Raw genomic sequence first — 112,630 nt, 5'->3', positions numbered from 1 at the left:
CTACTTCAACGCCTTCTACAAGCCCAAGCCCGAGGGCGGGGAGTCCGGCCAGGAGGGGTGAGGCCGGCCTTGCCGCAATCGCTGCGGGCCCGCTGGATCGACTTGGGCGACGTGGCGCCGCGGGCGTTGCATGCCGCCTACATGGGACTGGCGGCCAGCCAGGCGGTTGATGCGCCGCCGCTGCTGCTGTGGGGGCGCAGTGGGCCGCATCTCAGTCTGGGCGCCTCCCAGGAGGCCGCGCTGGAGCTGGATCCGGCGGCCTGCCGCACGCAAGACATCCCATGGATCAGGCGTCCCCTGGGTGGCGGCACGGTGCTGGTGGACGGTCGCCAGTACAGCTTCTTTTTCGTGCTGCCCCGCGCCTTCGATGCCCGCCGTCCTCCGCTTCAGCCGCAGGCGCTCTTCGATTTCCTGGCACCGGCCATCGTCGGGACGTACCAAGCCCTGGGCCTGCCGGCGGCGGCGCAGGGCAGACATGATTTCTGGGTGAATGGCCGCAAGATCGCCGGCACCGGTTCGGGCCTGCTGGGGCCGTGCCAGGTTTTTGCCAGCAGCTTCATGCTGGACTTCGACGCGGCTTTGTTCGCCCGCCTGGTGGCGGCGCCGTCCGCCGGGTTCCGGGCCTGGTTGGCGGAAGCGCTGGCCGAGTCGATGACTTCCTGGCGCGCCGAGGGAAGCGTGCCGGCGCCGACGGCGCTGGCGGCGGCCCTGCGTGCGCAGGTGGAGCGGCATCTGGGCTGGCGCCTGGAGGAAAGCGCGCCGACGCCCTCCGAGGCGGCCGCCATGGCCGCGGCCCTGGACGAGGTGGAGGCGGACGAATGGGAGGCGGAAAGCAGTTCGTCCAAGCGGCGCGTGCCATACGGCATCAAGGTGAAGGCGGACACCTATCTGACGGAGCGCCACTGGGATGGGGAGTGGGTGCGCATTCTCACCCGTGCCGGCCGGATCGCGCGCGTGGCCGGGGCCGGCCCGCTGATGCAGGCGGCGATCACCGAGGCGGTGCTGGGTTGCCGGCCAACCGCGCCCGAGCTGGAACCGCGCCTGCGGTGTCTCGGGCCGGCGGCGGCACGGCACTGGGCCGAGCGCATACGGCAGACGGCCCATGTGGAAGAGAATGGCTAGAGAGAACGAAGCATGAGCGACAAGACACCGACCATTCAGCGGCGCTTGCAGCGGGCCTACATCGTGATGTCTTCGGACCCGGAGATCATCGCGGCGTTGCGGGCGGCCACGCCGGCCGGATGGGAGATGAAGGCCGTGACGGATCTGGAAGAAGTGGGCGAGTGGCAGGAAATCCTGCTGCATCGCTTCATCCTGGTGGATCTCGACGAGGTGGACGTCTTCGATCCGTTGGCGCCCATCCGGGAAGTGCGCACCGAATACATGCTGCAGACGCCGATTTTCTGCTTTGGCGGGGATGAGGTGGTGCGGGATCAGGCGCGGTTGGCCCGGGCGGACCGGTTCTTCGGGCGCGAGGAAATCGTGCGGCGCTTGCCGGAATTTCTGGAACAGTTCGGCTGGGGTGGGTAAGGGGCGCCGCGACCGCGGTACCCCTTGCCGACAGTCGGTTCAGCCGACCCAGACGTGCGCTTCGACATCCAGGCGCAGATCGACGGTCTCGCTGCGGCCGCCGGCATTGACCGTGATGTTGGCGATGCGCACGCCCGGGGTGTTGAAGCTGACTTCGCAGCTGAAGGTGCCGGGGAGGGCAACGGTCTTGCTGCACAGCACCTTGCCTTCCGCCTCCAGCTCCACGTTGGCCTGACCGCTGCCGTCCAGCATGAGCTGCACGCGGAAAGGATGGCCCGCCACCCGGCGGTAGACTTGCGGGTCACGGTTGGCGTTGTACTGCAGGTTGTTCAGCTTGACCATTTTGATCAGTTTCTGGCTCATGTGCCCTCCTTTATGAGCGAATAAGAAAAATTTGTAGATCTATCGGACGTTTGAAGGATACGTGGGGGCCTATGCTAAACGAAATTTTTACTGGACGATAGAGTGGCGGACGCCATATCGGGAGCGGGGTCGATGGAAAGCAAAAATGACTTGCCAGCAAAGCTGGATGCGGTAAACACCGCGCTGTTCGGATTGGAGCGGCGCCTGTCCCAGGGAGAAAAGCTGCCCCTGTCGGAGACGGTCGATCAAGCGATTGCCTTGGTCGAGGACATCCTGCGCGCCTTCGCCGATGCCGAGGGGAAGCCCTACGCCGAGTCCGACCGCATCCTCGAGTTGTGGAAAAAACTGGTGAAAGGCGAGCCTACCTTGAATACAATCCGCGACAACTGTCGGGAACTGGTGTACTACCGCAACTGCATCGACATGCAGCGCGAGGACGCCCTGCCGCCGCATCCGGAACGGATGGCCGTGCGGACCGCCCGCCACATCTACTTGTACATGCGCAGCCGCGCCGAGCAGCGCGGCATGCTGCAGGAAGACTGACGCCATACCAGCTTTAGCCAGCGGGAGAGTGAATGGAAACCATGCGCACAGCCGCCGACCAGGCCCCTTTTTATCAGCCGGTCGGCAACGAGGTGGAGATTTTCGAGGCGGCCTACCGCAAGCGGCTGCCGGTGATGCTGAAGGGGCCGACGGGCTGCGGCAAGACCCGCTTCGTGGAATACATGGCCCATCGTCTGCGCCGGCCGCTGATCACGGTGGCGTGTCACGAGGATCTCACCAGCTCGGATCTGGTCGGTCGCTTCCTGCTGGAAGGAGCGGAAACGGTCTGGCAGGATGGCCCGCTGACCCAGGCGGTCAAGACCGGAGCCTTCTGCTATCTTGATGAGATCGTCGAGGCGCGCACGGACACCACCGTGGTGATCCACCCCCTGACCGATCATCGCCGCCACCTGCCCCTGGAAAAGCGCGGGCAGGAGATCCAGGCCCACGACGACTTCATGCTGGTGATCTCGTACAATCCCGGCTACCAGACCGTGCTCAAGGATTTGAAGCCCTCCACCAAGCAGCGCTTCGTGGCCTTGACCTTCGACTACCCGCCCGAGGAGATCGAGGCGCGGATCGTGGCCCACGAAGCGGGCGTGGACGCGGCCCTGGCGGGCAAGCTGGTCGCCGCGGCGCGCAAGGCCCGCAACCTGAAGGACCATGGCCTGCAGGAGGTGACTTCCACGCGGGCGCTGGTCTACGCGGGCAGCCTGATGGCCAGCGGCGTGGCACCCCTGGAGGCCTGCCAGGTGGCTATCGTCAATCCGCAGACGGATGATGCCGAGCTGGCGGAGGCGTTGATGGAGATTTTTCGGGCGTATTTTGGATAAGTGGAGCGGGTTGGACTGGGCTGAAATTGGTTCAGTCCAATGGGGTTGAGGGTTGGAGCGGGCTTCCGCCCGCGGGTGCTTGGGTGTCGGGGGTTGCCCGACAGCCTGCGACCTTTGCCATTCGCTGCGCTCACGCTCGCCTGCGGCTCGCGAAAACGGGCAGCGCCCGTTGCCTGAGGCGCCGACGGCGCCGGCTCGGACAGGCACTCGCTCGTTGCTGCCGCCCCTGGCGGTAGGAGCGAGCTTGCTCGCGAGCCACTGTGCCGATGGGGAGGCAATCGCGAGCGAGCTCGCTCCTACGAGCCAGGATGCCGGCCCGCCAGGATTTGGCACGGCACCGCAGCCGCCCGGAATACCCGTTTCCGCGGAAAGCCGGCAGGTGAGAGGGACAATGCGGCTAGGGCGGGTTCGCTGCAAGATTGGATGCCCACGGAGCGACTTGGGACTGGAGCGCAAGGTCAGGCATTCCACTCGCATTTCACGACTCACGTTTCACCTACCGGACGCACATGAACACTGCTGCTGAAGAAGTTCTCGAACACCTGGCCGCCATCAGCTTCGTCGCGGGGCGGGATGCGCGGGCGGCGTTGCCGGCGGTGGAGCCGCTGGGCGATGCCGCGGTGCTGCGCTATCTGGAAGCCGGGCGCGACTTGTTTTTTTACGATCGCGAGGCGGGCAAGGCGCTTTTCCAGCATACGGCGGCGCTGGTGCCCGCCTTCGGCGGCGTGGAGCCCTGGATCACGCAGGCGGACAGCTTTCGCAAGTTCCGCGGCAGTTGGAAGGCCCTGAGCGCCTTCCTCGAACAGGCCGGCGAGGTGCGCAGCCGCTACGGCGCGGAGGTGGAAACCCGCTGGTACGAGCTGGGCTACGCCTTCCTGGCCAGCCACGTGGACAGCGGCACCGCCTTTTTCCGGGCACCCTTCGCCGAGCTGGCGGGGACGGCGGGCAGCGTGGCGCGGATGGAAGCCCTGCTCGCACCGGCCAGGGAGCTCCTGAATCAGCGGCTGGGACTCGGCACTTACCTGCAGGGGGCGCTGCGCGTGCGCCAGATGACCGACGACGCCGGTCTGCTGGACTGGGCGCGGCGCGGCGCCGACGTGCTGCAAAGCGGCCGTCTGCGCGGGGAGGCTTATTTCCGGTTGGAAAGCGAAGAGAGTCTGGGTTTCCTGCTGGAGGTGCTGCCCGGCTATCGCACCCGCTCTCAGCAGCGTCTGCTGGCCCTGCTGGTGCAGGCCTGGTTCGGCCTGCCCATGCCGCTGGAGGACAGCAACTGGGCGCCGGACAAGGGGCGCGCCTTCGTGGAAACGGACGGGCGCCGCCTGTTCGTGCCGGCCATCATGGCCGACCGCGAGGAAGCCGTGCTGGCCCTGCTGCATACGGCGGGACACATCCGCGCCGGCAGCTACGACCGCGCGGCCATCGAGGCGCTTTTTGCCGTGATCGGCGTCGAGCATCCGCCCCTCGATGACCAGGAGCGCATCACCTGGCGCCCGCTCTTTGCCCAGTTCGGGCAGGACATGATCCGCTTCCAGCTGATCTTCGACCTATGCGAGGACCTGCGCGTGGACAACCGGGTCCGGCAGGAGGTGCCCCACTACCTGGAACGCATAGTGCAATTGGCCGAGCGTCGCCCGCGCCCCGCAGGGCCGGCCGGCGCCTATTTCACGGCGGCGCTGGAGCAGGCCAGGGCCCTGCTGGGCCAGGGCAGATTGCCCGAGCGGCTGCAGCCGCTGCTCGAACCCGGCGCCACCATCGTCGACAGCTTCCGCATCGCGCTGGCGTGGTACGCCGAGGACAGCTTCCCGTCCATTGCCCTGAGTCAGCGCGGCGAGGCTTACCTGCCCGGCCGCTCGCCCAACGCCGCCCGGCCGGTCTTCCCCACCCGCAAAGGCAAGCCGGTGGACGATGCCGGCGCGGATGAAGGCGGCTTGCTGGGCCAGCCCCACGAGGAGGAACCCAGGAAGGAGGTGCCGCAGCAGGCCGCTGGTCACGATCCCGACTTCGACATCCCGCCGGAGGACACCAGCGGTCAAGGTGGGCGCGTGGGCGTGGGCAAGCCCATGCCGAGCAAGGTGACCGGCCGCGGGCGGGGCTTCAAGAAGACGGAAGGCGGCATTCCCTATCCGGAGTGGGACTACCGGGCGGGGAGCTTCAAGGCGGACTGGGCGCGCGTGCACCTGCGCAAGCTGCAGGAGGAGGACGCCGCCGAGGCCGAGCAGCTGATGGGCCAATATCGCAGCGCGCTGCTGCGCCTGAAAAAAGCCATCCAGGCGCAGAAGCCGACCCGCTTGGCCCCGCTGCGGCGCCAGATGGAAGGCGAGGAGATCGACATCGAGGCGGCGGTGCAGTTCGTGGCCGAGCGGCACGCCGGCCAGTCGCCCAAGGCCAACGTCTACCGCCAACGCCGTCAGCAGCACCGCGACACCAGCGTGCTCCTGCTGGCGGACATGTCCACCTCCATCATGGCCCAGTTGCCGGACGGCGGCGGGCGCATCGTCGACCGCCTGCGCGCGGCCATGCTGCTCTTCGCTGAAGCGCTCAACGAGGTGGGCGACCCTTACGCCCTCTACGGCTTCGCCAGCAAGTATCGGGACAACGTGTCGGTCTATCCCATCAAGCGCTTCCAGGATGCCTTCGACTCCCGAGTGCGCGCCGTCATCGGCGGCCTGTCGGGACGCTTGGCCACGCGCATGGGCGCGGCCATCCGGCATGCCACCCGCACCATGCAGGCGAGTCCGGCCCAGCGGCGGCTCCTGCTCATCCTGTCGGACGGCCGCCCCTCCGATTACGACGACGGCGGCGACGCGCGCTACCTGCACGAGGACACGCGGATGGCGGTGAAGGAGGCGGTGGACGCCGGCGTGCATTCCTTCTGCATCACCCTCGACCCGCAGGGCAGCCAATATCTGCCCGGCATCTTCGGCGTCGGGCACTACTTGGTGCTGGATCATCTGGACAGCTTGCCGGCCCGGTTGCCGGAAGTGTATCTGCGCCTGCGCAAGGCCTGAGTGCGGCATGAACGAGACCGACAAGTTTGCGCCCCGGAGCCTGCCCACCCGCGATGCGCTGTTCATCGGCGCGGCCCGCTACCGGCGGCCGAGCTACACCTCCAATCACCCGCTGGCCATCCCGCGGGTCTCCCTGGCCTTGGATCTCATCAACGCCTACGGCGCCATCACGCCCGCCGAGTACCTGACCGGCCGCAAAGCCAGCAACAAGGAGCTGACCTGGTTCCACGAGCCGGCCTATATCCAGGCGTTCCAGCGCGCCCAGTTCCGCGGCAAGGTGACCCAGGCCGATCGCGAGCGCTTCCAGCTCGGCAACCTGGAAAATCCGTATTTCCCGGATTTTTTCGACACGCCGAGCCTCGCCACCGGCTCCAGCATCCAAGGGGCGGAGCAGGTGCTCGCCGGGCGCACCGCCTTCAGTCCGGCGGGCGGCATGCACCACGCCGCGCCGCATCAGGCGCGCGGCTTCTGCTATCTCAACGATCCGGCATTGGCTATCATGCGCCTGCGGCGGGCGGGACTGCGGGTGTTGTACCTGGATATCGACGCGCACCATGGCGACGGGGTGGAAGCCGCCTTCGTCGATGATCCGGAGACTCTGACCGCCTCCATCCACATGGACACGAGCTACGCCTATCCCTTCCAGGGCGGCGGCATCGACGACCAGCCGGGTGGTGCCGTCAACCTGCCCCTGCCGCCGGGCATCAACGACGCGGAGTACCGCCTGGCCTTCCACAGCCTGTGGTCGCGGCTGCTGGAAGGCTTCCGGCCGGACGTGGTGGTGCTGCAGGCGGGGACGGACATCCTGACCCACGATCCCCTGAGCAAATTCCGGGTCTCCAACGGCGTGTTCTGGGAGGCGGCGACACGCGTCATCGACGAGAGTCCACGGCTGCTGGTGCTGGGCGGCGGCGGCTATCATCCCATCGCCTTGGCGCGCTGCTGGACCGGCGTGTGGGCGCGACTGACGGGACGCGCTCTGGACGAGCGCCTGCCGGATGCCGCCAGTGCCCTGCTGCGCGCCGTCAACTGGGAGCTGGACGACGAAGATGCCGAGGAAACCGAGCGGCTGTATACCCACTTGAGCGACCTGCCCAACGACGGCCCGGTGCGGGAAGAAGTGCGGGCGCGCGTGCAGCGGCTGCTGGACAGTCACCCGCTGCTGGCGCCGCGGGTCATGGCCGTCAGACAGATTGAAAGCAAGGACTGAGACGAACCCCATGCCAAACCAAGAAACTGCATTGCTGCCCGGCCATGCCACGCCGGAGGGGACCAAGGCCTATCAGGCCCGCTTCGGCGCCCGCCTGCCCGAGTCGCATTACAGCGACTTTCTGAAGACGCACATCAAGATGTCATCCATCGGCATCGGCACCTTTCCGGGGCAGCCCGACGAGGCCACCGACGAGGCCTACGCCCGGATCGTCAGCCGCGCGCTGCAGGAAGGGGTCAACGTCATCGATACCGGGGCCAACTACCGCTACGGCCGCTCTCCGCGCGCGGTGGGGGAGGGGGTGCGCCGGGCTTTGGCGGCGGGCGTGCCCCGCGAAGCCATGTTCCTGGTGTCCAAGGGCGGTTTCCTCACTCTGCCCGAGGGACGGCCCGACGACATGGCGGCTTTCTTCAGGCGGGAGATCATGGCCAAAGGACTGGGCTCGCCCGAGGACTTGGCCCAAGGCATCCATCTGCTGAACCCCGCCTACATCCTTTGGCAACTGGAGCAGAGCCGCCGGGCCATGGGCGTGGAAACCCTGGACGCCTTCCTGGTGGACCAGCCGGAGATCCACATTCCGCTGATCGGCAAGGAGCGCATGCACCGCAAGCTGCTGCGCGTTTTCGAGGCGCTGGAGATGGCGGTGGCGGCGGGCAAGCTGCGTTACTACGGTATTTCCACCTTCAATGCTTGCCGGGTCGAGACGGACAATCCGCTCTTCCAGTCCATGACCAGTCTGATCGGCTTGGCGGAGAAGGCTGCCGGCGAGGGCAAGCGGCACCACCTGCGCATCGTGCAGATGCCCTTCAACTACCTGATGACCGAAGGCTTCACCCGCTTCAGCCAAGCCACCGGCCAGGGCAATGTGGCCTCCACCATCCAGGCCGCCTTCCAGCTGCGCCTGTATCTCATGGCCAGCCACACCCTGGGCAAGGGCATCCTGGCCCGCGAGAGCCCGGAAATCTTCCCGGCCATGATGCCCACGTTGGCCAATCCGGCGCAGCGGGCCATCCAGTTCAACCGCTCCACGCCGGGGGTGGGCACCACCCTGGTGGGCATCAGCCAGCCGGCCCACCTGGAAGATGCGTTGGCGGTGGCGCGCAGCGAGCCTTTGCCGAAGGAGCAGTATCTGAAAATGTATCAGCGGGCGGAGGATTAGGCCCCAGCGGAGCCGGCATTCGCACAGCAGCCCCCGCGCTGGGGGCTGCCCGGGCCGGGCGGGACAGCCTAGTGGCTGTAGCGGCGGTTCAGGAAGTAGAGCACGGACAAAAAGCCCAAGGCCAGCATGACGGAGTCCAGGTTGGGGTGGCGCGCCGGATGGGCTTCCTCCTCGGCCAGCAACCTGCTCAAGTCGGCTGCATCGGCTGCGCCCAGCGGAGTGCCAGACGCGCTGGCCAGCAGCGGGATGCTTTGCGGAGCCTGCGCCAAGGCGGTCAGCGGCATGGCTGCAAGCAGTATGGCGCAAAGGAACAGCAGAGCAAACAGGCTTCCCTTTGGAAGACGGTTTTCCATGTTTTTCCCCTTTGTGAGTTGATCCAAGCTTGGTGCGCTTTGCGGCCTTCAGATGCCGGCGCTGTTATGTTGACGCGGTGCAGCACTGAGTCGCTTTAAGTTCTCCCCGAGGCAAGTGTATGCCTTCCGGGAGGCGTGGCCATGAGGCCTTGGTCTGATTGGCAGGGGAGGTGCTGAATGCCGGGCCGACAGGCTGGGACTGGCGCCGGATTTCGCCCGGCTGCTCCCTGGTCTCAGCTCTCGTCATCCTTTTTCGGCGCCTGCTTGAGCCGGGCCAGCTCAGCCAGCATGCGCTCCTGCTCCGCGAAGGAGGGCGCGCGCTTGCCGGCCCCGTATCGGGTTTTGTCGGGCTCCTTGCCCTGGTTGACGGGCACATGGCCCGCCTGCTCCCGTTCCTTGGTGGACACATAGTCATGCAGGCCCTGGTCGTAATCCGCGTAGCGTCCCTGGTAGCCAGGCGGGGCCGGAGGGGCGCTCTTGCTGAGCCACAGGGTCTTTCGCAGCTCCTTGTTGAGCTGGGAGATGCGGTCGGCGATGCGGCTGAGATCGTAGAGGGCCGCAGCCGCCATGGCTCCGAGCAGCACGGCGCCGGGCAGCGGCCAGCCTGCCGCGAACAGGCCCAATGCCGCAGCGCTGGCTGCGGGGTAGAGCCAGAACCAGGGTTCCTTCAGATACCAGCGGTGCAGCCCCAGAGGGAACAGCAGCCACAGGGCGTAGGCCACGGCGGGCTTGCGTTGGGCGCGCAGTAGGCGCAGCTGCAGCGATTGCAGGCCGCCGCCTTCCAGATCCATTTTCTTCCATGTCTTGGTCATGGCTCATACCTTCGTTGAATGCGGTATTAAACCGTTTGATAATGTTCTGGTCTAAGTTTATTGTTGTAAGCAGTCTGCGCCTGCGCGCAAGGGGCCAACCGGGAATCGCAAATGGCTGACAGAAGATTGCAAGTCTTTCACACCGTGGCCCGCCTGTTGAGCTTCACCAAGGCGGCCGAAATCCTGCACATGACGCAGCCGGCTGTCACCTTCCAGATCAAACAGCTGGAGGAGCAGTTTAACACACGTCTGTTTGACCGTACCCACAACCGCATCAGCCTGACCGAGGCGGGCACCATCGTTTTCGAGTACGCGGAGCGCATCCTCAATCTCTACAGCGAGCTGCAGAACCGGGTGGGCGAAATGACCGGGGACGTGCGCGGCGTGCTCCTGCTGGGCGCGAGCACCACCATTGCCGAGTACATGCTGCCGCGCGTGCTGGGGGACTTCAAGGAGCGCTACCCTGAGGTGCAGGTGCGCATGCACGTGGCCAATACCGACCGCATCGTGAGCATGGTGGAAGACAACACCATCGATTTGGGCGTGGTGGAAGCGGCGGTCAGCAACAAGAGCCTGGCCGTGCGCAAGTGCTGCATGGACCAGATGGTGGCCATTTTCCCGCCGACCCATTTTCTGGCGCAGCAAAGCAGCGTGAGGGCGGCGGATCTGCTCAATTACGCCTTCGTATCGCGCGAAGAGGGGTCCGGCACGCGGGAAGTCACCAACGAGTATCTGGCCGCCGCCGGCCTGGACCCCAACGACCTCAACATCACCATGGAGCTGGGCAGCCCCGAGTCCGTCAAGGGCGCCGTGGAAGGCGGGCTGGGCATTTCCGTGGTGTCGGAAGCGACGGTGCGCAAGGAGATCGCCCTGGGCACGCTGGTGGCGATACCGCTGGAGCCGCCCCTGGCCCGGCCCTTCCTGTTCGTGTATCAGAAGCAGAAGTTCCGCAGCCATGTGATGGACGAGTTTCTGGAATTCGCCAAGGAGCGCTGCGGCGACGAGTGGGTCTTCCCGTCCTAACGGACGTTTCCTTATTGCAGGAGTCGGGTGTGAAGCGATTTGCCGTGGTGCAGCACAGCTATTCCGAATTTCTGGGCCTGATCGAAACCCAGCTTGAGAAGCGCGACATCGGCTTCATCTACTTCCGGCCTTTCCTGGGCCAGGATCTGCCGGGCAGCGGCCTGCAATTCGATGCCCTCTTCCTGCTGGGCGGGCCCATGTCGCCGCTGGATAGCGGGCAGCATGCCTGGCTGCAGGACGAGATCCGCGTGATCGGCGCTTTCCGCCAAGCCAGGCGTCCCATCGTCGGCATCGGCATGGGCGCCATGCTGATGGCGGCTTACGAGGGGGCGCAGCTGAGCGCGGAGCCCGCCATCAACGCCTACTGGACCACGGCGCACAAGACCCGCACCGGAGAGGGGGATCCCCTGGCCGAGGCAGTGGATGGTGAGCCCGTGCTGGTGTGGGCGCCGGGACAGGCGATCCTGCCGCCGGGCATGGAACCGATCCTGGTGGACGACGCCGGCCGCTGGATCGCCTTCCGCCCCGACGCCCAGAGCATCGGCATGCTGTTTCGGCCGGAAATGAAGCCGGGCATGATCGAGGACATCCTCATGGAGGAGGACCGCGAAGTGCCCGAGAATGTCGGTGAGCTCATGGAACGCATGCGCGAGCTGTGGCCGCAGATGCAGCGCCAGACCGACAAGGTGGTGGTGGCGCTGGTGAGCAGCCTGCAGCTGATGCAGGAGCGCCACAAGCCGCCCGTGTTCAGCCTGAAGGTGGAGCAATGACCGAAGTTGAGAAAAGACTGCTGCTGATCCTGGCGGATCTCGGCGAGACCGAACAGCGGAGCCTGCTGGATTTCGCGGAGTTTCTGGCGAGCCGGGCCGGTGCGGTGCGGGCTTTGCCCGCACCCCGGACGCGGGAGCCGGCGCAACCGGATCTGCTCCCGCGTCCCGAGCAGGAAACGGTGGTGGGCGCCATCAAGCGGCTGCGCCAGAGCTATCCCATGCTGGACCGGCGCAAGCTCCTGAACGAGACCTCCGCGGCCATGTCCAAGCATGCCATCGGCGGCGTCAAGGCGGAGATCGTCATCGACGAACTCGAGGAGGTCTTCGCCCGTCATTACACTCTTTACTGCGAAACCTTCTACAGCGCCTCCGACGCGTAGTCCGCCAGGCGCGAGCGTTCGCCGCGGCGCAGGGTGATGTGGCCGCTGTGGGGCCAGTCCTTGAAGCGGTCCACCACGTAGGTCAGGCCCGAGGTGGTTTCCGTCAGGTAAGGCGTATCGATCTGGGCGATGTTGCCCAGGCAGACGATCTTGGTTTCCGGGCCGGCGCGGGTGACCAGGGTCTTCATCTGCTTGGGAGTCAGATTCTGGGCCTCGTCGATGATGACGAACTTGTTCAGGAAGGTGCGCCCGCGCATGAAGCTCAGGGACTTGACCCGGATGCGCTTGCTCAGCAGGTCCTGAGTAGCCTGCCGACCCCAGACCCCGCCGTCGCCGCTCTGCCCCAGGATCTCCAGGTTGTCCTCCAGCGCGCCCATCCACGGCATCATCTTTTCCTCCTCGGTGCCGGGCAGGTAGCCGATGTCCTCGCCCACCGGCACGGTGGCGCGGGTGATGATGATCTCGTTGTAGCGCTTCTCGTCCATGATCTGGTGCAGAGCCGCGGCCAGGGTCAGCAGGGTCTTGCCGGTGCCGGCCTGGCCGAGGATGGACACGAAGTCGATCTCCGGATCCATGAGCATGTTCAGGGCGAAATTCTGCTCCCGGTTGCGGGCGTTGATGCCCCACACGCTGTGGCGGCTCTGGGTGTAATCCCGGGCGCGCTCGATGATGGCGGCGTTGGGCTCCACCTCGCGGACGATGAAGTTGAAGTCCGGGTCGTCCTCCAGGTAGAGGAACTGATTGGGATGCCACTGCCGGGTCAGCGGTCCGGTGATGCGATAGAAGGTGCGGCCTTCCTCGCGCCAGGCGGCCACTTCCTTCTCGTGGTTTTCCCAGAAGTCGGCCGGCACGGCGCACACGCCCGTGTAGAGCAGGTCGGCGTCCTCCAGAGCCTGGTCGGTGGTGTAGTCCTCCACCCGCAGGCCCAGGGTGCGGCCCTTGATGCGCAGGTTGATGTCCTTGCTGACCAGGATCACGTCACGGTCGGGATGCTGCTCGCGCAAATCCAGCGTGATGGCCAGGATCTGGTTGTCCACCTTGCCGCCGGCCATGTTGCTCGGCAGTGTGTGGGTGTGGGCGATGGTCTGAAAGTAGAGCCGGCCCTCGGCATGGGGCAGGGGCAGGCCGGTGTCGATGTCGGCCGTGCTGCCCAGGAGTTCGTCGAGATAGCGGCTGACCTGACGCACGTTGCGGGCGGTTTCGGTCAGGCCCTTCTTGTGGGCATCCAGCTCCTCCAGGACCACCATGGGCAGCAGGATGTCGTGCTCCTGAAAGCGGAACAGGGCGCTCGGATCGTGCATCAGCACGTTGGTGTCCAGGACGTAGAGTCTTTTGCGGCTGGCGTCGGGGGAGTCGGATTGCATGATGTCTGCCCTGTACTTGGAATGATCGCTAGGGAAGCCGCTTGACGAGATCCAGCATGGCGGCGGCGTGGCCATCCACCTTGACCTTGCGCTCCACGTGGGCCAGGCGGCCGTCGCGGTCGATGACGAAGGTGCTGCGCTCGATGCCCATGACCTTTTTGCCGTACATGTTCTTTTCCTTGATCACGTCGTAGGCGCGGCATGCGGTTTCGTCGACGTCAGCCAGGAGCGGAAAGGGGAAGCCGTATTTTTCAGCGAACTTGCAGTGGGACTGGATGGTGTCGCGGGAGATGCCCAGCACCTCGGCGTCGGCGCCTTGGAACTCCGGGTACAAGGCGGCGAAATCGCGCCCTTCGGTGGTGCAGCCGGGGGTGTCGTCCTTGGGATAGAAGTACAGCACTATCTTCCGGCCGCGCAGGTCGGCAAGGCGGATCTGGCGCCCGTCATGGGCGGGCAAGGTGAAATCCGGTGCGGCGGCGCCGGTTTGCAAAGCGGTGTCGTTCATTTCCCCTCCATGTTGTCGCAAGCTCCACAAGTTCCAAGTTAGCCAGCCGCACCGCCCTTGTCCAGCCCCGGAAGGCCGGCGGATCGGGGCCGATTGCGGGAATTGCCTTGCCAAATCGGGGTAAGGCTCAGTACCATTGCTCTTCATTTGCGACTGGTGGAGATGCGCTTTATGTTCCAAGGCAGTATGGTTGCCCTGGTGACGCCCATGCAGGACGACGGCACCCTCGACGAGGTCCGTCTGCGCGAGCTGGTGGAGTGGCACCTGTCCGAGGGCACGGATGCCATCGTGGCCGTGGGAACGACCGGCGAATCCGCCACGCTGAACGAGACGGAACACCTGCGCGCCATCCAGATCGTGGTGGAACAGGTGCGTGAGCGGGCGCCGGTGATTGCCGGCACTGGGGCCAACGCCACCAGCGAGGCCATCGCGCTCACCACGGCGGCGGCGGAGCTGGGGGCCGACGCAGCCCTGCTGGTCACCCCCTACTACAACAAGCCGACCCAGGAAGGCCTGTTTCAGCATTATCGCGCCATTGCCCAGGCCTGCCCCCTGCCGCAGATCCTCTACAACGTGCCTGGGCGCACCGGCTGCGATCTGCAACCCGCCACCATCGAACGCCTGGCCGCGATTCCCAATATCATCGGGGTCAAGGAGGCCACCGGCAACATCACCCGCGCCGAGGAGATCCTGGCCCGCTGCGGCGGGCGCATGGACGTCTATGCCGGCGACGATGCGTCAGCCTTGGCGCTGATGCTGCTGGGTGCCAAGGGCGTCATCTCCGTCACCGCCAACGTGGCGCCGGGCGACATGGCGCGCATGTGCCGCGCGGCACGCGAGGGCGACCTGGCGACGGCGCGCACCCTCAACGACAAGCTGCTGCCCCTGCACGTGGATCTCTTCCTTGAATCCAATCCCATCCCTGTCAAATGGGCGTTGGCGGAGATGGGCCGCATCGGCCCGATGCTGCGCCTGCCCCTGACCCCGCTCAGCGAAAGCTTGCGGCCCCAGCTCTTGGCGTCCATGCGCCAGGCGGGCTGCCTGTGATTTTGCCGATTCCAGTCCGGAGATCGAAACCCATGTCGCGTTGGATCATCGTTGCCGCCTCGTCGGCGTTCCTGCTGGCCGGCTGCCAGTATTTGCCTTTCACGGGAGATAAGAGCGGGCCCAAGTACAATGACGCCAAGACTCTGCCCCCCCTGGAAGTGCCGCCGGATCTCCTGGCCGCGCCGGTCCAGCCGGGATTGCAGATCCCGCCCGCCAGGGCGGCGGCACCGGCGGGGGGCAGCCCTGCCAGTCCGGCGCCCGCCAGTCCGGCCGGTTTCGCCGTGTCCGAACGCGGTCGCGATGTGCCGTCCGCCGCGCCGGCCGCAACGCAGCCGGCAACAGTCGCCGCCAGTACGCTGACGGACAGCGGTGCGGCCTCCACTCTGCGCGTCCAGATGCCTGCCGCCGTGCTGTGGCCGGTGGTGCGGACGGCCCTGCAGAAGGAGGGCTTCACGGTGGCCAGTCTGGACGAGCAGGCCGGCGTGCTGGAAACGGATTGGCAGGGGCAGCGTACTGGCTTGAGCGCTCTGCTCGGATCGGCCGTGGCCCCGAACGCGCGGGAAAAATACATCGTGATCATGCGCGGCGAAGCGGATGGCAGCCAGGTGCTGAGCGCGCGGCAGATCCGCCAGGACAGCGATCCGCAGACGACCGGCGAGGCCTGGACCGAGGCGCAACCCGATGCCAAGGCGGTGGTGGCCCTGCTGAAGTCCATCCAGGAGAGCATCGAGCAGGGTGGCAAGCAGGCCGCTCTGCCATCCATGAAAGTGGAGCGCCTGCGCGATCAGCAGGGCAGCTATCTGGTGTTGAGCCTGCCGCCGGAGCAGGCCCAGGCGCGGGTGGAAGAAACCCTCAAGGGTTTGGGCTATCAGGCCGTGGCCGGCCAGCGCCCGGGCGAGTTCGTCGTCACCGCGTCGGCGGAGCAGGCGCAGAAGAAAAAGGGCATCCTTGCGGACATCTGGTCGCAATTGAGCGAGGGCGTGCGCGGCGCTTTCCGCAGCGATGACAAGGCCAAGGCGGCGCAAGTGCAGATGCGCGTGCGCCTGTCCCGCGATGCCCAAGGCCCGGGCAGCGTGTTGGAGGTGCTGCCGGTTGACCAGGGCGCCCAGGGCGCGGTGGAGCGCCTGCTGCAGCAGTTGGCCGAGCGTCTGGGCGGCCGTTCGGCCGCCTGAGATGGCCGTGCGCTTCGCCTGTCTGGGAAGCGGCAGCGGCGGCAATGCCTGGGTGGTGGCCAGCGGCAGCACCCGCGTGCTGCTGGACGCCGGTTTTTTCGGGCAGGAAACCGCTTGGCGCCTGGGGCGATTGGGCCTGTCGCCGGCGGACCTGGATGCCGTGATCCTGACCCACGAGCATGGCGATCACGTGCGCGGGGCCGGCGTGCTGGCGCGGCGCTTCCGCCTGCCCGTGTGGTCGACTGCCGGCACCGCGCGCGCCGTGGCGCGCCTGGGGCCTTTTCCCGAGTTGCACGCCTTCCGGGCGGGTGCGCCCATCGTCTTGGGCGACTTGCGCCTGGACCCCTTTGCAGTCCTGCACGACGCCGCCGAACCGTGCGCTTTTGTGGTTTCCGACGGCGATCGCCGCTTGGGCTTGGCCACCGACCTGGGCTGCGTCACCCCGCCGGTGGAAGCCGCCCTGGCGGCCTGCCACGCTTTGGTGCTGGAGTGCAATCATGATCCGGACATGCTGCGGACCGGGCCCTATCCGGCCAGCCTGAAGCAGCGGGTCGGTGGCGCCTACGGGCACCTGTCCAACGCCCAGGGCGCGGCGCTGCTGGGTGCATTGCGGCATGGGCATCTGGGGACGGTGGTCGCCGCCCATCTGAGCGCCAAGAATAATCGGCCGGCCCTGGCGCAGGGGGCCTTGGCCCAGGTGCTGGGCTGCGCGCCCGCAGAGGTGCGCGTTGCGGATCAGCACCAAGGACTGGATTGGCATACTGTTTAGAAGGTTGAGACATGATCGAACGTTATACCCGCCCGGAAATGGGCGCCCTGTGGACCCAGGAAGCCAAGTATCAGGCCTGGCTGGACGTGGAGCTGGCCGCCTGTCGGGCCTTGGCGGCCCAGGGCCGGATTCCGGCCGAGGATCTAGCCACCATCGAGGCCAAGGCCGCTTTCGACGCGGCGCGCATCGAAGAGATCGAACGCGAGGTCAAGCATGACGTCATCGCCTTCTTGACCTCCGTAGCCGAGTTCGTGGGGCCGTCCAGCCGCTTCATCCACCAAGGGCTGACCAGCTCCGACGTGGTGGACACCGGCTTCGCCCTGCAATTGAAGCGGGCCGGCGAGCTGCTGCTGCAAGGCATGGACCGTCTCATGCGCGCCCTGCACCGCCGTGCCTGGGAACACAAGGACACCATCATGATCGGTCGCTCCCATGGCATCCATGCCGAGCCGGTGACCTTCGGCCTCAAGCTGGCCGTCTGGTACGCCGAGGCCGGCCGCAACCGGGCACGGCTGCAGGCTGCCATCGACGACGTGGCGGTGGGCATGCTCTCCGGCGCGGTGGGCACCTTCGCCAACATCGATCCCTCGGTGGAAGAGGCGGTGTGCCGCGAGTTGGGCCTGACCCCCGAGCCGGCCAGTACCCAGGTCATTTCCCGCGACCGCCACGCCCATTTTTTCAACACCCTGGCCGTGATTGCCGGCTCCATCGAAAAGATTGCGGTGGAGATCCGCCATCTGCAGCGCACCGAGGTGCTGGAAGCCGAGGAGCCCTTCACCAAGGGGCAGAAGGGCAGCTCCGCCATGCCGCACAAGCGCAACCCGATCCTGTCGGAGAACCTGACGGGTTTGGCGCGGCTGGTGCGCGGCTATGCGGGCATGGCCCTGGAGAACATCGCCCTCTGGCACGAGCGCGACATCTCCCATTCCTCCGTGGAGCGGGTGATCGGGCCGGATGCCACCATCACGCTGGACTTCATGCTGCATCGGGTGAGCGGGCTCATCGAAAACCTGGTGGTCTACCCCGAGAACATGCTGAAGAATCTCAACCAGATGCACGGCCTCATCTTTTCGCAGCGGGTGCTGCTGGCCCTCACCGAGAAGGGCGCGCTCCGGGAGGATGCCTACCGCTGGGTGCAGCGCAACGCCATGCGCGTCTGGGAGGCGGGCGAGGACTTCAAGTCCCTGCTGGCCCGGGATCCGGACGTGAGCGGCAAGTTGAGCCCGGCCGAGCTGGATGAGCTCTTCAGCCTGGATTACCACACCAAGGAGATCGACCGGATCTTCGAGCGGGTGTTCGGGCCGTCCCTTTCCGTGTAAGCCGGGCGCGCCCGGCCTGGAGCCATAGCATGCAAAAAGGCGAGCAACTGTACGAGGGCAAGGCCAAGGTGGTGTACGCCACCGACGACCCCCAGCGCCTCATCCTGCACTTCAAGGACGATACCTCCGCTTTCGACGGCGAGAAGGTGGAACGCTTGGCCCACAAGGGCGAGGTGAACAACAAGTTCAACGCCTTCATCATGCAGAAGCTGGCGGCGGCGGGCATCCCCAATCACTTCGAGCGCCTGCTCTCCGAGCGGGAGAGCGTAGTCAAGCGTTTGGAGATGATCCCGGTGGAGTGCGTGGTGCGCAACGTCACCGCGGGCTCCATCTCCCGACGCCTCGGCGTGCCCGAAGGCATGGAACTCGATCCGCCTACCTTCGAGTTCTTCCTCAAGAACGACGCTTTGCATGATCCCATGGTCAACGAGTCGCACATCCGTGCCTTCGGCTGGGCCACGGAAGAAGAGGTGGCACGCATGAAGGAGCTCACCTACAGGGCCAACGAGGTCCTGAAGAAGCTCTTTGCCGACGCCGGGCTGATCCTGGTGGACTTCAAGCTGGAATTCGGCCGCTTCGACGGCCAGGTGCTGCTCGGCGACGAGTTCAGCCCGGATGGTTGCCGCCTGTGGGATGCGCAGACGCGCGAGAAACTGGACAAGGATCGCTTCCGCCGCGGCTTGGGGGGCGTGGTGGAGGCGTATCAGGAGGTGGCGAGGAGGCTGGGGGTGGCGTTGTAGCCTGGGCTGCGCTTGCGGCTGGAGTTAGGTGCCGGGGGTTGCCCGGCGGCAATCGGCTTTTTGCCGCTCGTTGCGTTCGCATTCTTGGACGCGCAAGCGAGTAGGTTGGGCTGCACCTGCGTAGCCCAACGGGTTTAAGGTAGGAGCGAGCTGGCTCGCGATCCGCCACCCCGGCCGCCGCCCGATCGCGGGCCAGCCCGCTTCTACAGCCTAAGCTGCCGGCCCGCTAGGCTTGGCATGGCGACGCAGCCGCCCGGAACACCCGCTCTCTGGGGGAGAGGGCAGGGTGAGGGGACGGTAGTGCGAAGGCCCGGCCATCGCCCCTGGACCGCGCTGCCGCCGCCAGCCGTAGGAGCGGGCTGGCCCGCGATCAGCATAGCGACCGCCGCCGAGTCACGGGCCAGTCCGCTCCTACCCTCCCGTGAACCCGCGCGGCCCAGTTTGCTGCCGTGGCAACGATGGCACGGCGCCCGCGCGCCGCATGCTCTTCTGCCAGGAACGGGCGGGATGGGGACGATTTGGATTCGGCGGTCCCTGTTCCTTAATCATCTGCTCCGCGTGCGGGAGGTCACTGCATGTACATCCCCTCTGCTTTCAAGGAAAGCTCGCTGCCGCGCTTGCAGGCGTTCGTGCAGGACCATCCTTTCGCCGCCCTGGTGACTTGCCCGTCCGAGCGCTCCGGAGCGGGGCCCTTTGCGAGTCATGTGCCGCTGCTGCTGAATGCCGATCGGGGAGCGCAGGGCGTGCTGCGCGGGCATGTGGCGCGGGCCAATCCGCAGTGGCGGCACTTCGCGCCAGCGCGGGAGGTGCTGGCGATTTTCCATGGGCCGCATGCCGCCGTGTCTTCCGCCTGGTACGAGGAACCGGCTGCGGCTGTGCCGACCTGGAATTACGCGGCGGTGCATGTCTATGGCCGGGTCCGGCTGATCGCGGACACGGAGGAGGCACTTGTCCTGCTGCGGGACATGACGGCGCGCTTCCAGCCCGAAGGCGGCCATGTGCCGCTGCAGCCCCCTGCGGCGCGCACGCAGCAGCTGCTGTCCGCCATCGTGGCTTTCGAGATCGACATTACCCGCTGGGAAGGCAAGTTCAAATTGGGCCAGAACCGTTCCGCGGCGGACCGCCGGCGCATTCGGGAGGCGTTGCGGGAGCGGGGTGGGCATGATGATCTGGCGCTGGCGGAGATGATGCAGACGTTGGATAATTAGCGTTTTGCCACGTCTGTTTCGCAAATGCGAGGTTGCGCTTGCGAAGACGGTTGCGCCGAGCTGCGCTGCCGGCACGCGCTCTCGTCCCAGGCGGCGCACCTCTCGATATCCACCGGGTTTGAAAAGGTCGAACCATGCTCCAAATTCGCGGCTCCGCTGCCCTGTCTCCCTTCCGTCTGGACAAGCTGATGTCCGCCCTGCGGGAAAAAACTCCGCACATCCGCCATGTTTACGCCGAATTCGTCCACTTTGCTGAGTTGGGCGGTGATCTGGGCGCGGATGAGCACATTGTGCTGGAGCGTCTGTTGACCTACGGCCCCAGGCTGGCGGAGGAGGAGCCCGTCGGGCAATTGTTGCTGGTGCTGCCGCGCTTCGGCACCATCTCGCCCTGGTCCAGCAAGGCCACCGACATCGCCCGGCATTGCGGTCTCGAAAAAATCAGGCGCCTGGAGCGGGGCGTGGCCTTCTATGTGCGCAAGGCGGACGAGAGCGCCCTGACGTCCGCCGAGCGGGCGGCGCTGCTGCCCCTGATCCACGATCGCATGACCGAGATGGTGGTGGACGATCTGGCCGATGCCGAGGGCCTGTTCCGGCACGCCGAGCCGGCGCCCCTGCAGACCGTGGATGTCCTGAACGGCGGCCGGGCGGCGCTGGCGCAGGCCAATCTGGCCTGGGGCCTGGCCTTGAGCCCGGACGAGATGGATTATCTGGTGGAGAATTTCACCCGCATGGGGCGCAACCCCACGGACGTGGAGCTCATGATGTTCGCCCAGGCCAATTCGGAGCATTGCCGCCACAAGATCTTCAATGCCGAATGGGTCATCGACGGCGAGCGGCAGGAACTGTCCCTTTTCGCCATGATCCGCAATACCCACCGGCAGCATCCCGCGGGCACCCTGTCCGCCTACAAGGACAACGCGGCGGTGATCGAGGGCTTCGCCGTCGAGCGCTTCTTCCCCGACCCCGAAACCCAGGGCTATGCTTACCATGCCGAGGATACCCACATCCTCATGAAGGTGGAGACCCACAATCACCCCACCGCCATCTCGCCTTTCCCGGGGGCGGCGACCGGGGCCGGCGGCGAGATCCGCGACGAGGGCGCCACCGGCCGCGGCGCCAAGCCCAAGGCGGGGCTCAGCGGCTTTTCCGTGTCCAACCTGCGCATTCCCGGTGCCGAGCAGCCCTGGGAACAGCCGGCCTACGGCAAGCCGGAACGCATCGCTTCGGCGCTGGACATCATGCTGGAAGGCCCCATCGGCGCGGCGGCCTTCAACAACGAGTTCGGGCGTCCCAGCATCTGCGGCTACTTCCGCACCTTCGAGCAGGCGGTGGCCGGCGAAGTGCGCGGCTATCACAAGCCCATCATGCTGGCCGGCGGCCTGGGCAACATCCGCCCCCAGCACGTGCAAAAGCGGGAGATCCCGGCGGGCGCCTATCTCGTCGTGCTGGGCGGGCCGGCCATGCTGATCGGCCTGGGCGGCGGCGCTGCCTCCAGCGTGGCCACCGGCGAGGGCCAGGAGGAGCTGGATTTCGCCTCGGTGCAGCGCGGCAACCCGGAGATGCAGCGCCGCGCCCAAGAGGTGATCGACCGGTGCTGGCAGTTGGGTGAGGCCAATCCCATCGTGTCCATCCACGATGTGGGGGCGGGCGGCCTGTCCAATGCCCTGCCGGAACTGGTGAACGATGCCGGCCGCGGCGGACGCTTTCAGCTGCGCAGCGTGCCCAACGAGGATCTGGGCATGTCGCCCATGCAGATCTGGTCCAACGAAGCCCAGGAGCGCTACGTGCTGGCCGTCGGCCAGGAGCATTTCGAACGCTTCCGGGCCCTGTGCGAGCGCGAGCGTTGCCTTTATGCGGTGGTGGGCGAAGCCACCGCCGAGCAGCGCCTGGTGCTCGAAGACAGCTACTTCCGCAACACCCCCATCGACATGGAGCTGAGCGTGCTGCTGGGCAAGCCGCCGCGCATGACCCGGGTCGTGCAGCGTTTGCCGCGCCCGGCGGTGCCCCTCGACAGCACCGGCATCGAGCTGCGGGAGGCGGCCTACCGGGTGCTGCGCCTGCCGACCGTGGCGGACAAGCGCTTTCTGATCACCATCGGCGACCGCAGCGTCGGCGGGCTGGTCTGCCGCGACCAGATGGTCGGCCCCTGGCAGGTGCCGGTGGCCGACGTGGGCGTCACCGCCATGAGCTTTACGGGCTATCGAGGCGAGGCCATGAGCATGGGCGAGCGCACGCCGATGGCACTGCTCGATCCGGCCGCCAGCGGCCGCATGGCCATCGGCGAGGCGCTGACCAACCTGGCGGCGGCCCGCGTCGAGCGCCTGGAAGACGTGAAGCTGTCTGCCAACTGGATGGCGCCGGCCGGCCACCCGGGCGAGGACGCCGGCCTCTATGACACGGTCCGGGCCGTGGGCATGGAGCTGTGTCCGGCGCTCGGCATCGCCATCCCGGTGGGCAAGGATTCCATGTCCATGAAGACGGTCTGGCGCGAGGGCGGGGAGGACAAGGCGGTCACCGCGCCCCTGTCCCTGATCGTGTCCGCCTTTGCCCGGGTGCCGGACGTGCGCAGGACCCTGACGCCGCAGCTACGCGCCGATCCGCAGACGGATCTCTTCCTCGTCGACCTCGGCGCCGGCCGCAACCGGCTAGGCGGCTCGGCGTTGGCCCAGGTCTACAAGCAGCTGGGCGACACACCGCCCGATCTCGACGATCCGCAGCTCTTCAGAGGCTTTTTCGCCGCCGTGCAGCAGTTGAACGAGGCCGGCTTGGTGCTGGCCTACCACGACCGCTCCGACGGCGGCCTCTTCGCCACCCTCTGCGAAATGGCCTTCGCCGGGCACTCGGGCCTCGACGTGCAGCTCGACGGCCTGGGCGACGAGCCGCTGGCCGTGCTCTTCAGCGAAGAGCTCGGCGCCGTGCTGCAGACCCCTCGCGCGGCACGGGAACGGGTGCTGGCCGTGCTCGGTCAGCACGGATTGGCAGCCGTCAGCCACTGCATCGGCGCACCCGCGAGCGACGACCGCATCGTTTTTCGCATGGGCGGGCGCGAGGTGCTGGCGGACAGCCGCATCGATCTCCAGCGCGCCTGGTCGGAGACCAGCTACCGCATGCAGTCCCTGCGCGACAACCCCAAGTGCGCCCAGGAGGAGTACGATGCCCTGCTGGACGCCGAGGATCCCGGCCTGCATGCTCATCTGAGCTTCGATCCCGACGAGGACGTGGCCGCGCCCTATCTCAACCTGGGCACCCGGCCGCGGGTGGCCGTCCTGCGCGAACAGGGCGTCAACGGCCAAGTGGAGATGGCGGCGGCCTTCGAGCGCGCCGGCTTCGCCGCCGTGGACGTGCACATGAGCGACATCATCGCCGGGCGGGTCAGTCTGCAGGATTTCCGCGGCTTCGTCGCCTGCGGCGGCTTTTCCTACGGCGACGTGCTGGGCGCCGGCGAGGGCTGGGCCAAGTCCATCCTCTTCAATGCTCGCGCCCGCGACGAGTTCGAAGCCTTCTTCCAGCGCAGCGACAGCTTTGCCCTCGGTATCTGCAATGGTTGCCAGATGATGTCGAACCTGCACGAGATCATCCCCGGCGCCGAGCTGTGGCCGCACTTCGTGCGCAACGAATCGGAGCAGTTCGAGGCCCGGCTGGCGCTGGTGGAGGTGCCGGAAAACCCGTCCATTTTCTTCCGAGGCATGGCCGACTCGCGCATGCCCATTGCCGTGGCCCACGGCGAAGGCCGGGCCGAATTCCGCGATCCGGCGCAACTGGACCAGGCGCTGGCGTCCGGGATCGTGGCCATGCGCTGGGTGGATCACCGCGGCCAGCCGACCCAACGCTATCCTTTCAACCCCAATGGCTCGCCCAGCGGCATTGCCGGGCTGACCACGCCCGATGGACGCTTCACCGTTGCCATGCCGCATCCGGAGCGCGTGTTCCGGGCGATACAGCACTCATGGCGGCCGGACGATTGGAGCGAGGATGGCCCGTGGATGCGGATGTTCAGGAATGCGCGCGTGTGGACCCAGTGAGGAGCCGATGAGCAGAAAAGCCACTCCGATGAAGCGCGTACGCCTTTGGTAAGTTGCCTGCGCCGGCCGATGCCAGCAAACTCGGTAAATGAGCGGTGTTTTACAGAAAACCGTCTTTACTTACATGCAAGGGCAAAAGGAGCGCGTAATGTACAACATTCTGTATATCATCGGCGCCATCGTGGTCATCGTGGTGGTTTTGCGGGTATTGGGTTTGATGTAGCGCGACAGGACGCTGACGATCCCTATGGGGCCTTTCTTGCGGCACGGGTGTCGCTGACTGCGCCGTGGCGCACCCGCAAGCAGGGGGAATATGGGTTGTTGGAGGGTGCCCGAGAAGCGGCGGGCCATGGTGGAACCTGCTTGGTAATCGCAACAGGAAAATACAGGCTTTGGGCGGTTTTTCGAACCCGGCGCCAAATGCAACAAAGCCCGTCCCGCATCGGCGGGACGGGCTTGAATCAGTATTTTAACGAGGAATCACTCGGCTGGTCTGCAGACCCTTCGGACCCCGCGTTACTTCGAATTCGACTCTCTGGCCTTCGGAGAGGGTTTTGAAGCCGTTGATCTCAATGGAGGAAAAATGGGTGAAGACGTCCTCGCCGCCATCGGTGGGGGTGATGAAGCCATAGCCCTTCGCATCGTTGAACCACTTCACGGTACCGGTTTGCATGTGTCGTCCTCTTGCTCGTTTGAATGTTGCAATAAAGCCTGTAAACAGTGCTGATTAGAAGGATGCTGTACCCCCGGCGAATGACGGTTTCCAGCCGACCCGAAATCTATCCTCCCGCAGCTTGTTGCCCGAAGCATGTTCGGTAATATGTTTTTAGCCTTTAAAGGTGGTTCCAGCAATAAGCCTTTAGTTCTACGAAATAATCGCCTGTCTGTGGAGATGCGCCATGGAGCATGAAGAATCGCTGGAAGCGCTGTTTCTCGATGAAGCCGAGGAGGCGGTGGCTGCGTTGCCGGATTGGGTGCAGGCGCAAATGAGCAATGTCGCCTTTTTCGTGGAGGCCTATCCGAGCGCCGAAGTCCAGGCCAGCCTGGGCGTGGAGGATCCTTACGATCTGCTTGGCCTTTACACCGGCACGCCCTTGCCCGATCGGGGCGGGCAATACGGTTACGGGAATCTGCCCGACGCCATTTACCTGTATCGTGAGCCCATCCTGGCTTATTGCGAGGAGACCGGGGAGGATCTGCGGCATTGCGTCCGCCACGTGGTGGTGCATGAGGTCGGCCACTACTTGGGCCTGTCCGACGCGGAGATGGAGGCGATAGAAAAAAGTTAGCCCGCCATGGGCGGGCCAACACTTCAATGAAACGGGTGCTGCCTTTAGCGCTTGGCCTGAGCCCGTTTGGTTTCGGTTTGTCCTTGCTGATAGGCCAGTTCCGCCTGGATCTTGGCCTCCTTCGCCAGCTGTTCGGCCTTGTCGAATTCGTTCTTCTTGTAGGCGTCCTGGGCGTCCTTCATCAGTTTCTCCGTGGTGGTCCACAGATAATGGATGGAGTCGGCCTGGGCCACGGCTGCCTGGGCCTCCTTCAGCGCCTGGTCAGCACTGGCCTGGTCTGCCAACGCGGGCAGGGAGGCGAAGAGCGCCGCGCCCGCGGCAACGGCGGTCAAAAGCTTTTTCATGCACATCTCCTTCAGTCCGGATGGTTTCAAGCGCTTTCCTCGTGCGCTTTTAAGCATAGATCCTGTGCCGGCTTTTGCCAAGCGAGGCTGACTCTGCGGCAGCGGATGCTGCGATTTTCCCGCAGGGGAGTTATGCTATATTAAAGATAAGATCAAGCTGACCGGTAAGACGGGTCACGACAGGATGCTAAAATGATTGACGCAGACGGCTACCGTCCCAATGTGGGGATGATAATTTGCAATGACAAGGACGAAGTGCTGTGGGCGCGCCGCATCGGAGAGCGCTCCTGGCAGTTTCCGCAGGGCGGCATGCACCCCCACGAGAGCCCGGAAGAAGCCATGTTTCGGGAGCTGAAGGAGGAGGTGGGTACCGACAAGGTCGAAATTCTGGGGCGTACCCGCAACTGGCTGCGCTACGAGCTCCCCTACAGCCGTCACCGTGCCCGCTCGCGCACCCGCTACCGCGGCCAGAAGCAAATCTGGTTCCTGTTGCGCTTTGCCGGTGATGAAGAGGAGATCAACCTGGCCACCGCCCGGCCTGAATTCGACGAGTGGCGCTGGGTGGACTACTGGTCGCCCATCGACGAGATCATCGAGTTCAAGCGCCAAGTCTATCAGCAGGCCCTATGCGAACTGGCGCCCTTGCTGGGCAAGGCGGTGCCGTCGGGGCGCTGGGCAGTGCGTAGCGGGAGCGTGTAGGGGAAACGCGGAGATGTTGCCGCGGAGCGCTTCAAGCGCTCTGGCGGGGACTGCGGAGGTGCAGGCGCCCTCCTGGCCGGAGCCGGGAGGGCGCTCTCGTTTCGGCCTTACTTTTTCATGGACTTGATGGCGAAATAGGCCGACATGACCCCGACCATGCCCACCGCGAAAGCAACGGTGAAGACCGACAGCACTCCAGTGCTCGTGCTAAACAGGACATCCAGCATTGTAGCCTCCTTGGGTGTTTGTGGCGGTTCCATGATACTGCCAAGATAAAAAAATATAAAGGTATTTTTATTTTGTAAAGAGGCGTGCCGATGCCGGGGGCGTGCAACGCACCCGAAGCGGGGAGGCTAGGCGGCAACCCTCCGTCCGTGCGTCGGGAGAGCGGCCGGAATGTTGCCTATTTGCCTGAAGCCTTGAGGAACAGGAAAACGGCCAAAGAGATCAGTACGACAATGATGCCGACGAAAGCTGCCAGACTCATGATGCCCAGATCGGTATCGAGAAAGTTCAGCATGTGTGTCTCCTTGTCTTTTACCCCACTCTGATTTTAAATCGAATCTCCCGCAAATGAGAATGGCCTGCCTATGCAAGAACTCCTGAGCTTTTTCGATCGCAGCGTATACTGGGTGGAAGGCGGCAACGAGCGTCCGGCCGTGTACTACATCCATGACCGTGAGGCAGGCGGCATCCTGGTGAATGCCCCGCGCTTCTCCCCGGAACGGCTGGCGCAGCTGCGCGCCATCGTGGAGCCGGCCTATCTTTTTCTGCCCAGCCGCCTGGGCGCGCAGGATCTCGGCGCCTGGCAGGCGGCTGGCGTGAAGCTGGTGGCCTACGGCCATGAGGGGCGGGGGCTGGAGGTGCCCATGGATGTCGAGTTGGACAACAAGACCCGCTTCACCCGCACCATGGACTTCCTGCCCATGTCGGGGCGCACGGCCGGCGCCTGCGCCTTGCGCTTCAAGAACAAGCCGGGCGCCATCTTCTTCGGACCGATTCTGGAGCCGGGCGCGGACGGCTGGCCGACGCTGGTGTTCCACCCGGATGATCACTCCGCCGAGTCCCGGCTCTTCGGTGTGCTGGGCTTGCAGGACCTGCATTACGAGTACGCCTTCACCGATCGCTTCGAGCCGGGCGTGACCCGCTACGGTCCCGGCGCCGACGCAGCCATCCAGGCCGCCATCAATCGGGTCCTGGAGAGCTGACGGGGTGGTGCGCTAGCCGTTGCCGGTATTCGCCCGCTCGCTTCTGCTTTCCGGGCGCGGCGGGTAGCGGATGGCCAGGGTACGGGCGCCCACCAGCACGGCCAGGAGCCCGGCGATGGCCAGCAGGTCGGGCCAGGCGAGGCTGTGGCCGTACAAGCCGATGAGGAGTTCGCGCATGATGAAGACGATGGTGACGTCGGCCAGCACGTGCAGGCGGATGCGATGGAACTCCACGTAGTCGGTGAAGGTGCGGAACAGCTCGATGAGGACGAAGACGCCGAGCACATTGATGACCAGCTGGGTAACGCCCTTGCCGGCGCTGTCGACCACCGGAAAGATCAGCATGAGGTCCATGACCAGCTTGTAGAAGCTGATGGCCAGGGTCACCAGCATGACCAGGATCAGGCCGATGACGAGGATGTCCAGAAGCTGCGCGTAAAGGCGCATGGTGCGGTTTTTCAGATCCACTTTCGTTCCTCCCAAAAGCAAAGGGCCCGCGAAAGGCCCTTTGGGTTGAGCGCTCTCAGGCGCCTTGCTTGGCCGCGCTGCGCCGCAGCCGGGACAGCAGGCGGCGGGCCATCTCTCCGAAGAGCTCCGTCTGCGTCGGGTGCGGATGGATGGCGTGGGCCACCTGCTCCAGGGTCAGGCCCGCCGACACCATCATGACCGCCTCGCCGATCAGGGTGTCCGCGTGGTCGGCCAGGAAGTGCACGCCGACGATGCGGTGGCTGCTCTTCTCGGCGACGATCTTGATGAGGCCGTCGGTTTCGCCGGTCATCATGGCCTTGGCGTCGATGCTCATGGGCACCTTGACTTCGGCGCAGTCCAGGCCCCGGGCCTTGGCCTGCTCCACGGACAGGCCCACGAAGGCGGCTTCGGGCCGGGTGAAGATCACGCCGCAATCCTTGGCCTCGTCGTACTTGGCCGGGTGGCCGAGCAGGTTGGAGGCCGCCACGCGGCCCTGCTGGCCCGCCGTGTGCGCCAGCATGAGCCCGCCGATCACGTCGCCGACGGCGTAGATGTGCGGCACGTTGGTGCGGCCGCCGGCATCCACGGCGATGGCGCCGCGCTCGCCGAGCTGCACGCCGGCGGCGGCCAGATTCAGGCCATCGGTCTGCGGACGCTTGCCGGTGGCCATGAGGACCAGATCGCAGTCGAGCCGCTGCTCGCGGCCTTCGCCGTCGGCAAAGCGCACGCGCATGGCGCCGGGCTGGCCGTCGATGGCCTGCACCTTGGCGCTGGTCAGGATCTGCATGCGCTCCTCGGCGGAGAGCAGCTTCGCCAGGGTGGTGGCGATCTCCGCTTCCACTTCGGCCAGGGGCCGGGCCTGGGCTTCCAGCACGGTGACCTCGGCGCCGAAGTCGCGGAAGATCTGCGCCATTTCCATGCCGATGGCGCCGGCACCGATCACGCACAGGCGGCGGGGCGGGGAGGCCAGGTTCCAGACCGTGTCGGAAGTGACGACGCCGCCGCTTTGCAGGCCCTCGGCCGCGCCGGGAATGGGCGGCACGAAGGTCGGGGCGCCGGTGGCGATGACGGCGGCGCCGAAGCTGATCTCGCCAGCGTCCTTGCCCTCGATGCGGACACCATGGGGGCCGGTGAAGCTGGCGAAGCCTTCGAGCACGGCGATCTTCATGCCCTTGTCGGTCTTCAGCGCCATTTCGCCGCGGGTCTGCAGGACCTGCTTGCGGTGGGCCTCCAGGCGCTCCCAATCGAGCTCGGGACGGTCGGTGTTCCCAATGCCCAGCAGAGCGTCATGATGGCGGTCGCGCATGCGGTCGGCGGCCGCGCGCCAAGCCTTGGACGGAATGCAGCCGCGCCACAGGCACTCGCCGCCGGGCAGGGGGGCATTGTTGATCATGGCCACCTTGATGCCGTGCTCGGCCAGTTCGCGGGCGCAGTCCTCGCCGCCCGGGCCGCCGCCGATCACCACCACCTGATAGTCGTAGTCGCCCGCCGGGATGGCCGGACCGGGACTGCCGAGCCAGGACTCCGGCTGCTCGATGACGCGCTTGAGATCCACCAGGAAGGCGGCCGCCTCGGCGCCATTGACCACCCGGTGGTCGGCGGTGATGGTGATGGGCATGCCGCTGGGTCCGGCGGCGGCGATGGCGATGATGGCCGCAGTGCCGGGGGTGACGATGGCGTCGAATTGGGCGACGCCGTACATGCCCATGTTGGAAACCGTGAAGGTGGGGTTGGCGTACTCCTCGGGAGCCAGGCGGCGCTTGCGCGCCCGTTCGACGATGCCGTTCCATTCCTGGTGCAGCGTCTGGACGTCGCGGGCGCCGACATTGCGCAGCACCGGTACCACCAAGCCGCCGCCCTCGGCGGTCACGGCGATGCCGATATCCTGGAAGTCGCGCTCGACGATCTTGTCCACCGGCTGATAGGCGGCGTTGACCAGGGGATGCAGCTTGAGCGCCTCGGCGGCGGCCTTGGCGATGGCCACGGTCACGGACACGCCGTTGGCCTTGGCGGCGCGGATCAGCGCCTCGGGCTGCACGTTGACGGTCACATGGAAGGTCGGCATGGTGAGGCTCGCCGTCATGCTGCGGCTGACCGCCTTTTCGATGGCGCTCATGGGCCGGCCTTCGCCGGGCACCTGGATCTCGGGCAGCTCCCAGCCAGCGGGGGCGGCGGCTGCTTGGCCCGGCCGGGCTTGCAGCACGTCGTTGCCGACGATCAGGCCCTGAGGACCGCTGCCGTTCAGGCCGGCAAGGTTCACATTCAGGCCGCCGGCTAGCTTGCGCGCGTAGGGCGTGGCGAGCTTGCCCGCCGGGCGCGGAGCCGGCTTGCCGCCGGTCAGGATCGGGGCGGCCGCGGATGCCGGTTTGGATGGCGCGGCGGAGGACTGGGTTGTCGCCTGGGTTTCCGGCGCCTTGGCCGCGCCAGCCACTTTCACCGACTCGCTGACCACTTGCTCGGGATGATCCACCAGGTAGCCCATGGCTTCGCCGACGGGCACGACGCTGTCCACGGCGGCCAAGGGGCCGGACAGGTAGCCTTCGCGGAACACCTCCACGTCCATGATGGCCTTGTCGGTCTCCACGGTGGCGACCACGTCGCCGCGATTGATCTTGTCGCCCGGCTGCTTCTCCCAGGACACCACCACGCCTTCGGTCATGGTGTCGGACAGCTGCGGCATCTTGATAGTATAGCTCGCCTCCGCCGGCGCAGCGGCGGGCGCGGCAGTCGGGGCCGCGGTGTTGGGGGTGGGCTCGGCCATGGCCACGGCGCCGCCGGGAGCCACTTGGCCCACTTCCTCCGGCGTGGCCACCAGGTAGCCCATGGCTTCGCCGACGGGCACGACGCTGTCCACGGCGGCCAAGGGGCCGGACAGGTAGCCTTCGCGGAACACCTCCACGTCCATGATGGCCTTGTCGGTCTCCACGGTGGCGACCACGTCGCCGCGATTGATCTTGTCGCCCGGCTGCTTCTCCCAGGACACCACCACGCCTTCGGTCATGGTGTCGGACAGCTGCGGCATCTTGATGACATAAGCTTCGGCCATGCTACACCTTTTTAGTGAGCTGTCAGCGGACCGCCAACCTGTGCGGAAAGACGGGGCCCGCTGTCTGCAAGACTTGGAAAACTGGATTCACGCTGCCTGGCAGCGTGAGCGGGGGCAGCGGGATCAAGCCGCGGCGCCGCCCGCGATGACTACTTACTTGCCGAGCATCCGCAGCACCGCATGCACCACTTGCGAGGCATTGGGAATGGCGGCTTTTTCCAGCTTGTGATTGTAGGGAATGGGCACGTCGGCGGCGTGGATGCGCACCGGGGCGGCGTCCAGCTCGAAGAAGGCCTCTTCGTTGATAATAGCGATCACTTCGGAGCCCACGCCGCACGGTGCCTCGTCTTCCTCCACCACGATGGCGCGGTGGGTCTTGGCCACGCTGGTCTTGATGGCGGCGCGGTCCAGCGGCTTCAGGGCGCGCAGATCGACCACTTCGCAGTCGATGTTGTGATGCTTGGCCAGGAACTCGGCGGCTTCCAGCGCCCAGTGCACGCTGATGTTGTAGCCGAACAGGGAGACGTCCTTGCCGGGACGGATCACCTCGGCGCCTTCCAGGGGCGTGAAGTATTCCTCGTCCGGCACCTCGCCTTTCATGTTGTACATGAGTTCGTGTTCGATGATCACCACCGGGTCGTCGCAACGTACGGCGCTCTTCAGCAGGCCGTAGGCGTCGCGGGGATCGCGGGGAGTGACCACGCGCAGGCCGGAAACGCCCATGAACACTTTCTCCATGCGCGCCGAGTGCTGGGCACCGAGCTGGTGGGCGGTGCCGCCGGGCATGCGGACCACCACCGGGGCCTTGATGCGGCCGCCGGACATGTAGTGGACCTTGGCGGCCACGTTGATGATCTGATCCATGGCCAGCCAGGCGAAATTGACGCTCATGATTTCGATGATGGGACGGCAGCCGATCATGCTGGCGCCAATGCCGATGCCGGTGTAGGAGTTTTCGGAGATGGGCGTGTCGATGATCCGCTCGGGACCGTATTTGGCGTAGAGGCCCTGGGTGGCCTTGTAGGTGCCGCCGGCCACGCCGATGTCCTCGCCCATGGCGAAGACCAGGGGGTCGCGGGCCAGCTCTTCATCGTGGGCCCGCTGAATGGCCTGCCAGTACATCATCTCGCTCATTTGCAACCCCCTTCGACCAACACGTATTTCCCCAGGTCCTCCACCCGCGGTTCGGGGCTTTCCTCGGCGAACTTGATAATGTCGTTTTCGATTTCGTCCAGCACCGATTTTTCCATAGCCTGATAGTCGTCCTCGCTGATGACGCCACGCTCGACGAGCTTGTTCTTGTAGAGCAGGACGGGATCGCGGCGCGCCCACTGCTCCACTTCCTCCTTGCTGCGGTAGGCGCCGGAGTCGGACATGGAATGGCCGCGCAGGCGGTAAGTGAGCAGCTCCAGGAAATAGGGGCCCTGGCCCGAGCGCACGTGGTCGACGGCCTTGCGGGCGGCCTCCATGACTGTTTCGATGTCCTGGCCGTCGTGCTGGCTGGATTCGATGCTGTAGGCGGCGGCGCGCTTGTACTGGTCGGTCACGGCGGTGCAGCGGTAGTCGGCGGTGCCGATGCCGTAGTGGTTGTTCTCGCAGACGAACAGCACGGGTAGATTCCAAATCTTGGCCATGTTCATGGTCTCGTGGAAGGTGCCCTGGTTGTTGGCGCCTTCGCCGAGGAAGCAGATGGAGATCTGGTCGGTGCCCTTCATCTTGATGCCCTTGGCCAGACCTGCCGCCAGCGGGAAGGGGCCGCCCACGAGGGCGTAGCCGCCCATGAAGTTGTAGTCGGGATCGAAGATGTGCATGGAGCCGCCACGCCCGCGGGAGGAACCCGTTTCCTTGCCGTAGAGTTCGGCCATGACCTCGCGCGCCGGCACGCCGGCCTTGATGGCGTGGACGTGATCCCGATAGCCCGTAATGACGTAGTCGTGGCCGGGACGGGCGGCCTCCAGCACGCCGATGGCGCAGGCCTCCTGGCCCGGGTACAGATGGAGGAAGCCACCGATTTTACGTTCATGGTAGGCTTCCGCGCAGCGCTCCTCGAAGCGGCGCGCAAAAAGCATTTCGCGCAGTAGGCGTTTCTGATCTGCGGCGTCCATAGTTCTCCCTAATGATATGCGCGGACGGTAGCGTCCGGTTACGGCTCGCACCCTCCTGGAGCAAAGCTGGTTTGTTTTTCGCCAACTGCGAAAAACGGCATATCATCGGATGGAACCGCAGGTGCGTCAAGCCGGGGCGCGAGCGCCGGCGCCCCAGGGGTTTCGCAAGCATCTGAAAGGATTGATTTTTATGAAGAGGGTTGCTGTTCCGCCAGCATGGCGTTGAGGGCGCGCACATCGTCTTCGGTCAGCACGCCGGCGGCCTGCTTGAGCTGCACGCGGGCCAGGACATGATTGTAGCGGGCATCGTTGAGATTGCGCTCGGCGCTGGCGAGGGCCTGCACGGCGTTGAGCACGTCCACGTTGGTGCGGGTGCCGATCTCGCGGCCCTTGCGGGTGGCCTCCAGGCTGACCTGGGCACTGCGCACCTGCTCCTGCAGGGCTTTGAGGGTGGCCATGCTGTCCTGCAGCCGCAGGAAGGCGGTCTCGGTATTCAGGCGGATCTCGTCGCGGAGATCTTCCAGTTGATAACTGCTTTGCTGGGCGCGGGCGCGGGCCTGGCGGGTGCGGGCGCTGATCTCGCCGGCATCGTAGAGCGGCATCGTCAGGTTCAGGCCGGCGAACCAGTCGTCGGTCTTGATGGTGCCGGTGAAGCCGCCCTTGTTGTGCACGTAGCCGCCGTCCAGGGTGACGACCGGCCAGCGTTCGCGGCGGGCGATTTCCACCTGCTCGGTGGCGATGTTGAGCTGCTCGCGGGCGGCGGTGAGCAGGGGTTGGTTGGCCTCGGCGCTGGCGATCCAGGGCCCGACCGTGGCTGGTTGCGGGCCCATGGGCTCGAACTGGGCCAGGCTGGCCACGCTGGTGATCGGCTGCTGGGTCAGGCGATACAGCTGCTGCTCGGCGATGCGGCGGTTGTTTTGCGCCTGGATGAGCGCGGCTTCGGCGCCGCTGACCCGCGCTTCGGCTTCGCGCACCGAGATGATTTCGCCGGTGCCGGCCTTCAGAAAGGCCTGGGCCTGGCGTAGCAGGGCCTCCAGGCGATTCTTCTCGCTCTGGGCGATGCGCTCCTGCTCCTGGGCATTGAGCAGGGCGAAGTATGCCTGGGTGACGCGCAGGATGAGGTTTTGCTGGGCCGCCAGCAGGTTGGCCTGGGCGCCGCGGATGTCCGCCCGGGCCGCACGCAGGGCGACCCAGCTCTGGCCGTTGAAGACCGGCTGGCTCAGGGTGATGCTGTAGTTGTTGCCGGTGAAATGGGTGGTGGTGCCCGGTCCGAAGCCACTCAAGGTCAGCCGGTGGCGGTTGATGCCCGCGGCGGCATCCACCTTGGGCAGCAGGGCGGCGCGCGCCAGCGGCAGGTTTTCCTGGGATACAGCGATCTGCGCCCGTGCCTGTCCCAGTTGCGGATCCCGCTTGGCGGCCAGCTCATACACGGTCCACAGGTCTGCCCCGTGGGCGAGTGGGAAGGCCAAGCCGAGGGTCGCGGCCAGAGAGAGCCGAAGCACGTTCTTGATGCGCATGGGTTTGACCTCTTGTCAGCGGAAATGCCGGTGGGTATAGTGTGCTGACCGACCGGTCAGTTCGTCAAGAGTGACTTGTTATTTGCATGCTGCCGCACGGCTCGTCCAGGCGGCGTGGCGGCATTGGAGCATCCGATTATGGCCAAGCCTTCTTCCAGGGGCGCTGGCGCCGCAGAAAATTCTGATGGCGCGCGCCGCATTTTACAAGCCGCCGAGAGTCTCTTCGCCGAGCAGGGCTTCAGTGCCGTCTCCATGAGCGCCATCGCGGAGACCGCCGGAGTCAGCAAGGCGAACATCTATCATCACTTTGCGACCAAGCAGGAACTCTACATGGCGGTATTGCGCGAGGCTTGCTCGGTGACCAGCGGTCTGCTCAACGACATGGAGGCGCAGGGCGTGCCGCTCAGAGAATCCCTGCCCCGCTTTGCCCACGCCCATCTGTCATCCCTGCTGGAACGCGCCGAATTCGCCCGCCTGGTGTTGCGGGAGCTGCTGGAGGAGGGGCCGAAGCGCGGCAAGGAACTGGCGGAGCAGGGCTTCGCCCCGTCCTTTGCGCGCCTGGTGGGCATCATCCGCGGCGGCCAGGCCAGCGGGGAATTGCGCGCGGATCTGGATCCGGCCATGGTGGCCACCCTGCTGATCGGCGCGGACGTGTTCTTTTTCGAGGCGCAGAACGTGCTGCGCCACTATCCCGAAGTGGACTTCGCGGAAAATCCACGGCGTTACACGGATATGCTCATCGATATCCTGTTACACGGCATATTGCCGTCCCCGGCCCGCTAGCCGGGTGCCGGCGGGCGGCAGCCGAGCGGCTTTGTACAGTCTTCGACCACAAAGGATTTGAACATGATCAGACCAGCTTCTTGGGCGCTCGTCCTGAGTGTCGTCCTGATGGCGGCGGCTTGCGGTAAGAAGGAGGAACAGCAGGCTCCCAAGGGGTCGCAAGGCACGCCCATCACGACGGTGCAGGCGCAGGCGCAGAACATCGAGGTCATTCAAAAATCGGTCGGTCAGGTGGACAGCGAATCGGCGCCGCAGGTAGCGGCCGAGGTGGCCGGGCGGGTCCTGCGCATTGCCGCTGATGAAGGCGACGTGGTGCGCAAGGGCCAGGTGCTGGCGCAACTGGACCCCCAGGATCGGCAGATCGCCCTGCGCGCCGCCCAGGCGGAGGTCGATCGCCTGCGGGCCTTGATCGCCAATCAGCAGCGCACTGTCGGGCGCTATGAGCAGTTGATTCAGGAGCAGTACATTCCTCGCAATACCCTGGATGATGCCCAGACTCAGCTGCATGTCTTGCGTGAGCAACTGGCCAGCGCCCAGGCGCAGGTGGCCAATGCCAGCCGGGAGCTGCGACTGGCCCGTGTGACCGCGCCCATCGATGGCCGGGTCCAGACCCGCATGGTGAGCCAGGGCGACTACGTGACGGTCGGCAAGCCGCTATTCCAATTGGTGAGCCTGCGCGAGCTGCGGGTGCATCTGCCGTTTCCGGAAACGCTAGCCGGGGAGCTGAAGCCGGGCTTGCCAGTGCGTCTGAGCGCGCCGACCGATCCGGGCAAGGTGGTCGAGGGGCGGGTGACCGAAGTGCGCCCGGCGGTGAGCGTAGCCAGTCGGGCCGTGGACGTCATCGTGGCCGTCACCAATCCGGGCGACTGGCGTCCGGGGGTGAGCATCAACGGCGAACTCATCCTGGCCGAACGTGCCGATGCGGTGATGGTGCCGGAGCAGAGCGTGGTGCGCCGGCCGGCCGGCGACGTGGTGTACGTGATCAGAGACGGTCGTGCCCAGCAGCGCGTGGTCAAGACCGGGATCCGCCGCGACGGCCAGGTGGAAATCACCTCCGGCCTGGCGGCGGGCGAGACGATCGCCAATGAGGGGGCAGGCTTCCTGAGCGACAAGGCGCCGGTCGTCGTGCGGGGGGCGCGTCAATGACTTTGCCCGAGCTGTCCATCAAGCGCCATGTCCTGGCGTTCATGTTGTCGGCTGTGCTGGTGCTGTTCGGCATCGTCAGCTTTCAACGCCTCGGCCTGGACCGTTTCCCCCAGATCGACTTTCCGGTCGTGTCGGTGACCACTACTCTGCGGGGCGCCAATCCGGATGTCATCGATGCCAGCATCACCAACATCATCGAAAGCCAGGTCAACAGCGTGCCGGGTATCGACCACATCCAGTCGAGCTCCTCGCCTGGCGTATCCGTGGTGAATATCACCTTCGATCTGGACAAGGACGTGGACATCGCCTTCAACGAGGTGCAGGCCAAGGTCAACCAGATCCTCAGCCAGTTGCCGGAGGATGCGGATCCGCCGGTGGTGGCCAAGGTGGAGACGGAGTCCTCGCCGATCCTGTGGTTGTCACTGCAGGGCGACCGCACTCAGCAGCAGCTCAATCAATATGCCCGCAACGTGCTGAAGAAGCGTCTGGAGACCATCGACGGCGTGGGTGAAGTGCGCATCGGCGGCCGGCGCGACCGCACCATCCGGGTCAACATCCAGCCGGCCAGCCTGACGGCCTACGGGCTGACGGTGCAGGATCTGGTCAACGCCTTCCAGCAGGAGCACTTCCAGTTGCCGGGTGGTTTCCTGGTGGGCGACAAGACGGAAAACCTGATCAAGCTGGATCTGGAGTACCATGATCCGGAGCAGTTGCGGCAGATGGTGGTAGGCTACAAGGACAATGCGCCGATCCACCTGGGCGACGTGGCCCAGGTGGAGGATGCCTTGGAGGACTTCCGCCAGTTGGCGCGCTACAACGGCAAGCCGTCGGTGGGCTTGGGTATCGTCAAGATTGCCAATACCAACACGGTGGCCATCGTCGACGAGGTGAAGCGGCGCCTGAACGAGGAGATCCTGCCCGATCTGCCGCCCGGCATGACCATTTCCATTGCTGTGGACAATTCCGTCTTCATCTTGGAGCTGATCCGCGCCCTGGAGGAGCATCTGATCCTCGGTACGCTGCTGGCGGCCTTGGTGGTCTGGCTCTTTCTCAAGAGCTTCCGCTCCACGGTGATCATCTCGCTGGCCATCCCGGTGTCGCTCTTCGGCGCCATCGCGGTCATGTATTTCGCCGGCTATACCTTCAACTCCATGACTATGCTCGCGCTGCTGCTGCTGATCGGCGTGGTGGTGGACGACGCCATCGTGGTGCTGGAGAACATCTATCGCCATCGCGAGCACATCGACCCGGACCCCGTGAGCGCCGCCCTGAACGGCACCAATCAGGTGATGTTCGCGGTGATGGCGGCCACCCTCACCCTGGTGTCCATTTTCGCGCCGGTGATCTTCATGGGCGGCATCATCGGTCGCTTCTTCCAGTCCTTCGCGGTGGTGGTGACCTTTGGCGTGCTGGTGTCCTGGTTCGTGTCCATGACCCTGACGCCCATGCTGAGCTCCCGCTTCCTGGCGGTGCAGAAGCAGCACGGCCGCGTGTACAACGCCCTGGAGAATGCCTTTCTGGCCATGGAGCGGACCTACGGCCGCCTGCTGAGCCTGGGCCTGCGGCATCGCTGGGGCGTGATTCTGCTCACCATCCTGGTGGTGGCGTCGAGCGCCTTTTTCTTCGCCCGCATCGGCAAGGGCTTCGTGCCCGAGGAGGACGAGGGCCGTTTCCTGGTCTTCGTGCGCACGCCGCTCGGCTCCAGCATCGAGTACACCAGCGACAAGCTGCGCGAGGTGGAGCAGGTGCTCGCCCGGAACAAGGCGGTGCAAAGCTACTTCACCGCCGTGGGCCTCGGGCAGGCGGGCCAGGTGAACCAGGGCTTCGCCTTCGTGCGCATGGTGCCGCGCGAGGAGCGCGACATCCGCCAGCAGGATCTGATTCCCCAGATCCAGCGGCAGCTGGCGCAGATCACCGGTGCCCGCGCTTTCGCCGCGCCGGTGCCCATCGTGGCCGGCCAGCGCGGCGAGCCGCTGCAGTTCGTGGTCAGCGGTCCCAACCTGCAGGAGGTGGCCCGCTACAGTCGCGAGATCCAGGAGCGCCTGTCGGCCAATCCCGACATCGGCCGCCTGGACATGGATCTGCAGCTCGATCTGCCGCAGCTCAAGCTGGAGGTGGACCGGGTGCGGGCGGCCAGCCTCGGCCTGTCCACCCGCGACGTGGCCTTCGCGGCCAACGTGCTGGCCGGCGGCCTGGACGTGGCCAAGTACAACGACGATCCGGGCGACGGCGAGCGTTACGACATCCGCCTGAAGGCAGTCGAGTCCGACTTCAAGCAGCCGGCGGACATGAGCCAGATCTATCTGCGCGGCAAGGACGGACAGATGGTGCGGCTGGATACCGTAGCCCGCTTCGACGAAACCTTGGGCCCGGCGGTGATCGGCCGCTATGACCTGCGCTACGCGGCCACCTTCTTCGGCTCGCCCAAGATGCCCCTGGGCGAGGCGGTGAATCTGGTCAAGGCGGCCGGCGAGGAGGTGCTGCCCACCGGCTATTCGGTCAAGTTTCTCGGCCAGGCGGAGGAGTTCGGCAAGACGGTCGGCTATATTCTCTTTGCCTTCGCCATGGCGACGATCCTGCTGTACATGGTGCTGGCCAGCCAGTTCAATTCCTTCCTGCAGCCCTTCATCATCATGATGGCGCAGCCGCTGGCCATGATCGGCGGCATCGCGGCCCTGTGGCTGACGGGGCACAGCCTGAACATCTATTCGATGATCGGCTTGATCCTGCTGGTGGGCCTGGTGGCCAAGAACTCCATCCTGCTGGTGGACATGACCAATCAGTTCCGGGCGGAGGGCAAGGGCATCGACGAGGCGCTGCGCGCGGCCGGGCCGATCCGGTTGCGGCCCATCCTGATGACCTCGCTGACCATCATTCTGGCGCTGCTGCCGGCCGCGCTCGGTCTGGGCGCCGGTGCGGATACCAATGGGCCGCTGGCGGTGGCGGTGATCGGCGGCATGATCACCTCGACCCTGCTGACCCTGGTGGTGGTGCCGGCGGTGTACTCGCTGATGGAGGGCGGCAAAGCCCGCTGGGAGGCGCGCCGCCGCCGCGCCGAGTGAAGCGCGGCCACAAAAAAGGCCCGGCATGAGCCGGGCCTTTGTGCCTGCGGGGGCGGCGCTCAGTAGCGCTTGAAGATTTCGCCCTTCTTGGCGGTCTGGTAGCGCTGTTCCACCACGTCCCAGTCGATGTTGTTCATGAAGGCCTCGATGTAGGCCGGGCGGCCGGCAGCCTTGTGGTCCACCATGTAGGCGTGCTCGAAGACGTCCAGGATCACCAGCGGCTGGAAGCCGGCGACGTTGCCGTCCTCGTGCAGCTGGATGAAGTGGTTGCTGATCTGGTCGGTGGTGGGGTCGTAGTAGGTGACGGCCCAGCCGATGCCGCGGGTCTTGCCGGTGTTCATGAGATCGGTCTTCCAGGCGTCCAGGCTGCCGAACTGCGCGGCGACCGCCTTGGCGAAGCCGGATTCGGGGTTCAGGTTCACGCCCGCCTTCAAGTGCCCGAAGTAGTACTCGTGCAGCACCATGCCGTTGTACTCGAAGCCATAGCGGCGGCGACGGTCGGCATAGGCCATGCTGCCGCTCTGGCCGTTGGCGCGCATGTCCGCCAGTTCCTTGCGCAGCGCGTTGCTCTGGGCGACATAGCCCTTGTACAGGCCCCAATGATCCTCGATCTGCTCGTCCGAGATGCCGTTTAGACCGCTGGGTTTGAGTTCTTCTCGTACGGTGTATTCAAACATGGTAGCCTCCGGGAGATAACGGGTTGGGTGAAGACGGGGTTGGTATTATAGGAGTACGCTCCGTCACTGGCAACGCGAATGCGGATGCGGTGGCCCGCCAGTGGTTTTTCGCAGTAAAATGGCAGAAGTTCTTGTGCTTTGGCTGAACGCGTGACATCCGATTTCCATTTCCGTTTTTGGAGGAATTCATGCAAGAGCGTTCCAACGAAGTGACCTTGCAAGGCGCACCGATCACCCTGCTGGGTCCCCGGCTGCAGCCCGGCGACAAGGCGCCGGTGTTCACCGCCCGCGTGGGCCTGGAGGATGTCTCCAGCGAGCGCTGGGCCGGGCGGCTGCGTTTGATTTCCTCGGTGCCGTCCCTGGATACGCCCGTGTGCGCCAAGCAGGCCACGCGATTCAACGAAACGCTGAGCGACAGGGATGTGGCCGTGCTGGTGGTTTCCCAGGATCTGCCGTTCGCGCAGACCCGCTTCCGGGAGGTGACCGGCATCAAGAACGTAACCTTCCTGTCCGATTACAAGGACAATGATTTCGGCTATAAATACGGTGTCTACATCAAGGAGCACGGCCTGGATCATCGCGCCGTCTTCGTGGTGGACAAGGACGATGTGATCCGCTACGTGGAGTACGTACCGGAACTGACCGATCACCCCAACTACGAGGCCGCGATGGCAGCGGTTAACGCCTTGTTGTGATTGATGTAGAATGAAAACGCGGTGCGGCCCCCGCCGGGGGCCGTTTTTATTTTTGCTCCGATGAGTACCGAGTATTGCCATATGACTGAGCACCTGATGAACACCTATGCGCGCCTGCCTGTGGCCTTCGTGCGCGGGGAAGGGGCATGGTTGTGGGACGAAGCGGGCAAGCGCTACCTGGATGCCTTGTCCGGCGTGGCCGTGTGCGGGCTGGGCCATGCCCATCCGGCGGTGGCGCAGGCCGTTTGCCAGCAGGCCCAGACCCTGATCCACACCTCCAATATCTACCGCATGCCCATGCAGGAGCGGCTGGCGGCCGACCTGTGCCAGCTGTCCGGCCTGGACCAGGTGTTCTTCTGCAACAGCGGCGCCGAAGCCAACGAGGCGGCCATCAAGCTGGCGCGCCTTTACGGCCACGAGGTGCGGCAGGTGGCCGAACCCAAGATCCTGGTCTTCGACGGCAGCTTTCACGGCCGTACCCTGGCGACCCTGAGCGCCACCGGCAACCGCAAGATCCAGCAGGGCTTCGAGCCGCTGGTGAGCGGCTTCGTGCGCAGCCCCTACAACGACTTGGCGGCCGTGGAGGCCCTGGCCCGGGCCAACCCGGATATCGTGGCCGTGCTGGTCGAGCCGGTGCAGGGGGAGGGCGGGGTGCGCCTGCCGAGCGCCGGCTTCCTGCCGGGCCTGCGCGAACTGTGCGACCGCCACGGCTGGCTGCTGATGCTGGACGAGGTGCAGACGGGCATGGGCCGCACCGGGCAGTTCTTTGGTTTTCAGCACTATGCCGGCCTGCGGCCCGACGTCATGACTCTGGCCAAGGGCTTGGGCAACGGCGTGCCAATCGGCGCCCTGCTGGCCCGCGTCGAGGTGGCGCGGCTCTTCGTGCCGGGCAAGCACGGCTCGACCTTCGGCGGCGGGCAACTGGCCATCGCCGCGGCCCAGGCGGTGCTGGACACCATGCGGGCGGAGCAGTTGCCGGCCCGCGCCGAGCGCACCGGCGCCAGCCTGCGGCACAAGCTGCGCCAGCGCCTGGCGGGCATCCTGGACGTGAAGGAGATCCGCGGGCAGGGACTCATGCTCGGCATCGAACTGGGGCGTCCGGCCGCCTCCATCGTGCAGCGGGCCCTGGACCGGGGGGTGCTGATCAACGTGACGGCGGAGCGGGTCATCCGCCTGTTGCCCCCCCTCATTTTCACGGAAGAGCAGGCGGACCTGCTGGTGGAGACGCTCGGCACGCTGCTGGAGGAGGGGCTATGAGCATGCGCCACTTTCTCACCCTGCGCGACCTGAGCCCGGCCGAGCTCAGGCAGATTCTGGCCCGGAGCATCGAGCTCAAGGCCATGCTCAAGGCCGGCGAGCGCCACACGCCCTTCGTCGGCAAGACACTGGCGATGATCTTCGACAAGTCCTCCACCCGTACCCGCGTGTCTTTCGAGGTGGGCATGGCGCAGTTCGGAGGGCATTCCCTGTTCCTGTCGCCGCGCGACACCCAGCTCGGGCGCGGCGAGCCCATCGAGGACACCGCCCGGGTGCTGTCGCGCATGGTGGACCTGGTGATGATCCGCACCTTCGCCCACGAGAAGCTGGAAACCTTCGCGGCGCACTCGCGCGTGCCGGTGATCAATGGACTCACGGATCTGCACCATCCCTGCCAGCTGCTGGCGGACCTCATGACCTACATGGAGCAGCGCGGCGATCCGGCGGGCCGGGTGGTGGCCTATCTGGGCGATGGCGCCAACAACATGGCGCACTCCTGGATCGAGGCGGCCAGCCTCATGGGCTTCACCCTGCGCATCAGCACCCCGGAGGGCTACCGGCCCGATGCCGGGATTCTGGCCGCGGTCGGCGACGCGGCGCAGATCGTCGCCGATCCGCAGGAGGCGGTGCGCGGCGCGGACCTGATCGTCACCGATGTGTGGACCAGCATGGGGCAGGAAGAGGAGGCGGCCGAACGGCGCCTGATCCTGGCGCCCTACCAGGTCAACGGCGCGCTGATGGCGCGGGCCGGGCCGGAGGCCGTCTTCATGCACTGCCTGCCGGCTCACCGGGGCGAGGAAGTCACCGCCGAGGTGATCGACGGCCCGCAGAGCGTGGTCTGGGACGAGGCGGAGAACCGCCTGCACGCGCAAAAGGCGTTGATGGAGTTCCTGCTGGGCGCGCAGGCTGCGGAACGGATGTGACGGGCGCGCGCGGCGCGCGCCCGCTGGAAAAATCGGATTTCAGGAGTGCATCAATGAGTGACGTCAAAAAGGTCGTGCTGGCCTATTCGGGCGGGTTGGACACCTCCATCATTCTCAAGTGGCTGCAGGATACCTACCAGTGCGAGGTGGTGACCTTCACCGCCGACATCGGCCAGGGCGAGGAGCTGGAGCCGGCGCGCGAGAAGGCCCGGCAGTTCGGGGTCAAGGAGATCTTCATCGACGATCTGCGCGAGGAGTTCGTCCGCGAATTCGTGTTTCCCATGTTCCGCGCCAACACCCTCTACGAAGGCGTGTACCTGCTCGGCACCAGCATCGCCCGCCCGCTGATCGCCAAGCGCCAGATCGAGATCGCCCGGCAGGTGGGCGCCGACGCGGTGGCCCACGGCGCCACCGGCAAGGGCAACGACCAGGTGCGCTTCGAGCTCGGCTACTACGGCCTGGAGCCCAACATCCGCGTAATCGCCCCCTGGCGCGAGTGGGACCTCACTTCGCGCGAGAAGCTGCTGGCCTATGCCGACCAGCACGGCATTCCGGTAGCGCGCAACAAGCGCGGCGACAGCCCGTACTCCACCGACCGCAACCTGCTGCACATCTCCTTCGAGGGCCGGGTGCTGGAGGATCCGTGGGTGGAGCCGGACGAGGAGATGTTCGTGCTCTCCGTGTCGCCGGAACGGGCGCCCGACAAGCCCATCTATGTCGAGATCGACTTCGAGGGCGGCGACCCGGTGGCCATCGACGGCGAGCGCCTGTCGCCGGCCAACCTGCTGGCCAAGCTCAACCAGCTCGGCGGCGAAAACGGCATCGGCCGCCTGGATCTCGTCGAGAACCGCTACGTGGGCATGAAGTCGCGCGGCGTCTACGAGACCCCCGGCGGCACCATCCTGCTGACCGCCCACCGGGCCATGGAGTCCCTGACCCTGGACCGTGAGGTGGCGCATCTCAAGGATGAACTCATGCCGCGCTACGCCAGCCTCATCTACAACGGCTACTGGTGGGCGCCGGAGCGCAAGATGCTGCAGGCCATGATCGACGCCTCCCAGGCGAACGTGAGCGGCACGGTGCGCCTGAAGCTCTACAAGGGCAACGTGACCGTGGTGGGCCGCAAGTCCGCCAAGAGCCTCTTCGATCCGCACATCGCCACCTTCGAGGAGGACTTCGGCGCCTACAACCAGGCCGATGCGGCGGGCTTCATCAAGCTCAACGCCTTGCGCATGCGCATCGCCAAACGCTTACAGGGGTAGACCATGACGGAACGATTCGAGGGCGTCAGCATCGTCAAGAAAGCCAACGTCTATCACGGCGGGCAGTGCACCTCCCGCACCGTGATCTTCCCGGACGGCGAGATGAAAACGCTCGGCATCATCCATCCGGGCACCTACCGTTTTTCCACCGAGGCGCCGGAGCATATGCAGGTCATCGCCGGCCACGCGCGCTACAAGCTGGCCGACGAGACCGAATGGCACGAGGTGCAGGCGGGCGACAGTTTCGCGGTGCCGGGCAACAGCCACTTCGACATCGAGGTGCTGGATCTGCTGGATTACGCCTGCAGCTACGGCTAGGCGGCTTGACACCGGATTGCGTGCGAAAGAGGAGAGGACGATGAGAATGCTGCATACGATGATTCGCGTGGGCGATCTGGACCGTTCCATCGCTTTCTATACGGAGATCCTGGGCATGCGGCTGCTGCGCCGTCATGATTACCCGGAGGGCAAGTTCACCCTGGCCTTCGTGGGCTATGGTGACGAAGCGCAGCACAGCGTGATCGAGCTGACCCACAACTGGGGCGTCGACCACTACGAGCTGGGCACGGGGTTCGGCCACATCGCCATCGAGGTGGACGATGCCTATGCCGCCTGCGACGAGATCCGGCGGCGCGGCGGCAAGGTGGTGCGCGAGGCCGGTCCCATGAAGCACGGCACCACCGTGATCGCCTTCGTGGAAGACCCGGACGGCTACAAGATCGAGCTGATCCAGCACAAGCAGCAGGGGCTGGAAGAGCTGCCGGCCTGACGGGGAGCGGGATGCGACCGCTCCCCGGGTGCCGAGGCCGGCCAGGGATGGCCGGCGCGGGCGGGCACTCGTGCCCGCTTTTCCGCCCTTTGGGCCGCAAAAAAGTGCTTTTCCAGGGAATTTCCAACGTTTATTCGCATCAAAAGTAGAAGTGCAATCAGTGAGGATGAGTCATGCGTAAATTCTATGCGTTGATGGCGGTATTCATGATGACCCTGGCCCTCGGCATCGTGGATGCCGAGGCCAAGCGTCTGGGAGCCGGCCGCAGTTCCGGCATGCAGCGCTCCATCGAGGCGCCCAGCCGGCCCGCCACGCCGGCGCCGGCACCCGCGCCGGCAACGGTGCCGCAGTCGCCCAACCGGGGCTTCGGCTGGGGCGGCGCTCTGGCCGGCTTGGCGGCGGGCGGCCTGCTCGGCGCCCTGCTGTTCGGCGGCGCCTTCGACGGCATCAAGCCGCTGGACATCATCGTGCTGCTGGGCATCGCCCTGGTGATCTTCATGATCATGCGCGCCATGCGTCGCCGGCATGAGGCCCAGCCCATGGCCTATGCGGGGCTCGGCGGTGGGCAGCAGCCCAACTATGCCCCCAATGCCCAGGGCGTGCTGGAACCGCAGGAAAGCTACAGTCCTCGCGGCGGCGTGCTGAGCCAGCGCCCGGCCGGCTTCGACGAGGCCGAGTTCCTGCACAGCGCCAAGGCCGCCTACAACCGCCTGCAGGCCGCCTGGGATGCCAAGGACCTGAACGACCTGCGCCGCTTCACCACGCCGGAGATGTTCGGCGAGCTCGGCGCGCAGATCCAGGAAATGGGCGAGGCGCGCAACGTGACCGAGGTTCTGAGCCTGGATGCCCAGCTGCTGGACATCACGCCGGAGGCGGACCGCTGGATCGCCAGCGTGCGCTACGACGGGCTGATTCGCGAGGACCCGCAGGCGAATCCCGAGCGGGTCAGCGAGATCTGGCATTTCGTCAAGCCGGTCAACAGTACCAATCCGACTTGGTATCTGGCGGGTATTCAACAGGCATAGCCGTCTGGCCGGTCTTGTCCCGGCAGACTGCCGCGGCGCCAGCCCAATCCACCTCCTTGGTCTCGGCCAAGGAGGTTTTTTATTGCCGCTCCCTGCTGGAGCGCGCATCCGCCGAACTGCTCATCCCGATAAACTCGTAGTATCGCCGCCCGTCTAATTGAAGACCTGTGCCAGCCGCCAATGCGGCGGCCGCATGGCGATGCCGGACTGCAGGCGTGCTGGCACGGGACCGGCAGACCTGGCCGGCAACCGCTGTCGCTATCTGTGGAGGTGAAAAATGAAAAAACGCATCGTGCTTGGGGCGGCGTTGGCGCTGTCCCTGTCCTTTGGCGCGCTGTCGAGCGCATCCGCCGACCCCTATCATGCCGCGCCCGCGTCCGTGGTAGTGGGGGGCAATACGCCTGGTGTTTCCCTCATCGGTCCGGGCAATCCCGGCGAGATCCGATCCCGGTCCATTACCGGCAGTGAGCATGGCAACTCCACCGATGACGGCAATCGACTCATCCCCGTCTATGGCCTGAGTGGCCAGGTAGCCGGGACGCCCGGCGGGAGCTGAACTGCCTGCACATGGCGTGCTGCCATGGTAGGGGTGTTTCAAATGCTTAAATGCTTGGAGCGATCCGGGCACGGCGGGCCGGCGATGTTGCCGGCCCGTTGCTTTGCAGGGGCAGGGGCGGGATTGTCCCGTCGGGTTCAATCGACGGCACCGGCATTCGGCAGATGCAGGGTCTTGCTGGTGGTGCCATCCGGATTCCATTGCAGGTGCGCGCCGGCATGGGGTGCTTGCATGACTTGGGTCAGCAGAGCCTGGGTATGGTGCAAGTAATGCTGCAGGCGCCCGCTTGCCTGCAGGTCGCGGGCGAGCAATTCGCGGTGGCAGTGCTCCGCCAGCTTGAGCCTTTCCAGGGCATGCAGGCTGCGGCTGAGATAGAGAAAGTAGCGACGGCTGAGCGCTGGCGGCAGGGCCGTCGTTTCCAGCCACTGCAACGCCTCGTGCCGGCATCCCTCCAGGCAGGTACGCGGGCGGAAGGGGAGCTGCCGGGCGACGTGGCCGTCCATCGCCCACTCGGCTACGGTGTGGGTGAGCATGAAGCGCCGCCCCCAGCGCTGCTCGTATTCTGGCACGAAACGATGATGGGCGATGATGTCCACGGCCAAATGGCTGGTAAAGCCGAGTGCCAACGCGGTATGCCTGGGGTTGCCGGCGCCGTCGAGCAGTGTCAGAGCCGTGTCCCAGCGGTGCAATGTGCGGAAGCGCTGCTTGTGCTTGGCACGCAGGGCGGAGAAGAGGGCCACGTCCGGCAACAGGCTGCCGGCCAGCACCAATTGGGGATGGAGGCGCGCGGCTTCCAGCCAGGCCGGGCTGGGCAGGGGAATGGACCAGAGCAGCAGGTGGGCGAAGTGCATGTGGGTTAGCGGCCCCCAAGCCCAGGCGGCCTGGGGGGCTAGGCAAGCGGCGGCGACGGACAGGAGCAGGAGGCGTTTGGCCATGCTTCGAGTCTAGCCGGGTTTTATGACAGGATTGTGAAGGATCTTTGAATTTTTCCTAACGTGCGGACGTCCAGTCCAGGCGGATATCCGCGTCATATCGCACGTTAGGGGAGAGCGTTGGCGCGGTGGCGGGATCAATGCACTCAAAGACGTTTCGCATTGGGGTGATGCTGGCGTCGCGGCCAAAGCGGAAGCTCTGCTCGCGCACGATGACCCGGTAAGCCTTGTTCAGGGCCAAGGCCCGCTCGCTTGAAGGCGTGATGAGCTGATAGACGTCCTTTCCCGCCAGCTTGCGCTCATCGAGCTTGCCATCGGCCCGGAAGAATCGGGCTCGCATTTCAGCATTCTGGCGGAATTCATCTCCGCCACCCACGCGTTCCAGATACTGGCGGATTTCGCCCTGCCGCTGTCCCCGTTGCGGGGCGTCAGGCATGCCGCGCAGATCGATATAGCCCCAGCCCTTTGATCCCGACAGCTTGCGTGGGAAGGCGAAGGTCTGATCGATGGTGCTGCCAAGCGCGGTATGGCAGCCCATGCAGTAAAGTTGCTCCTCGCGGCTTTGTGGGCGCAGTTGCCCATCACTGGCTTCGATAAAGCCCTGAATGCGCCAGCCAAAACCGTTGCTCAATCCCTTTTCACCCAGATTCACAAAACTGGGGAGCTCCTCTTCCTGCTTTTCCTGACGCTCGTTGCCGTAGCGGTAGTTGAGCTGGGCCGGGGTATAGAAGGCCACTTTCTGCATGTAGCGCAGTTCCTTCATGCGCGCGCTACCCTGCACGCCATCGGGACGCGGGTCCAGATAACGCACGCTGTGCAGGAATTCCGTGCCCTGAGGATACAGTGCGGGCGTCACCGGCACCGTCCGCGCTTGGCCCGCATAGTGTCCGGGACGGCGCAGCGTTCTCGCCATGCCCTTGATTCGACCGTCGCCGTTGACATCGAAGGCCACCGTGCTTTCATCCACGGGATCAATGTCCATCTGCTTACGTTCCTGAATGGCCAGTTCCAGGATGTCGAGGTTGAGCCGGTAGATCGCGGTTGACGACTGGCCACCGGCGTCCTGGCGGAAGGCCGGGGGCAGGCGCAGCATCACGTCATCGGCGGAGCCGTTGGTGGGCCAGAAGGTACTGGGCAGGGGCTTGTAGTTGAAGGCGCGCCAGCCGCTGCCATCCTTGGCGAAGCCCTGTGCGTCGAAAGCCGCGGGACCCTGAGAGAGATTTGCCAGATCGGGTGTGTAGCCCTGCCAGCCACGGGTACGCAGTTGTGCCGGGAGCGCGCTGTAATTGTCCTGGCGCACGTAGCTCAGGATCTCGGCGTTCGAGATGCGCGCGATGGCCGGACGGCGATCGACAAAGAGATTTTTCCAGTGATTTTCCAGGGCGAAATCCGAGAAGGCATAGGCGGCCTGTAGATGGCCATCCGCCGCCTGGTTGGGGTGATTGCTATCGGCACGCGTCTGGTGGCAGGTGTAGCAAGGGTTGAATTGTCCCTGAGTACGGGTGTAGCACTGTGGCGGTACGGTCGCTTCGAGATTATGGATCCGCTCGGGGGCGCTGGCGGCGGCTGTGGTAATGGCGGCCGGCGTGGGCGTCTCCTTGCCGCAGGCGCTCAGCAAGGTGAGCAGGGGAAATAAAAGATAGGATGATCTTTGCATTTGGCTCTACTCTCAATGCAAAAAGGGGAGCGGAAACCCGCTCCCCGGACAGCTCGAACCACCATTATTTGTTGGTGGAATTGAAAACCCAGAGCATGTTGTTGGCGTGATAGCCGGTGTCCTCACCCACGATCACCCGGCCGTCCTTCATGACCAGGATGTTGTCGGGATTTGAGATGTTGTCCACGGCGCACTGGTTTTCAGCCAGGGTCTTGTCGTAGGGGCCACCGGCAATGGCCGGTTCCATGCGGCTGATATTGAAGGTGGTGTCGAGCTTCATGCGATAGACCACGCCGCACTTGTTGGCATCCACATTGATGGCGCCGGTACCATCCGCCATGGTGCCGGACACGTCCGACATGGCCATGTAGGCGTAGGGCACGCTGCCATCCTTGGCGGCGTTGTAATTGATATTGACGCCTTCCATCTTCTTGAATTCGGCCGTGGCGCCCAAGGCCTTGGCCGCCTTGCGCGATTCGAGGAAGGCGTAACGGTCATCGGCGTGCAGTGGGGATTCAATGGTGCCGTTGCCATTGAGATCCTTGTTCAGTTTCTTTTCCGCCCAGGCATTGATGTCGGCATCGGTAATATAACTGGCCGGGTTGACGCCGTCCCCGTCATAGGCCGCGATCCAGGTTGCAATCGTGGTGTCATCGCTCTTGCCGATTTCCACCCACTCAATATTGAAGCCGGCCTTGGCCGGGTCAGTGACGCCGGCATCCTGCGTGACCTTCGCGGCATAGAGCGTGCCACTGGAGAGGTCATTCGCCGTATTCGCCACGAACTTGAAGAACACGGTGCCGTCACCATCATCGCTGAGATAGGCCGTCTTGTTGTCCGGCATGACCACCGAGTTCTCGTGCGAGAAACGGCCCATGGCGAAGTGCTTGACCGGCGTGGGCGTGGCAGCCGGACTGGTGATCTCGACGATGTAACCGTAGCGGTAGGGATTGGGGAACTTGCCCAGGTACTTCTGCAGGTTGGCTACTCCCTTATCCGCGCTGCTCCACTTGCTGGTGTCATCGAAATAGAGTTCTTCCGAGGTGAGTGGATTGCCCCAGGGGCTCAGCGTGCCGAAACAGTTGACCCAGGTGCCCTGTACCGATTTGAAATCGACATTCATGGCTTCCGTGACGCTCCAGACGCCATTGGCGTTCTTTTTGATGCGCAGGCGGCTCATGTTGCCCGGACGATCCTCCCAGTTGGTGAAGAGGTAGCCTTCACCTGTCGTACCGGCAATGGGCACGAAAGTGTTCATGTCCGGGTCGTCTGACTGAGTGATGGGTGTGCCATCGGCCGCCAGCACCGTACCCAGACCCGCCGGCACCAGCCCGCCCAGGGTGTCACCGCCGCGGGCGATGATCTGATAGCTGCCCACTGCCGTGCGCACCATCATCTTTTCGGCTGTGGAAGCCGGTACCGATACAGCCGCGAAGCTCGTGGGAAGCTGGTTGAAGTCCGTGCCGGCGATCACGCCCACGGATCCATGATTATAAGGAAAGGCGTTGCCGGCGTCGGGGTGCTGCACGTTGAAAAAAAGATCGCCAGTTTCCGTGAGATACAGGCCGGTGAACTCCGCACCGGCGGCGGTCGTGGCGAGGCGGGTCAGAGCGGACTGGCTGGAAGTAGTCGCAGTGGTATCGGAGCCGTCGCTGACGCATGCACTCAGGCTGATCACGCCGGCCATGGCAAGGGCAACGGGAAGATGTTTGAGCGTAAAGTTCATGTCTTTCCTCTGATTGGCTGATCGGAGCACACAAGGCGGGCATCCGCGGGGCATCTTAGGGGAAGATCATGAACTGCTGATGAAGATTCGGTGACAGTTTTGTGACAAATGGTGACAACTCTTTGGCAAACGGCCAGCGGCGCCCGGCGCCGGACGTTGCCGCAAGTGCAATGTGGCGCAATCCCTACCCCTCCCGGCGCAAGATAGGGTAGCATTGCTGCAAATTTTGCCTGGAGCCTCTATGTCCCTCTTGCTCATCGTTTTGCTCTGGTCCATGGCCGGCGGGGTGCTGTCCGTGCTGGCGGCCAGTATTTTCCTGCTGCTGCCGGAGGAGGGGCGGCGCCGTCTGTTGCCGGCGATGATCAGTTACGCCACGGGCGCGCTGTTGGCAGGCTCGCTGCTGGGGCTCATTCCTGAGGCGCTGGAGCAGGCGCCGGTGCATGAGGTGTTGGGGGCGGTGCTGGCGGGGCTGCTGGGTTTTTTCATTCTGGAGAAGCTGGTGCTCTGGCGTCACTGCCATGATGACAGTTGCAACACTCACAGCTCGGCCGCGCCCCTGATTCTCCTGGGCGACGGCTTTCACAACTTCCTGGACGGCGTGGTGATCGGCGCGGCTTTCCTCACCTCGGTGCCGCTCGGCATTGCCACCACTCTGGCCATCATCGCCCATGAAATCCCGCAGGAGCTCGGGGACTTCGCCATCCTGCTGCACAGCGGCTATTCCCGGGCAAAGGCGTTGGCCTTCAACCTGCTCTCGAACACCACCACCATTCTGGGTGCCGTGCTGGCCTACTACACCCTGAGCGCCGTCCAGGCAGCCGTGCCCTTTGTCCTGGCCTTCAGTGCCGCCGGCTTCCTCTACATCGCCATGGCCGACTTGATTCCCGGCATGCATCGCGAGACGGCGCTGACCTCGACGGTGCAGCAGATTCTGCTGATTCTGGTGGGAGGCGTGACCATCGGCATGCTGCGCATGCACGGGTAGGATGGCTGGGGCCGCGCCGGGCGCGGCCCGCAAGCGGGAAAGACAGCCCTGCTTCTCGGTGGTCAGGGCAATGACGCTGCACACGAAAGACGGGCCTGGCGGCCCGTCTCTTCCAACTATCCCATCTGCGACTGCAGATAGTTCTGGATGCCCACCTTGTCGATCAGCTCGAGCTGCGTTTCCAGCCAGTCGATGTGCTCCTCCTCGGCATCCAGAATGTCCTGGAGCAGGGCCTTGCTGACTTCGTCGTGCTGGGTGCGGCAGTATTCGATGGCCTCGCGGAGCAGGGGCGCGGCTTGCATCTCCAGATCCAGGTCCAGCCTGAGCTGCTCTTCTACCGTTTCGCCGACGTTGATCTTGTGCAGGTCTTGCAGGTTGGGCAGGCCCTCGAGGAAGAGGATGCGGTCCATTAGGTCCTCGGCGTGCTTCATCTCCTCGATGCTTTCCTTGCGGTTGACCTCCGCGAGCTGCTTGAAGCCCCAGTTGTCGCACATCTTGTAGTGCATGAAGTACTGGTTGATGGCAGTGAGCTCGTTAGTGAGCACCTGATTGAGATAGGCAATTATTTTTTTGTCGCCCTGCATGGCATGGTCTCCATCTCGATTTGAAGGTCGTGTTCCGTGCGCGGAAACCTAAAGCATTCCGCGGCGGACGGGCGCAGAAAGAACAGCATAGGGGGTGAAAGACAGGGCGGCGTCGGACCAAAGGAGTAGGCGGGCGTGGATCAGGCCGCCTCGTTTTCACTGCAGACCCGTTCGGCCAGGGCTTGGTTGAGGCAGCCCTTGGCGCATTGGGCACAGCGGCCGCACTGGGTGGCGACCTTGAGCTCATCCCGCAGATGGCGCATGGTGCAGGCGCCATTCTCCACGGCCTGCTTGATATCCCTGTCGGTCACGGCATGGCAGAGACACACGTACATGGCTACCCTCCGGTTGCTGTCGTGGGTAACAATGTAAATCTAAATGAGAGTGATTGTCAATAACTGTTGGCCGCAGTAAATGATCGGGTACGGCAGGGCGGGATGCGTTCAGGTTCCGCTCACAGCCCCACCAGGTCTGCACGGAAGCCCTGGTCGCGAACCACCTGCAGCAGCGCGTCCATGCTGGTGCACTGCGGATCGAAGCGCACCAGGATCATGTGCCCGGAATCGGGCGCCGCCTGGGCGCTCGCCGCGCACCCGGTCTGAGAGATGGCGCTTTCCAACTGGCGGAGCTGATCCGCCGTGAGGTTTTCGTGCACGTGGATCATGACGTCGCCGCGTTGCGTGTTCATGATGGCCTCCTCGGAAAGGACAGGGTTCTCCCGGATCTAGACTGAACCACCGCCCTCGAAGTTTCTCAGGCGGATGCCAGCCGCTCCGCTTCCAGCACCATGCCTTCCAGGTAATCGAGGCCGCGGGACCAGAAGCCGGGATCGCGCAGGTCCACGCCGGCGCGGGCCACCACCTCCTCGGGGCTGGCGGCGCCGCCTAGGCGCAGCATCTCCAGATACCGGTCCACGAAGGCATCGCCCATCTCGTGGTAGCGCTGGATCAGGGCCAGGGTCAGCAGCTCGCCGAAAGCATAGGCATAGACGTAGCCGGGCGAACCGATGAAGTGCGGTATGTAGCTCCACCAGATCCGGTAGCCGTCGCGCAGGTGCACGGCGTCCTCGAACTGCGGCTGCTGGGTCTGCATCCACAGCTCGGATAGGCGCTCGCTGGACAGCTCGCCTTCCGTCCGGCGGGTGGTGTGCATGACGTCCTCGAAGCGGTTCATGGCCACTTGGCGGAAGACCGTGGCGAAGGCATCCTCCAGCTTGCCGCACAGGAGCCCCAGGCGGCGACGCGGGTCCTGCTCGTCGCGCATGAGTCGCTCGAAGGTGAGCATCTCGCCGAAGACCGAGGCGGTTTCGGCGGTGGTGAGCGGCGTGTTGGCATTGAAGAAGCCCTGTTCGCGCGCCAGATACTGGTGCACGCCGTGGCCCAGCTCGTGCGCCACGGTCATCACGTCGCGCACGGTGCCGCTGAAGTTGACGAAGACGTAAGGATGGGCATCCGGGGTGACCGGGTGGGCGAAGGCGCCGCCGCGCTTGCCGGGTACCATAGCGGCGTCGATCCACTGCTTGTCGAAGAATTCCTGCACGATGGCGCCGATGCGCGGCGAGAAGTCGGTGAAGGCGCCCAGCACGATGCGGCGGCACTCGTCCCAGCTGTAGCGCCGCTCCGCGCCCGGGATGGGCGCATAGCGGTCGTAGTCCTCCAGCCGCTCCAGGCCCAGCAGGCGGGCCTTGAGCCGATAATAGCGGGCCATCAGGGGATAGCGCGCGACCACCGCGTCGATGAGGGCGTCGACCATGCTGTCGCTGGCCTCATTGGCCAGGTTGCGGTCGGCCAGCCAGTGCGGGTACTTGCGCAGCCGGTCGTCCAGGGACTTGTCGGCGAGCATGGCATTGAAGCAGCTGGTCAGCGTGCGCAGCCGGCTCTGCAAGCCCGCCGTCAGGGCGTCGGCCGCCGCGCGCCGGGTATCGCGATCGGGATTGCTCAACAGCGCCAGCGTCTCCTGCTCGGTGAGGCTCCTGCCCTGCACGTCGAAGCGCAGCTCGGCCAAGGTCTCGTCGAAGAGGCGTTCCCACAGGGAGCGGCCGGTGACCTGCTTTTCCGCCAGGATCTTTTCCTCCGGCTCGGAGAGCAGGTGGGGACGGTAGCGGCGCGCGCTGCGCAGGTGATGGCGGTACTGCTTGAGCGCGGGGTCGGCCAGGAAGCGCTCGGCGGCGGCTTCATCCAGGGCGTTCCAGGCCAGATCGAAAAAGATGAGATGCTGCTGGACGGCCGTCGCCCGCTCCTCGTAGCGCTGCAGCGCGGCGCCATAGCGCGGGGCGTCGGTGTGGGTGGCGTAGTTGAGATAGAGAAAGGCGCCGACCCGCGCCAGGCGGCTCTGGATGGCCTCCAGCGTCTGCACGGCCGCCAGCAGTTCCGTGGCGCTCAGCGCCGCCAGCTCCGTGCGGTAGCGTGCTTCGAAGGCCTGGGCCTGTTCCGCCGCCCACCGGAGATCGTTCTCCAGGGCGGTATCGTTCAGGTCCTGATAAAGGTCGGCGAGATTCCAGTGGACGTTCTCGGCGCCCGTGGTGACAAGATCCGTTGCCGTGTTCATGTCGCTCCCTTAGCTGTGTACCGGAGGAAGGCCCGATTGGGACCGGATGCAGTTCAGGTAGCCCTGCATGTCGAGCGAGCTGCCGCTTCGCTGCATTTGCCAGAGCGTTTCGGCCAGGCATTCCATGATGGCGTGCTCGGCCGCGTGCACATCGCCGAAATGCCGGCAGGCCTGCTCATAGAGTGCCTTGATGCCGGGCGGCTGATCGATGGAGACCTGCTCCGCGATCGATACGTGCAGGCCCATGTGGAGGAAAGGGTTGGTCTGGCCCATCTCCGGCGGGTAATCGCGGTCCGCGGCGCGCTCGGGGTGCGCCAGCAGCTCGTGATATTCCGGATGCATGGTCATGATGGGCAGGAGCAGCTTCTCGATGCCCTCCAGCGGCCGCTGCTCCTGGTACTTCCGCCAGGTTTGGAAGAAGACCTCGCGGTAGGTCTCCCGTTTGTCTCCGTATAACATGCCGGCTCCTGTGGGGCTGGATAACCTTAGACTATCCTAGCAAGGCTGGTTTCCCGGATGAAAGGGAGAAATGGGGTGGGCGCCGGGGGCGAGGTGGGGGTTGGGTTGAGTCCAACGGGTTTTAAAGTTGGAGCGGGCTGGGTCCGGTGTCGGAGGCTGCCCGGCAGCCGGTTGCTTTTCCGGTGCGCCCCGGAAAAGTAACCAGAAGACGCCCCGACCTGCCGCCTCGCGCGACGCGGCGGGACAAAGGGGATGGAAAGCCGAGATCCTGAACCCCGCTGTCGCCGCTGGTCGTAGGAGCGGGCTGGCCAGCCCGCCAGGCTTTGGCACGGTACCACGTCGGCACACCCCCTCCCGCCGGGAGCCAGGCAGGAGAAGGCTGCGGGACGGTCGGCGCTCCTGGCCGCGCGGTACTTTGCTCCTGCACGCGCCCCAGGCGCTCTTCAAGAAATTCTAGGCAAGCCGCGTGCTTTGTGTTACAAAATCGTCATCAGGCCGCTTCGTTTTTAAGTATCTGTTTATTTTATCATTTAAATATTTTATCGGGTCATGTCAGTGGGGGAGAATGCCAATGGGCAATGCAATGATGAAAAGTGAAGTGGGCGCCGCGCAGGCGGGAGCGCTGACGCAGAAGGAATGGGCCGGGCTGGCCAAGATCGGCGATTGGGCCTTTCAGATCGAGGACCTGCTGACCCTGGTCCGGGACGTGCTCTCGGAACTGCCCGAAGCGGTGGACGAGGACAAGGTCATTGCCGCCTTCCGGCCCAAGCTGCAGGCCCTCAAGGAAACCTCCCAGGAAGCGCTGGACCTGCTGCACATCGACTCCGCCGAGTCAGCCAACGAGCGGGTGCGCGACATGCTGCACGCGCTGAAGCGCGCCCAGCTGGACGTGGTGCTGCCGCAACTGCTGGATACCCTGGCGCTGCTGCACGACAGCGGCATGCTCAACCGCGTGCAGATTGTGCTGCGCGCCACTTCCACGCTGCCCCAGGGCGAATCCCTGCAGGCCCTGATCGACAAGGTGTACCAGCTCCAGGCCCAGCTCCCTTACTGGATGGATACGGTCAAGCAGGCGCTGGCGGCGCTGAGCGAAGCCGTGCTCGCCATGAACCTGCCGGAGAAGGTGGACGAGCTGCAGGAAGCGGCCGATGCCTGGTTGCGCATCGCCATGCGTGTCAAGGCGCTGGCCCAGGGCGACGCCGACAATCTGGCGGTGCGCGTGAGCGGTCTGCTGGATCAGGCGGAGTACTGGGGCGGGCAGCTGAGCATCGGCATCGGCACGCTCAAGGATGTGGCGCCCGAAGCCTTCAAGGACCTGGATGTGGCTGCCGTCATGGCCCAGGTGAAGGCCGCGGCGCAGGAGTGGCTGGACATCGCCCAGCAGGCCCAGGCGCTGGTGGTCGGCGATGCGCCGAGCCTGGCCGAGCGGGTGCGGCGCATGCTGGCGGGTGTGCGCCAAGCACACCTGGACGAGATGCTGCCCGACCTCATCAACGTCGCCGGCGCCGTGCATCGCAGCGGTCTGCTGAAGCGGGCCAGCACCGCCATCGACGCCCTGCAGCCCTATCTGCCCAGCGACGCGCAGCTGAAGGCCTGGATCGATGAGGGCATGGTGCTGGCCAAGCGCTATCAGCCCCAGGTCGGCATTGCCCTGGCGGCCCTGGAGCAGACCCAGGAAGAGCTGCGCGGCCAGGAGAAGAAGGGTGGCGGCATCATGGGTCTGCTGCGCATCCTCTTCTCCAAGGACACCCAGTACGTGCTGCGCTTCATGATCCGCTTCTTCTACAATGATCTGAAGGCGCAGAAGAAGTAAGCGGCCCGCCAACGTGAAAAGCCCCCGGCCGGGATCTCCGGCCGGGGGCTTTCTGCGTTTGGCTCAGGCGCCGGCCAGCGCCGGGTTGGCGGCCAGCCAGGCCGCCGCGCGCTCGGCATGGGCCTTGGCCGCGGCGGGATCGGCGATCCAGATCTTGGCCAATTCGACCACCTGCTCCAGGCTCTCCGCCGCCACCGCGCCCTGCGCTTCCAGCAGGCCGCGCTTCAGGGCGTTGCTGGGCATGGCCGGCCCGAGCACGAGCGGGCAGCCGGCGCGGATCGGGGTGATCAGGTCCACGGGCCCGCCGCCCAGCGTGCCGCCCGGTACGCAGAAATCGGCGCAGGCATAGAAGGCGTCCATGGCGCCGGGGGTTTCGATGAAGTAGACCCGGGTCTTCAGCGGGGCGAAGCTGGTGGCCAGCCGGCCGTGGCGGATGGTCTGCAGGTGGTACTTGAGGCTGTCCCGGTAGACGGGCTCGTAGCGTTCCGGCTGGTCCGGCGCCAGGATCATCAGGCCCATCTTGAAGCGCATCAGGGCGCCGAAGAGCCTGTAGGCGACGGGGTCCTCGCCCTCGTGCAGGTTGGCGAAGTAGCCGACCCAGCGCTTGGCCTCGCGCTGTTCCTTGAAGCGGTTGCACAGCTCGCTTTGCTGTTGTTCTTGGCTTTGATCCATGGCTTTTCCGTTCAGCGTGAGTGGGATGAACCGTTGCAGGGCGAAGTGCCGAAACGGCTAGTACCTTAAGGTATCCTGCAGGCCGGTTCAACCGCAGTCCCGCCGATGGGGGCATAAGCGGCCACAGCGCGGTGCGCGCCCGGGGATCTTGGATCCGGCGCTTGCAGCGCGGGTCCGCCCGTGATAGAAAAGCAATTCATTTTTAAAGGTTTCGCATGTCTCCAACACCTCCCTTGCGCATCAAGGCGGACCGATTTCTTCTACCCGTCATTCTCCCGGTTTCCACAGACTTAAGCGCCCTGCAGAACGAGCTTCGCGAGAAGCTGGCGCTGGCCGGGGATTTCCTTCGCCAGGCGAATCTGGTGCTGGACGCCAGCGAGTGGCAGGCGGCCGACGCCGGCGCACTCCGGGGCTTTCTGGATGTGCTGCATGCTGAGGGCCTGCGGGTGGTGGGCCTGCGCGGCGCCGGCGCGGCGCTGCTGGAGGCCGGGCGCCAGGCGGGCCTGGTTCTTTTCCAGCAGGAGCCGCGCGCGGAGCGGATGCCGGAAGAGGCGCCCGCACCCGCGCCTACCTCCGGGTCGCTGGTGCTGGAGCAGCCGGTGCGCGCCGGACAGCAGATCTACGCGCGCGGACGGGACCTGGTGGCGCTGCACGGAGTGAACGTGGGGGGCGAGGTGCTGGCGGACGGCAGCATTCACGTCTACGGGCGCTTGGCGGGGCGGGCCTTGGCTGGTGCCATGGGGGACATGGGGGCGCGCGTCTATGCGACGCACTTTGCGGCGCAACTGGTGTCCATCGCCGGCCATTTCATGCTGCCCGACCATCCGCTGATGTTGGAATTCAGCGGCAGCAGCGTCGGCGTGGCATTGCGGGATGAAGAGCTTGTTTTCGAGAAACTGGGGTAAGTAGCCAATGGCAAGAGTTATCGTAGTCACTTCCGGAAAGGGCGGCGTCGGTAAGACCACGACCAGCGCCAACATCGCGTTCAGCCTGGCGGCACGCGGCTACCCCACCTGCGTGGTGGATTTCGACATCGGCCTGCGCAATCTGGATCTGGTGCTGGGCTGCGAGCGGCGGGTGGTCTATGACTTCGTCAACGTGATCCAGGGCGAGGCCAAGCTGCACCAGGCGCTGATCCGCGACAAGCGCGAGAAGAATCTGGCCATCCTGCCCGCCTCCCAGACCAAGAACAAGGACGTGCTCACCATCGAGGGCGTCGGCCGGGTCATCGACGAGCTGTCCCAGGAGTTCGCCTACATCGTCTGCGATTCGCCCGCAGGCATCGAGCAGGGTGCCATGCACGCCATGTACTACGCGGACGATGCCTTCGTCGTGGTCAACCCGGAAGTGTCCTCGGTGCGCGACGCCGACCGCATGATCGGCCTGCTGACCGCAAAATCACGCCGCGCCGAGTTGGGCGAGGAACCCATCCGCGAGTATCTGGTGGTCACCCGCTACCAGCCGCGCCGCGTAGCCGAGGGCGAGATGCTGTCGGCCGACGACATTCTCGACACCCTGCGCATCAAGCTGCTGGGCGTGGTGCCCGAATCGGAGGACGTCCTGCAGTCCTCCAACTCGGGCGAGCCCGTGGTGCTCGGCAAGAGCTCGGCCGGCGAGGCCTACCAGGACATTGTCGCCCGCTACCTGGGCGAGGATGTGCCGCAGCGTTTCATGACCGTGGAGGGCGGGTTCTTCGCCCGATTGTTCAAGCGGGGCAGATAATGGGTATTCTTGATTTCTTTTTCCAAAAGCCGAAATCGGCCAACATTGCCAAGGAGCGCCTGCAGATTATTCTGGCGCATGAACGCGGGGTCGGCAGTCCGGCCATGGAGTCCGACTTCATCCCGCGCATGCAACAGGAGATTCTGGAGGTGGTGGCGCGCTACCTACCCGTGAGCCGGGACGACATCAGCATCAACCTGGCCAAGCAAGGCTCGGTGGAGGTCTTCGAGCTCAACGTCTCCTTGAACAGACGCGACGGCGCCGACGGGCGCGGCGCCCGTAGCCCGTCCCGCTGACCCGCTCCGGGTTTCATCAAACTGTCATCTTTTCCTGTTAGGCTGAATCTGCTCGAAGAAGCAGAAGGGCCGCCCCTGGGCGGCCCTCGAAAAGAACGCCTTCTGGAAAAGGACACAATCTTTGGCTGCACTTGCTGGTGGACGTCCCGCGTTTGCCGTTCCCGTCCTGCGGGATCTGGTCACCTTCATCCAGCCGACCCATCTCGATGAGCCGGTTGCCGCCGTGCTGGAGCGCTTCGGCAGCCAGCAGACTCTGTTGGCGTTGCCGGTGCTCGACGAAGCCGGCTTCCACCTCCTGGCTAGACGCACCCTGCTGAACTACTTCAGCCGGGCCTATGCCAAGGAGCTCTTCATCCGCAAAACCCTCCGTGATCTGCTGGCCCATGCGCCGCAGCTCGGCTACGTGCCGTTTTGCCCCGCTGCAGACAGCCGGGTGGATCAAGTCCTGCGCGACCTGCTCGAGCACGATCCGGAGCTGATGCTGGAAGCCGTGCCGGTGCAGGCGCAGGGGCGCATCCTGGGGGTGGTGCCCGTGGCCGACCTGATGCTGAGCATTTCCGAAAGCCAAGCCCGCTTGATCGATACCCTGCAGGTGCTCAGTCGGCGGCTGCAAAGCGAGGTGGCCAATGCCGCTCTCCTGCAGCGCACCCTGCTGCCGCCGCCGGAGATGCGGATGGCGGGCTTGGCGGGACAGGCGCACATGATCACCTCCAGTGAAGTGGGCGGCGACTACTACGACTACTTCGCCGCCGGGCCGCACCGGACTGTACTGCTGGTGGGCGACGTGAGCGGCCACGGCGTGGCCTCGGGCACCATGGTGAGCGCCGCCAAGGCCGGCGTGAACCTGCTGGCCACGGAAGGAGTCTCCGATCCCCGGGAAATCCTGGAGCGGCTGAACCAGACCCTGTTGGCCACGGCCCGCCAATCCCTGCTCATGACCCTCTTCTGTGCCAGCGTGGACACCCGCAACGGCACGCTGCGCTTTGCCAATGCGGGCCATCAGTTTCCCTACCTGCGGCGTGCCGGACATGGCACCTGGTCCATGCTGGAGGCGGGTGGCCTGCCGCTGGGCAAGGAGGCCAAGGCCGACTACGCCAGCCAGATCGTGGATTTCGAGGTGGGCGACCGCCTGTTCCTGTACACGGACGGCGTGGTGGAGGCCGAGTCGCCTGTAGGTGAGCCCTTTGGCTACGAGCGCCTGGAGGCGCTGCTCGACGCGCACGGCGCGGCACCGGCTGCGCAGTTGAAAGCCGCCGTGCTGGATGCCTTGCATGTGCACTGCGGCGGCGACAGCTTTGCCGATGACGTCACCCTCTTCGTGCTGGACTTCCAGGAGCGCCCCGAGGCCGTTCCTGGCCCGGTACCGCAGAGCCCGCAGCCGGGCAGCGACCTGATCCGCATCGCCGACGCCTTCTACCGGGTCAATCCGGCGCCCATTTCTCCCCGCATCGCGCGCCAGTCCATGGTCTTCCTGGCCGAGAGCTGCTTCGCCGACCTGCTGCCGCGCCTGTGCCGGGACGGCATCCGGCGGGTGCTGCCGCGCCGCCAGGCTTTTTTGCAGCAGCTGGGCTGGGAGGAGCTCCTGCTCCAGCACCGGGAGCCGTCGGACGGTGCGGACGACCTCCACCGCCTCCTGCCGGCAACGCGGGAGCGGCGCGCTTTCGATCTCACCGGCAGCGAGGACAAGTCCTTCATCATGAGCGAGGCGGAGGCGTGGCTGGCGGAGCGTGGCGCCCTGACGGCGGAGCACCTGGAAACCGTGGTGCTGCTTCTGGACGAGATGCTGGAAAACGGCCTTTACGCCGCGCCGCGCGACGGCCAGGGGCGCCCCCTCTACAGCAAGGGCATGCGCCGCACCCTGGCCGCCACGGAGAGCTTGCGTCTGGAGCTTGCCCTGGGCGGGCAGTGCCTGGGGATCGCGGTCAGCGACGACTGGGGCACCCTGACGCCCGCGACCTTTCTGAACCGGCTGGTGCGGCATCTGGCGGGACAGGGGCTGGAGGCGGGGGTGGGCGGTGCCGGTCTCTACCTCATCTGGCGTCTGGCCGACTATCTGCAGATCCGTGTGCATCCCCAGCGACGGACGCAGATCACCGCCCTCCTGGACTTGGCCAGTCCCTTGGATGCGGAGGCCGACACGGGCTTTCAGTTTCTCTATCACAGCGAAGTCAACGAGGTGCCGAGCCATGCCTAGCCCATCCCTGTCACTCGCGGCGCAGCCCGCCAGCGAGGCGCAGACCTCGTGTTTTCAATTGAGCGGTTCGGTGGACGTGGACGCGGGACCGGTACTGGCCGGTCTGCTGGAAGTGGACCTGCAGGCCTGCCTGATCCTGGACTTTTCCGCCGTCCAGCGGGTCAATTCCATGGGGCTGGCGCAGATTCTGAAGGTCTTCGAGAGCCTGCGGGATCGCGGCATCCGCGTTCACGTCAAAAACCCCAATCGCATGGTTGGCATGCTCTTCAAGATGACCGGCATGGGTCACTATCTGGCCGAAGGCGGCTGTCCGCCGGCCGCAGCCGCTGTTCCAGCCGGTCCGGCCGTCTTCCAGTCCGCAACGGCGCCGGTGGCGGCACCCGTTGCGGCGGACGACGGCGCCAGGCTGCACTTCCGGGTCAGTCTGCAAAGCAGCCAGCAGTTGAGCGGCTGGTACTTTTTCAATACCTACTTGCAGCGGCGCTTGGAGCGGGCCGTCCACTTCGAGCCGGTGCACGGCGCCCTGGGCATTGCTGCGGCGCAGCAGGGCGTTGCGGCGGATATCGTCTACGCCAAGCCCTTCGACGCCTGCGCCCTGATGCTGTCCGCCGGATTCGTGCCGGTCCTGCGGCCGCAGGGACAGACCGACGAAGTCAGCATTCTCGTGCGCGCCGACGACCCGCGCCGGGCCCTGCGCGACTTCGCCGGCGCGCGGGTGGCCGCCGCGACACCGAACAGCTTCGTTTATCTCTTGGGGCGCTTTCTGCTGGACGAGAGCGGGTTGGATTCCGCCGGGCTACAGTTCCGCTTTGCCGGCCAGGAGATGAAGGCCCTGCAAATGCTGCTGCAGGGCGAAGTGGATCTGGTCTTCATGCTCAGCGAAAACTACCGCGGCCTGTCGGGCCTGACCCGTTCGGCGACTTGGCTGCTGGATGAAAGCGACTCCTGCTTTGCTTTCCACCTGCTCTGCGTGGCGCCCGGGCGCGCGCCTTTGCAGGCAACCCTGCGGGAGATCCTGCTGACTATGGCACAGGAGGACAAGGGCCGGCAGGTGTTGCGCGACATGCAGCTGGCGGGCTGGTGCGCGCCCGAACCGGAGGAGCTGGACATGCTCACCACGCTGTTCAAGCGCTACCTGCCGCTCGGCGGCCCCGGGGCATTCCTGCCGGAGGCTCTGTCCCGCCCGGCAGCATCCCTGGGAGAAGGCGCATGACGGCACAATGCATGCCCGACCTGCCCAGTGCCGGCGACTTGCGCAGCGACACCGGCTTGCGCGTCGCCCAGCACTTGCTGGACAGAGCCCGGGCCGAGCACGGACTGTCGGGTCTGGCACTGGTCAGCAGCGATGGGGTGTCGCTGGCGGCGGCGCTGCCGGGCGACATGACCCAGGAGGACTTTGCCGGCCTGGCCGCCGGCATGCTGGCTTTTTCCCAGCGCGCCTTGCAGCGGATCGGCGGCACCACCGAGCTTCACAGCGTCGCCATCCGCTACGGCGCCGGCCGCCTGTACCTGCGGCCGTTGCGGGGCGGCGAGCTGGGACTCGTCATTCTCGCCGATCTCGCCCGCGACGAGCAGGGATTGGGCGAAGTGGCCAGCGGTATTCTGGCGCACCTGCAACGCGATTGGGCAACGCCGGCCTGAAGCGCGGCCCGGCGTTCCGCCTCCGCCGTCCTTGCTATTGCCGTTCCCCGGTCCCTTCTTCATAATCCTGTGAGTGCCCCGCGCTTCAGGCCGGCGGCAGCATCGGCGTCTGTTTCGGGCGTTCAAGAAGAAGAACCATCAAGCCAAGCAACCCGCTTATGACCCGCATTCTGTTCGTCACCTCGGAGATCATGCCCCTGTCCAAGACGGGCGGCTTGGGCGATGTATCCCAGTCGCTGCCCGCGGCCTTGCGGCACCTGGGCCACGACGTGCGGGTGCTGACGCCCGCCTACGGGAGCATCGCGCCCGATTTCGGCGCGGGGCAGCCGGTGGCGCAGCTCCACTTGCCCGGGCTGACGGAAGCGGCCCGGCTGAGCGTGCTGGATGCCCCGGAGGGCGGTTATCCCATTTATCTGCTGCATTATCCGCCTTATTACCAGCGCCCCGGCGGTCCCTACCAGGATCCGCAGGGACAGGATTGGTCCGACAACGACCAGCGCTTCGCTCTGCTGGCCCGGGTCGGGCAGGAACTGGCCCAGGGACGGGTGGCCAACCTGGATTGGCGGCCCGAGGTGGTGCATGCCAACGATTGGCAGAGCGCGCTGCTGCCGTATCTGCTGGTGCTGGAGGAGCGCGCCGGCGCCAGCCGGCCGGGCACGCTCTTCACCGTGCACAACCTGGCCTACCAAGGCATCTTCCCGGCCGCGGCTGTGCAGCGACTGGGCCTGCCACCGGCAGATTTCCACCTGCACGGCACCGAGTACTACGGCCAGTTTTCCTTCATGAAGACCGGCCTGGTCTACGCCGACCGCATCAGCACCGTCAGTCCCACCTACGCCCGCGAGATCCAGACGCCGGAATTCGGCATGGGCCTGGACGGGCTGCTGCGCGAGCGCGCGCGCGACCTGCGCGGCATCCTGAACGGCATCGATACCCGCACCTGGAATCCGACCCGCGACGCGCAGCTGCCCGCCCGCTACGAGGCCGGCGACCTGGCCGGCAAGACGCGCTGCAAGCGCGCCTTGCAGCGGGAAATGGGGCTGCCGGAAGACGCGGACGCCTTCCTCTTTGGCGTGGTGAGCCGCCTGGTGTCGCAAAAGGGCATGGATCTGGTGGCCGATGCCCTGCCGGAGATGCTGGCAGGGGGAGGGCAGTTCGCGCTTCTGGGCAGCGGTGAGCGCGAGCTGGAAGAGCGCTTCCAGTCCTTCGCGGCGGATTATCCGACGCAAGTGGCCGTCCGCATCGGTTACGACGAGGGCTTGGCGCACCGTATCGAGGCCGGGCTGGACCTCTTCCTGATGCCGTCCCGCTTCGAGCCCTCCGGCCTCAATCAGATGTACAGCCTGGCTTACGGCACGCCGCCCCTGGTGCGGCGCACGGGCGGGTTGGCCGACACGGTGGTGGACGCCGACACCCAGTCCCCGGCCGTGTGCGCGGCCAACGGCTTCGTCTTCGACCGGCCGACGGTGGAGGATCTGCTGGCCGCTTTCCGGCGCGCCCGGCAGCGCTACCGGCAGCCCGAGGCTTGGCGCGTACTGCAGCAGCACGGCATGAGCCAGGACTTCAGCTGGGAGCGGGCAGCCCAGGAATACGTGAAGGTCTACGAGGAAATCCGCCGGCACTGAGCATTCGGCGGCATCCGCGTGTCTTAGGGAAGGGACGCGGCGCCAGGCGCACCGCGAACCCGCCGAGCCGCAGCGCACCGACAACGGGGTGACCATGTCGCGATCCAGCAAGTACGTTCTTTTCTTCAGTGAACTGGGCATCGAGGACGTGCCGCGCGTGGGCGGCAAGAACGCCTCCCTCGGCGAGATGTACCGCGAGCTCACCCCGCTCGGCATTCCGGTGCCCGACGGCTTCGCCATCACCGCCGAGGCCTATCGGGACATGTTGACCCGGGCCGGCGCTTGGGAGCGGCTGCATGCCTTGCTGGACGACTTCGACAAGAACCGCTTGGACGATCTGGCCCGGCGTGCCCAGGCGGCGCGCAGCATCGTGTACGAGTCCGGCCTGCCCGACGCGCTGCGGGTCGAGATCCTCGAGGCCTACCACCGCCTGCAGGCCGAGTACGGACCGGAGATGACCGTCGCCGTGCGCAGTTCCGCCACCGCCGAGGACCTGCCGCACGCCAGCTTCGCCGGCCAGCACGAGACCTATCTCAACGTCAGCGGCGACGAGATGCTGCTGGACGCCTGCCGGCGCTGCTTCGCCAGCATCTTCACCGATCGCGCCATTTCCTACCGCATGGATCAGGGCTTCGACCACTTCAAGGTGGCGCTGTCCATCGGCGTGCAGAAAATGGTGCGCGCCGACCTGGCATCCAGCGGCGTCATGTTTTCCCTGGACACCGAGTCGGGCTTCCGCGACGTGGTCTTCATCACCGGCGCCTATGGGCTCGGTGAGAACGTGGTGCAGGGCGCCGTGGATCCGGACGAGTTCTACGTGCACAAGCCCACCTTCCAGCAGGGCTACCGGGCGGTGCTGCGGCGGCGCCTGGGCCGCAAGCAGGTCAAGATGATCTACAGCGGCGCCGCCCAGGAGACCAGCACCTGCAACGTGGACACCAGCGAGGCGGAGCGGGGGCGCTTCTGCCTCAGTGATGCCGAGGTGCTGCAACTGGCCGACTATGCCATCAAGGTGGAAGCCCATTACAGCGCCAAAGCCGGCCGCGACCGGCCCATGGACGTGGAGTGGGCCAAGGACGGCCTCGACGGCCGGCTCTATCTGGTGCAGGCGCGGCCGGAAACGGTGGTGTCCCGGCGCCAGGGGGATGTGCTCGAGGAGTTCGTGCTGCGGGGCGAAGGACCGGTGCTGGCCACCGGGCGCGCGGTAGGCACCAAGATTGCCGCGGGCGCGGTCCACGTCATCACTGATCCGGGCGAGCTGGCCCGCTTCCAGCCCGGCGAGGTGCTGGTGGCGGACACCACCACCCCGGATTGGGAGCCGGTGATGAAGCAGGCCGCCGCCATCGTCACCGCCCGCGGCGGACGCACCTGCCACGCCGCCATCGTCGCGCGCGAGCTGGGCATCCCCGCCATCGTCGGCGTGGAAGGCGTGATGGACAAGGTGAGCAGCGGCCAGGCGGTGACGGTGTCCTGCGCCGAAGGCGACGTGGGCAAGCTCTATGAAGGCGCGCTGCCCTTCGAGGTGCTGCGCACCGACCTGAGCCAGTTGCAGCGCCCCAAGACCCGCATCATGATCAACATCGCCAACCCCGAGCTGGCCTTCCAGACCAGCTTCATTCCCAACGACGGCGTGGGGCTGGCGCGCATGGAGTTCATCATCAACGCCTACATCAAGGCCCATCCCATGGCCCTGCTGCACCCGGAGCGGGTGGCCGACCCGGCGGAGCGCGAGGCGATCCTGGCCCTGGCGCGGCATCACGAGCGGCCGGCGGACTTTTTCGTGGAGCGCCTGGCCGAGGGCGTCGGCACCATCGCCGCCGCCTTCTACCCGAAGCCCGTCGTGGTGCGCATGTCCGACTTCAAGAGCAACGAGTACGCCAGCCTCCTGGGCGGGCGTGCCTTCGAGCCGCGCGAGGAGAATCCCATGCTCGGCTTCCGCGGCGCCTCGCGCTACACCCACCCGGCCTACGCCGAGGGCTTCGCCCTGGAGTGCGCCGCCATGCGGCGCGTCCGGGAGGAGATGGGCCTTGCCAATGTCAAGCTCATGATCCCCTTCTGCCGGCGGGTGGAGGAGGGCGAGCGGGTGGTGGCCGCCATGGCCGAGCACGGCCTGCGGCGCAGCGACAAGGGCCTGGAGATCTATGTCATGTGCGAGATCCCCAACAACGTGTTGCAGATCGATGCCTTTGCCCAGGTCTTCGACGGCTTTTCCATCGGCTCCAACGACCTCACCCAACTGGTGCTCGGCGTCGACCGCGACTCGGCGCTGGTCGCCTTCGAGTTCGACGAGCGTGATCCCGGCGTGCTGGCCATGCTGCGCATGACCGTGGAAGGCGCGCGGCGCAACGGTCGCCACTCGGGCATCTGCGGCCAGGCGCCCTCCGATTACCCGGAACTGGCCCAGTACCTGGTCGAGGCCGGCATCGATTCCATCAGCCTCAATCCGGACAGCGTGCTGAAGACCACGCTCGCCGTGCTGGACTTCGAGGCGCGGCAGGCCCGCGGCCAGGAGGGATGAGCATGGAGAAGTTGCCGTCCCTGGACCAAGTGGACGCCGCCGGGCATCCCGGCAGCGAGGACAAGGAGGCCGCGCGCCAGGCGCTCGTCAAGCATCGCGAGCAACTGGCCGAGCTGCACGATCTGCTCTACGCCAATCGCCGCCACGCCCTGCTCATCATCCTGCAGGGGATGGATACCTCGGGCAAGGACGGCACCATCCGCCATGTGCTGTCCGGGCTCAATCCGGTCGGCACCCAGGTGCTGTCCTTCAAAGCCCCCAACGACCTGGAGCGCGCCCACGATTACCTGTGGCGCATCCACCGGCACGTGCCCCCGCATGGCACCATCGGCGTCTTCAACCGTTCCCACTACGAGGACGTGGTCACCGCCTTCGTGCACGGCACCATCGACGAGGCCGTGCGGCGTCGGCGCTTTGACGAAATCAACGCTTTCGAGCAATATCTCCACCACAACGGGATCATCCTGCTCAAGTTCTTCCTGCACATTTCCCCGGAGGAGCAGGCGGAGCGCCTGGCCGCCCGCATCCGCGATCCCGCCAAGATGTGGAAGCTGTCCGCCTCGGACCTGTCCGAGCGGCCCCACTGGAACGAGTACCAGGCGGCCTACAACACGGCGCTGCAGGCCACCCACACGGCTTGGGCGCCCTGGACCATCGTGCCGGCGGACCATAAGTGGTATCGCAACCTGCTGGTGGCGCGCACGGTGGTGGCGGCACTCGAAGCATTGAAGCTGGGCTGGCCCACCGGGCCCGTCAGCTAGCGCGTCCGCGGCCCCGGCAGAATTCCGTGTTTGTTCTATAATCCCCACTGGGAGAAATGGTGGGAAGACCCGCCCCCGTACCAAGAATTTTCACAGGAACAAGAAATGGCAGTCTGGATCGAACGCATCAAAAACTCGCTTCCCAAAGCAGCAACCGCTCTGATGATGGGCACCCTCCTGAGCATGGCCGCCCAGGCCGCGGATGTGCCCGCCTCTGCAACTCCCGCGCCGGCACGGGTGGAGCCGCTCCAACTGGCAGCCATTCCCCCGGCGCAACCATTGCCCATGGCCGTGGTGGACGCCGATGACGGCAAGCCCTGGATCATGGTGGATACGCGCCAGCAGACCCTGACCGTGTATGAACGGGATACGGTGCTGAAGAAATTCGACTACGTGGCTCTCGGGCGCGGCGGGGTGGGCGAGGTGCGTACCTCCGGCGACGGCAAGACGCCGCTGGGCACCTATCATATTGCCTGGATCAACGACAACAGCCGCTTTCACATTTTCTTCGGCCTGGACTATCCGAACCTGGACGTCACGGAAAAGGCCTACAAGGAGAATTTGATCAGCAAGGATGTGTACGAGCTGAACAAGAATCTGCTGGCCCACAAGCAACTGCCCTTGCAAGATACGCCCTTGGGTGGGCAGATCGGCATTCACGGCATCGGCCAAGGCGATGTCAATGTGCATCGCCGCTACAATTGGACCCAGGGTTGCGTGGCGCTCACCAATGAACAGGTCGAGCAACTCGCCAATTGGGTGGAGGTGGGTACCAGGGTCGTGATTCGCTGAAGCGCTCCGTATCGTGTCGATTCCTGGCCATGTTTGCGACTCCGACTTTTGGCGGAGTAGCCGGCAAATGGCTGGAAAGCTGCTGGATTACCGTTTAAGCTAAACGTGCTTTGCTGCTAACTATAAAAGGAGAAACGCTATGAGCAAGACGCTGATCACTGCACTTAAACTTTCCGCTTTGGTTCTGCCCCTCAGCCTTGCCGCTTGCGCCACCAAGGGTGATCTGCAGCGGGTCGAAGCCACCGCCAACCAGGCCCGGACCACGGCTGAACAGGCCAACCAGACGGCCAACGCCGCCCAGACCACGGCCAACGAAGCGATCAACCGCGCCAACACCGCCCAGACCACGGCCAACGAAGCCATGAACCGTGTGAATCAGATCCAGCAGCAGATGGCGGCTCAGCCCCAGCCTCAGCCCAGCATGGGCGGCAGCGAGCGCAGCTTCGAAAGATCCATGCGCAAGTAAAAAAATCCGCAGCAAAAGCAAAAGCCCCGCCGTCCAAGACGGCGGGGCTTTTTACGTGGCTGCCGGGGCAGGGAGGCAACTCGGCAGCCGCTCATGCGCCAGCACGGGCGCCACGGGTTAAACCCGTGGCAGGCCTGCTCAACGGGCGCTGGCGCTGAAGGAGGATTTGGCGCTGCCCTGCAGCTGGGCTGAGGATTGTTCCGGCGCAAGCACCCGCGTCGCCACTTCCAGGCTCGACTTGATGCGCTTGCTGGCGGCCAGCGCTTCCTTCTTGCTGCCGAATGGGCCGGTGAAGATCTGGAACGCCCCCTTGACCTGGGTGGCCAGGGCCGGGATCGGCGGGCCCAAGTGGCGCAGCATGGCAGCCAGGCGCAGGGCGTCTTCCTCGCTTTCCAGGCCGCCGGCCTGCACCACCCATTTGCCGCTCAGCTCGGCGAGCGACGGCTCGTTGGCGGTATCGAGGGTGGCCTCGTTGGGCGCGGGCTCCATGTTGTTGAGCTTGGCCAGGAGCTCGGCCACCCCGGGCGTATCGGGGGAGATGGGCACGGGCAGTCCCACGTGCAGGCTGGCCACCTCGGTCGCCTTGTCCCAATCGACCAGCTTGCGATCCTTGGCGGCGTCCACGATCACGTTGACCATGGGTGTCAGGTTGGCGCTCTTCTTCTGGTCCTCCTCCAGCGGCGCGTGCGTCTCGAAGTAGAGCGTGCCGTTGAGCCAGCCGGCCTTGTAGGGCTGGTTGACGATGCGCACCGGCGTGCCCACGGGCACGTCCTTGAAGAGGCTTTCGATGTCCTCCGGATAGAGCTGAATGCAGCCATGGCTCACACGCCGGCCGATGCCGAAGGGCTTGTTGGTGCCGTGGATCAGATAGCCGGGGATGCCCAGGGGCATGGCGAAGTTGCCCAGCGGGTTGTCCGGACCGGCCGGCACCACCTTGGGCAACGGATCGCCGGCGGCGGCGTGTTCCTTCTGGATGGAGGCGGGTACGTACCAGTTGGGATTGGCCCGCTTCGACGCCACCTTGGTTTCGCCCAGCGGCGTGGCCCAGCCCTCGCGGCCGATGCCGATCGGGTGGGTGACGACCATGGGGGTTTCGCCCTCCTTCGCCTTGGGGAAGTAATACAGGCGCATCTCCGGCACGTTCAGCACGATGCCGGTGCGCGGCGCCTTGGGCAGAATGAACTGGGTCGGCAGGATGATGCGGGTACCGGGCTTGGGCAGCCAGGGGTCCACGCCGGGATTGGCCCGGACGATCTCCTCGTAGCCGAGGTCATAGGCGCGGGCGATGTCGAGCAGGGTGTCGCGTTCGCGGGTCACGACGACGCGCGGCTTGCCAACCACGTCATCGCCCGGCGGCGGCAGGGCGAAGGTGTCGGCTACGCCCGGTACGGCGTAAGCGGCACCGAGGGTGAGCCAAGCAAGGCGAACGTGCATGGAGGTCTTGAAGAGGCCGGATTTGAGCAACATGAATTCCTTTTTCCCATCTTGTCCTAGGGTTTAGGGGAACGCAAGATCTTTCCTCGGGTAGGGCGCTGATTTTGTTGTTCTAGATCGGCAGAATCGCTCTTTTGCCGAACGCGGCCATGATGGCCGTATATTGGAACAATTGGCTCTGCATTTCCAGAGGACCAATCTCCCCGCTGCCGTAGAAGCCGATGAACGGCAGGCCGGGAAACTGCTCCCGCATCAGTTCGAGATCGCGATCGGCGCCGCGAAAAAAATCGGCGCCGCGGCCAAGACAGGGGAAGAGCAGGCCGAAGGCCGGCTCGCTGAGCTCCTGCTGGATCTGCTGCAGCCCCATGCGGGTATCACGCTCGGCGCTGATGGGATCGCGCAGGGCCAGGAACACGTGCCGGCCGGGAGGGACCGCGCTGCTCAGCTCCATGCTCTGCCGTGCCGGATCGGTGCCGAGGAGATCGAGCAGCCGATAGCGGCCCGCCGTCACTGCCGTATGCGGATCGCCATGGACCCAGCCGATCGCCATCCGATGCAGGGGGATCCTGTCCTCCTCGCGCACGCTGTAGGGCAGCGACTTCGCCAGCCACTCCAGGGCGGGCCGGTGTCCCAGCTCCAGCAGCAGGCGTCCGTGGCCGGCCGTCACGGGCAGCGGCGGAGTCAGTTGCCGCACGCCGCGCGACAGGGCCAGCGCGGCGTGCTCGGCGCCGGTCAGGACGGCCTGCACCCGGCCCTGGGCGATCTGCCGGCTGCCGGCCCACACCTGATGCGGCCCGGCCGCGGTGCTGGCGCTGGCCACCGCGCCCACCCGCGGGAAGAGGTGCTGCAGCCAGTCCCAGTCCAGCAGTGCCGGTGTGGCAAAGGACAGGATGCTCTGGCCGGAGCCGGCGGCAAAGGGCGGGTCCAGCCGGTAGGGGCCGGCGAGGACCAGCGCGGCGCAGGCGGCTCGTCCGCGGATCCAGCCCGCTTCCGTGAGCACGCCCACGGCACTCGCGCCCATGACCTGGGTGCAGGCGGCCGCGCGCGCGCAGGCCCGCAAGCTCTCATCCAGGACCGGAGCGAATTGCTCGGTCAGGAAGAGCAGCACGCTGTTGGCGCGCGGACTGTCCAGCTTGGCCAGGGCCTCGCTCACGGCGGCCGCGGCGAGCGCCGGTGTGGCCCGCGACCCGCTGCTGAGGCCGGTGGCCGCCGCGCCCGTCACGTCGTGTTCCCGGGCCGGGGCGGCTTCTGCGGCCAGCGGCAGGCCGCATGGACAGGGCAGCGGTCACACTTGGGATTGCGGGCGGTGCAGGTGTAACGCCCATGGAGGATGAGCAGGTGGTGGGCGTCTTTCAGGTAGGGAGGCGGCACGCGCTGCAGCAGGGCTTTCTCCACGGCCAGCGGCGTCTTGCCCGGCGCCAGGCCGGTACGGTTGGACACCCGGAAGATGTGGGTGTCCACGGCCATGGTCTGCTCGCCGAAGGCCATGTTGAGAATGACGTTGGCTGTCTTGCGGCCGACGCCGGGCAGGGCCTCCAGCGCCTCGCGGGAGTGCGGAACCTGGCCCTGGTGGCGCTCCAGCAGGATCTCCGCCGCGCGCACCAGGTTGGCGGCCTTGGTGTTGTACAGGCCGACGGTTTTGATGTAGCCCTTCACGCCTTCCACGCCCAAGGCCACCATGGCCGCCGGCGTGTTGGCCACAGCGAAGAGCTTTGCCGTGGCTTTGTTGACCGACTTGTCGGTGGTATGGGCGGATAACGCCACGGCCACCAGCAGTTCGTAGGGCGTGCTGTAGTTCAGCTCGGTCTTGGGGGAGGGAATGGCCTCGGCGAGGCCAGCGAAGAAACGCTCGATTGCGTGTCGATCCATGATGTCGAAAACGGCAAGAGCGCCCGGAGCGCCCTTGCCCTTTTTGCCTCGAAACTCAGACGTGGCGGTAGCGCCCGACCTCGCCCGGCGCGGCGCGGGGATGCGCCTCGGCCGCCTTGGCCATCTCCTCGATCCAGTGATGGTGCTCCTCTTCGAGCTTGTGCAGCTCGTCGTGGCTCAGGCGGGGCAGAATGTTGTGCTTGATGAACTCACCGAGGTCCAGCAGCGTGGTGGCCCAGATGTAGTCGCTCAGGTGGAAATTGTGGTGCGCGTGGGTCCCATAGGGATAATGGGCGAACTCCGGAGCTTTGGCGGCCTTCAGATCCGGGTCGTTCATGACGTAATTCTTGGCCCAATCATACCAGCGCTTGTAGTACTGTTCCTGCACGGGCAGGCTCCAGTTCTGGGCCTCGTAGAAGGCAAACACGGACACGCGGTTGGCTTTGCCGGAAAAGGGAAAATGTCCTGCCATGTGATTCGCTCCCGGATAAGTGACAGATTATGCACCCCATGCGACTGGGGCTTGTGGTCTAATACGCTGCGCCGCAGCTCAATCAAAAATTATCATCCCCGGGCCGGGGCTTGTAAAAGGGATTGTTTTTATGCCCGAATAAGCTTCCCCTGATTCAGCCGCGCCCGTCGGCCAAAGCCGGCACCGCGGGTGCTGCGGCCGTCTCGCGCTGCCGGGTCCGGCCATCCAGGTAGTTCTTGAAAGCGATCATGAGACCCAGACCAATGAAGGCGCCAGGGGGCAGGATCATGAACAGGAAGCCGTCGTAGTTAGGGATTACGGTCATCTCCAGCCACTGGGCGCCCGGGCCAAAGAGGGTGTGCGCGTTGGCGAAGAGCGTGCCCTTGCCCAGGATTTCGCGCATGCCGCCCAAGACGAAGAGGGCGATGGTGAAGCCGAGGCCCATCATGACGCCGTCCAGGGCGGCCTTGTCCACGGCATGCTTGGAGGCGAAGGCCTCGGCACGCCCGAGGACGAAGCAGTTGGTTACGATTAGTGGAATGAAAATGCCCAGAATCTTGTGCAATTCATGCACGTAGGCATTCATGGCCAAATCGATGATGGTAGTGAAGGCGGCAATGACCAGGATGAAGACGGGCACCCGGATTTCCGGGCTGACTAGGTTGCGGATCAGCGAAACGGATGCATTGGAGGCCGTCAGCACGCCCAAGGTAGCCAGTCCCATGCCGATGCCGTTGACGGCGCTGCTGGTCACCGCCATGGTGGGGCACATGCCCAAGAGTTGGACCAGGGTTGGATTGTTGGTCCAGAGCCCGCTCTTGACGATGTTCGTGTAGCTGCTGGCGCTCATTTTTCACCCTTTGCGCGAATGGATGAAACCCGGGGTAGTGAAATTCTAATGCATTGCTGGCGCTTGGGAAAATAGCACATTCTGATTGGCCTCATAAAACTGCAAAGCCTTCTTGACGGCACCTACTACCGCCCGCGGTGTAATGGTCGCGCCGGTGAACTGGTCGAAATCGCCACCGTCTTTGCGTACTGCCCAGCGATTGGCGGGCGGATCGCCCAGCGACTTGCCTTTGAAGGATAGGATCCAGGGCGAGCGCTCGGCCTCGATGTAGTCACCCAATCCCGGCGTTTCCTTGTGGGCGAGCACGCGCACCCCGGCGATGCGGCCGTCGGCCAGGATGCCGACGAGCAACGTGATGTCGCCCGAATAGCCGTTGGGCGCAATGATCTGGAAGGCAACGCCAACGGGATGACCTTGCTTGCGCGCCCGGTACACGGTCACCGGATTGGCGCTCCCCAGGTATTCCGGACTTACCACAGTGGTTGTGTCCTTCAGCAAGTCGTTGTCGTAAAGCGATTTCGGCATCACGGCGTCTATGCGTTCCAGCAGTGCCATTTCCTCGTTGTGGGCCACCACTTTCTTTGTCTGTAGGTAAGTCAAGGCCAGCGCGGCTGTGGTCACCACCGCGAAGGCTGCCAGAATGAGGGCCATCTTGGCGGCGTGTTTCCAGATCAATGGCTGCTCCCTCCCTGGCCGTGGCCGTAGACGGTGGGCCGGGTGTAGTAGTCGATCATGGGCACGGCCATGTTCAGGAGCAGCACGGAAAAGGCGACGCCATCGGGATAGCCGCCCCAGGTCCGGATGACGTAGGTCAGCGCACCGATGGCCGTACCGAAGATCAAGCGGCCGCGCGGCGTGGTGGGAGAGCTGACCGGATCGGTGGCGATGAAGAAGGCGCCCAGCATCAGGCCGCCGCCGAAGAGATGGAAGAGCGGCCCCGGATAGAGGTCGGGATTGTAAAGGTGAAAGAGTCCCGCCATCAACGCAGTGCCGCCCAGCATGGCGGCCGGAACGTGCCAGCTGATCACCCGCTTGTGGATCATCCACAGTCCGCCGAGCAGATAGGCCAAAGCCACCCACTCGCCGCCCGCGCCGGCGAAGGTGCCGAAGAGATGCGCGTGGCCGCCGACGATCTCGCCGAGGGTGTGGTCGCGGCCCATCTCGGTCTTCACCAGATCCAGCACGGTGGCCTGGCTGACCGCGTCCAGCGGCTGCCAGCCGGCAAAGATCAAGCGCAGGCTATCCATGAAGCCGAGCGCGTCGGCCGAGCCCAGCGGCGCCAGCGCCGGCCAGTGGGTCATGTACTTGGGGAAGGAGATCAGCAGCATCACGTAGCCGACCATGGCCGGGTTGAAAGGATTGTAGCCGAGACCGCCGTACAGCTGCTTGGCCACGACGATGGCGAAGAAGACGCCGACGACGGTCAGCCACCAAGGCGCAATGGCGGGAATGCTCAGGGCCAGCAGCAGGCCGGTGACGACGGCGCTGTAATCACGCAGAAAGCGGCCCACCGGCCGCTTGCGCAGGCGCAGCATGAGCGCCTCGGCGAGGAGGGCGCTGGCGCTGGCGAGGACGAGCTGGATGGGCACCGCCCAACCGAAGAGGTAAGTGGCGACGGCGATGGCCGGCAGCAGGGCGTAAATGACCCGCCGCATCACCAGGCTGACGCTGGCGCCGCCGTGGATGTGCGGGGAGCTGGGGACCTTCAGCGACATAGCCGGGTCCCTCCGGGGTGGCAAGAGGCAGAACGCATTTTTACCTTGTTATTGTGACTTGGTATCCCGTTCCGGGGCAGGCCCGGCAGTCTGTGCCGCCTTGCGCGCCTTGGCCGCTTCGATCTTGGCCAATTGCTCGGGCGTCAGTTCGTGTTTCGGTTTGTCCGCATTGCCCGCGGCCGCCTCGCGCTCCCGCCGCCGGGCCAGGGCCGCTTCGATGGCTGCCTTCTGCTCCGGGCTCAGGGTGGCGGCTGGCGTAGCCGCACCCGCCGCGGCTTCCCCTATCGTCGCGGCATTGGCCTGCGCCTCCTTGGTGCGGGCCATGGCAGCCATCTTTTCGGCGCGCTTGGCTTCGGCCTCGGCCTTCTCGCGAGCGATGCGAGCCAAGCGGGCCTCGTTGCGGCGCCGCGCCAGGTCTGCCTTCTCGCGGTCGCGCTCGATGGCGGCGATCTCCTGCTTGGCGTAGCGGAAATAGTGCACCAGCGGGATCTCGGAGGGACAGACATAGGCGCAGGCGCCGCATTCGATGCAATCGAAGATGTTGTATTCCTGCGCTTTGTCGAAATTCTGGGCGCGCGCGAACCAGTAGAGATCGTGCGGCATCAGGCTGGCCGGGCAGGCTTCCACGCAGGCAGCGCAACGGATGCACGGCATGGCTTCGTGGACCGGCTGAGCCTGTTCCGGCGCCATCACCAGCACGCAGTTGGCCGCCTTGATCACCGGGACATCGGTGCGGTGCAGGGCCACGCCCATGAGCGGGCCGCCCATGAGTACCCGGTCCACCGGGCCGGCCGGGCCGCCGGCGGCCTGGATGAGGCGCTCCATGCTCAGGCCCAGGGGGGCTTCGAAGTTCTGCGGCTGGCGGACATGGCCGGCGACGGTGACGATGCGTGAGACGAGCGGCTCGCCGTCCAGCACTGCGCGTTTGGTGGCGTAGGCGGTGCCGACGTTGACGCAGACCACGCCGATGTCGATGGAATGCCCGCCGGCCGGTATCTGGCGGCCGGTGAGCGCCTCGATGAGCTGCTTGGCCCCGCCCATGGGATACACGGTCGGCACTTCCACCACCGTCATGTCCGCGTGCCCGGCGGCGGCACGGCGCATGGCGGCGATGGCCTCGGGCTTGTTGCCCTCGATGCCGACGAGGCAGCGCCGGCCGCCGAGGGCGTGCAGCATGATCTCGGCGCCCTGCAGGATTTCGTCGGCGCGTTCGCGCATCAGCGCGTCATCGCAGGTGATGTAGGGTTCGCATTCGGCGCCGTTGAGGATGAGCACCGGATCGTGGTGCTCGCCGGGGTTCATCTTGACGGCGGTGGGGAAGCTGGCGCCGCCCAGGCCGACGATGCCCGCGTTGCGGATCAGGGTGCGCAGGGCGCTGGGGTCCAGCTTGCGGAAATCCGCCACCGGCTGGCGCTCGATCCAACGGTCCGCGCCGTCCGGCTGCAGGGTGATGGCCAGCTGCGGCAGGCCGGAGGGGTGCGGCGTGGGGGCCGGGCCGATGGCCGCGACGATGCCGGAGGTGGGCGCGTGCAGGGCGGCGCTGATGTAGCCCACCGGCTTGGCCAGCAGTTGCCCCTTGAGCACCTGCTCGCCCACCTCTACCACGGGCTCGGCGCTCTGGCCGATGTGCTGCTGCAGGGGCAGCACCAGCAGGCCCTCGGGGGCGAGGGGCGCGATGGGGCTGCCGCTGCTGTCCGCCTTGTGGCCGGGCGGATGGATGCCGCCGTGGAAGCGGTGCAGCGGGAAGGCGCCCGCCGCCGTGCCCCCGGCCGGGTAGACGGACGTGACCTCGCGCTCGCGCGCAACGGGCGAGAACGCGGCGGTGAGGCGGCGCAGCGTGAACATCAGGAGGCTTTGACCAGCGGGATGACGGGATAGGGATGGGGCTGCTGCGGATTGCCCCAGCGCCAGTTATCCGCCGTTTGCGGAATGGGCTCCATATGGATGCAGTCCACCGGACAGGGCTCCAGGCAGAGCTCGCAGCCCGTGCACTCCTTGGCAATGACGGTATGCATCTGCTTGGCGGCGCCGACGATGGCGTCCACCGGACAGGCTTGCAGGCACAAGGTGCAGCCGATGCAGCGGTTTTCGTCGATGACCGCCACGGACGGCGGCTTGGGTTCGGCATCCAGGGGCTTGGCTTCCACGCCGAGCAGGTCCGCCAAGGCGCGCACGGTCATGTTGCCGCCGGGCACGCAGTGATTGATGTCGGCTTCGCCGCGGGCGACCGCTTCGGCATAGGGCTTGCAGCCGGGGTAGCCGCACTGGCCGCACTGGGTCTGCGGCAACAGGGCGTCGATCTTTTCCACCATGGGATCGGCGTCCACGCGAAACTTGACCGCGGCGTAGCCGAGCAGGAGGCCCAGCGCCAGTGCCAGCAGACCCAGACTGAGAATCGCGCTAATCATAACCCATTAGACTATGAACAAATGTTAAAATTCAAGCCGAGGACCTGGAGGTCCTTTAATGTTTGACCAAGCCGGCAAAGCCCATGAACGCCAGGGACATGAGCCCGGCGGTGACCAGGGCGATGGCCGAGCCGCGGAAGGCCACCGGCACGTCGGCTACCTCGATGCGCTCGCGCAGGCCGGCAAAGAGGATCATGACCATCGAGAAGCCCACGGCGGCGCCGAAGCCGTACACCGCGCTTTCCAGGAAGCTCATCTGGTCCTGCACCAGCAGCAACGCCACGCCCAGTACCGCGCAGTTGGTGGTGATCAGCGGCAGGAAGATGCCAAGCAGCTGATAGAGCACGGGGCTCGTCTTGTGCACCACCATCTCGGTCAGTTGCACCAGGGCGGCGATGACCAGGATGAAGGCGATGGTGCGCAGGTAGCTGAGGCCCAGCGGATCCAGGATGTAGTGTTCCACCAGCCAGCTGGAGATGGCCGACAGGGTGAGCACGAAGGTGGTGGCGAGCGCCATGCCGGTGGCGGTTTCCAGCTTCTTGGATACCCCCAGGAAGGGGCAGAGGCCGAGAAACTTTACCAGCACGAAGTTGTTGACCAGCACGGTGCTGACCAGGATGGTCATGTAGCCGCCCATCTAAACCCCCGAATCCAGTGGATCGCCGCGACGGCAACCCGGGCCATGTGCTCGGGAATACCCGAGCAAAATACTAAGGCATTATCTCCGCCGTCACAAGAGGCACCGGCCCCCGGATGGATCCGGGGGCCGGTGCCGTATGCATCGGGATCGGCGCCGCATCGGCCGCGTGATGGCAGCCGCTGCCGCAAAGGCGGCTATTTGATGCGCATACCCGGCGCCGCGCCGCTGTCGGGCGCCAGCAGGAAAGGGCCGCCGGCCTCGCCGCTGGCGGCCAGCACCATGCCCTCGGACAGGCCGAACTTCATCTTGCGCGGCGCCAGGTTGGCGACCATGACCGTCAGCCGGCCGATGAGGTCCTCGGGCCGGTAGGCGCTCTTGATGCCGGCGAAGACGGTGCGGGTCTCGCCGCCGAGATCCAGGGTCAGCTTCAGGAGCTTGTCGGCGCCCTCCACCTGCTCGGCGTTGCGGATCCGCGCCACGCGCAGGTCGATCTTGGCGAAATCGTCGATGCCGATGGTGTCGCTGATGGGCGGCTGCACGCCGGCGGACGCCGGCACGGCGGGGGGGAGTTCCTGCTTGGCGTCTTCGAGCATGGCATTGATCCGGTCGGTTTCCAGGCGGTGCATGAGGTGTTCATAGGGGCGGATGGCGTGGTCCAGCAGGGGCTGCGCAAGTCCCTCCCAATCGAGCCGCTCCAGGCTCAGGAAGGCGGCGCTGCGCCCGGCCAGGTCCGGCAGCACCGGGGCCAGATAGGTGACCAGGGCGCGGAAGGCGTTGAGGGTCGTGGTGCAGACGCGCTGCAGGGCCTCGGCCTGGGCCGGGTCCTTGGCCAGCACCCAGGGGGCGCGCTGGTCCACGTATTGGTTGACCCGGTCGGCCAGGGCCATGATCTCGCGCATGGCCTTGCCGTATTCGCGCGCTTCGTAGAGGGCGCCGATGTGCTCGCGCGCGGCGGCCAGTTCACCATAGAGGTCCGCGTCCTCGCCCAGATCGGCCGCCAGCCGGCCTTCGAAGCGCTTGTTGATGAAGCCGGCTGCGCGGGAGGCGAGGTTCACCACCTTGCCCACCAGATCGCTGTTCACCCGCAGCGCGAAGTCCTCCAGGTTGAGGTCGATGTCCTCCACCCGCGGGCTGATCTTGGTGGCGTAGTAGTAGCGCAGGTACTCGGGGTCCAAATGACGCAGGTAGGCGGCGGCGTTGATGAAGGTGCCGCGCGACTTGCTCATCTTGGCGCCGTCCACGGTCAGGAAGCCGTGCACGAAGATGCCGCTGGGCAGCTTGTAGCCCGCGCCCTTGAGCATGGCCGGCCAGAACAAGGTATGAAAGTAGACGATGTCCTTGCCGATGAAGTGGTAGATCTCGGCGCCGCCCTCGGTCACCGGCCGGCGCCAGTAGTCGTCGAAGTCGCGGCCGTGCTGCGCGCACCAGTGCTGGGTGGCGGCCATGTAGCCGATGGGCGCGTCGAGCCAGACGTAGAAGTATTTGCCGGGCGCGTCGGGGATCTCGAAGCCGAAGTAGGGCGCGTCGCGGGAGATATCCCAGTCCTGCAGGCCGGCCTGGAACCACTCCTCCAGCTTGTGGGCGACCTCTTCCTGCAGCACGCCGCTGTGGATCCACTGGCGCAGGAAGTCCTGGAAGTCGGCCAGGCGGAAGAAATAGTGCTCCGAATGCTTCAGCACCGGGGTGGCGCCGGACAGGGCGGAGACCGGGTTGACCAGCTCCGTGGGGCTGTAGGTGGCGCCGCAGGCCTCGCAGGCGTCGCCGTACTGGTCCGGCGCGCCGCAGCGCGGGCATTGGCCGCGGATGAAGCGGTCGGGCAGGAACATGCCCTTGACCGGGTCGAAGGCCTGCTCGATGGTGCGCACGGCGATGTGCCCGGCCTCCTTGAGGGCCAGATAGATGGCGACGGACAGCGCGCGGTTTTCCGGCGAGTGGGTGGTGTAATACAGGTCGAAGCCGATGCCGAAGGCTTGGAAGTCGCGCAGGTGCTCGCCGTGCACGCGCGCCACCAGGGCCTCGGGCGTGATGCCCTCGTTCTGCGCCCGGATCATGATCGGCGTGCCGTGGGTGTCGTCGGCGCAAACGTACACGCAGTCGTGGCCGCACAGCCGGTGGTAGCGCACCCAGATGTCCGTCTGGATGTATTCCACCAGATGGCCGAGATGGATGGCGCCGTTGGCGTAGGGCAGAGCGCTGGTGACGAGCAGTTTGCGTGGTGTTTTCATGGGCCGTTACATTAGCAGTAGCGGGGGTCTTTCGGCAATCTGCGTAGCTGCCGCGTCGGGACCGCGCGGGCAGGGGGAAGGCGGCAGCCGCCGCGTCGGGAGCGCCCGGGGCTCAGGCCGGCTTGCGCAGGTGGGGCAGGGCGGCGAGGAAAAAGTCCTCCTTGCACAGCAGACGCTTGCGGTGGGGGACGGACGCGCGCACCTCGATGCTGATCGCGCTCGGGCTGACGTCGACGATGGCCACCTCGGGCGGCTGCCAGCCGAGCTGCTTCAGATTCTGGTTTTCCATGGCAGCCACCAGCCGGTCGTGGGCGTTCGCCGCGGCGTGCGCGTTGTCCGGTCCTGCCGGCTGCCGTGCGGAGTGGTTGCGGGTGCCCGGCAGTGCGGGCGGCACATCCGCCGCTTCGGCGGGGCTGAAATGTTCGGCGGCGGCCTCGCTCAGTCCCTGCAAGACCTGCTGGGCATCCAGGCCGGCATCCACGTCGAAGCGGAAATGTACCCGCACCCAGTCGTTGGGATCGGCCTTCAGCACGCCGGCATTGATGACGATGCCGTTCGGCACGCGCAGCAGTTGGCCGCTGTCCAGGCGCAGTTCGGTGTAGAAGAGGTTGATGTCGCGGATGATGCCCTGGTAGCCCTGGGCGCGGGTGGGGTGCGGATAGGATTCGATGACGATGGGCAACTGGCCGGCGACGAGCTGGATGTGGTCGCCGATCTCGAAGGGCTTGAAGATGGCGATGGCCAGGCCGCCGAAGAAATTGGCGAAAAAGGACTGGCCGGCCACGCCGAGCATGACCGAGACCAGGGTGCCGCCGACGACGAAGCCGCTCAGCGTGCCGCCCACGGCGAAGATGGTCACGAGCGCCAGAACTGCGTAGAGGAGCAGGCGCGTGATGTAGATGCCGGTGACCGAATCCTGCCAGGACAGCGCGCTGAGGCTCGTCTCCTCGCCGGCGATGACCTTGGACAGCGCGGCGGCGCGCTTGCGCGCCAGGGTGGCTTCGATGTTCCGGATGATGCGCAGGCCGACGAGCACCACGATCAGCGCGCGCAGGATCGTCACCCAGGTGTTGGGCAGGTCATAGTACTTCTCCACCGCCGCCAGGGCCATGACGGCGACGAAGGCGAGCGCCGTCCACAGTACGCTGGAAAGAGGCAGTCTGGGTATGCTTTTAATCAGTTTGACGCGCATTTGTTCGTATCTCCACGCCGGGGCAAGCGCTGCGTGCGCTGGAAAAGCATGTCAAAACGGGGATTTTTCTCGTTCATTTGGAAATTGTCAATTTTTGTAAATGATCCGTCCCTGAATTTCCGCCGCCTGCCGCTGTCGTAGCATGAGAAGCCCATGAGCGTTTGCCGTGGATCGGAGGAGCGCCGCGGGCGGTGCGATCCATGCAGGAAAGCAGCCGCTTTCGACTTTTATCGGCGTGGCAAGTTCAGCATGCTATTCCGGCTTTGGTCGGATTCTGCGGCGGCATCTTGATGGAATCATATTGCGTGCCGGTATCCTGAATGGAACGGCGGCTTGCCATCTTCTAAATAAAAATCTCATCCAAACAGGGGGGAATCGCTCAACGACCGGAAAAGAGAGGATTTCCATGCGAATCGCCTTGATCAGCACGCCCTTCGTCGCATGCCCGCCTTCCAACTATGGTGGTACCGAGCTGATCGCTTACGAGCTGGCCGAAGGCTACGCCAGACGCGGCCACGAGGTGGTGCTCTACGCCACCGGCGACAGCAAGACTTCCGCCACCCTGAAATACTGTTTCGATCAGGCCGTATGGCCGCCGTCCCCGATGAACGAGGTGGAGCACGTCACCTACGCCTATCGCGACATTCTGAGCAGACAGCCGCCCTTCGACATCATCCATGCCCACGGTGTCACCGCCATTCAACTGGGCACGCTGGCGGCGGATATCCCGCTAGTGTACACCGTGCATCATTGCGCCGAGGCGAGCCTGAGCCAAGTGTATCTGCGCCACCCGGAGGCCCACTACGTGTTCATCAGCGAGCGGCAGCGCGCCTTGGAAGTGCCGCTGCCCCGGGCGCACACGATCCACCACGGCCTGCAGGCGGAGCGCTATCCCTTCCAGCCGCAGGCCGGTGATTACCTGGCCTTCCTGGGCCGCTTCGCGCCATACAAGGGCGCTGCAGAGGCCATCGAGGTGGCGCGGCGCGCCGGCTTGCCGCTGCGCATCGCCGGCCGGTTGCATCGAGAGGACTGGCCGGCCAATGAGATGCATCTGGCGGAAGCGCTGCAGCGGCGCCTGCGCGAGCCGGGGGTGGAGTACCTGGGGCCGGTCGATCATCCACGCAAGACGGCGCTGCTGGGTGGCGCCCTGGGTCTGCTCTTTCCCATCCAGTGGGAGGAACCTTTCGGCTTGGTGATGATCGAGGCCATGCTGTGCGGTACGCCCGTGCTGGCCTTCGGGCGCGGCAGCGTGCCCGAGGTGGTGGACGAGGGGGTTACCGGCTTCATCGTGCGCGACCTGGACGAGATGATCACCCGCGTCCCGGATCTCGCCCGCCTGGACCGCGCCCGCGTCCGGGCGCATGCAGTCCGCCGCTTCGGGATGGAGCGCATGGTGGACGAGCATCTTGCCTACTACCACCGCATCCTCGGCCGGCGGGCGCCGGCGTTGCGGCAGGAACTGCCGCCTCTCCTCTCCAACGCCATTTGAGAGGTTCTCATGAATGACGTTCCCAACGCCAAGCACGATCGCGAAAGCCGGGCCGCCGCGGAGGCGGACCGGCTGATTCCCATTCCGCTGGAGCAGGTCTTCGGTTGGGTGCCGCCCGCCGAAGGTCCCGACGTGGGCACGGGCCGCAAGCTGGTGCTCAAGCGCGGCAGCATGTTCGCCGTGCTCAACGGACGGGGCAACGTCACCCCGCCGGGGGCGGCGGAGCTGGGACTCTTTTACCGGGACACGCGCTTTTTGAGCTTCTATGAGCTGAAGTTGCCGGGCGAGACCTCCGCCGAGCTGTCGAGCAACGTCTCCACCCATTACGTCAGCCAGATCGATCTGTCCCTCTACGACGGCTTCGCCACCGACGAACCGCCGGACTGGCGCGCGCAGAACTTCATGCACGTGCAGCGGCGCCAGGTGATCACCGACGTCTTCGCCGACCACCTGCGCGTGATCAACTATCTGCCGCACCGCATTCATTTATGGTTGGAAATCTGGTTCGCGGCAGACTTCGCCGATCTTTTCGAGGCGCGCGGCCTGGAGCGGGAGCAGCGCGGCCAATTCTTCGAACCGCAGGTGAATGGCAATCAGGTCCGGCTCACCTACCGTGGACTGGACGAGCTCTATTACCGCAGCACCCTGTGCTTTTCCCCGGCGCCCGCCGTGCTGGACGGTCGGCACGCGCGCTGGGAGCTGAGCCTGGAGCCGGCCGAGCAGGTGGATCTGGAGGTGATGGCGGTGCCCCATGTGGGCGCTTCACCGGAGGCCGTGCTGCCGCCGGCCGCGTCCTTCGCCGATCGGGAGCGCGTGGTGGCTTCCGCTTATCATCTATGGGAGCAGCAGTGCACCGATTTCGATACGGCGGACGAGTTCTTCGATTCGGCCCTTCACCAAGCGCGGGCCGACCTGAAAGCCTTGATCCTGGAGGACGACGGCCGGCGCATCATTGCCGCCGGCGTGCCGTGGTACGTGGCTCCCTTTGGCCGCGACGCGCTGATCACCGCCTTCCAGTCGCTGCTGGTGAATCCGCAGCTGGCCCGCGACACCCTGCAGTTCCTGGCCCACTACCAGGGCAAGCAGGTGGACGCGTTCCGCGAGGAGGCGCCGGGCAAGATCATGCACGAGATGCGCTACGGCGAGCTGGCCCGCATCGGCATGATCCGCCATACCCCTTACTACGGCACCATCGATGCCACGCCGCTCTTCATCGTGCTGCTGGAGGAGTACTGGCGCTGGACAGGCGATGGCGACATGGTGCGCAGCCTGCTGCCCGCCGCGGTGGCGGCGGCGGAGTGGCTGATCAGCACGGAGCCGTGGGGCGGCGATCCGGACGGCGACGGCTTCATTGAGTACCAGGGCGCCGCCGGCGGCATGGGGCTGGCCAACCAGGGCTGGAAGGATTCCTTCGACGGCGTGCCCTGGCCGGAATACCGCTTCGCCGAGCCGCCCATCGCGCTGGTCGAGGTGCAGGGCTATGCCGCCGACGCCTTCCGCCGGCTGGGCAACCTGCTGCGGGAGCTGGCGCGCGACGAGACCGCCGCCCGACAGTGGGAGGCGCGTGCCCGCGAGCTGATGCGCCGCATCGAGGACCACTTCTGGCTGCCCAACCAGCAATTCTACGCCCTGGCGCTGGATGGCCAGAAACGGGCGCTGCCGACGCTGACCTCCAATCCCGGCCACCTGCTCTTCAGCCGCGCCATCGAGCCGCAGCGGGCACGGCTCCTGGCCCAGCACCTGATGGGCCAGGAGCTCTTCAACGGCTGGGGCATCCGCACCCTGGCCCCCATGCAGAAGGCCTACAATCCGCTGAGCTATCACAACGGCTCCGTCTGGCCCCACGACAACTCGCTCATCGCCCAAGGCTTGGCCAACTACGACATGCAGGCGCAGGCGCTGGCCCTCTTCGACTCCCTGTTCCAGGCCGCGCAGAGCTTCGAGCATCTGCGCCTGCCCGAGCTTTTCTGCGGCATTGGCCCGCAGGAGGCCAGCTTCCCGGTGCGCTACCCGGTGGCGTGCACGCCGCAGGCCTGGGCCAGCGCCACCTGGTTTCTGTTGCTGCGCTCTTTCCTGGGTCTGCAGCCCAACGTGCCGGAGGGCCGCCTGGACATCCAGCAGCCCTGCCTGCCGGCTTGGCTGCCCAGTGTGCGCCTGTCCAACCTGCGCATCGGCAACACGCGGCTCGACCTGCAATTCTTCCGCAAGGGCGAGCGGGCCAATGTGGAGGTGCTGGGCGTGGACGGCGCTCCGCTGCGGGTGCAGATCCAGATCTGACGGCAAAGGGGGGCGGCACGCCGCCCCCCTTTGCCTGGCCGCCGAAATTTGCCACCATGTGGCTGGACTTGTTCTAGGCAATCAGACGGCCGCCGCGGGTGCGCCGCGGCGGCCGTTCGCAACAGGGATGGGCAAGATGGACGACAACTTCAATCCGGCGGTGGTGATCGGCATGGGCCAGCTCGGCCGGGTCTTTGCCGGGGCCTTGCTGGCTGCTGGCACCGGCGTGCTGCCGGTGCTGCGGGGCACGGACATGGCGGCCGTGGCCGAGCGCTTTCCGCGCCCGCCGCTGGTGCTGGTGGCCACCGGCGAGGACGATCTGCATCCGGTGCTGGAGCGCCTGCCGACGCCCTGGCGGGAGCGGGTGGCCCTGCTGCAGAACGAGCTGCTGCCGCGCGACTGGCAGCGGCACAGCATCCGCCTGCCCACGGTCGTGCCCGTATGGTTCGAGAAGAAAGCGGGCACCGACGTGAAGCCCCTGCTGCCTTCGCCGGTGCACGGCCCCGCCGCCGAGCTGCTGCTGCGGGCCTTGGGCGCGGTGGGCATTCCGGCCCGCGCGCTCGACAGCGAGGAGGCGCTGACCTTCGAGCTGGTGCTCAAGAATGTCTATATTCTCACCACCAACATCGCCGGTATGCGGGTGGGCGGCAACACGGGCGAGTTATGGGAGCGGCACCGGGAGCTGGCGGAAGCGGTCATGGACGAGGTGATCGCCATCCAGGAAGGGTTGACCGGCGGCCGCTTCGCGCGGGCGGCGCTGCTGCAGGGTCTGCAGGCGGCCCTCCTCGCCGACCCGCTGCACGGGTGCATGGGACGCAGCGCGCCCGTGCGCCTGCGCCGTGCCCTGGCCCACGCGGAGCGCCTGGGGATCGCGGTCCCGACCCTGCGCGAAATCGCCGACCAAGGCTGAGGCGCCGCTAGTCCGCGGGCTGGAGCAGGTGCTCCAACAGCTCGGCCCACTCCCGGTGGCCGCCGCGCCGGAAGAAGCCCAAGCTGCGGCGCCAGGCCTCGGCGGCCGCCTCCGCCTGCCCCCGGGCCTCGAAGATTCGCCCCAGGCCCAGAAAGATCTGCCCCAGCACCTTGTCGCGCTCGGGCTCGGCCAGGTCCAGGCCGCGCACCCGACGCAGGGCGTCCTGATAGAGGATCTGGGCGCGCTCCCAGGCCGCCTGCTGGCGCAGCAGATGGGCCAGGGCCAGCTGGGGCAGCAGATCCGTGGGGCCGCCGTCCAGGGCGTTGGCCAAGGCGACCGCTTCCTCCAGGGCGGCGATGGCGGCCGCGTCCTGCTCCTGGTCGTGGAGCTCCATGGCCCGGCGGAAGAGCAGGTCGATCAAGGCGGGCGCTTCTCCTGTCTGGCGCGCCTGGGCAATGGCGGTGTCGAGGTCGTCGTGCATGCGTCGCTCCGGGTTGAGGCTGTGGCGTTATTGTCGCAGGCCGGCCGCGCAAATGGTACTACACAAGCGGCGGATAATCTGATATAAAGTCCGACTTTACAGAATTCCTATTGGAGAAGTTCCATGGCTAAGGTTTGTCTCGTGACGGGCAAGAAGCCCATGTCCGGCAACAACGTTTCTCACGCGAACAACAAGACCCGCCGCCGCTTTCTGCCCAACCTGCAAAGCCGCCGCTTCTGGGTCGAGAGCGAGAACCGCTGGGTGCGCCTGCGGCTCAGCGCCCGCGCGGTGAAGACCATCGACAAGAAGGGCATCGACGTCGTCCTGGCCGAACTGCGCGCCAAGGGCGAGAAGATCTAAGGAGTTCTCCATGCGCGACAAGATCAAACTGGTGTCCTCGGCCAAGACCGGCCACTTCTATACCACCACCAAGAACAAGAAGACCACGCCCGACAAGCTGGAGTTCAAGAAGTACGATCCCGTGGTGCGCAAGCACGTGACCTACCGCGAAGAAAAGCTCAAGTAAGCTTCCCGCGGCAGCATGCATGAAAACGCCCGGCCTTGGCCGGGCGTTTTTGTTTCTTGGGCTGCCTTTATTGGATGACCCGCTTGGCCTTGGCCAGGCCGAGGAGCTCCAGCAGGCGGATATAGGCCCAGCCGATGTCGAACTCCCAGGGCTTCACGGCCAGCTTGGGGCTAGCGGCGTAGCGGTGATGATTGTTGTGCAGCTCCTCGCCGCCGATCAGGATGCCCCAGGGAAAGAGGTTGGTGCTGTTGTCCTTGACCTGGAAGTTGCGGTAGCCGGTGAAGTGGCCGAGGCCGTTGATCACGCCCGCCGCCCAGAAGGGGATCCACAGCATCTGCACGCCCCAGGCCAGAAAGCCCGCCAGCCAGCCGAAGAGCAGCAGGTTGACGGCCAGCAGCAGGGTGATGCCCAAAGCCGGGAAGCGGCTGTACAGCTTGCGCTCGACCCAGTCTTCCGGCGTGCCGCGCCCGTATTTCTCGACCATGTCGCGGTCCTGGACCGCCTTGCGGTACAGGAAGGCGCCGCCGAAGAGCACGTGCCAGATGCCGTAGATCTTCGGGCTGTGGGGATCGCCCTCGCGTTCGCAGAAGGCGTGGTGCTTGCGATGGGAGGATACCCACTCCTTGGTGACCATGCCGGTGGTGAGCCAGAGCCAGAAGCGCATGAAGTGGCTGACCAGCGGGTGGAGGATGACGGACATGTGCGATTGCGAGCGGTGCAGGTAGATGGTCACCGACGCGATGGTGATGTGGGTGGCGAGCAGCACGTAGAGGACCACCCACCAGCCGGAAACGGGTAACAAGGGGAAGCTCATGATTGCGGGAATCTCCTATTCAGATGTCTGGGTCTTAAATGGCCCGGGCAACACGGCCATTGTATGACGGCGGCGGGGCAAACGAAAGGCTATTTTGGGCGGCGGGGCAGGGGGCGCCACCCATTGTCAGTGCCGCGGCTCGAGCAGCCGCACATGCTCGCGCAGAAAGTCGAGGAAGGTGCGCGCCACCACCGACATTTGCTTGTGCCGCGGGCGAACCACATACCAGGAGCGCCGGATGGGAAAGCCCTGCACGTCGAGCACGGTCACCGCTTCCCGGTGGGGATCGGGATGGAGGGTGCTCTGGGACAGGAGCGCCAGCCCGAGTCCGCCGGCGACTGCCTGTTTGATTGCCTCGTTGCTGCCCAGTTCCATGCGTATCCTGAGCTGCGCCTGACGCTCCTGGAACTCGCGTTCGATGGTCATGCGCGTGCCCGAGCCGCGTTCCCGCACGAGGAAGGGCTCGTTTGCCAGGTCGGCGAAGGGGATGCGCTTGCGCCGCGCCAGCGGGTGCGAGATCGGCGCCAGCACCACCAGCGGGTTTTCCATGAAGGGCTCGCATTCCATGTCGAGTTCCTCGGGCGGCACACCCATGATGTAGACATCATCCTGGTTGCGCCCGAGCCGCTCCAGCAGGCGATCCCGGTTGACGACCTCCAGGGCGACATCGATTCCCGGATACTGGGCGCAAAAGGGCCCAAGGATCCGCGGCATGAAGTACTTGGTGGTGGTGACCGCCGCGATCCGCAATCGTCCCCGCTTCACGCCCTTGAGGTCCGCGATGGTCTGCTCGAAACGGGCCCAGGTGTCCAGCCAGTCGGCACAGGTGGCATAGAGCTCTTCGCCCGCCTGGGTGAGAAAGACCTTTTTGCCGATCTGTTCGAGCAGCGGCAGTCCCACCTCTTCGTGGAGCAGCCGGATCTGTTTCGAGACCGTCGGCTGCGTGACGTGCATTTCTTCAGCCGCCCGCGAAAAGCTCTTCAGGCGGGCTACCGCCTCGAATGTCCGCAACTGACGCAAGCTGACGCGCATCATGACGCTCACCCCTCCTGTTAGAGTATTGCCTACAGGCTATCATTTCTATTCTAACAATTCATTTTTGTTTTGCATCCATCTTTCCTAGACTCGGTGGCCAGGCGTTCTCATCACCAACCGCAAGGAGTCAGGCCATGCCACCTACACTGAGTTCGTTGACCCCCGTTCTCGTTCTGGCCGCCCCGTTGCTGCTTTGGGCCGTCGGCCTCATGCCGACGGCGCTGGCCAACGCCCGTCCCCGCCTGATGGCACGCATGAACATCGCCGCCGCGTGGCTGGCCTTCGCCGGTGCGTTGCTCGCGGCGGTGGCGCACGGTTTCGGCGCGACGCATTCGTGGACTTTGTTCTCGCTGCCCGTGCCCGGCGATGTTGGCGCGTTTTCCGTCGGCAGCTACGTCAATGGCGTGACCATTATCATGCTGATGCTCGTGTCCTTCGTGGGAGTGGTGGTGTCCCGCTATGCGCGCAACTACCTCGACGGCGATGCCAGCCAAGGCCGCTTCCACAAGTGGTTGGCCCTGACGCTCGCCGCCATCCTGACCTTGATCGTATCCGGCAACCTGCTCATGTTCTCCCTGGCCTGGATCGCGACCAGCCTCTGCCTGCATCAACTGCTGCTGTTCTATCGCGAGCGGCCGGCCGCCGTGCTGGCGGCCCATAAAAAGTTCGTCGCCAGCCGCATCGGCGATGCCAGCCTGCTGCTCGCGATCTTCCTGATCGGGTCGACGCTCCACACCTTGGAGTTCGGGGAGATCTTCCGCCGCATGGCCGCGCTGGACGGGCCGCTGCCGCCGGCCCTGCAATGGGCCTCGATGCTGATCGTGCTGAGCGCCGGCCTCAAGTCGGCCCAGTTTCCCTTTCACGGCTGGCTGATCCAGGTGATGGAGGCGCCCACGCCGGTGTCCGCGCTCCTGCACGCGGGCATCGTCAACGCCGGGGCATTCCTCGTCATCCGCATGAGTCCGGTTCTGTCCCATTCGGGAACGGCCCTGGGCCTGTTGGCGCTCGTCGGCCTGGTTACGCTGACCTTGGCGTCCCTGGTCATGCTTACACAGACCAGCATCAAGGTCTCGCTCGCCTGGTCCACCACGGCGCAGATGGGCTTCATGCTGCTGGAGTGCGGCCTTGGGCTGTATAGCCTGGCCATGCTGCACCTGGTGGCCCACTCGCTGTACAAGGCGCATGCCTTCCTGGCTTCCGGCAGCGGTGTCGACGGCTTTCGCGCACCCGCCGTGGCTTACCAAGGCAAGGACTGGCAGCTCGGCCACCTGGGTTTCGCCCTGCTCGGCGCGGGGCTGATGGCCCTGGGCGTCGGCGCGGCATTCGGCATCATGCCGCAGGCGCAGCCCGCGCTGCTTGCCGCGGGAGCCATCGTGGCCATCGCCCTGAGCCAGTTGCTGCTGCAGGCGGCCAGCTTGCCGGGCAGCCCGGCTTTCCTGCTGCGCGTTCTGGGCCTTGCCGCCATCGTTTCCGTTGCTTACTTCGCCCTGCACGGGGTGTTCGAGCGCGCCCTGCACGGCAGCGTGCTGCCGCTGCGCGATGCGGCCAGCGCCTTTCAGCCCGCGCTCATCGGGCTGACCATCGCCGCTTTTCTCGGCCTGCTGATGGTGCAGCAGTTCTTCAGGAGCACGACCCCCTCCCGCCTGCGGGAGGCCCTGTACGTGCATCTGTACAACGGCCTGTACATCGACGTTTACATCACACGATTGTTGCAGCGCGTGTGGCCCGGGCCGCTCCAGTCCACCCAGTCCCAAGGAGGCTAATCATGAGCGCCACCGATGCCATTTTCTTGAAAGAGTCCGATCTGCCGGTCCGCGAAACAGACACCCGTCCGGAGCAGGGGCCGGGCCGGGCCGGCGCCCACGCCGCCGGCCCGGCCCAGACGGACGCCGTCGAACTGGACCGGCTCATCGACGCAGCCTGCGCGCGCATCGCGCCCCTGTGGCCGCTGAAGCACTTCGTCGCCGTCAACCCGTTTTTCGGCCTGCGCGACCAGACATTCCAGGAGGCGTCCGACACCCTGGCCCGCGTCGTTGGCAGCAGCCTCTATATGCCGCGTGCCTACTATCGCGAACAGCTGGCCGCGGGCCGCATCACGCGCGAGGACCTGGAATTGGCCATCGCCCGCTGCGGCAGCCAAATGGATGTGGCGGCCATTGAACGGGTGCTCGCCTCGGAAGCCCCCCGGCCGAAGATGGGCATGGCTTCGGTCAGCGAGGTGCTCGACCGGGTGGAGGGCGGCATGTGGACGAGTTTCGTCACCGAGCGCATCAGCCTGCATTGCGCCGCCTATTTCGACCTGGGCCAGGCCATGGTGAGCATGCCCTGGCGCGGGCAGTCCCTGTATGCCGCCTGGCGCAAGGCCGCCGCTCTCGACCGGAGCCCCGCCATGATGGGTCTGGGCGACTTCCGGGCGGCCGTCGCCAGGCTGCCTGCCCAGCCGCGCGCGGCCATTGCCTGGGCGCTCGAGCAGCTGGACATTCCGCCGGCGGCGACGGAGCGCTACCTGCACGCCGCACTGCTGAGCATCGGCGGTTGGGCGGCCTGGACCCGCTACTTGCGCTGGCAGGCGGAACTCGCTGGGCAGCAGGACGATTCCATGGTCGATCTGCTGGCCATTCGGCTGATGTGGGACGTCCTGCTGTTCACGGAAAAGGGCACTGCGGCCCTGGTGGCGCGCTGGCGTGAGATGTTGGCCGCCAGCATGCGGCCGCCGTCCGCCAAGCGCCAAGCGGCTGCGGAGGTCGACCGCATCCTGCTCAACGCCATGGAGATCGGCTTCCAGCGCGAGGTGATCGCCGGGCTGGGTGCCGCGCCCAAACACGGGGAACGCGCCCGGGCCGCCGCGCGGCCGGCAGTGCAGGCGGCCTTCTGCATCGACGTGCGTTCCGAGGTATTCCGCCGCGCCCTGGAAACGGTGGCGCCCAAGGTGCAGACGCTCGGGTTCGCCGGCTTCTTCGGCGTCTTCATCGAATACGTGCCGCTCGGCGCCGGCGCCGGCCGTTCTCACGTCCCGGTGATCTTCAACCCCGCCTACCGCGTATGCGAGCAGCTGAAGACCGACGATCCGCAGGCGAATGCGCAGCAAGCGGCCAAGCGGCGCCAGCGCATCAGTCTGAGCAAGGCCTGGAAGGGGTTCAAGCTGTCGGCGGCCTCCTGCTTTTCCTTCGTCGAGGCCGCCGGGCTGATGTATGCACCCAAGCTGATCAGTGACAGTTTCGGCTGGAGCCGGCCGGTACCCGACCCGTTCACGCAGGGGTTGGACAAGCAACTCATCAGCCGGATCGGCCCCGCCCTGGCCGCCGCGCCGCAGGCGCAGTGCTGCGGCCAGCACGCGGAGGCGGGCATCCCGCAGGCCGATTGGGTCGACAACGCGGAGCGTATCCTGCGCGCCATGGCCCTAACCGGCGATTTCGCGCGCTTGGTGCTGCTGGTGGGGCACGGCAGCAGCACGGTGAACAATCCCCACGCCACCGGTCTGGACTGTGGTGCCTGCGCCGGCCAGACCGGCGAGGCCAGTGCCCGCGTGGTGGCCGCGCTGCTGAACCAGCCGGCGGTGCGGCGCGGTTTGCGCGAGCGCGGCATCGTCATCCCGGAGGACACCTGGTTCCTGGCCGGTCTGCACGACACCACCACCGACGACGTGCGCCTGTTCGACACCGACGAAGTACCCGAACCGCTGGCACAGGACCTGGCGCAACTGCGCCAGTGGCTGGAGCAGGCCGGCGGCCTGACCCGCATGCAGCGCGCCGCGCTGCTCGGCACCGCCGGCCTGCCGGACCGGGCCGTGGAGGCCGATGTGCGCCGGCGCAGCCGCGACTGGTCCCAGGTGCGCCCGGAATGGGGCCTGGCCGGCAACGCGGCCTTCATCGCCGCGCCCCGGGAGCGCACCCTCGGCGTCGATCTGGGCGGCCGCGCCTTCCTGCATGAGTACCGGTGGCAGGCCGATGAAAGCTTCCGCACCCTGGAGCTGATCATGACCGCACCGTTGGTGGTGGCCAACTGGATCAACATGCAGTACTACGGCTCGGTAGTCGACAATCAGCGCTTCGGCAGTGGCAACAAGGTGCTGCACAACGTGGTCGGCGGCGCCATCGGCGTGCTGGAGGGCAACGGCGGCGACCTGCGCGTCGGCCTGTCCTTGCAGTCGCTGCACGACGGCAAGCGCTGGGTGCACGAGCCCCTGCGCCTGAGCGTGTTCATCGAAGCGCCCGCGGCCGCCATGGACGACGTCATCGCCCGCCACGAGCTGGTGCGCCAGTTGGTGGAGAACGGCTGGCTGCACCTGTTCCGCATCGGCACGGACGGCGGCATCTTCCGGCGCGTGGCAAGCGGGCGCTGGGAGCGGTTCGAAGCGAGTGCGCCATGAGCGTTGCATCCGCCGTCTGCCAGCGGTGTATACCGGCGCGGAAATCGCGCTGCCAACCCGGCACGGCAAGGAACGGGTCATCGCCCCGGCCGTGGAAAAGGCGCTGGGGTGCCGCATCAGGCACGTGGCCGGTTACGACACGGACCGCCTTGGCGCTTCACGCGCGAAACACCGCGCCCGGGCACCCAGTTGGAAGCGGCACGGCGCAACGCCCGCATCGCCGTGGAGCTGATCGGCTTGCCGATTGGCGTGGGCAGCGGACGAGCGTGCCCTCGAGTGCACCGCGTGGCCCAAGGGCGGGCGCGCTTCGCGCGCCGCTTCATTCGCCATTGGGCTGCGCTCGAGGCCTTCGCCCAAGAGGCGGGGTTCCCGGCACAGCATCTGGTCCTGCGCTTGGAAGGCGCATGCGATTCGGGCATGCGTAGGGGAATCGATGCCTGGACCGGCCTGGAAGACGCCTGCGCCTGGGCATTGGCGACGGCGAGCGGGCAGGCCCTCGCCGAGACCGACGGACGCGCCCATGCCAATCCGTTGCGCATGGCGAACATCGGCCTCGCGGCCTAGGACCTGGGGCCAGGCTCGCTGCGGGCCTGGAACGCCTGCTGATGGACGGCCTGGCCGAGCTGCCCTACTGCAAGTACCTGCGCGTGCTGGACGGTCATGCCCGCCAACTTGCTGCCAATGCTTCCCGGGCGGGCTCCTGACGGAGCACTGCGGCCGAGACCGCAGCGATCGGGCGTATCTGGCGGAAGCGCTGGCGGGCAGCCCGTTCTCCCTGTCGGCAGCCTGCATCAGCCGCAATGCGCGGCGTCTCTCTGACTGCTGTGCAGCGGATCGAGAGCCCGACGGCGAATCCCGCGGCTATCTCGGCGTGGACTTCGACCTGCGCGAAGTGCCAGCCACCCAGCCGCTCTGCGAGCAGTCGGGACAGTGGATGCGGCACCAGGGCGATCCGGCCATGCGTGCCGGTTTGTTTCAGCAGGAGCGGGTCGCCAGCCCGATGGATGAGCGCATCGACGCGGGGCTAGATCCTCTCGCTGAATTGATCACAATGCATGGCGTCTTTCACGCCAAGCTGCATTTTTCCAGTTCGCGCGCCACCCTTTGGCCGCTGCGCGACCCTTGTCGCTTTCTCATCCGTGGCATCAGCGAGCTTGCTGGCGCGGATCTTTGCCTGGCCTTCGCGCCGGGGTTGTCCGGATGACGCCGCGATGCCGGCGGATGCCTTGCCCGTGATCCTGCGCGGCTTTCGTGACCTGCGCTTCATGGACGAGACGCTTGACCTGCGCCCTGGAACGCTGAACGTCTGCAACGGCATGGTGGGCCTCATCTTTTCCTGCCATGGTTGGCATCGTGTGCGCTGGAGCGGGTCCTTGGACAAGAGCAGGTCGCTTCCGGCTCGGCGCCGCCGGCGGCGCAGCGTCAGCTCACGCCGCGTTCCCGCGCGCCATCCATTCATTTCGGTTTATGGTTGCCATAAAAAATCAAGACTGTTGTTTATCGTATTCAATATCTACCATTAGCTTCCAATGAATGGCTGCATCCAGCTCATCCACGGGCTGCATCCGGCCATGCGGCTTTTTCGGGACAGGAACCACTGATCCGCTGCCCGGATTGCCGCTTCTCAAAGCCTTGGTCGGGGCGTTGCTGACCTGCCCCCGGCATGATGTATCCGTCGGCGCGGCAGTGGCCGCATTTGCCGCCGGGCGGGTGCCGCCGAATGGCCCCGCACCCTGCGGTTTCCCCGCGCCGCCGAGGCGCTGAATGAAAACAACTTGCATACGGGAGAGTTGACACAGTGGACAAACTGACAGCTTTGCTTCCGGCCATTCCGCTGTCCTCGGCCATACTGATCGCGTTGCTCGCCGGCAGGCCGCAGCGGAGCTTGGCGCGCCTGAGCGTCGCGTTTTCGGTAATCACCCTTCTGCTCGCCGCCGCCTCGCTGGTGCTGTATTTGAGCGAGCGGGACGCCCAATGGATATCATCCGGCCTGCCTTGGGGCAGTCTGTACCACGATCCACTGAGCAGCATCATGTCCCTGGCGGTCGCGGGCATCAGCTTGGTGGTGCACGTCTACTCGGTTCGCTACATGGCCGAGGAGCGCGGCTATGTCCGCTTCTTCGTGCTGCTGGATCTGATGACGGCCACCATTCTATTGATGGTGGCCGCAGGCGATCTCATTACCCTGCTGGTGGCGTGGCATCTGGTCGGCGTGCTGCTGTATTTCCTGCTCGGCCACGATCTGCAGCGGCCGACCGCGCAACGCTACGCCTTCTGGACCTTCTTCACCTACCGGCTCGGCGATCTGCCGCTGGCGCTGGCCGCGGTCCTGCTGTACCAGGCCTTCGGCACGGTGTCGCTGCCGGCGCTCTTCGAGCATCTCGCCGCCGCCCCCGACACCCAGACCATCTTCGGACTCCCGCTGGCGGCCACGGTCGGCCTGCTGGTGGCGCTGGCCGCCTTCGCGCGCTCGGCGCAGTTCCCGCTGCACACCTGGCTGCCCTACACCATGGAGGGACCGACGCCGGTCTCGGCCCTGATGCACGCGGGCATCGTCAACGCCGGCGGCTTCATCATCACCCGCTTCGCCCCGGTCTTCGTCTACGCCGGCGAGGTGCTGCACCTGGTCTTCGCGGTGGGCCTGGTCACGGCCATCCTGGGTTCGGTGCTCATGCTGACCCAGAATGACATCAAAAAGTCCCTCGGCTATTCCACCATGGGGCAGATGGGCTTCATGTTCGTCGAGTGCGGCGTCGGCGCCTTTTCCCTGGCGATCTATCACCTGATTGCCCACGGCCTCTTCAAGGGCACGCTTTTCCTCGGCGCCGGCGGCGTGATCGGCAACGCGCGCAACCACGACGGCGTCCCGCAGGACGATGTCTACACCTTCGTGGTCGAACGCAAGCCGGTGGCTTCCCGCCTGCCCTGGGTGGTCGCCGCGGCGATCACGGTGGTGGTGCCGTTCGTGATCCTCGGCCTGTCCCATTGGCTGGTGGGCGGCGATTTCGTCGGCCAGCAGGGCGGCATCATCCTGCTGTTCTTCGGCTGGGTCACCGGCGCGCAGCTGCTGTTCGCCACCTACCGCCTGCATGCCGAGAGCCCGTGGCGCCTGATGGGCATGATCATCCTGTCGCTCACCATCGTGGTGGCCGGCTATACCCTCATCGAGCACGCCTTCAGCCAGTTCCTGTTCCCGGACCAGAACTTGAGCGAACGCATCTACGCGGCGGCCAGCATTCCGTGGGCGACCTTCGATGTTCTCGTCGCGATCCTGACGGCCGCCATCGTCCTGGGCTGGCTGGCGACCTACTACGCCGCAGCCAGGGGCGGCACGCGCGACGGCGATGTGTCGCCTCTCAAGCTGGCGTTCTATTCGCTGATTTCGCGCGAACTCTATGTGGCCGACGTGTATGCCAGGTTGACGGAATCCGTGCTGGCCCTTTCGAAACGGCTGAACGTCTGGACGAGGTGGGTGTGACATGACGCTACTGCTGATTGCCGGATTGTTTCTGCCGCTGTTCCCGCTGAGCATCGTGCTCAATGTCGCGGTCACGCGGCTACGCCATCCCGTTGCCCGCTTCGTGCTGTTGCTGCTCTGGCCGCAGCTCGGGGTGATGGCGTTGCAGGCCGCCGGCCAGGATGTCCCGTCGGCCTTCGTGCCCTGGGCACTGCTGAGCGCGGGATTCTACGCGCTGCGCCTCCTGACCGTGCGGGACCTCGGCCTGTGGGCGAGCTTTCTCGCCACATCGGCGCTGGCCCTGACCTGGGCGCTGGCCAATGGCGGCGCCAGCATCACCGAGCTGCGGTTCTTTGCTTTCTGGTTCAGCCTCCCGGCAGCCTTGCTGGCGCTGCTCACCGGTCCTTTGTCGCGACGCTTCGGCGCGGCCTACGCGGGCTTGCCCGGTGGGCTGGCGGGCATGCTGCCGCGCCTGTCCGGCGTGCTCGTCCTGGCGGCACTGGCCGGCGTTGCCACGCCGCCCTTCCCGACCTTCTTTGCCATGCTGGGCCTGCTGCAGCGGCTCGGCTGGTCGGCCGCCCTCGGCACGGTGTTCATCTGGCTGATCTGGGGCTGGGCGGCAATCAGGCTGGTGCAGGGCTTCGTGGTCGGCCCCGCCCGCCAAGGATCCATCGATGACATCGGACGACCTTCCACGCTGGCGTATGCGAGCCTGCTCGTCGCCTTCGTGGCTGCCGGTCTCTACCTGACAGGAGGTAGCCTGTGACGCTCGCACTCGGGAGACGACTCAAGATCCGCGCCATGGTCCAGATGGCCGGCGAACCCATTCCCTTCTTCTGGCCGATGCGCACCTTCATCCACCACAATCCCCTGCACGGGTTGGAGCACATGCCCTTTGAGCAGGCGACGACCGAGGGCGAGCGGCTCTTTCATGCGCGCGCCTACCTGCCGCGTGCCATCTATCAGCGCTACCTGGCCAGCGGCAAGATCGACACGGCCGTGCTGGCGGCGCAGATCGAGCACTTCCGTGCCAAGCAGCCGTCCCTCGCGGGGCTGGATCTGCAACAACTGCTGATGACGCTGCTGACCCAGGTCGAGCAGCCGCTGGGTTGGCGCCCGACCCTGGCGAACGGGCGTGATGTCCATGCCGCGCTCACCGGCGCTGCCTTGCCCCCGTTCGAGCTCGATCCGGTGTCCCTGGCCGCGCGCGTCAAGGCCGAGATGCCGCCCAGCCGCCCGGTGCACGCCGTTGTGGACGCGCTTTTCGGCACAGAGATCGGCACGACCCTGGACGAGCTGGTGATCAAGAGCTGCCTCGATTTCTTCGACGAGGGCCAGTCCGTCTGGCAGATGCCCGGGCGCGAAAAGGGGTTGTTCACGGCCTGGAGCGCACTGGCGCGGCGCAACCTGAAGCTGTTCATCCATGGCCTGCACATCAAGCAGATCCTCGCCCTCGACGACACGCCCGAGGGCATCATCAGCCATGTGATGACCGAGCTGCGGGTGCCCGAAGATGCCTGGATGGATTATTTCACGGCCGAACTGACCCGGCTGCATGGCTGGGCCGGCTTCATCCGCTGGCGCTCGGGTGCCAAGCACTATCACTGGAATCAGATCTATCCGGCCGATCTGGTGGATTATCTGGCCATCCGCCTGGTGCTGGGATTGGCGCTGTTGCGCGAGCACGCCCAGCGCAAGCGGATCCCGGTGAATACGGTCGAGCTCGCCCGCTTCGTCGACGAGCACCCGGAGGAAGCCTATTTGCGCCATGAGCTCCACGGCAAGCGGGTTCTGCCGGCCATGGCGCATGCGGTCGAGGATGCCATCGAGAGTGGACGCAAGGCGCGCATGGTCCGCCTGCTGCCCGAATACCTGGCGCGCAAGCGCGAGGACGAGGCCCGGCGCATGGCCGCGGGCTTGCGGCAGCTGGCCGCGCGCGCCGGGATGGCCGATGCGATTGAGCACCTGAAGCCGAACGAGGTCGATCGCCTGTTGCCGATGCTCGCCAGCCTCGAGCGGGAAGAGGGCCAGATGTGGCTGAATGCTCACGAGGCGCAGCACATGGATCGGCTGCTGAACGGGCTGAAGCTGACGGCGCCGGCGCCGCGCGAGAAGCGTCCCTTCGCCCAGATGCTTTTTTGCATCGATGTGCGTTCCGAACGCATCCGCCGCCACCTGGAACAGCTCGGCGACTACCAGACCTACGGCATCGCCGGTTTCTTCGGCGTGCCGGTGAGCTTCGTCGGCCTGGACAAGGGCAGCGAAACCCATCTCTGCCCGGTGGTGGTCACCCCCAAGAACATGGTGCTGGAACTCAGCACCGCGCGGAACACGGATGACGATGATTTCGTCACCGCGCTGGAGCACGTCTTCCATGACCTGAAAGGCTCGGTGCTGTCGCCCTTCATCACCGTGGAGGCGCTGGGCCTGCTCTTCGGCCTGGACATGTTCGGCAAGAGCTTCGCGCCGCTGGCATACAACCGCTGGCGCAGCCGGCTGCATCCGGCCAGGTCGAGCAGTCGCCTGCTGTTGGACAAGCTGACGCGCGAGCAGGCGGACTCGATCATCCGCTCCCTGCAGCGGGTCATGATCGTGAAGGCGCTCGGCCGCGAGCTCGGCATCGAGCGCGAGGCGATCACCGACGACATGATCCGCGAGCTCCGCGAAGCGGCCATGGGCAACCAGGAGGGGCCGACCGAGTTCGCGCGCCAGTTCAAGCTGGATGCCCAGGCCGAGGCCAATTTCATCGATTGCCTGCGGCGGGTCTATCGCATCGACCGCGGTTATGTGCAGATCCAGTTCGAGCGCCTGGGGCGCATCGGCTTCACCCTGGACGAGCAGGTGCACTTCGTCAGCCAGGCGCTGCGCTCCATCGGCCTAACCAAGGACTTCTCGCGTTTCGTGCTGCTGACCGGCCATGGCAGCAGCTCGGAGAACAATCCTTACGAATCCGCCCTCGACTGCGGCGCCTGCGGCGGCAACCACGGCATCGTCAACGCCCGGGTCTTCGCGCAGATGGCCAACAAGCCGGCGGTGCGCGAGCGCCTGCGTGCTCAGGGCATCGACATCGCCGCCGATACCTGGTTCATTCCCGCCCTGCACAACACCACCACCGACGAGCTGCGGCTCTATGACCTCGAGCTGCTGCCGCCGAGCCACCTGGTGTACCTGGAGCGGCTGACCAACGGCCTGCGGGCTGCTTCGCGCCTGAGCGCGGCGGAGCGGCTCCAGACCCTGGAGCCCGCCGACAGCAGCGATGACCCGGAAAAGGCGTACCGCAATGCGCGGCGCAATGCCATGGACTGGTCGCAGGTGCGGCCCGAGTGGGGGCTGTCGCGCAATGCGGCCTTCATCGTCGGCCGCCGCCACATCACCGAGCACATGGACCTCGAGGCCCGTAGCTTCCTGAACTCCTACGACTACCGCTGCGATCCCAAGGGCCGCCTGCTGGAGAACATCCTGGCCGGGCCGGTGGTGGTCGGCCAGTGGATCAACATGGAGCACTACTTCTCGGCCGTCGACAACGAGCATTACGGCAGCGGCAGCAAGGCCTACCACAACATCGCGGGCCGTTTCGGCGTCATGACCGGCAATCTGAGCGATCTGCGCACCGGCCTGCCCTCGCAGACCGTGCTCAAGGATGGCGAGCCCTATCACGAGCCCTTGCGGCTGATCACCGTGCTCGAGGCGCCGTTCGAGACGGCTCGGCGGGCCATCGAAGCGGTGGCGACCATCAAGCACCTCGTCCACAATGGCTGGATCCGCATGGTCATCGTGGATCCGGAGACCCAGATCTTCCACGTATTCGAAGATGGGGAATGGCGCCAGCGCGTGGCACGTGCATCCGGCATCACCGTCGAAGCAAAGGAGAATGCGGCATGACCAATCTCAATCTCAGCCCCGTCAAGAAGCTGGAGATCATCATCGAGGGCGCGCATCAGGAGTTTGCCACCGATCTGCTCGACCGCGCAGGCGTCACGGGCTACACCATTGTCGGCAATCTGTCCGGCAAGGGCCGGCACGGCTTCCATGAGGGCCACCTCATGTTCAACGAGGACGCGGTGTTGATCATGATCATCGTGGCCGTTCCCGAGGAGTTGGTGGAACCCATCCTCGAAGGCTTCGCGCCGTTTTTCAACAAGCACACCGGCGTGGTGTTCATCTCGGACATCCAGGTCAGCCGCTTGGTGAAATTCAAGAGCTGAGCCGGATGCCCCGGCCATCGGGCGCGCGGGATCGATTCCGGCGCGGCGGGGGCTCGTTCCGCAAGGGGCGCACGCCGCATCGCAAGCCTGGGGCATCAGGCCCGCGCGCCGTGCCTGCCCGTGCCTTCAGCGGCTTTCGGCGCTGCCCGGACGCGAAAGGCCGAAGTGCGAAGGCTCGGCGGCACGCAAGTCCGCGTGCTTCCCGCGCTGCCCTGGGCGGGGCGCCGGATTCGGCTGCGGCAGCTTGATGATCTGCTCGGCTTCGGTCAGCACGAATTCGTGGAAGGCCTGCGCAATGGGCGACATGCGCTTGCCGCTGCGGGTGACGAGATACCACTCCTTCATGATCGGAAAGCCCTCCACGCTCAGAATGGCAATCCGGTCCAGCGCCAGTTCGAATTCCAGCGTGTGCAGCGACACGATGCCCAGCCCCAGGCCAGCCATGACCGCATGCTTGATGGCTTCGTTGCCGCTCATCTCCATCGAGGTATTGATCTTCACGCCGCGCTGCTGAAAGAAGCGCTCCACCGCCATGCGCGTGCCCGAGCCGCGCTCGCGCAGGATGAAGTTCTCGCCGATCAGCCGGCTGAGCGGCACTTGATCCACGCCCACCAAGGGGTGGTCCGGCGGTGCGATGATCACCAGCGGGTTGCGCAGAAAGGCTTGCGCCTGGAGCTCGATGTTGTGGGGCGGCGTTCCCATCACCACCATGTCCGGAATGTTCTCCTGCAACTGGCTCACCACCTCCTCGCGATTCCTGACCTCCAGGTGCACCTGGGTGCCGGGATGGCGGTCGACGAAGGCCGCCAGCAGATAGGGGGCGAAGTAGTTGCCGGTGCTGGTGACCGTCAGCGACAGCGTGCCGCGCTTCACGCCCTTCATGTCGTCCAGCACCGACTCGACGTCGCGGAACTGCTGCGCGATCGCGCGGCTGAAGGCGTACATCTCCTTGCCGGCTTCGGTGAGGAAAATCTTCTTGCCGATCTGCTCGAACAGGGGCATGCCCACGGCTTCTTCCAATTGCTTGATCTGGGTCGACACCGCAGGCTGGGTCAGGTGCAGTTCCTCGGACGCGCGGGTAAAGCTGGAATGCCGCGCCACCGCTTCCAGCAGGCGCAGTTGGCGAAAGGTCACATTCAAGGCCGGTTCCTTTCCGTAAGGACGTTCCATTCATTAACGTGAATGGAAGTGATTCGATGTTTTGCTTTTTTATTATGTTTGTTGGCTTGGTCGCGTGCAATCGGGGGCGCTCGGGGGCGGGGTGGGTCAGGGGGAGTGGGCTGTGGCTGTGGAGTCGGTTGGGCTGAGCTGGAGAGCCCCGACGTTTTGAGCGCAGGCGCGGGCTGGCCCGCGATGACTCGCTCGCCACACGGTTGATCGCGAGCTCGCTTCTACAGTTGGGATGACAACCCGTCAGGCTTGGCACGGTATCACGTTGGCATGCCCCGGAATACCTTCGAGGAGAAGGCAGGGTGAGGGGAGGCGTTGGCTGACGCCCGGGCATCGCTCCTCGGCCACACGGTCGCCACCGGCCGCAGGCGCGAGCGGGCTCGCTCCTGCATGTCCGCAGCCGGCACCCGCTCAGCAGCGGGCGCGAGCCGCGGGGACAGGCTGCTCCTGCCATTGGGCGCCAGTGCCCGTCCAGTTGGCTCCCTCGGCGGAAACCATCCTCATCGTGCCTGGACCGGACCCAGTCCCTGCTCCAGCCTTGCACGCAGCATCTTGCCGGCACGCTCCAGCCCATAGCGCCGGATCTCCGCCACCGGCGCACCCTGCAGTTCCGCGGGCAGGGGCCAGCCCAGGTGGGCCAGGGCGCGCGCCCAGGCGTCGCTCGGGCGGTTGCCCCAGGCCTCGGCGCCGGCGCTTTTGGAGAGCTTGTGTCCGCTGGCGTCCAGCACCAGCGGCAGGTGGGCGTAAATCGGTTCCGGATAGCCCAGGGCTTCCTGCAGCAGGCGCTGGCGGCCGGTGATTTCCAGCAGATCGGCACCACGCGCGATCTGGGTCACGTCCTGGGCGGCATCATCCACCACGCAGGCGAAGACGTAAGCGAAGATGCCGTCGGCGCGGTGGATCACGAAGTCGCCCTGGCGGGCCGGATGCTGCCGCTGCGGGCCGTGCAGGAGATCGAGAAAGCGGACTTCGCCTTCGGGCGCGTGCATGCGCACGGCCCGCGCCGTGCGGCCAGGCGGCAGGCCGGTGCGGCAGGTGCCGGGATAGACCCCGCCCGCCAAGCTGACCTCCTGGCGCGAGCAGCCGCAGGCGAAGGCCGCGCCCTGTGCGCGCAGGGTCTCCAGGGCCGCCGCATAGGCTTCCAGGCGGGTGGACTGGTACAGCACCGGGCCGTCCCATTCCAGGCCGAGCCGCTCCAGATCGCGCAGGATGGCCGCATCGGCGTCCGGCACGTTGCGCGGCGTGTCCAGGTCTTCCATGCGCAGCAGCCAGCGGCCGCCCAAGGACTTGGCACAGAGATGGCTGCCGATGGCGGCCACCAGCGAGCCCAGGTGCAAGGCGCCGGTGGGGGAGGGAGCGAAGCGCCCGACGGGTGTTGCGCCGGCACGGGCGGAGCCGTCCGCCGGAGTCAGAACAGGATCATCAGCCATAGGAAAAGGGTGCCGAAAAAGGCCACGGCACTCAAGGCAATGGCCATGGACAGGATTTCAGCGTCCAGCTCGAAGCGGTCGGCCAGCATCAGGGTGGCCATCATGGTCGGCATGGCGCTTTCCAGGATGGCGGCTCGGATGGGCTCGCCCTGGCCGGCCAGCGGGCGGGCCAGCAGCCAGATCAGCAGCGGGGCCAGCAGAAGCTTGACGGCGCCGGCCGTGGCCACCGGCCGCAGGCGCCGGCGCCAATCGGTCAGCGGCAGGGACAAGCCCACCGTCAGCATCATGGCCGGAATGGTGGGCGCGCCGATGAAGTGGGCGCTGGCCGCCAGCCAGTCCGGCACCGGCCACTGGCCCAGCCGGAAGGCCAGAGCGGCGGCGAAGGCCCAGATGGGCGGCAGCGTGGCCAGCACGCGCAGGAACCGCCCGGCGCCGCCGGCGGGCCCCGCGCCCGGCCCCAGCCGGTAGGCCAGCCAAACGCCGAAGGTCCAAGTCAGGGGCAGGGTGGCGAGGATGTCGGCGTAGACGGCGTAGCGGGCCGCATCCGGCCCGAAGAGGGCGATCTGCACCGGAACGCCCACGCCGACGATGTTGCCGAAGGCGCCGGCCAGCACCAGCGCCGCCAGGCTGGCGGGCGCCAGGCCGCGGCCCAGCGAGGTATGCCGCAGCAGGAGATAGCCGATGCCGGCGCCGGCGAAAACGCCCAGCGCGACCAGCAGCGGCACCCATGCGGCTTCGACGCCGCAGCGGGCGCGGCTGATGACCGAAAAGGCCAGCGCCGGGTAAAACAGATTCAGCACCAGGGCATTGACGACCTTGCGCGCGCTGGCGGCGCTGACGCCGCCCGGCTCCCAGCGATTCCACAGTCCGCCGATGATGATGAGCAGGGCAAACGGCACCAGCACATGGCTGGCGAGCTGGATGGGGTCGATGGGCATGAAAGGGCGCGGCCGTTCTCGGGAAAGCTGCCAAAGGGGGAAGTGTAGCCCATTTCCGGGGATTCGCGAGCCGCTGGAGCGCGGTTCGGGCGGGGCGTGCCGGCGCCCCGGTGCGGCCGGGGCGCCGGCGGCACGGCGACGCTACATCTTGATCTGCGTCCAGCCCTCGTGGTCGCGCTGGACGATGTGCACGACGGCGGCGGGTATGATGGTGACGCCCTCGGCCAGGTCCGTGGGTTGGATCTTCATCGCCTTCATGGTGTTGTTGCAGGCCAGGAACTTGATGCCGTACATGGAGAGGCTCTGGATGTTCTCGGCGACCGGAGAGTTCTTCAGCAGCATCTTGATGCCCGGCCCCCAGGCGACCACCTCGATCTGGGCCTTGTCCATGCCGATCGTGGTCATGACCTGCCGGGCCGTGCTGATGGCGCCGTGCCAGCTTTCCTGGCTGGCGCTGTTGACCTCCAGCAGGAGCTTGAAGTTTTCTGGAGACTGCGCCGGCGCGCTGTCCTGCGCCTGGGCCTGCAGACTGAAGCTCATGAGCGCCACCCACAGCACGAGAGCGACGCGGGCCATCATGTTTTTCATGTTTCCTCCTCGAATCGGCTTGGTCTTGGATGCGGACAACAGTCGCTTTAGAGGGCGCGCGCGCATCCAGAGTTCCTTCGAGCGGATCATGAGGGTGCGACGGAATCTTGACACCAGGGGCGGGCCGGAGTACTCCTTTAGCATCGGCGACGGTGCCGTTCGCGTGTGAGATTGCACCCCGACCATCCAGATCCCCATTTCCCGAATCCGTGGTGCCACGAAGGGCGGCAGCGAGGCGGCTTTCCGAGGCGCGTGTCAGCCGTTCGGAGGGACTTGCGTTCGTGTCAACGATGGTCGGGTACTGCCCTGGTGGGCTCGGGATCTTCGACTATATTGGGGTAACGTAACAACGCCCGTGCGGAACGACGGGCGCCCGCGCGCAGCTTCCCGGGCCGTCCGGCATGTCGGGTGCGCCCCGCAAGTCCTCTTGCACGATAAGGAATTTCTATGTCTTCACCCGCTGTGCCCGTGACTGCCTCGCCCCCCCGGCGTGCCCGCACCGCCTCCTGGGCGCTCAGCACCTACTTCGCCCAGGGCCTGCCTTATTCCATCGTCCATCAGATCTCCGCCCAGTTCTTCACGGCGGCCGGCGCCAGCCTGCAGGCCATCGGCCTGACCTCGCTCTACGGCCTGGCCTGGAACCTGAAGTTCCTGTGGAGTCCGCTGGTGGACGTCATCAGCAGCAAGAAGATCTGGATCGTGGGCATCGAACTGCTGCTTGCCTTGGCGGTGGCGGCGCTGGCCTGGCCGGCGCAGAGCTTCGATCTGGGGCTGGCGGCCAAGGTTTTCCTCGTGATCGCTTTCATCGCGGCCACCCACGACATCGCCATCGACGGCTACTACATCCAATCGCTCAATGATGCCGATCAGGCCGCTTACTCCGGTCTGCGGGTGGCGGCTTATCGGGTGGCCCTGCTGGTGGGCAACGGCGCCCTGGTGGTGCTGGCGGGCATGGTGTCCTGGGTGGCCTGCTTCCTGGCGGCGGCCGGCATCCTGGCCTTCCTGGCCGTGCTGCATCATCTGCTGCTGCCGCCCGTAGCCGCCAGCCAAGACACCCTGCGTGCCGCCGTGGTCAAGGAAGCCTTCCTGAGCTACCTGCGCCAGCCCCACATCTGGATGGTGCTGGCCTTCATCCTGCTGTTCCGCGCCGGCGACGCCATGATGTTCGCCATGGCCACGCCGCTCTTGAAGTACCTGGGCTACGACACCGCGGCCCGCGGCTTTCTGTCCGGCACTGTCGGTACCCTGGCGGGCATCGGCGGCGCGCTGTTGGGCGGCGCCATCATCAGCCGCTACGGCTTGCGTCGCTGCTTTTTTCCCTTCGCCCTCATCCAGAGCCTGGCCATCCCGGCCTATGCCTGGATGGCCTACGCCAAGCCCGGTCTCCTGGGCGTGGCGGCGGTGGTCGCCTTTGAGCAGGTGGCGGCCGGGTTCGGCACGGCGGCGCTCATGGTCTTTCTGATGCAGCGCTGCAGCGGCAATTTTCAGGCTACCCATTTCGCCATCGGTTCCGCGCTCATGTCGGTGGCCGCCACCATCGCCGGCAGCCTCAGCGGCTTCGTCGCCGCCGGCGTCGGCTTTACCGTGTTCTTTTGGATCGCTTTTGTGATTTCCTGGCCGGGCGTCCTCCTGGCCTGGTTGATGCCGGCGCGAGTGCACCATGGATAAGAAGATGAAGAACCCCCGGCTGCTTGCTTTCGACAAGCGCAGCAAATGGCTGCTGATTTCCGCGGTCGCGCTGCTGGCGTCAGCCTGCGATTCCGGCGGCTTGCGGGCCAACCCGTCCCTGGCCAAGCCGGCGCTGGCGGCACCGGCGGCGCAGCAGGCTGCCTGGCAGCGTCCCGCCTACCCAGTGAGCCCATCGCTGGCGGAGACGCTGAGGAGCTTCCCCACGGCGCAGATTGATGCCTTTCTGGCAAGCCGCTCCGCCAGCGAGGGGATCTGGGGAGTCAGCGTGATGGACCTGAACAGCCGGCAGCCGCTATACGAAACCGGCGGCACCGAGCCGCTGCAGCCCGCTTCGACGGCCAAGCTGCTGACTACCGCCTTCGCCCTGGACGTGCTGGGCCCGGACGCGACCTTCAGCACCCAGGTGTTGGCCCGGTCGGCACCTAACATCAACGGCGTGGTGCAGGGGCCGCTGGTGCTCCTGGGCGGCGGCGATCCCAACCTGTCCAGCCGCGTCTTCCCCTTTCACGGCACCACCGTGCGCGGCCCGCTGAGCGAGCCTTTCGACAAGTTGGCCGAGGCGTTGTGGGCGCGTGGCGTGCGTGAAATCCCCGATGGGCTGGTGGCGGATACTCGGCGCTATCCCACGGAACCCCGGCCGGCTGGCTGGACCGAGGAGGACAGCATCCGCTGGTACGGCGCTCCGGTGAGCAGCCTGAGCTTCAACGACGGCATGGTGCTGGTGACCGTGCGTCCGGCGCCGCGCGCCGGGCAATGGGCTTCCGCTTCCATCGAGCCCAATCCGCGCGGCCTGATCCGCAACGCCGTGATGACGGTCAATGGTGGCGGCAGTGCCGTGCGGCTGGTGGACAAGGGCGGCTACTGGGAGCTGCAGGGCCAGGCGCGCGCGCGCGGCGGCGCGCGCTTCATGATGCTGGCCCAGCCGGATCCGGCGCGCATGGCCGTGCTGGCTTTCCGCGATGCCTTGGAAAAGCGCGGCATCCTCGTCGGCGGCGGGGTGGAGATCCTGCGGCGCAGTCCCGGCGAGAAGGTCTACAATTCGCTGAGCTACGGCAACTATCTGACACTGGCCGAGCTGCGCTCGCCGCCGCTGCGCGAGGCGGTGGCGGTGGTGAACAAGGTCAGCCAGAATCTGCACGCGGAAATGCTGCTGCGCGAGGCCAGCCTTGCTCAAGGCGGCGACGGCAGCCTGGCCACGGCCTCCTTCCACCTCAAGAGCTGGCTGCGCGAGCGCGCGCTGCTGACGCCGTCCTGCTACATGGACGACGGCTGCGGCCTGTCGCGCAACAACCGCCTGCCGCCGGCGGCCCTGACCGCGGTGCTGAGCTATGCCAGCACCGCGCCCTGGGGTACTGTCTGGCGCGCCTCCCTGCCCTGGGGCGGGCATGACGGCACCCTGCGCCACCGCCTGCGCAGCCTCAACGGCGAAGCGGAGGTCTATGCCAAGACCGGCAGCCTGCGCGGCGTGCAGACCCTGGCGGGCTACATCCGCAAGGCCGATGGCCATGATTACGCCTTTGCCATCATGGTGAACGGGTTCCGCGTGTCCGACGCGCAGATCAAGAGCCGCATCGACCAGCTGGTGGCCCTGCTCGCCACCAGCCGGATCTCGAATCAGCCGCTGCCTCTGGGTGAAGAAGCGGAGACGGAGTTCTGACCCGCCATGCCGGAGCTGTCGCCGGAGCTGCTGTCCGCCTACTTCCAAAGCCGCTACGCGGTGCAGTGCGCCGAAGGGCCGGCGTGTTTTCGCATCGGGGACGAGATCCTGCCCCCGTGCCTGCGCCGGCCCTTCGCCCTCATCACCGCCTGGAATCCCCGCTCCCAGCCGCTGGACCGGGAGGCCAACGATGCTCGCCAGCGGCTCCTGCTGGAGCAGCTCGCGGCGCGCGGCTGGTCCCATTTGCCCGCGCGCGGCGAAGGCCGCGACGGCTGGCGCGAGGAAAGCGCGGCCGTGTTCGGCTTGCGCTTGGACGAGGCGCTGGAACTGGCCCGCGTTTTCGGCCAGCATGCCATCGTCTGGGGCGACGGCGCGCGCGCCTGGCTGTACCTGAGTTCGGGGGAGCGGGTGGAGCAGGGCACCTGTTCCGAGTCCGGGCAATGATCCGCTCCGCTCCCGGCCGTTGCATCTGCATTGGCGCATAGCGCCCGATCCACCCGGACGCGGCAGGGGCGAGGGAAGCCCATCCGCCGCTTCCGGATCGGTGCCGCACCGATTGCTGCGGGACTTCCCGCCGCCGAAGCGCTATCATGCCGCCTCGTGGATTCACCCTCGTCATCCGCATCCTTCGCCATGCCAAATCCCGACAGCCATCTTCTCAGCATCGCGCCCATGATGGAGTGGACCGACCGCCACTGCCGCTTCTTCCTGCGGCGGATCTGCCGGCACTGCCTGCTCTATACGGAGATGGTCACCACCGGCGCCATCCTCTTCGGACACGACCGCGAGCGCTTTCTGGACTTCGACGCCAGCGAGCAGCCGCTCGCCATCCAGTTGGGCGGCGATGATCCGGCGCAACTGGCCCAATGCGCCCGCATTGCCGAGGACTGGAACTATGCCGAAGTCAACCTCAACGTCGGCTGCCCCTCCGACCGGGTGCAGTCGGGCCGCTTCGGCGCCTGCCTGATGCGCACCCCCGCGCAGGTGGCGGACATGGTGGCAGCCATGCGCGGCGCCACCCGCCTGCCGGTGACGGTGAAGCACCGCATCGGCGTGGACGAGCTGGACCGCTACGAGGACGTCGCCCGCTTCGTGGAAACGGTGGCCGCGGCGGGCTGCGCGACCTTCATCGTGCACGCCCGCAAGGCTTGGCTCAGCGGCCTGAGCCCGGCGGAGAACCGCACGGTCCCGCCCCTGCGCTACGAGCTGGTGCATCGGCTCAAGCGCGACTTCCCGCACCTGCGCATCGAGCTGAACGGCGGCGTCACCACCCTGGCCCAGGTGGAAGCGCAGCTCCGGCAGGTGGACGGCGTCATGGTGGGCCGCGCCGCCTACCATGACCCCTGGATGCTGGCGCAGGCCGACGCGCGCGTCTTCGGCCGCCCGCCCGCCGTGCCGCTCACCCGGCGCCAGGTGATCCGCGACATGCAGGCCTATGCCGAGGACGTGCTGGCCGGCGGGCGCGCCACCCTGCACCAGATCACCCGGCACATGCTGGGACTGTTCCATGGCGAGCCGGGCACGCGTGCCTGGAAGCGCTTCCTGAGCACCGAGCTGCATCGGGGCCGTCCGGGGCCGGAACTGCTGGACCGCGCCATGGCCCAGCTGAGCGACGACGTGCTGGACCGTCCCGCCCGCGACACCCCCGAAGCCACGGCGATTTTCCGCGCCGGCGCCTGAACGGCCGCTTTGCCTCGCCCGCGCAATCAGTCCTTGTCGGGGTCAGACTTTTGGGGTAAAAGTATGCCGCTGTATCCAGCTTGAACGCGGGTTCAAGTCCCACAGCCATCTCTGCTTTACGAAATCCACCAGCTTTATTTGGCCGCCGGCACGCAGCCCCATTCCACGCACGCGCCTCCCGCGGGAGTGACCCTGAACCGGCATGACGACTGATGGTAACGCGCAAGAGGACGAGATAGTGGAAGCCGAAGCCAAGAGCCGCACCTCCGGAAGCACCACCTGCAATCAATTCCTGGAACAGTTGCTGACCGCCCTGGAAGCGGCCAGGGACGGCGACTTCTCCGTGCGTCTGCGCCGGAGCCGGACCGGATTGAGCAGCGAGGTGGCCCAGGTCTTCAACGAACTGATGGCCATGAACCAGAAAATGGCCAACGAAATCATGCGCGTCGGCCGGGTCGTCGGCCAGGAAGGCCGCATGACCGAGCGGGCCCACCTGGGCGACGTCTCGGGCGCGTGGCGGAACAGCGTCGATTCCATCAATACCCTGATCGGCGATCTCGTCCAGCCGACCACCGAGGTGGCGCGCGTGCTCAGCGCCGTGGCCGAGGGCGATCTGTCGCAGAAGATGGCCTTGGAGATCGAGGGGCGGCCGGTCAAGGGCGAGTTCCTGCACATCGGCACCACCGTGAACACCATGGTGGATCAGTTGAGCTCCTTTGCCTCGGAGGTGACGCGCGTGGCGCGCGAGGTGGGCACCGA

General features: G+C 66.0%; 106 protein-coding genes (1 of these 106 cut by a window edge). 64 read left to right on the top strand and 42 right to left on the bottom strand.

Annotated features, from left to right (window positions below):
- The 3 genes in view from G579_RS0105235 to G579_RS0105225 are tightly spaced (at most 12 nt apart) and all read left to right on the top strand, a layout consistent with a single transcriptional unit that may run on beyond the window.
- On the top strand, positions 1–61 hold the end of the coding sequence (locus tag G579_RS0105235; protein ID WP_028989336.1) for a hypothetical protein. Its footprint begins 347 nt before the window's first position; 61 of the gene's 408 nt are visible here — the last part of the coding sequence; its start codon lies beyond the left edge, outside the window; the stop codon is at positions 59–61.
- A gap of 8 nt (positions 62–69) precedes the next feature.
- Positions 70–1,122 carry a lipoate--protein ligase family protein gene (locus G579_RS0105230; protein ID WP_038018310.1) on the top strand — a complete coding sequence of 351 codons (1,053 nt, stop codon included), beginning with the start codon at positions 70–72 and terminating at the stop codon, positions 1,120–1,122.
- 12 nt (positions 1,123–1,134) lie between these two features.
- Positions 1,135–1,530 carry a hypothetical protein gene (locus tag G579_RS0105225; RefSeq protein WP_028989334.1) on the top strand — a complete coding sequence of 132 codons (396 nt, stop codon included), beginning with the start codon at positions 1,135–1,137 and terminating at the stop codon, positions 1,528–1,530.
- 39 nt (positions 1,531–1,569) lie between these two features.
- Here G579_RS0105225 and G579_RS0105220 read toward each other — a convergent pair whose 3' ends face one another.
- Complete coding sequence (locus tag G579_RS0105220) at positions 1,570–1,893, bottom strand: hypothetical protein (RefSeq protein WP_028989333.1); 324 nt, start codon at positions 1,891–1,893, stop codon at positions 1,570–1,572.
- Between the two features lie 132 nt (positions 1,894–2,025).
- Between G579_RS0105220 and G579_RS0105215 the strand changes: the two genes are divergently transcribed.
- The 5 genes from G579_RS0105215 to G579_RS0105195 all read left to right on the top strand — a co-directional run bounded on the left by G579_RS0105215 (position 2,026) and on the right by G579_RS0105195 (position 8,646).
- Positions 2,026–2,436 carry a hypothetical protein gene (locus tag G579_RS0105215; protein ID WP_028989332.1) on the top strand — a complete coding sequence of 137 codons (411 nt, stop codon included), beginning with the start codon at positions 2,026–2,028 and terminating at the stop codon, positions 2,434–2,436.
- A 32-nt stretch (positions 2,437–2,468) separates the two neighbouring features.
- Positions 2,469–3,269 (top strand): CbbQ/NirQ/NorQ/GpvN family protein, encoded by an 801-nt coding sequence (locus tag G579_RS0105210; protein WP_038018307.1) that lies wholly within the window; start codon positions 2,469–2,471, stop codon positions 3,267–3,269.
- A gap of 509 nt (positions 3,270–3,778) precedes the next feature.
- Positions 3,779–6,277 (top strand): nitric oxide reductase activation protein NorD, encoded by a 2,499-nt coding sequence (locus G579_RS0105205; protein ID WP_028989330.1) that lies wholly within the window; start codon positions 3,779–3,781, stop codon positions 6,275–6,277.
- 7 nt (positions 6,278–6,284) lie between these two features.
- Positions 6,285–7,487, top strand: a complete 1,203-nt coding sequence (locus tag G579_RS0105200; RefSeq protein ID WP_028989329.1) for an acetoin utilization protein AcuC — start codon at positions 6,285–6,287, stop codon at positions 7,485–7,487.
- Between the two features lie 10 nt (positions 7,488–7,497).
- A complete protein-coding gene (locus G579_RS0105195; RefSeq protein WP_028989328.1) occupies positions 7,498–8,646 on the top strand; it encodes an aldo/keto reductase in 1,149 nt (382 codons plus the stop codon).
- A gap of 68 nt (positions 8,647–8,714) precedes the next feature.
- On the opposite strand, the gene G579_RS19150 is transcribed toward G579_RS0105195, so the two are convergent.
- Together G579_RS19150 and G579_RS0105185 are read right to left on the bottom strand one after the other, a co-directional pair.
- Positions 8,715–9,026 (bottom strand): hypothetical protein, encoded by a 312-nt coding sequence (locus tag G579_RS19150; protein ID WP_162142972.1) that lies wholly within the window; start codon positions 9,024–9,026, stop codon positions 8,715–8,717.
- Between the two features lie 206 nt (positions 9,027–9,232).
- Positions 9,233–9,811: a TM2 domain-containing protein gene (locus G579_RS0105185; RefSeq protein ID WP_028989326.1), complete on the bottom strand. Its 579-nt coding sequence runs from the start codon at positions 9,809–9,811 to the stop codon at positions 9,233–9,235.
- A gap of 111 nt (positions 9,812–9,922) precedes the next feature.
- Here G579_RS0105185 and G579_RS0105180 point away from each other — a divergent pair, with 111 nt between their 5' ends.
- The 3 genes from G579_RS0105180 to G579_RS0105170 are packed head-to-tail and all read left to right on the top strand — an operon-like array spanning position 9,923 to position 11,984.
- Positions 9,923–10,834: a selenium metabolism-associated LysR family transcriptional regulator gene (locus G579_RS0105180; RefSeq protein WP_028989325.1), complete on the top strand. Its 912-nt coding sequence runs from the start codon at positions 9,923–9,925 to the stop codon at positions 10,832–10,834.
- Between the two features lie 29 nt (positions 10,835–10,863).
- Positions 10,864–11,604 carry a type 1 glutamine amidotransferase gene (locus G579_RS0105175; RefSeq protein WP_028989324.1) on the top strand — a complete coding sequence of 247 codons (741 nt, stop codon included), beginning with the start codon at positions 10,864–10,866 and terminating at the stop codon, positions 11,602–11,604.
- The gene (locus G579_RS0105170) at positions 11,601–11,984 is read left to right on the top strand and encodes a hypothetical protein (protein WP_028989323.1); all 384 of its coding nucleotides are present in this window, start codon (positions 11,601–11,603) and stop codon (positions 11,982–11,984) included. Before G579_RS0105175 ends, G579_RS0105170 begins: the two co-directional genes overlap by 4 nt.
- On the opposite strand, the gene G579_RS0105165 is transcribed toward G579_RS0105170, so the two are convergent.
- Positions 11,963–13,348, bottom strand: coding sequence for a PhoH family protein (locus G579_RS0105165; RefSeq protein ID WP_028989322.1), 1,386 nt, complete (start codon positions 13,346–13,348; stop codon positions 11,963–11,965). The two genes, G579_RS0105170 and G579_RS0105165, sit on opposite strands and share 22 nt — an antisense overlap.
- Positions 13,349–13,376: 28 nt before the next feature.
- Positions 13,377–13,853: a peroxiredoxin gene (locus G579_RS0105160; RefSeq protein ID WP_028989321.1), complete on the bottom strand. Its 477-nt coding sequence runs from the start codon at positions 13,851–13,853 to the stop codon at positions 13,377–13,379.
- Positions 13,854–14,024: 171 nt separating this feature from the next.
- Here G579_RS0105160 and dapA point away from each other — a divergent pair, with 171 nt between their 5' ends.
- The 7 genes from dapA to purL all read left to right on the top strand — a co-directional run bounded on the left by dapA (position 14,025) and on the right by purL (position 24,130).
- Positions 14,025–14,900: a 4-hydroxy-tetrahydrodipicolinate synthase gene (dapA, locus tag G579_RS0105155; RefSeq protein ID WP_028989320.1), complete on the top strand. Its 876-nt coding sequence runs from the start codon at positions 14,025–14,027 to the stop codon at positions 14,898–14,900.
- A gap of 32 nt (positions 14,901–14,932) precedes the next feature.
- On the top strand, positions 14,933–16,072 hold the full coding sequence (bamC, locus tag G579_RS0105150; RefSeq protein WP_028989319.1) for an outer membrane protein assembly factor BamC: 1,140 nt from the start codon (positions 14,933–14,935) through the stop codon (positions 16,070–16,072).
- Positions 16,073–16,079: 7 nt separating this feature from the next.
- Entirely contained in the window at positions 16,080–16,841 is a 762-nt protein-coding gene (locus G579_RS0105145) for an MBL fold metallo-hydrolase (RefSeq protein WP_028989318.1), read from the top strand.
- 11 nt (positions 16,842–16,852) lie between these two features.
- Entirely contained in the window at positions 16,853–18,160 is a 1,308-nt protein-coding gene (gene purB / locus G579_RS0105140) for an adenylosuccinate lyase (RefSeq protein ID WP_028989317.1), read from the top strand.
- Positions 18,161–18,189: 29 nt separating this feature from the next.
- Entirely contained in the window at positions 18,190–18,900 is a 711-nt protein-coding gene (gene purC, locus G579_RS0105135) for a phosphoribosylaminoimidazolesuccinocarboxamide synthase (protein WP_028989316.1), read from the top strand.
- Between the two features lie 575 nt (positions 18,901–19,475).
- On the top strand, positions 19,476–20,108 hold the full coding sequence (locus G579_RS0105130) for an FMN-binding negative transcriptional regulator (protein WP_028989315.1): 633 nt from the start codon (positions 19,476–19,478) through the stop codon (positions 20,106–20,108).
- Positions 20,109–20,242: 134 nt separating this feature from the next.
- Positions 20,243–24,130 (top strand): phosphoribosylformylglycinamidine synthase, encoded by a 3,888-nt coding sequence (gene purL / locus G579_RS0105125; RefSeq protein WP_028989314.1) that lies wholly within the window; start codon positions 20,243–20,245, stop codon positions 24,128–24,130.
- 469 nt (positions 24,131–24,599) lie between these two features.
- Here purL and G579_RS0105115 read toward each other — a convergent pair whose 3' ends face one another.
- Positions 24,600–24,803, bottom strand: coding sequence for a cold-shock protein (locus G579_RS0105115; protein WP_028989313.1), 204 nt, complete (start codon positions 24,801–24,803; stop codon positions 24,600–24,602).
- Between the two features lie 226 nt (positions 24,804–25,029).
- On the opposite strand from G579_RS0105115, the gene G579_RS0105110 reads away from it, so the two are divergent.
- A complete protein-coding gene (locus G579_RS0105110; protein ID WP_028989312.1) occupies positions 25,030–25,419 on the top strand; it encodes a metallopeptidase family protein in 390 nt (129 codons plus the stop codon).
- 44 nt (positions 25,420–25,463) lie between these two features.
- On the opposite strand, the gene G579_RS0105105 is transcribed toward G579_RS0105110, so the two are convergent.
- The gene (locus G579_RS0105105; RefSeq protein ID WP_028989311.1) at positions 25,464–25,763 is read right to left on the bottom strand and encodes a hypothetical protein; all 300 of its coding nucleotides are present in this window, start codon (positions 25,761–25,763) and stop codon (positions 25,464–25,466) included.
- A gap of 192 nt (positions 25,764–25,955) precedes the next feature.
- Between G579_RS0105105 and G579_RS0105100 the strand changes: the two genes are divergently transcribed.
- On the top strand, positions 25,956–26,462 hold the full coding sequence (locus G579_RS0105100) for an RNA pyrophosphohydrolase (protein ID WP_028989310.1): 507 nt from the start codon (positions 25,956–25,958) through the stop codon (positions 26,460–26,462).
- A gap of 107 nt (positions 26,463–26,569) precedes the next feature.
- Here G579_RS0105100 and G579_RS18555 read toward each other — a convergent pair whose 3' ends face one another.
- A complete protein-coding gene (locus G579_RS18555; protein WP_162142971.1) occupies positions 26,570–26,689 on the bottom strand; it encodes a DUF3149 domain-containing protein in 120 nt (39 codons plus the stop codon).
- Between the two features lie 363 nt (positions 26,690–27,052).
- Between G579_RS18555 and G579_RS0105085 the strand changes: the two genes are divergently transcribed.
- Entirely contained in the window at positions 27,053–27,670 is a 618-nt protein-coding gene (locus tag G579_RS0105085) for a hypothetical protein (protein ID WP_028989309.1), read from the top strand.
- Positions 27,671–27,682: 12 nt separating this feature from the next.
- Here the strand turns inward: G579_RS0105085 and G579_RS15990 are convergent, their stop codons facing one another.
- The 5 genes from G579_RS15990 to G579_RS0105060 form a co-directional block, all read right to left on the bottom strand.
- On the bottom strand, positions 27,683–28,138 hold the full coding sequence (locus G579_RS15990; protein WP_230973795.1) for a phosphate-starvation-inducible PsiE family protein: 456 nt from the start codon (positions 28,136–28,138) through the stop codon (positions 27,683–27,685).
- Positions 28,139–28,193: 55 nt separating this feature from the next.
- Positions 28,194–31,184: an FAD-dependent oxidoreductase gene (locus tag G579_RS0105075; RefSeq protein WP_028989308.1), complete on the bottom strand. Its 2,991-nt coding sequence runs from the start codon at positions 31,182–31,184 to the stop codon at positions 28,194–28,196.
- A gap of 153 nt (positions 31,185–31,337) precedes the next feature.
- Entirely contained in the window at positions 31,338–32,318 is a 981-nt protein-coding gene (locus tag G579_RS0105070) for an alpha-ketoacid dehydrogenase subunit beta (protein WP_028989307.1), read from the bottom strand.
- On the bottom strand, positions 32,315–33,289 hold the full coding sequence (gene pdhA / locus G579_RS0105065) for a pyruvate dehydrogenase (acetyl-transferring) E1 component subunit alpha (protein WP_028989306.1): 975 nt from the start codon (positions 33,287–33,289) through the stop codon (positions 32,315–32,317). Before pdhA ends, G579_RS0105070 begins: the two co-directional genes overlap by 4 nt.
- Positions 33,290–33,477: 188 nt before the next feature.
- Complete coding sequence (locus G579_RS0105060; protein WP_028989305.1) at positions 33,478–34,806, bottom strand: TolC family outer membrane protein; 1,329 nt, start codon at positions 34,804–34,806, stop codon at positions 33,478–33,480.
- Between the two features lie 138 nt (positions 34,807–34,944).
- On the opposite strand from G579_RS0105060, the gene G579_RS15985 reads away from it, so the two are divergent.
- The 3 genes from G579_RS15985 to G579_RS0105045 all read left to right on the top strand — a co-directional run bounded on the left by G579_RS15985 (position 34,945) and on the right by G579_RS0105045 (position 39,797).
- On the top strand, positions 34,945–35,589 hold the full coding sequence (locus G579_RS15985) for a TetR/AcrR family transcriptional regulator (protein ID WP_051180899.1): 645 nt from the start codon (positions 34,945–34,947) through the stop codon (positions 35,587–35,589).
- 63 nt (positions 35,590–35,652) lie between these two features.
- Positions 35,653–36,735, top strand: a complete 1,083-nt coding sequence (locus G579_RS0105050; protein WP_038018302.1) for an efflux RND transporter periplasmic adaptor subunit — start codon at positions 35,653–35,655, stop codon at positions 36,733–36,735.
- Positions 36,732–39,797 carry an efflux RND transporter permease subunit gene (locus tag G579_RS0105045; protein WP_028989303.1) on the top strand — a complete coding sequence of 1,022 codons (3,066 nt, stop codon included), beginning with the start codon at positions 36,732–36,734 and terminating at the stop codon, positions 39,795–39,797. Before G579_RS0105050 ends, G579_RS0105045 begins: the two co-directional genes overlap by 4 nt.
- Positions 39,798–39,856: 59 nt before the next feature.
- On the opposite strand, the gene G579_RS0105040 is transcribed toward G579_RS0105045, so the two are convergent.
- Positions 39,857–40,474 carry a superoxide dismutase gene (locus tag G579_RS0105040; protein ID WP_028989302.1) on the bottom strand — a complete coding sequence of 206 codons (618 nt, stop codon included), beginning with the start codon at positions 40,472–40,474 and terminating at the stop codon, positions 39,857–39,859.
- 188 nt (positions 40,475–40,662) lie between these two features.
- On the opposite strand from G579_RS0105040, the gene tpx reads away from it, so the two are divergent.
- From tpx to G579_RS18990, 8 genes are all read left to right on the top strand, one after another.
- Positions 40,663–41,169, top strand: a complete 507-nt coding sequence (gene tpx / locus G579_RS0105035; protein WP_038018299.1) for a thiol peroxidase — start codon at positions 40,663–40,665, stop codon at positions 41,167–41,169.
- Between the two features lie 81 nt (positions 41,170–41,250).
- The gene (locus G579_RS0105030) at positions 41,251–42,426 is read left to right on the top strand and encodes an aspartate aminotransferase family protein (protein ID WP_028989300.1); all 1,176 of its coding nucleotides are present in this window, start codon (positions 41,251–41,253) and stop codon (positions 42,424–42,426) included.
- Entirely contained in the window at positions 42,423–43,349 is a 927-nt protein-coding gene (argF, locus tag G579_RS0105025; RefSeq protein ID WP_028989299.1) for an ornithine carbamoyltransferase, read from the top strand. The genes G579_RS0105030 and argF overlap by 4 nt, the downstream gene beginning before the upstream one ends.
- A 53-nt stretch (positions 43,350–43,402) precedes the next feature.
- The gene (locus G579_RS0105020; protein ID WP_028989298.1) at positions 43,403–44,611 is read left to right on the top strand and encodes an argininosuccinate synthase; all 1,209 of its coding nucleotides are present in this window, start codon (positions 43,403–43,405) and stop codon (positions 44,609–44,611) included.
- A 3-nt stretch (positions 44,612–44,614) separates the two neighbouring features.
- A complete protein-coding gene (gene ppnP, locus G579_RS0105015; protein WP_028989297.1) occupies positions 44,615–44,929 on the top strand; it encodes a pyrimidine/purine nucleoside phosphorylase in 315 nt (104 codons plus the stop codon).
- A 40-nt stretch (positions 44,930–44,969) separates the two neighbouring features.
- Positions 44,970–45,380 (top strand): lactoylglutathione lyase, encoded by a 411-nt coding sequence (gene gloA / locus G579_RS0105010; protein ID WP_028989296.1) that lies wholly within the window; start codon positions 44,970–44,972, stop codon positions 45,378–45,380.
- A 173-nt stretch (positions 45,381–45,553) separates the two neighbouring features.
- Positions 45,554–46,405, top strand: a complete 852-nt coding sequence (locus G579_RS0105005) for a Tim44 domain-containing protein (RefSeq protein WP_028989295.1) — start codon at positions 45,554–45,556, stop codon at positions 46,403–46,405.
- 277 nt (positions 46,406–46,682) lie between these two features.
- Positions 46,683–46,961: a hypothetical protein gene (locus G579_RS18990; protein WP_155989748.1), complete on the top strand. Its 279-nt coding sequence runs from the start codon at positions 46,683–46,685 to the stop codon at positions 46,959–46,961.
- Positions 46,962–47,098: 137 nt separating this feature from the next.
- Here the strand turns inward: G579_RS18990 and G579_RS18150 are convergent, their stop codons facing one another.
- The 3 genes from G579_RS18150 to G579_RS0104990 all read right to left on the bottom strand — a co-directional run bounded on the left by G579_RS18150 (position 47,099) and on the right by G579_RS0104990 (position 51,276).
- Complete coding sequence (locus G579_RS18150) at positions 47,099–47,896, bottom strand: zinc dependent phospholipase C family protein (protein WP_081662603.1); 798 nt, start codon at positions 47,894–47,896, stop codon at positions 47,099–47,101.
- Between the two features lie 55 nt (positions 47,897–47,951).
- A complete protein-coding gene (locus G579_RS0104995; protein WP_028989294.1) occupies positions 47,952–49,550 on the bottom strand; it encodes a hypothetical protein in 1,599 nt (532 codons plus the stop codon).
- Positions 49,551–49,614: 64 nt separating this feature from the next.
- Positions 49,615–51,276 (bottom strand): PhoX family protein, encoded by a 1,662-nt coding sequence (locus G579_RS0104990; RefSeq protein ID WP_028989293.1) that lies wholly within the window; start codon positions 51,274–51,276, stop codon positions 49,615–49,617.
- A gap of 241 nt (positions 51,277–51,517) precedes the next feature.
- Here G579_RS0104990 and G579_RS0104985 point away from each other — a divergent pair, with 241 nt between their 5' ends.
- Entirely contained in the window at positions 51,518–52,261 is a 744-nt protein-coding gene (locus G579_RS0104985) for a ZIP family metal transporter (RefSeq protein ID WP_028989292.1), read from the top strand.
- 116 nt (positions 52,262–52,377) lie between these two features.
- Here G579_RS0104985 and bfr read toward each other — a convergent pair whose 3' ends face one another.
- From bfr to G579_RS0104960, 5 genes are all read right to left on the bottom strand, one after another.
- Positions 52,378–52,845, bottom strand: a complete 468-nt coding sequence (gene bfr / locus G579_RS0104980) for a bacterioferritin (RefSeq protein ID WP_028989291.1) — start codon at positions 52,843–52,845, stop codon at positions 52,378–52,380.
- Between the two features lie 140 nt (positions 52,846–52,985).
- Positions 52,986–53,180: a (2Fe-2S)-binding protein gene (locus G579_RS0104975; RefSeq protein WP_028989290.1), complete on the bottom strand. Its 195-nt coding sequence runs from the start codon at positions 53,178–53,180 to the stop codon at positions 52,986–52,988.
- A gap of 119 nt (positions 53,181–53,299) precedes the next feature.
- On the bottom strand, positions 53,300–53,533 hold the full coding sequence (locus G579_RS0104970; RefSeq protein WP_028989289.1) for a hypothetical protein: 234 nt from the start codon (positions 53,531–53,533) through the stop codon (positions 53,300–53,302).
- A 65-nt stretch (positions 53,534–53,598) separates the two neighbouring features.
- Positions 53,599–55,392: a M3 family oligoendopeptidase gene (locus tag G579_RS0104965; protein WP_028989288.1), complete on the bottom strand. Its 1,794-nt coding sequence runs from the start codon at positions 55,390–55,392 to the stop codon at positions 53,599–53,601.
- A gap of 9 nt (positions 55,393–55,401) precedes the next feature.
- The gene (locus tag G579_RS0104960; protein WP_028989287.1) at positions 55,402–55,851 is read right to left on the bottom strand and encodes a DUF1841 family protein; all 450 of its coding nucleotides are present in this window, start codon (positions 55,849–55,851) and stop codon (positions 55,402–55,404) included.
- A 583-nt stretch (positions 55,852–56,434) separates the two neighbouring features.
- Between G579_RS0104960 and G579_RS0104955 the strand changes: the two genes are divergently transcribed.
- Positions 56,435–57,664, top strand: coding sequence for a hypothetical protein (locus tag G579_RS0104955; protein WP_155989747.1), 1,230 nt, complete (start codon positions 56,435–56,437; stop codon positions 57,662–57,664).
- A 63-nt stretch (positions 57,665–57,727) separates the two neighbouring features.
- Here the strand turns inward: G579_RS0104955 and G579_RS0104950 are convergent, their stop codons facing one another.
- Complete coding sequence (locus G579_RS0104950) at positions 57,728–58,336, bottom strand: hypothetical protein (protein ID WP_028989285.1); 609 nt, start codon at positions 58,334–58,336, stop codon at positions 57,728–57,730.
- 215 nt (positions 58,337–58,551) lie between these two features.
- Between G579_RS0104950 and minC the strand changes: the two genes are divergently transcribed.
- The 11 genes from minC to G579_RS0104895 all read left to right on the top strand — a co-directional run bounded on the left by minC (position 58,552) and on the right by G579_RS0104895 (position 70,351).
- Positions 58,552–59,241 carry a septum site-determining protein MinC gene (minC, locus tag G579_RS15975; RefSeq protein ID WP_081662602.1) on the top strand — a complete coding sequence of 230 codons (690 nt, stop codon included), beginning with the start codon at positions 58,552–58,554 and terminating at the stop codon, positions 59,239–59,241.
- 7 nt (positions 59,242–59,248) lie between these two features.
- Positions 59,249–60,058 carry a septum site-determining protein MinD gene (minD, locus tag G579_RS0104940; RefSeq protein WP_028989284.1) on the top strand — a complete coding sequence of 270 codons (810 nt, stop codon included), beginning with the start codon at positions 59,249–59,251 and terminating at the stop codon, positions 60,056–60,058.
- Positions 60,058–60,354, top strand: a complete 297-nt coding sequence (gene minE, locus G579_RS0104935; protein WP_028989283.1) for a cell division topological specificity factor MinE — start codon at positions 60,058–60,060, stop codon at positions 60,352–60,354. Before minD ends, minE begins: the two co-directional genes overlap by 1 nt.
- A gap of 121 nt (positions 60,355–60,475) precedes the next feature.
- Complete coding sequence (locus G579_RS19580; RefSeq protein ID WP_051180891.1) at positions 60,476–62,548, top strand: SpoIIE family protein phosphatase; 2,073 nt, start codon at positions 60,476–60,478, stop codon at positions 62,546–62,548.
- A complete protein-coding gene (locus tag G579_RS15965) occupies positions 62,541–63,761 on the top strand; it encodes a PhnD/SsuA/transferrin family substrate-binding protein (protein ID WP_162142970.1) in 1,221 nt (406 codons plus the stop codon). Before G579_RS19580 ends, G579_RS15965 begins: the two co-directional genes overlap by 8 nt.
- Positions 63,758–64,189: a roadblock/LC7 domain-containing protein gene (locus tag G579_RS15960; protein ID WP_081662600.1), complete on the top strand. Its 432-nt coding sequence runs from the start codon at positions 63,758–63,760 to the stop codon at positions 64,187–64,189. The genes G579_RS15965 and G579_RS15960 overlap by 4 nt, the downstream gene beginning before the upstream one ends.
- A 158-nt stretch (positions 64,190–64,347) precedes the next feature.
- Positions 64,348–65,814, top strand: coding sequence for a glycogen synthase GlgA (glgA, locus tag G579_RS0104915; protein WP_028989282.1), 1,467 nt, complete (start codon positions 64,348–64,350; stop codon positions 65,812–65,814).
- 94 nt (positions 65,815–65,908) lie between these two features.
- On the top strand, positions 65,909–68,332 hold the full coding sequence (ppsA, locus tag G579_RS0104910) for a phosphoenolpyruvate synthase (RefSeq protein WP_028989281.1): 2,424 nt from the start codon (positions 65,909–65,911) through the stop codon (positions 68,330–68,332).
- 2 nt (positions 68,333–68,334) lie between these two features.
- Complete coding sequence (locus G579_RS0104905) at positions 68,335–69,093, top strand: PPK2 family polyphosphate kinase (RefSeq protein WP_211218657.1); 759 nt, start codon at positions 68,335–68,337, stop codon at positions 69,091–69,093.
- A gap of 162 nt (positions 69,094–69,255) precedes the next feature.
- Positions 69,256–69,885: a L,D-transpeptidase family protein gene (locus G579_RS0104900; protein ID WP_211218656.1), complete on the top strand. Its 630-nt coding sequence runs from the start codon at positions 69,256–69,258 to the stop codon at positions 69,883–69,885.
- Positions 69,886–70,024: 139 nt separating this feature from the next.
- Positions 70,025–70,351, top strand: a complete 327-nt coding sequence (locus G579_RS0104895; protein ID WP_028989278.1) for an Lpp/OprI family alanine-zipper lipoprotein — start codon at positions 70,025–70,027, stop codon at positions 70,349–70,351.
- 138 nt (positions 70,352–70,489) lie between these two features.
- On the opposite strand, the gene G579_RS15955 is transcribed toward G579_RS0104895, so the two are convergent.
- From G579_RS15955 to G579_RS18145, 12 genes are all read right to left on the bottom strand, one after another.
- The gene (locus G579_RS15955; protein WP_081662599.1) at positions 70,490–71,818 is read right to left on the bottom strand and encodes a L,D-transpeptidase family protein; all 1,329 of its coding nucleotides are present in this window, start codon (positions 71,816–71,818) and stop codon (positions 70,490–70,492) included.
- Positions 71,819–71,897: 79 nt separating this feature from the next.
- Positions 71,898–73,007 carry an FIST C-terminal domain-containing protein gene (locus G579_RS0104885; protein WP_028989277.1) on the bottom strand — a complete coding sequence of 370 codons (1,110 nt, stop codon included), beginning with the start codon at positions 73,005–73,007 and terminating at the stop codon, positions 71,898–71,900.
- Entirely contained in the window at positions 73,004–73,654 is a 651-nt protein-coding gene (gene nth, locus G579_RS0104880) for an endonuclease III (RefSeq protein ID WP_028989276.1), read from the bottom strand. Before nth ends, G579_RS0104885 begins: the two co-directional genes overlap by 4 nt.
- Positions 73,655–73,709: 55 nt before the next feature.
- Complete coding sequence (locus tag G579_RS0104875) at positions 73,710–74,126, bottom strand: hypothetical protein (protein WP_028989275.1); 417 nt, start codon at positions 74,124–74,126, stop codon at positions 73,710–73,712.
- 154 nt (positions 74,127–74,280) lie between these two features.
- Entirely contained in the window at positions 74,281–74,976 is a 696-nt protein-coding gene (locus tag G579_RS15950; protein WP_038018288.1) for an electron transport complex subunit E, read from the bottom strand.
- 45 nt (positions 74,977–75,021) lie between these two features.
- The gene (gene rsxG / locus G579_RS0104865; RefSeq protein ID WP_211218655.1) at positions 75,022–75,651 is read right to left on the bottom strand and encodes an electron transport complex subunit RsxG; all 630 of its coding nucleotides are present in this window, start codon (positions 75,649–75,651) and stop codon (positions 75,022–75,024) included.
- Positions 75,648–76,691, bottom strand: a complete 1,044-nt coding sequence (gene rsxD / locus G579_RS0104860) for an electron transport complex subunit RsxD (protein ID WP_028989273.1) — start codon at positions 76,689–76,691, stop codon at positions 75,648–75,650. Before rsxD ends, rsxG begins: the two co-directional genes overlap by 4 nt.
- Before the next feature lie 48 nt (positions 76,692–76,739).
- Complete coding sequence (rsxC, locus tag G579_RS15945; protein WP_081662598.1) at positions 76,740–78,536, bottom strand: electron transport complex subunit RsxC; 1,797 nt, start codon at positions 78,534–78,536, stop codon at positions 76,740–76,742.
- A complete protein-coding gene (gene rsxB, locus G579_RS0104850; protein WP_028989272.1) occupies positions 78,536–79,099 on the bottom strand; it encodes an electron transport complex subunit RsxB in 564 nt (187 codons plus the stop codon). Before rsxB ends, rsxC begins: the two co-directional genes overlap by 1 nt.
- A 55-nt stretch (positions 79,100–79,154) precedes the next feature.
- Complete coding sequence (gene rsxA, locus G579_RS0104845; RefSeq protein WP_028989271.1) at positions 79,155–79,736, bottom strand: electron transport complex subunit RsxA; 582 nt, start codon at positions 79,734–79,736, stop codon at positions 79,155–79,157.
- 197 nt (positions 79,737–79,933) lie between these two features.
- Positions 79,934–81,964 carry a methionine--tRNA ligase gene (metG, locus tag G579_RS0104840; RefSeq protein ID WP_028989270.1) on the bottom strand — a complete coding sequence of 677 codons (2,031 nt, stop codon included), beginning with the start codon at positions 81,962–81,964 and terminating at the stop codon, positions 79,934–79,936.
- 112 nt (positions 81,965–82,076) lie between these two features.
- The gene (locus G579_RS18145; RefSeq protein WP_051180888.1) at positions 82,077–83,156 is read right to left on the bottom strand and encodes a mechanosensitive ion channel domain-containing protein; all 1,080 of its coding nucleotides are present in this window, start codon (positions 83,154–83,156) and stop codon (positions 82,077–82,079) included.
- A gap of 406 nt (positions 83,157–83,562) precedes the next feature.
- Between G579_RS18145 and G579_RS15935 the strand changes: the two genes are divergently transcribed.
- The 3 genes from G579_RS15935 to G579_RS0104820 all read left to right on the top strand — a co-directional run bounded on the left by G579_RS15935 (position 83,563) and on the right by G579_RS0104820 (position 87,832).
- A complete protein-coding gene (locus G579_RS15935; protein WP_038018284.1) occupies positions 83,563–84,645 on the top strand; it encodes a glycosyltransferase family 4 protein in 1,083 nt (360 codons plus the stop codon).
- Positions 84,646–84,654: 9 nt separating this feature from the next.
- Entirely contained in the window at positions 84,655–86,922 is a 2,268-nt protein-coding gene (locus tag G579_RS0104825) for an amylo-alpha-1,6-glucosidase (protein ID WP_051180886.1), read from the top strand.
- Positions 86,923–87,058: 136 nt separating this feature from the next.
- Positions 87,059–87,832: a hypothetical protein gene (locus tag G579_RS0104820; protein ID WP_038018281.1), complete on the top strand. Its 774-nt coding sequence runs from the start codon at positions 87,059–87,061 to the stop codon at positions 87,830–87,832.
- A 7-nt stretch (positions 87,833–87,839) separates the two neighbouring features.
- Here G579_RS0104820 and G579_RS15930 read toward each other — a convergent pair whose 3' ends face one another.
- Complete coding sequence (locus G579_RS15930; RefSeq protein WP_038018278.1) at positions 87,840–88,313, bottom strand: hypothetical protein; 474 nt, start codon at positions 88,311–88,313, stop codon at positions 87,840–87,842.
- Positions 88,314–88,436: 123 nt separating this feature from the next.
- Here G579_RS15930 and rpmB point away from each other — a divergent pair, with 123 nt between their 5' ends.
- Both rpmB and rpmG read left to right on the top strand, forming a co-directional pair.
- Entirely contained in the window at positions 88,437–88,673 is a 237-nt protein-coding gene (gene rpmB / locus G579_RS0104810; protein ID WP_028989267.1) for a 50S ribosomal protein L28, read from the top strand.
- 10 nt (positions 88,674–88,683) lie between these two features.
- Positions 88,684–88,839: a 50S ribosomal protein L33 gene (gene rpmG / locus G579_RS0104805; protein WP_028989266.1), complete on the top strand. Its 156-nt coding sequence runs from the start codon at positions 88,684–88,686 to the stop codon at positions 88,837–88,839.
- Between the two features lie 67 nt (positions 88,840–88,906).
- On the opposite strand, the gene G579_RS15925 is transcribed toward rpmG, so the two are convergent.
- On the bottom strand, positions 88,907–89,653 hold the full coding sequence (locus tag G579_RS15925) for a DesA family fatty acid desaturase (protein WP_081662597.1): 747 nt from the start codon (positions 89,651–89,653) through the stop codon (positions 88,907–88,909).
- Positions 89,654–89,779: 126 nt separating this feature from the next.
- Entirely contained in the window at positions 89,780–90,688 is a 909-nt protein-coding gene (locus G579_RS0104795) for a LysR family transcriptional regulator (RefSeq protein ID WP_028989265.1), read from the bottom strand.
- Positions 90,689–90,822: 134 nt separating this feature from the next.
- On the opposite strand from G579_RS0104795, the gene G579_RS0104790 reads away from it, so the two are divergent.
- From G579_RS0104790 to G579_RS0104750, 9 genes are all read left to right on the top strand, one after another.
- Positions 90,823–92,451 carry an NADH-quinone oxidoreductase subunit L gene (locus G579_RS0104790; RefSeq protein WP_028989264.1) on the top strand — a complete coding sequence of 543 codons (1,629 nt, stop codon included), beginning with the start codon at positions 90,823–90,825 and terminating at the stop codon, positions 92,449–92,451.
- A gap of 2 nt (positions 92,452–92,453) precedes the next feature.
- Positions 92,454–95,057 carry a YbcC family protein gene (locus G579_RS15920; RefSeq protein ID WP_081662596.1) on the top strand — a complete coding sequence of 868 codons (2,604 nt, stop codon included), beginning with the start codon at positions 92,454–92,456 and terminating at the stop codon, positions 95,055–95,057.
- A gap of 189 nt (positions 95,058–95,246) precedes the next feature.
- The gene (locus G579_RS18140; protein ID WP_155989746.1) at positions 95,247–95,621 is read left to right on the top strand and encodes a hypothetical protein; all 375 of its coding nucleotides are present in this window, start codon (positions 95,247–95,249) and stop codon (positions 95,619–95,621) included.
- Between the two features lie 307 nt (positions 95,622–95,928).
- Positions 95,929–96,261 carry a hypothetical protein gene (locus G579_RS18135; protein ID WP_028989262.1) on the top strand — a complete coding sequence of 111 codons (333 nt, stop codon included), beginning with the start codon at positions 95,929–95,931 and terminating at the stop codon, positions 96,259–96,261.
- A gap of 7 nt (positions 96,262–96,268) precedes the next feature.
- Positions 96,269–96,580, top strand: coding sequence for a hypothetical protein (locus G579_RS18985; protein WP_155989745.1), 312 nt, complete (start codon positions 96,269–96,271; stop codon positions 96,578–96,580).
- Between the two features lie 275 nt (positions 96,581–96,855).
- The gene (locus tag G579_RS0104765) at positions 96,856–98,535 is read left to right on the top strand and encodes an NADH-quinone oxidoreductase subunit 5 family protein (protein WP_028989261.1); all 1,680 of its coding nucleotides are present in this window, start codon (positions 96,856–96,858) and stop codon (positions 98,533–98,535) included.
- A gap of 1 nt (position 98,536) precedes the next feature.
- Entirely contained in the window at positions 98,537–99,280 is a 744-nt protein-coding gene (locus G579_RS0104760; protein WP_028989260.1) for a hypothetical protein, read from the top strand.
- Positions 99,277–102,396: a DUF2309 domain-containing protein gene (locus G579_RS15905; RefSeq protein ID WP_081662595.1), complete on the top strand. Its 3,120-nt coding sequence runs from the start codon at positions 99,277–99,279 to the stop codon at positions 102,394–102,396. Before G579_RS0104760 ends, G579_RS15905 begins: the two co-directional genes overlap by 4 nt.
- Positions 102,393–102,719, top strand: coding sequence for a P-II family nitrogen regulator (locus tag G579_RS0104750; RefSeq protein WP_028989259.1), 327 nt, complete (start codon positions 102,393–102,395; stop codon positions 102,717–102,719). The genes G579_RS15905 and G579_RS0104750 overlap by 4 nt, the downstream gene beginning before the upstream one ends.
- Positions 102,720–102,845: 126 nt before the next feature.
- On the opposite strand, the gene G579_RS15900 is transcribed toward G579_RS0104750, so the two are convergent.
- The 4 genes from G579_RS15900 to G579_RS15890 form a co-directional block, all read right to left on the bottom strand.
- Positions 102,846–103,853: a LysR family transcriptional regulator gene (locus G579_RS15900; protein WP_230973801.1), complete on the bottom strand. Its 1,008-nt coding sequence runs from the start codon at positions 103,851–103,853 to the stop codon at positions 102,846–102,848.
- Between the two features lie 536 nt (positions 103,854–104,389).
- A complete protein-coding gene (gene gluQRS, locus G579_RS15895; RefSeq protein ID WP_081662593.1) occupies positions 104,390–105,319 on the bottom strand; it encodes a tRNA glutamyl-Q(34) synthetase GluQRS in 930 nt (309 codons plus the stop codon).
- Positions 105,298–106,257, bottom strand: coding sequence for an AEC family transporter (locus G579_RS0104735; protein WP_051180879.1), 960 nt, complete (start codon positions 106,255–106,257; stop codon positions 105,298–105,300). Before G579_RS0104735 ends, gluQRS begins: the two co-directional genes overlap by 22 nt.
- Positions 106,258–106,398: 141 nt before the next feature.
- Positions 106,399–106,845 carry a DsrE family protein gene (locus G579_RS15890; RefSeq protein ID WP_162142969.1) on the bottom strand — a complete coding sequence of 149 codons (447 nt, stop codon included), beginning with the start codon at positions 106,843–106,845 and terminating at the stop codon, positions 106,399–106,401.
- 447 nt (positions 106,846–107,292) lie between these two features.
- On the opposite strand from G579_RS15890, the gene G579_RS0104720 reads away from it, so the two are divergent.
- The 5 genes from G579_RS0104720 to G579_RS15870 all read left to right on the top strand — a co-directional run.
- Entirely contained in the window at positions 107,293–108,513 is a 1,221-nt protein-coding gene (locus G579_RS0104720; RefSeq protein WP_051180877.1) for an MFS transporter, read from the top strand.
- Complete coding sequence (gene dacB / locus G579_RS15885; RefSeq protein WP_081662591.1) at positions 108,506–110,191, top strand: D-alanyl-D-alanine carboxypeptidase/D-alanyl-D-alanine endopeptidase; 1,686 nt, start codon at positions 108,506–108,508, stop codon at positions 110,189–110,191. Before G579_RS0104720 ends, dacB begins: the two co-directional genes overlap by 8 nt.
- 6 nt (positions 110,192–110,197) lie before the next feature.
- Positions 110,198–110,635: a DUF3293 domain-containing protein gene (locus G579_RS15880; protein WP_051180874.1), complete on the top strand. Its 438-nt coding sequence runs from the start codon at positions 110,198–110,200 to the stop codon at positions 110,633–110,635.
- 189 nt (positions 110,636–110,824) lie between these two features.
- Positions 110,825–111,871, top strand: a complete 1,047-nt coding sequence (gene dusA / locus G579_RS15875; protein ID WP_051180871.1) for a tRNA dihydrouridine(20/20a) synthase DusA — start codon at positions 110,825–110,827, stop codon at positions 111,869–111,871.
- A 202-nt stretch (positions 111,872–112,073) separates the two neighbouring features.
- Positions 112,074–112,630 (top strand): HAMP domain-containing protein (locus G579_RS15870; RefSeq protein ID WP_155989744.1); only part of this gene is annotated, 557 nt, incomplete at its 3' end.

The organism is Thermithiobacillus tepidarius DSM 3134 (assembly GCF_000423825.1).
GTDB classification, from domain to species: Bacteria; Pseudomonadota; Gammaproteobacteria; order Acidithiobacillales; family Thermithiobacillaceae; genus Thermithiobacillus; species Thermithiobacillus tepidarius.
The sequence above is the reverse complement of the archived record's forward strand: the minus strand, read 5'-3'. Positions and strand labels throughout refer to the sequence as shown.

Excerpts from the sequence above, each read along its gene's own strand:
- G579_RS0105225 (WP_028989334.1), top strand. The coding sequence starts at position 1,135 with ATGAGCGACAAGACACCGACCATTCAGCGGCGCTTGCAGCGGGCCTAC.
- G579_RS0105220 (WP_028989333.1), bottom strand. The coding sequence starts at position 1,893 with ATGAGCCAGAAACTGATCAAAATGGTCAAGCTGAACAACCTGCAGTAC.
- G579_RS0105215 (WP_028989332.1), top strand. The coding sequence starts at position 2,026 with ATGGAAAGCAAAAATGACTTGCCAGCAAAGCTGGATGCGGTAAACACC.
- G579_RS0105210 (WP_038018307.1), top strand. The coding sequence starts at position 2,469 with ATGGAAACCATGCGCACAGCCGCCGACCAGGCCCCTTTTTATCAGCCG.
- G579_RS0105205 (WP_028989330.1), top strand. The coding sequence starts at position 3,779 with ATGAACACTGCTGCTGAAGAAGTTCTCGAACACCTGGCCGCCATCAGC.
- G579_RS0105200 (WP_028989329.1), top strand. The coding sequence starts at position 6,285 with ATGAACGAGACCGACAAGTTTGCGCCCCGGAGCCTGCCCACCCGCGAT.
- G579_RS0105195 (WP_028989328.1), top strand. The coding sequence starts at position 7,498 with ATGCCAAACCAAGAAACTGCATTGCTGCCCGGCCATGCCACGCCGGAG.
- G579_RS0105185 (WP_028989326.1), bottom strand. The coding sequence starts at position 9,811 with ATGACCAAGACATGGAAGAAAATGGATCTGGAAGGCGGCGGCCTGCAA.
- G579_RS0105180 (WP_028989325.1), top strand. The coding sequence starts at position 9,923 with ATGGCTGACAGAAGATTGCAAGTCTTTCACACCGTGGCCCGCCTGTTG.
- G579_RS0105170 (WP_028989323.1), top strand. The coding sequence starts at position 11,601 with ATGACCGAAGTTGAGAAAAGACTGCTGCTGATCCTGGCGGATCTCGGC.
- G579_RS0105165 (WP_028989322.1), bottom strand. The coding sequence starts at position 13,348 with ATGCAATCCGACTCCCCCGACGCCAGCCGCAAAAGACTCTACGTCCTG.
- G579_RS0105160 (WP_028989321.1), bottom strand. The coding sequence starts at position 13,853 with ATGAACGACACCGCTTTGCAAACCGGCGCCGCCGCACCGGATTTCACC.
- dapA (WP_028989320.1), top strand. The coding sequence starts at position 14,025 with ATGTTCCAAGGCAGTATGGTTGCCCTGGTGACGCCCATGCAGGACGAC.
- bamC (WP_028989319.1), top strand. The coding sequence starts at position 14,933 with ATGTCGCGTTGGATCATCGTTGCCGCCTCGTCGGCGTTCCTGCTGGCC.
- purB (WP_028989317.1), top strand. The coding sequence starts at position 16,853 with ATGATCGAACGTTATACCCGCCCGGAAATGGGCGCCCTGTGGACCCAG.
- purC (WP_028989316.1), top strand. The coding sequence starts at position 18,190 with ATGCAAAAAGGCGAGCAACTGTACGAGGGCAAGGCCAAGGTGGTGTAC.
- G579_RS0105130 (WP_028989315.1), top strand. The coding sequence starts at position 19,476 with ATGTACATCCCCTCTGCTTTCAAGGAAAGCTCGCTGCCGCGCTTGCAG.
- purL (WP_028989314.1), top strand. The coding sequence starts at position 20,243 with ATGCTCCAAATTCGCGGCTCCGCTGCCCTGTCTCCCTTCCGTCTGGAC.
- G579_RS0105115 (WP_028989313.1), bottom strand. The coding sequence starts at position 24,803 with ATGCAAACCGGTACCGTGAAGTGGTTCAACGATGCGAAGGGCTATGGC.
- G579_RS0105110 (WP_028989312.1), top strand. The coding sequence starts at position 25,030 with ATGGAGCATGAAGAATCGCTGGAAGCGCTGTTTCTCGATGAAGCCGAG.
- G579_RS0105105 (WP_028989311.1), bottom strand. The coding sequence starts at position 25,763 with ATGAAAAAGCTTTTGACCGCCGTTGCCGCGGGCGCGGCGCTCTTCGCC.
- G579_RS0105100 (WP_028989310.1), top strand. The coding sequence starts at position 25,956 with ATGATTGACGCAGACGGCTACCGTCCCAATGTGGGGATGATAATTTGC.
- G579_RS18555 (WP_162142971.1), bottom strand. The coding sequence starts at position 26,689 with ATGCTGGATGTCCTGTTTAGCACGAGCACTGGAGTGCTGTCGGTCTTC.
- G579_RS0105085 (WP_028989309.1), top strand. The coding sequence starts at position 27,053 with ATGCAAGAACTCCTGAGCTTTTTCGATCGCAGCGTATACTGGGTGGAA.
- G579_RS0105075 (WP_028989308.1), bottom strand. The coding sequence starts at position 31,184 with ATGGCCGAAGCTTATGTCATCAAGATGCCGCAGCTGTCCGACACCATG.
- G579_RS0105070 (WP_028989307.1), bottom strand. The coding sequence starts at position 32,318 with ATGAGCGAGATGATGTACTGGCAGGCCATTCAGCGGGCCCACGATGAA.
- pdhA (WP_028989306.1), bottom strand. The coding sequence starts at position 33,289 with ATGGACGCCGCAGATCAGAAACGCCTACTGCGCGAAATGCTTTTTGCG.
- G579_RS0105060 (WP_028989305.1), bottom strand. The coding sequence starts at position 34,806 with ATGCGCATCAAGAACGTGCTTCGGCTCTCTCTGGCCGCGACCCTCGGC.
- G579_RS15985 (WP_051180899.1), top strand. The coding sequence starts at position 34,945 with ATGGCCAAGCCTTCTTCCAGGGGCGCTGGCGCCGCAGAAAATTCTGAT.
- G579_RS0105050 (WP_038018302.1), top strand. The coding sequence starts at position 35,653 with ATGATCAGACCAGCTTCTTGGGCGCTCGTCCTGAGTGTCGTCCTGATG.
- G579_RS0105045 (WP_028989303.1), top strand. The coding sequence starts at position 36,732 with ATGACTTTGCCCGAGCTGTCCATCAAGCGCCATGTCCTGGCGTTCATG.
- G579_RS0105040 (WP_028989302.1), bottom strand. The coding sequence starts at position 40,474 with ATGTTTGAATACACCGTACGAGAAGAACTCAAACCCAGCGGTCTAAAC.
- tpx (WP_038018299.1), top strand. The coding sequence starts at position 40,663 with ATGCAAGAGCGTTCCAACGAAGTGACCTTGCAAGGCGCACCGATCACC.
- G579_RS0105030 (WP_028989300.1), top strand. The coding sequence starts at position 41,251 with ATGACTGAGCACCTGATGAACACCTATGCGCGCCTGCCTGTGGCCTTC.
- argF (WP_028989299.1), top strand. The coding sequence starts at position 42,423 with ATGAGCATGCGCCACTTTCTCACCCTGCGCGACCTGAGCCCGGCCGAG.
- G579_RS0105020 (WP_028989298.1), top strand. The coding sequence starts at position 43,403 with ATGAGTGACGTCAAAAAGGTCGTGCTGGCCTATTCGGGCGGGTTGGAC.
- ppnP (WP_028989297.1), top strand. The coding sequence starts at position 44,615 with ATGACGGAACGATTCGAGGGCGTCAGCATCGTCAAGAAAGCCAACGTC.
- gloA (WP_028989296.1), top strand. The coding sequence starts at position 44,970 with ATGAGAATGCTGCATACGATGATTCGCGTGGGCGATCTGGACCGTTCC.
- G579_RS0105005 (WP_028989295.1), top strand. The coding sequence starts at position 45,554 with ATGCGTAAATTCTATGCGTTGATGGCGGTATTCATGATGACCCTGGCC.
- G579_RS18990 (WP_155989748.1), top strand. The coding sequence starts at position 46,683 with ATGAAAAAACGCATCGTGCTTGGGGCGGCGTTGGCGCTGTCCCTGTCC.
- G579_RS18150 (WP_081662603.1), bottom strand. The coding sequence starts at position 47,896 with ATGGCCAAACGCCTCCTGCTCCTGTCCGTCGCCGCCGCTTGCCTAGCC.
- G579_RS0104995 (WP_028989294.1), bottom strand. The coding sequence starts at position 49,550 with ATGCAAAGATCATCCTATCTTTTATTTCCCCTGCTCACCTTGCTGAGC.
- G579_RS0104990 (WP_028989293.1), bottom strand. The coding sequence starts at position 51,276 with ATGAACTTTACGCTCAAACATCTTCCCGTTGCCCTTGCCATGGCCGGC.
- G579_RS0104985 (WP_028989292.1), top strand. The coding sequence starts at position 51,518 with ATGTCCCTCTTGCTCATCGTTTTGCTCTGGTCCATGGCCGGCGGGGTG.
- bfr (WP_028989291.1), bottom strand. The coding sequence starts at position 52,845 with ATGCAGGGCGACAAAAAAATAATTGCCTATCTCAATCAGGTGCTCACT.
- G579_RS0104975 (WP_028989290.1), bottom strand. The coding sequence starts at position 53,180 with ATGTACGTGTGTCTCTGCCATGCCGTGACCGACAGGGATATCAAGCAG.
- G579_RS0104970 (WP_028989289.1), bottom strand. The coding sequence starts at position 53,533 with ATGAACACGCAACGCGGCGACGTCATGATCCACGTGCACGAAAACCTC.
- G579_RS0104965 (WP_028989288.1), bottom strand. The coding sequence starts at position 55,392 with ATGAACACGGCAACGGATCTTGTCACCACGGGCGCCGAGAACGTCCAC.
- G579_RS0104960 (WP_028989287.1), bottom strand. The coding sequence starts at position 55,851 with ATGTTATACGGAGACAAACGGGAGACCTACCGCGAGGTCTTCTTCCAA.
- G579_RS0104955 (WP_155989747.1), top strand. The coding sequence starts at position 56,435 with ATGATGAAAAGTGAAGTGGGCGCCGCGCAGGCGGGAGCGCTGACGCAG.
- G579_RS0104950 (WP_028989285.1), bottom strand. The coding sequence starts at position 58,336 with ATGGATCAAAGCCAAGAACAACAGCAAAGCGAGCTGTGCAACCGCTTC.
- minC (WP_081662602.1), top strand. The coding sequence starts at position 58,552 with ATGTCTCCAACACCTCCCTTGCGCATCAAGGCGGACCGATTTCTTCTA.
- minD (WP_028989284.1), top strand. The coding sequence starts at position 59,249 with ATGGCAAGAGTTATCGTAGTCACTTCCGGAAAGGGCGGCGTCGGTAAG.
- minE (WP_028989283.1), top strand. The coding sequence starts at position 60,058 with ATGGGTATTCTTGATTTCTTTTTCCAAAAGCCGAAATCGGCCAACATT.
- G579_RS15965 (WP_162142970.1), top strand. The coding sequence starts at position 62,541 with ATGCCTAGCCCATCCCTGTCACTCGCGGCGCAGCCCGCCAGCGAGGCG.
- G579_RS15960 (WP_081662600.1), top strand. The coding sequence starts at position 63,758 with ATGACGGCACAATGCATGCCCGACCTGCCCAGTGCCGGCGACTTGCGC.
- glgA (WP_028989282.1), top strand. The coding sequence starts at position 64,348 with ATGACCCGCATTCTGTTCGTCACCTCGGAGATCATGCCCCTGTCCAAG.
- ppsA (WP_028989281.1), top strand. The coding sequence starts at position 65,909 with ATGTCGCGATCCAGCAAGTACGTTCTTTTCTTCAGTGAACTGGGCATC.
- G579_RS0104905 (WP_211218657.1), top strand. The coding sequence starts at position 68,335 with ATGGAGAAGTTGCCGTCCCTGGACCAAGTGGACGCCGCCGGGCATCCC.
- G579_RS0104900 (WP_211218656.1), top strand. The coding sequence starts at position 69,256 with ATGATGGGCACCCTCCTGAGCATGGCCGCCCAGGCCGCGGATGTGCCC.
- G579_RS0104895 (WP_028989278.1), top strand. The coding sequence starts at position 70,025 with ATGAGCAAGACGCTGATCACTGCACTTAAACTTTCCGCTTTGGTTCTG.
- G579_RS15955 (WP_081662599.1), bottom strand. The coding sequence starts at position 71,818 with ATGTTGCTCAAATCCGGCCTCTTCAAGACCTCCATGCACGTTCGCCTT.
- nth (WP_028989276.1), bottom strand. The coding sequence starts at position 73,654 with ATGGATCGACACGCAATCGAGCGTTTCTTCGCTGGCCTCGCCGAGGCC.
- G579_RS0104875 (WP_028989275.1), bottom strand. The coding sequence starts at position 74,126 with ATGGCAGGACATTTTCCCTTTTCCGGCAAAGCCAACCGCGTGTCCGTG.
- G579_RS15950 (WP_038018288.1), bottom strand. The coding sequence starts at position 74,976 with ATGAGCGCCAGCAGCTACACGAACATCGTCAAGAGCGGGCTCTGGACC.
- rsxD (WP_028989273.1), bottom strand. The coding sequence starts at position 76,691 with ATGTCGCTGAAGGTCCCCAGCTCCCCGCACATCCACGGCGGCGCCAGC.
- rsxC (WP_081662598.1), bottom strand. The coding sequence starts at position 78,536 with ATGTTCACGCTGCGCCGCCTCACCGCCGCGTTCTCGCCCGTTGCGCGC.
- rsxB (WP_028989272.1), bottom strand. The coding sequence starts at position 79,099 with ATGATTAGCGCGATTCTCAGTCTGGGTCTGCTGGCACTGGCGCTGGGC.
- rsxA (WP_028989271.1), bottom strand. The coding sequence starts at position 79,736 with ATGGGCGGCTACATGACCATCCTGGTCAGCACCGTGCTGGTCAACAAC.
- metG (WP_028989270.1), bottom strand. The coding sequence starts at position 81,964 with ATGAAAACACCACGCAAACTGCTCGTCACCAGCGCTCTGCCCTACGCC.
- G579_RS18145 (WP_051180888.1), bottom strand. The coding sequence starts at position 83,156 with ATGCGCGTCAAACTGATTAAAAGCATACCCAGACTGCCTCTTTCCAGC.
- G579_RS15935 (WP_038018284.1), top strand. The coding sequence starts at position 83,563 with ATGCGAATCGCCTTGATCAGCACGCCCTTCGTCGCATGCCCGCCTTCC.
- G579_RS0104825 (WP_051180886.1), top strand. The coding sequence starts at position 84,655 with ATGAATGACGTTCCCAACGCCAAGCACGATCGCGAAAGCCGGGCCGCC.
- G579_RS0104820 (WP_038018281.1), top strand. The coding sequence starts at position 87,059 with ATGGACGACAACTTCAATCCGGCGGTGGTGATCGGCATGGGCCAGCTC.
- G579_RS15930 (WP_038018278.1), bottom strand. The coding sequence starts at position 88,313 with ATGCACGACGACCTCGACACCGCCATTGCCCAGGCGCGCCAGACAGGA.
- rpmB (WP_028989267.1), top strand. The coding sequence starts at position 88,437 with ATGGCTAAGGTTTGTCTCGTGACGGGCAAGAAGCCCATGTCCGGCAAC.
- rpmG (WP_028989266.1), top strand. The coding sequence starts at position 88,684 with ATGCGCGACAAGATCAAACTGGTGTCCTCGGCCAAGACCGGCCACTTC.
- G579_RS15925 (WP_081662597.1), bottom strand. The coding sequence starts at position 89,653 with ATGAGCTTCCCCTTGTTACCCGTTTCCGGCTGGTGGGTGGTCCTCTAC.
- G579_RS0104795 (WP_028989265.1), bottom strand. The coding sequence starts at position 90,688 with ATGATGCGCGTCAGCTTGCGTCAGTTGCGGACATTCGAGGCGGTAGCC.
- G579_RS0104790 (WP_028989264.1), top strand. The coding sequence starts at position 90,823 with ATGCCACCTACACTGAGTTCGTTGACCCCCGTTCTCGTTCTGGCCGCC.
- G579_RS15920 (WP_081662596.1), top strand. The coding sequence starts at position 92,454 with ATGAGCGCCACCGATGCCATTTTCTTGAAAGAGTCCGATCTGCCGGTC.
- G579_RS18985 (WP_155989745.1), top strand. The coding sequence starts at position 96,269 with ATGCCGGCGGATGCCTTGCCCGTGATCCTGCGCGGCTTTCGTGACCTG.
- G579_RS0104760 (WP_028989260.1), top strand. The coding sequence starts at position 98,537 with ATGACGCTACTGCTGATTGCCGGATTGTTTCTGCCGCTGTTCCCGCTG.
- G579_RS0104750 (WP_028989259.1), top strand. The coding sequence starts at position 102,393 with ATGACCAATCTCAATCTCAGCCCCGTCAAGAAGCTGGAGATCATCATC.
- gluQRS (WP_081662593.1), bottom strand. The coding sequence starts at position 105,319 with ATGGCTGATGATCCTGTTCTGACTCCGGCGGACGGCTCCGCCCGTGCC.
- G579_RS0104735 (WP_051180879.1), bottom strand. The coding sequence starts at position 106,257 with ATGCCCATCGACCCCATCCAGCTCGCCAGCCATGTGCTGGTGCCGTTT.
- G579_RS15890 (WP_162142969.1), bottom strand. The coding sequence starts at position 106,845 with ATGAAAAACATGATGGCCCGCGTCGCTCTCGTGCTGTGGGTGGCGCTC.
- G579_RS0104720 (WP_051180877.1), top strand. The coding sequence starts at position 107,293 with ATGTCTTCACCCGCTGTGCCCGTGACTGCCTCGCCCCCCCGGCGTGCC.
- dacB (WP_081662591.1), top strand. The coding sequence starts at position 108,506 with ATGGATAAGAAGATGAAGAACCCCCGGCTGCTTGCTTTCGACAAGCGC.
- G579_RS15880 (WP_051180874.1), top strand. The coding sequence starts at position 110,198 with ATGCCGGAGCTGTCGCCGGAGCTGCTGTCCGCCTACTTCCAAAGCCGC.
- dusA (WP_051180871.1), top strand. The coding sequence starts at position 110,825 with ATGCCAAATCCCGACAGCCATCTTCTCAGCATCGCGCCCATGATGGAG.